Origin of the sequence: Vibrio sp. MM46 (assembly GCF_027587135.1) — a bacterium.
GTDB classification, from domain to species: domain Bacteria; phylum Pseudomonadota; class Gammaproteobacteria; order Enterobacterales; family Vibrionaceae; genus Vibrio; species Vibrio harveyi.
Map to the genome: position 1 here is coordinate 1 of NZ_JAPPTO010000025.1, position 82,176 is coordinate 82,176.

At 46.2% G+C, this 82,176-nt stretch carries 80 protein-coding genes; 45 read left to right on the forward strand and 35 right to left on the reverse strand.

Going from position 1 to position 82,176, the window contains the following annotated elements; translation table 11 throughout:
• Nucleotides 1-171 precede the first annotated feature (171 nt).
• Genes hemG through OH459_RS22290 form a run of 3 tightly spaced genes read right to left on the reverse strand, consistent with a single transcriptional unit; the run spans nt 172 to nt 2,836 of the window.
• Nucleotides 172-699, reverse strand: coding sequence for a menaquinone-dependent protoporphyrinogen IX dehydrogenase (gene hemG / locus OH459_RS22280; protein ID WP_005451088.1), 528 nt, complete (start codon nt 697-699; stop codon nt 172-174).
• Nucleotides 700-708: 9 nt separating this feature from the next.
• Nucleotides 709-2,166, reverse strand: a complete 1,458-nt coding sequence (locus tag OH459_RS22285; protein ID WP_005451087.1) for a TrkH family potassium uptake protein — start codon at nt 2,164-2,166, stop codon at nt 709-711.
• Nucleotides 2,167-2,212: 46 nt separating this feature from the next.
• Entirely contained in the window at nt 2,213-2,836 is a 624-nt protein-coding gene (locus OH459_RS22290) for a YigZ family protein (protein WP_045485546.1), read from the reverse strand.
• A gap of 268 nt (nt 2,837-3,104) precedes the next feature.
• Between OH459_RS22290 and fadB the strand changes: the two genes are divergently transcribed.
• The 3 genes from fadB to acuI all read left to right on the forward strand — a co-directional run bounded on the left by fadB (nt 3,105) and on the right by acuI (nt 7,713).
• The gene (gene fadB / locus OH459_RS22295; protein WP_269988809.1) at nt 3,105-5,276 is read left to right on the forward strand and encodes a fatty acid oxidation complex subunit alpha FadB; all 2,172 of its coding nucleotides are present in this window, start codon (nt 3,105-3,107) and stop codon (nt 5,274-5,276) included.
• 14 nt (nt 5,277-5,290) lie between these two features.
• Entirely contained in the window at nt 5,291-6,466 is a 1,176-nt protein-coding gene (gene fadA / locus OH459_RS22300) for an acetyl-CoA C-acyltransferase FadA (RefSeq protein WP_009699109.1), read from the forward strand.
• 266 nt (nt 6,467-6,732) lie between these two features.
• Nucleotides 6,733-7,713, forward strand: a complete 981-nt coding sequence (acuI, locus tag OH459_RS22305; RefSeq protein ID WP_005451082.1) for an acrylyl-CoA reductase (NADPH) — start codon at nt 6,733-6,735, stop codon at nt 7,711-7,713.
• Nucleotides 7,714-7,786: 73 nt separating this feature from the next.
• On the opposite strand, the gene OH459_RS22310 is transcribed toward acuI, so the two are convergent.
• Together OH459_RS22310 and OH459_RS22315 are read right to left on the reverse strand one after the other, a co-directional pair.
• Nucleotides 7,787-8,728 (reverse strand): LysR family transcriptional regulator, encoded by a 942-nt coding sequence (locus OH459_RS22310; protein WP_009699107.1) that lies wholly within the window; start codon nt 8,726-8,728, stop codon nt 7,787-7,789.
• Between the two features lie 167 nt (nt 8,729-8,895).
• Nucleotides 8,896-9,078, reverse strand: coding sequence for a hypothetical protein (locus OH459_RS22315; RefSeq protein WP_005426049.1), 183 nt, complete (start codon nt 9,076-9,078; stop codon nt 8,896-8,898).
• 132 nt (nt 9,079-9,210) lie between these two features.
• Here OH459_RS22315 and tusA point away from each other — a divergent pair, with 132 nt between their 5' ends.
• The gene (gene tusA, locus OH459_RS22320; protein ID WP_005426051.1) at nt 9,211-9,459 is read left to right on the forward strand and encodes a sulfurtransferase TusA; all 249 of its coding nucleotides are present in this window, start codon (nt 9,211-9,213) and stop codon (nt 9,457-9,459) included.
• Between the two features lie 44 nt (nt 9,460-9,503).
• Here tusA and OH459_RS22325 read toward each other — a convergent pair whose 3' ends face one another.
• Nucleotides 9,504-9,764, reverse strand: a complete 261-nt coding sequence (locus OH459_RS22325) for a hypothetical protein (protein ID WP_005451077.1) — start codon at nt 9,762-9,764, stop codon at nt 9,504-9,506.
• Nucleotides 9,765-9,924: 160 nt separating this feature from the next.
• Nucleotides 9,925-10,479, reverse strand: a complete 555-nt coding sequence (locus tag OH459_RS22330) for a TMEM165/GDT1 family protein (RefSeq protein ID WP_017818157.1) — start codon at nt 10,477-10,479, stop codon at nt 9,925-9,927.
• Nucleotides 10,480-10,962: 483 nt separating this feature from the next.
• Here OH459_RS22330 and glyQ point away from each other — a divergent pair, with 483 nt between their 5' ends.
• The 4 genes from glyQ to OH459_RS22350 all read left to right on the forward strand — a co-directional run bounded on the left by glyQ (nt 10,963) and on the right by OH459_RS22350 (nt 17,744).
• Entirely contained in the window at nt 10,963-11,880 is a 918-nt protein-coding gene (gene glyQ / locus OH459_RS22335; protein WP_005451074.1) for a glycine--tRNA ligase subunit alpha, read from the forward strand.
• A 13-nt stretch (nt 11,881-11,893) separates the two neighbouring features.
• Entirely contained in the window at nt 11,894-13,960 is a 2,067-nt protein-coding gene (glyS, locus tag OH459_RS22340) for a glycine--tRNA ligase subunit beta (RefSeq protein ID WP_005378875.1), read from the forward strand.
• Between the two features lie 216 nt (nt 13,961-14,176).
• Nucleotides 14,177-16,261: an alpha-amylase gene (locus OH459_RS22345; protein ID WP_269988845.1), complete on the forward strand. Its 2,085-nt coding sequence runs from the start codon at nt 14,177-14,179 to the stop codon at nt 16,259-16,261.
• A gap of 229 nt (nt 16,262-16,490) precedes the next feature.
• Nucleotides 16,491-17,744, forward strand: coding sequence for a valine--pyruvate transaminase (locus tag OH459_RS22350; protein WP_110416540.1), 1,254 nt, complete (start codon nt 16,491-16,493; stop codon nt 17,742-17,744).
• A 138-nt stretch (nt 17,745-17,882) separates the two neighbouring features.
• On the opposite strand, the gene OH459_RS22355 is transcribed toward OH459_RS22350, so the two are convergent.
• From OH459_RS22355 to dnaA, 5 genes are all read right to left on the reverse strand, one after another.
• Nucleotides 17,883-18,320, reverse strand: a complete 438-nt coding sequence (locus OH459_RS22355; RefSeq protein ID WP_005440850.1) for an Hsp20 family protein — start codon at nt 18,318-18,320, stop codon at nt 17,883-17,885.
• Nucleotides 18,321-18,978: 658 nt separating this feature from the next.
• Entirely contained in the window at nt 18,979-21,396 is a 2,418-nt protein-coding gene (gene gyrB, locus OH459_RS22360) for a DNA topoisomerase (ATP-hydrolyzing) subunit B (protein WP_009699101.1), read from the reverse strand.
• A gap of 19 nt (nt 21,397-21,415) precedes the next feature.
• The gene (recF, locus tag OH459_RS22365) at nt 21,416-22,489 is read right to left on the reverse strand and encodes a DNA replication/repair protein RecF (RefSeq protein WP_005426070.1); all 1,074 of its coding nucleotides are present in this window, start codon (nt 22,487-22,489) and stop codon (nt 21,416-21,418) included.
• 9 nt (nt 22,490-22,498) lie between these two features.
• Nucleotides 22,499-23,599: a DNA polymerase III subunit beta gene (gene dnaN / locus OH459_RS22370; protein WP_005451063.1), complete on the reverse strand. Its 1,101-nt coding sequence runs from the start codon at nt 23,597-23,599 to the stop codon at nt 22,499-22,501.
• Between the two features lie 63 nt (nt 23,600-23,662).
• The gene (dnaA, locus tag OH459_RS22375) at nt 23,663-25,069 is read right to left on the reverse strand and encodes a chromosomal replication initiator protein DnaA (protein WP_005451061.1); all 1,407 of its coding nucleotides are present in this window, start codon (nt 25,067-25,069) and stop codon (nt 23,663-23,665) included.
• 430 nt (nt 25,070-25,499) lie between these two features.
• Between dnaA and OH459_RS22380 the strand changes: the two genes are divergently transcribed.
• The 23 genes from OH459_RS22380 to glmU all read left to right on the forward strand — a co-directional run bounded on the left by OH459_RS22380 (nt 25,500) and on the right by glmU (nt 45,736).
• Complete coding sequence (locus OH459_RS22380) at nt 25,500-26,246, forward strand: amino acid ABC transporter substrate-binding protein (protein ID WP_269988855.1); 747 nt, start codon at nt 25,500-25,502, stop codon at nt 26,244-26,246.
• Nucleotides 26,247-26,351: 105 nt separating this feature from the next.
• Nucleotides 26,352-27,023, forward strand: coding sequence for an amino acid ABC transporter permease (locus OH459_RS22385; RefSeq protein ID WP_005451049.1), 672 nt, complete (start codon nt 26,352-26,354; stop codon nt 27,021-27,023).
• Entirely contained in the window at nt 27,020-27,757 is a 738-nt protein-coding gene (locus OH459_RS22390) for an amino acid ABC transporter ATP-binding protein (RefSeq protein ID WP_005451048.1), read from the forward strand. The genes OH459_RS22385 and OH459_RS22390 overlap by 4 nt, the downstream gene beginning before the upstream one ends.
• 242 nt (nt 27,758-27,999) lie before the next feature.
• On the forward strand, nt 28,000-28,134 hold the full coding sequence (gene rpmH / locus OH459_RS22395; protein WP_005378825.1) for a 50S ribosomal protein L34: 135 nt from the start codon (nt 28,000-28,002) through the stop codon (nt 28,132-28,134).
• 46 nt (nt 28,135-28,180) lie between these two features.
• Nucleotides 28,181-28,504: a ribonuclease P protein component gene (gene rnpA, locus OH459_RS22400; protein ID WP_009699098.1), complete on the forward strand. Its 324-nt coding sequence runs from the start codon at nt 28,181-28,183 to the stop codon at nt 28,502-28,504.
• Nucleotides 28,471-28,728, forward strand: a complete 258-nt coding sequence (yidD, locus tag OH459_RS22405) for a membrane protein insertion efficiency factor YidD (protein ID WP_005451046.1) — start codon at nt 28,471-28,473, stop codon at nt 28,726-28,728. Before rnpA ends, yidD begins: the two co-directional genes overlap by 34 nt.
• A 2-nt stretch (nt 28,729-28,730) precedes the next feature.
• Nucleotides 28,731-30,353: a membrane protein insertase YidC gene (yidC, locus tag OH459_RS22410; protein ID WP_005451045.1), complete on the forward strand. Its 1,623-nt coding sequence runs from the start codon at nt 28,731-28,733 to the stop codon at nt 30,351-30,353.
• A gap of 135 nt (nt 30,354-30,488) precedes the next feature.
• Nucleotides 30,489-31,850, forward strand: coding sequence for a tRNA uridine-5-carboxymethylaminomethyl(34) synthesis GTPase MnmE (gene mnmE, locus OH459_RS22415; RefSeq protein WP_269988869.1), 1,362 nt, complete (start codon nt 30,489-30,491; stop codon nt 31,848-31,850).
• A gap of 99 nt (nt 31,851-31,949) precedes the next feature.
• Nucleotides 31,950-32,390, forward strand: coding sequence for an FMN-binding protein MioC (mioC, locus tag OH459_RS22420; protein ID WP_005451042.1), 441 nt, complete (start codon nt 31,950-31,952; stop codon nt 32,388-32,390).
• 469 nt (nt 32,391-32,859) lie between these two features.
• Entirely contained in the window at nt 32,860-34,755 is a 1,896-nt protein-coding gene (gene mnmG / locus OH459_RS22425; RefSeq protein ID WP_269988870.1) for a tRNA uridine-5-carboxymethylaminomethyl(34) synthesis enzyme MnmG, read from the forward strand.
• Nucleotides 34,755-35,390, forward strand: coding sequence for a 16S rRNA (guanine(527)-N(7))-methyltransferase RsmG (gene rsmG / locus OH459_RS22430; protein WP_269988871.1), 636 nt, complete (start codon nt 34,755-34,757; stop codon nt 35,388-35,390). The genes mnmG and rsmG overlap by 1 nt, the downstream gene beginning before the upstream one ends.
• Nucleotides 35,391-35,400: 10 nt before the next feature.
• A complete protein-coding gene (locus OH459_RS22435; RefSeq protein WP_005451036.1) occupies nt 35,401-36,174 on the forward strand; it encodes a ParA family protein in 774 nt (257 codons plus the stop codon).
• A 23-nt stretch (nt 36,175-36,197) separates the two neighbouring features.
• A complete protein-coding gene (locus OH459_RS22440; RefSeq protein WP_269988872.1) occupies nt 36,198-37,079 on the forward strand; it encodes a ParB/RepB/Spo0J family partition protein in 882 nt (293 codons plus the stop codon).
• 189 nt (nt 37,080-37,268) lie between these two features.
• The gene (locus OH459_RS22445; protein WP_005440813.1) at nt 37,269-37,658 is read left to right on the forward strand and encodes a F0F1 ATP synthase subunit I; all 390 of its coding nucleotides are present in this window, start codon (nt 37,269-37,271) and stop codon (nt 37,656-37,658) included.
• An 8-nt stretch (nt 37,659-37,666) separates the two neighbouring features.
• Nucleotides 37,667-38,479: a F0F1 ATP synthase subunit A gene (gene atpB / locus OH459_RS22450; protein ID WP_005451034.1), complete on the forward strand. Its 813-nt coding sequence runs from the start codon at nt 37,667-37,669 to the stop codon at nt 38,477-38,479.
• 55 nt (nt 38,480-38,534) lie between these two features.
• Nucleotides 38,535-38,789 (forward strand): F0F1 ATP synthase subunit C, encoded by a 255-nt coding sequence (gene atpE, locus OH459_RS22455; RefSeq protein ID WP_002540812.1) that lies wholly within the window; start codon nt 38,535-38,537, stop codon nt 38,787-38,789.
• Between the two features lie 71 nt (nt 38,790-38,860).
• Entirely contained in the window at nt 38,861-39,331 is a 471-nt protein-coding gene (gene atpF / locus OH459_RS22460; RefSeq protein WP_005451032.1) for a F0F1 ATP synthase subunit B, read from the forward strand.
• A gap of 14 nt (nt 39,332-39,345) precedes the next feature.
• Nucleotides 39,346-39,879 carry a F0F1 ATP synthase subunit delta gene (gene atpH, locus OH459_RS22465; protein WP_017191014.1) on the forward strand — a complete coding sequence of 178 codons (534 nt, stop codon included), beginning with the start codon at nt 39,346-39,348 and terminating at the stop codon, nt 39,877-39,879.
• A 13-nt stretch (nt 39,880-39,892) separates the two neighbouring features.
• A complete protein-coding gene (gene atpA / locus OH459_RS22470) occupies nt 39,893-41,434 on the forward strand; it encodes a F0F1 ATP synthase subunit alpha (protein ID WP_005451027.1) in 1,542 nt (513 codons plus the stop codon).
• 44 nt (nt 41,435-41,478) lie between these two features.
• Entirely contained in the window at nt 41,479-42,345 is an 867-nt protein-coding gene (gene atpG, locus OH459_RS22475; RefSeq protein WP_005440806.1) for a F0F1 ATP synthase subunit gamma, read from the forward strand.
• A gap of 35 nt (nt 42,346-42,380) precedes the next feature.
• Nucleotides 42,381-43,784 carry a F0F1 ATP synthase subunit beta gene (atpD, locus tag OH459_RS22480; RefSeq protein WP_005451025.1) on the forward strand — a complete coding sequence of 468 codons (1,404 nt, stop codon included), beginning with the start codon at nt 42,381-42,383 and terminating at the stop codon, nt 43,782-43,784.
• Between the two features lie 18 nt (nt 43,785-43,802).
• On the forward strand, nt 43,803-44,225 hold the full coding sequence (locus tag OH459_RS22485; protein WP_005429758.1) for a F0F1 ATP synthase subunit epsilon: 423 nt from the start codon (nt 43,803-43,805) through the stop codon (nt 44,223-44,225).
• 149 nt (nt 44,226-44,374) lie between these two features.
• Nucleotides 44,375-45,736: a bifunctional UDP-N-acetylglucosamine diphosphorylase/glucosamine-1-phosphate N-acetyltransferase GlmU gene (gene glmU / locus OH459_RS22490; RefSeq protein WP_017191013.1), complete on the forward strand. Its 1,362-nt coding sequence runs from the start codon at nt 44,375-44,377 to the stop codon at nt 45,734-45,736.
• Nucleotides 45,737-45,821: 85 nt separating this feature from the next.
• Here the strand turns inward: glmU and OH459_RS22495 are convergent, their stop codons facing one another.
• Nucleotides 45,822-46,562: an amino acid ABC transporter permease gene (locus OH459_RS22495; protein ID WP_009699092.1), complete on the reverse strand. Its 741-nt coding sequence runs from the start codon at nt 46,560-46,562 to the stop codon at nt 45,822-45,824.
• Between the two features lie 122 nt (nt 46,563-46,684).
• Between OH459_RS22495 and OH459_RS22500 the strand changes: the two genes are divergently transcribed.
• The gene (locus OH459_RS22500; RefSeq protein WP_269988905.1) at nt 46,685-47,461 is read left to right on the forward strand and encodes a transporter substrate-binding domain-containing protein; all 777 of its coding nucleotides are present in this window, start codon (nt 46,685-46,687) and stop codon (nt 47,459-47,461) included.
• 71 nt (nt 47,462-47,532) lie between these two features.
• Here OH459_RS22500 and punC read toward each other — a convergent pair whose 3' ends face one another.
• A complete protein-coding gene (gene punC / locus OH459_RS22505) occupies nt 47,533-48,738 on the reverse strand; it encodes a purine nucleoside transporter PunC (RefSeq protein WP_005451019.1) in 1,206 nt (401 codons plus the stop codon).
• A 153-nt stretch (nt 48,739-48,891) separates the two neighbouring features.
• Here punC and punR point away from each other — a divergent pair, with 153 nt between their 5' ends.
• The gene (punR, locus tag OH459_RS22510) at nt 48,892-49,794 is read left to right on the forward strand and encodes a DNA-binding transcriptional activator PunR (RefSeq protein WP_005451018.1); all 903 of its coding nucleotides are present in this window, start codon (nt 48,892-48,894) and stop codon (nt 49,792-49,794) included.
• A 37-nt stretch (nt 49,795-49,831) separates the two neighbouring features.
• Here the strand turns inward: punR and ilvA are convergent, their stop codons facing one another.
• The 5 genes from ilvA to ilvG are packed head-to-tail and all read right to left on the reverse strand — an operon-like array spanning nt 49,832 to nt 56,132.
• Nucleotides 49,832-51,379, reverse strand: a complete 1,548-nt coding sequence (gene ilvA / locus OH459_RS22515) for a threonine ammonia-lyase, biosynthetic (protein ID WP_269988907.1) — start codon at nt 51,377-51,379, stop codon at nt 49,832-49,834.
• A 4-nt stretch (nt 51,380-51,383) separates the two neighbouring features.
• A complete protein-coding gene (gene ilvD, locus OH459_RS22520; RefSeq protein WP_005451017.1) occupies nt 51,384-53,225 on the reverse strand; it encodes a dihydroxy-acid dehydratase in 1,842 nt (613 codons plus the stop codon).
• 13 nt (nt 53,226-53,238) lie between these two features.
• A complete protein-coding gene (gene ilvE, locus OH459_RS22525) occupies nt 53,239-54,177 on the reverse strand; it encodes a branched-chain-amino-acid transaminase (RefSeq protein WP_005451015.1) in 939 nt (312 codons plus the stop codon).
• 12 nt (nt 54,178-54,189) lie between these two features.
• The gene (ilvM, locus tag OH459_RS22530; protein ID WP_005440786.1) at nt 54,190-54,474 is read right to left on the reverse strand and encodes an acetolactate synthase 2 small subunit; all 285 of its coding nucleotides are present in this window, start codon (nt 54,472-54,474) and stop codon (nt 54,190-54,192) included.
• Nucleotides 54,475-54,485: 11 nt separating this feature from the next.
• Complete coding sequence (gene ilvG / locus OH459_RS22535) at nt 54,486-56,132, reverse strand: acetolactate synthase 2 catalytic subunit (protein WP_269988908.1); 1,647 nt, start codon at nt 56,130-56,132, stop codon at nt 54,486-54,488.
• Nucleotides 56,133-56,595: 463 nt separating this feature from the next.
• On the opposite strand from ilvG, the gene OH459_RS22540 reads away from it, so the two are divergent.
• Complete coding sequence (locus OH459_RS22540) at nt 56,596-58,119, forward strand: YifB family Mg chelatase-like AAA ATPase (RefSeq protein WP_005451005.1); 1,524 nt, start codon at nt 56,596-56,598, stop codon at nt 58,117-58,119.
• 2 nt (nt 58,120-58,121) lie between these two features.
• Here the strand turns inward: OH459_RS22540 and OH459_RS22545 are convergent, their stop codons facing one another.
• Nucleotides 58,122-58,955: a sensor domain-containing diguanylate cyclase gene (locus tag OH459_RS22545; RefSeq protein ID WP_269988910.1), complete on the reverse strand. Its 834-nt coding sequence runs from the start codon at nt 58,953-58,955 to the stop codon at nt 58,122-58,124.
• A 149-nt stretch (nt 58,956-59,104) separates the two neighbouring features.
• Nucleotides 59,105-60,061, reverse strand: coding sequence for a DUF2860 domain-containing protein (locus tag OH459_RS22550; RefSeq protein WP_050902754.1), 957 nt, complete (start codon nt 60,059-60,061; stop codon nt 59,105-59,107).
• Between the two features lie 164 nt (nt 60,062-60,225).
• On the opposite strand from OH459_RS22550, the gene OH459_RS22555 reads away from it, so the two are divergent.
• Nucleotides 60,226-61,104, forward strand: a complete 879-nt coding sequence (locus OH459_RS22555; RefSeq protein WP_017818137.1) for an acyltransferase — start codon at nt 60,226-60,228, stop codon at nt 61,102-61,104.
• Between the two features lie 40 nt (nt 61,105-61,144).
• Here the strand turns inward: OH459_RS22555 and OH459_RS22560 are convergent, their stop codons facing one another.
• From OH459_RS22560 to OH459_RS22580, 5 genes are all read right to left on the reverse strand, one after another.
• A complete protein-coding gene (locus OH459_RS22560) occupies nt 61,145-61,747 on the reverse strand; it encodes a thiol:disulfide interchange protein DsbA/DsbL (RefSeq protein WP_005451000.1) in 603 nt (200 codons plus the stop codon).
• Nucleotides 61,748-61,781: 34 nt separating this feature from the next.
• Entirely contained in the window at nt 61,782-62,768 is a 987-nt protein-coding gene (locus OH459_RS22565; RefSeq protein ID WP_005450998.1) for a serine/threonine protein kinase, read from the reverse strand.
• A gap of 48 nt (nt 62,769-62,816) precedes the next feature.
• The gene (gene ccoG, locus OH459_RS22570; RefSeq protein WP_005450996.1) at nt 62,817-64,238 is read right to left on the reverse strand and encodes a cytochrome c oxidase accessory protein CcoG; all 1,422 of its coding nucleotides are present in this window, start codon (nt 64,236-64,238) and stop codon (nt 62,817-62,819) included.
• 311 nt (nt 64,239-64,549) lie between these two features.
• On the reverse strand, nt 64,550-64,816 hold the full coding sequence (locus tag OH459_RS22575) for a YihD family protein (RefSeq protein ID WP_005450994.1): 267 nt from the start codon (nt 64,814-64,816) through the stop codon (nt 64,550-64,552).
• Between the two features lie 122 nt (nt 64,817-64,938).
• Nucleotides 64,939-65,106: a hypothetical protein gene (locus tag OH459_RS22580; protein ID WP_005450993.1), complete on the reverse strand. Its 168-nt coding sequence runs from the start codon at nt 65,104-65,106 to the stop codon at nt 64,939-64,941.
• Between the two features lie 296 nt (nt 65,107-65,402).
• Here OH459_RS22580 and OH459_RS22585 point away from each other — a divergent pair, with 296 nt between their 5' ends.
• Complete coding sequence (locus OH459_RS22585) at nt 65,403-66,209, forward strand: sporulation protein (protein ID WP_269988915.1); 807 nt, start codon at nt 65,403-65,405, stop codon at nt 66,207-66,209.
• A gap of 72 nt (nt 66,210-66,281) precedes the next feature.
• A complete protein-coding gene (gene trhA, locus OH459_RS22590) occupies nt 66,282-66,935 on the forward strand; it encodes a PAQR family membrane homeostasis protein TrhA (protein WP_005450987.1) in 654 nt (217 codons plus the stop codon).
• A gap of 38 nt (nt 66,936-66,973) precedes the next feature.
• Here trhA and OH459_RS22595 read toward each other — a convergent pair whose 3' ends face one another.
• The 6 genes from OH459_RS22595 to def all read right to left on the reverse strand — a co-directional run bounded on the left by OH459_RS22595 (nt 66,974) and on the right by def (nt 73,389).
• Complete coding sequence (locus OH459_RS22595) at nt 66,974-67,603, reverse strand: DUF3157 family protein (RefSeq protein WP_005450985.1); 630 nt, start codon at nt 67,601-67,603, stop codon at nt 66,974-66,976.
• A 25-nt stretch (nt 67,604-67,628) separates the two neighbouring features.
• Nucleotides 67,629-69,074 (reverse strand): TrkH family potassium uptake protein, encoded by a 1,446-nt coding sequence (locus tag OH459_RS22600; RefSeq protein WP_005450983.1) that lies wholly within the window; start codon nt 69,072-69,074, stop codon nt 67,629-67,631.
• 9 nt (nt 69,075-69,083) lie between these two features.
• Nucleotides 69,084-70,460, reverse strand: coding sequence for a Trk system potassium transporter TrkA (gene trkA / locus OH459_RS22605; protein WP_005429806.1), 1,377 nt, complete (start codon nt 70,458-70,460; stop codon nt 69,084-69,086).
• A 64-nt stretch (nt 70,461-70,524) separates the two neighbouring features.
• The gene (gene rsmB, locus OH459_RS22610; protein ID WP_269988918.1) at nt 70,525-71,808 is read right to left on the reverse strand and encodes a 16S rRNA (cytosine(967)-C(5))-methyltransferase RsmB; all 1,284 of its coding nucleotides are present in this window, start codon (nt 71,806-71,808) and stop codon (nt 70,525-70,527) included.
• A gap of 81 nt (nt 71,809-71,889) precedes the next feature.
• The gene (gene fmt, locus OH459_RS22615) at nt 71,890-72,837 is read right to left on the reverse strand and encodes a methionyl-tRNA formyltransferase (RefSeq protein ID WP_269988920.1); all 948 of its coding nucleotides are present in this window, start codon (nt 72,835-72,837) and stop codon (nt 71,890-71,892) included.
• A 33-nt stretch (nt 72,838-72,870) separates the two neighbouring features.
• Nucleotides 72,871-73,389, reverse strand: a complete 519-nt coding sequence (def, locus tag OH459_RS22620; RefSeq protein ID WP_005450979.1) for a peptide deformylase — start codon at nt 73,387-73,389, stop codon at nt 72,871-72,873.
• A gap of 138 nt (nt 73,390-73,527) precedes the next feature.
• Between def and OH459_RS22625 the strand changes: the two genes are divergently transcribed.
• The 4 genes from OH459_RS22625 to OH459_RS22640 are packed head-to-tail and all read left to right on the forward strand — an operon-like array spanning nt 73,528 to nt 76,790.
• Complete coding sequence (locus OH459_RS22625; RefSeq protein WP_053052457.1) at nt 73,528-74,622, forward strand: LysM peptidoglycan-binding domain-containing protein; 1,095 nt, start codon at nt 73,528-73,530, stop codon at nt 74,620-74,622.
• Nucleotides 74,606-75,715: a DNA-processing protein DprA gene (dprA, locus tag OH459_RS22630; RefSeq protein ID WP_005450977.1), complete on the forward strand. Its 1,110-nt coding sequence runs from the start codon at nt 74,606-74,608 to the stop codon at nt 75,713-75,715. The genes OH459_RS22625 and dprA overlap by 17 nt, the downstream gene beginning before the upstream one ends.
• A gap of 2 nt (nt 75,716-75,717) precedes the next feature.
• Nucleotides 75,718-76,197 (forward strand): DUF494 family protein, encoded by a 480-nt coding sequence (locus OH459_RS22635; protein WP_005429833.1) that lies wholly within the window; start codon nt 75,718-75,720, stop codon nt 76,195-76,197.
• Between the two features lie 23 nt (nt 76,198-76,220).
• A complete protein-coding gene (locus tag OH459_RS22640) occupies nt 76,221-76,790 on the forward strand; it encodes a DNA topoisomerase family protein (protein ID WP_005450974.1) in 570 nt (189 codons plus the stop codon).
• A gap of 63 nt (nt 76,791-76,853) precedes the next feature.
• Here OH459_RS22640 and OH459_RS22645 read toward each other — a convergent pair whose 3' ends face one another.
• Nucleotides 76,854-77,987, reverse strand: a complete 1,134-nt coding sequence (locus OH459_RS22645; protein WP_005450972.1) for a 5-(carboxyamino)imidazole ribonucleotide synthase — start codon at nt 77,985-77,987, stop codon at nt 76,854-76,856.
• Nucleotides 77,988-77,991: 4 nt separating this feature from the next.
• Complete coding sequence (purE, locus tag OH459_RS22650; protein WP_050935972.1) at nt 77,992-78,477, reverse strand: 5-(carboxyamino)imidazole ribonucleotide mutase; 486 nt, start codon at nt 78,475-78,477, stop codon at nt 77,992-77,994.
• Between the two features lie 199 nt (nt 78,478-78,676).
• Here purE and OH459_RS22655 point away from each other — a divergent pair, with 199 nt between their 5' ends.
• From OH459_RS22655 to OH459_RS22670, 4 genes are all read left to right on the forward strand, one after another.
• The gene (locus OH459_RS22655) at nt 78,677-79,234 is read left to right on the forward strand and encodes an L-threonylcarbamoyladenylate synthase (protein WP_050903741.1); all 558 of its coding nucleotides are present in this window, start codon (nt 78,677-78,679) and stop codon (nt 79,232-79,234) included.
• 34 nt (nt 79,235-79,268) lie between these two features.
• Nucleotides 79,269-80,186, forward strand: a complete 918-nt coding sequence (gene hemF, locus OH459_RS22660) for an oxygen-dependent coproporphyrinogen oxidase (protein ID WP_017817571.1) — start codon at nt 79,269-79,271, stop codon at nt 80,184-80,186.
• 102 nt (nt 80,187-80,288) lie between these two features.
• On the forward strand, nt 80,289-81,122 hold the full coding sequence (aroE, locus tag OH459_RS22665) for a shikimate dehydrogenase (RefSeq protein ID WP_017190966.1): 834 nt from the start codon (nt 80,289-80,291) through the stop codon (nt 81,120-81,122).
• A gap of 3 nt (nt 81,123-81,125) precedes the next feature.
• Nucleotides 81,126-81,389 (forward strand): DUF1488 domain-containing protein, encoded by a 264-nt coding sequence (locus OH459_RS22670; RefSeq protein ID WP_005450963.1) that lies wholly within the window; start codon nt 81,126-81,128, stop codon nt 81,387-81,389.
• A 20-nt stretch (nt 81,390-81,409) separates the two neighbouring features.
• Here OH459_RS22670 and OH459_RS22675 read toward each other — a convergent pair whose 3' ends face one another.
• Nucleotides 81,410-81,964 carry a gamma carbonic anhydrase family protein gene (locus OH459_RS22675; RefSeq protein ID WP_053052455.1) on the reverse strand — a complete coding sequence of 185 codons (555 nt, stop codon included), beginning with the start codon at nt 81,962-81,964 and terminating at the stop codon, nt 81,410-81,412.
• Between the last annotated feature and the right edge of the window lie 212 nt (nt 81,965-82,176).

The window sequence follows — 82,176 nt, forward strand, 5'->3', positions numbered from 1 at the left end:
TGGCTAATTGGCTTGCTAACTTGACTTCATTTCTTTCGAAGCGTTGCCGTTTCAGCGAGGTGGCATTATAGAGATTGCGATCACATTGGCAAGCCCTTTTTCTCGTTTTTTTTGATTTTTTTATCGTTCGGATAAATTTGCATCAAAAGCGTTCAAAAGAGCACGTTATTTCTACAGTTCTTTGAATTTATCTGCGAAAAGAGCCACTTTTTCCCAATTGGTGTATTCCACTTCTTTGGTCGTATCGGTTTCGCCCCCTGTCATCGACATAATGAACTTAATCATAGTTTTGTCGAACCAACCATAACGAGGATAATAAAGAGCACCAGCAAAAACACCAATTAAGATTGGTTTCCAAGGCGACTTGGTCAGGAACTTACGAATGTAAGCGCTACCCTCTGGCGTATCTTTTCCTTGGTCTTCTTTGCGAGCAGTTAGGTTTACGCAGAAAAATGCCACTTTACTTTGTTCAAGTTGATTGAGGTTTCGCTCAATAAACTGGTACAGCTTCTTATTAAGATGACCATAACGAATAGAGGCTCCAATCAATACTCTGTCGTATTGGCTGAAATCAATCGTCTCTACACTATGTAAATCCACCAGCTCGCAATCGAACTCTAATAGCTGCTCATCTATATAGTGGAGAATTTTTTTAGTCTGCCCTTCTCGGGAAGAATATAGAAATAATGCTTTTGCCACAATTTCCCCTTAACTGCGCCAAAACGTCGGCGTAAGTAAAATAAGTAAGGTAAAGATTTCCAAACGACCAAACAGCATAGAAACAATCAATACCCATTTTGCTTTGTCATTAACATCACCAAAGTGAAGTGCTACTTCTCCTAAGCCAGGACCGAGGTTGTTCAGAGTCGCAGCTACCGCCGAGAACGCACTTAGCTCATCCATGCCAGTCGCAATCAACCCCAGCATACAAACCACAAATACGAGCGCGTACGCAGAGAAGAATCCCCAAACCGCATCAACAACACGCTGCGGTAGCGCACTGCCACCCACTTTGATGGTGTACACCGCACGAGGGTGCACCAAACGCTTCAGCTCACGAGCACCTTGTAAGGTCAGTAGCAGAATACGGATTACTTTCATGCCACCACCAGTCGAACCAGCACAACCACCGATGAAAGAAGAGAACAATAACAACACTGGCAAGAACAACGGCCAATCAGCAAAGCCGGTTGTAGTAAAACCTGCAGTAGTAGAGATTGACACTGTTTGGAACAAGGCTTGGTCGAAGGCATCATAAGGAGAGTCATACGAGTGATGATTCAATAATAATAAGAAGCAAACCAAGAACAGAACCACTTGAATAAAGATAAACGCGCGAAACTCTGGGTCTTTCCAATAGTATTTAGGATGCACGCCACCAGACGCAAACGCGGCAAAGTGCAAAGAATAGTTACATGCCGAGATTAACAAGAAGACAACGGTAATCATGTTAATGGCATAGCTATCGAAATAGCCCATGCTAGCATCGTGTGTAGAGAAACCACCGATGGCAATCGTGGAGAAGCTATGACTAATGGCATCAAACGGCGTCATGCCTGCTAACCAAAATGCTACGGCACATGCGATAGTCAAACTCAAGTAGATGTACCACAGAGCTTTTGCTGTCTCAGCAATACGTGGGGTCATCTTAGTATCTTTTACGGGTCCTGGTATTTCAGCTCTATACAACTGCATACCACCGATACCAAGAACAGGAAGAATGGCTACCGCCAATACGATGATACCCATACCGCCAAACCACTGTAGAAGTTGGCGATAAAAGAGAATCGCTTTTGGCAACTCGTCGAGCCCGACGATCACCGTCGCACCTGTTGTCGTTAAAGCAGAGAAGGACTCAAAAAAAGCGTCAGTCACAGATACATTGGGGTTATCTGAGATCAGAAAAGGGATAGAGCCAGCACTGCCAAGTACAGTCCAGAAAAGAACAACAATAAGGAAGCCATCACGCGCTTTAAGCTCGTGTTTGTGCCTGCGGTTTGGGAACCAACAGATCCCACCGCATACAAGAAGTACGAAGAAAGTCGTGACAAAAGGTACACCCGCACCATCTCGATAGATAAGCGCAACTAGCGCAGGCGCGAGCATTGTGACACTAAAAAGTGCGAGCAATAGCCCGACGATTCGAATAATTGAACGAAATTGCATGGATTGATTGACTAGCGAAGCTGTCCCTGTGGCTTCCTATTTTTCATTATTGTCCGTCTAGTGGGGTGACAATTGCCTTTGCACCACTTTTGTTGATGATAGCTTGGGTAAACGCGCTCACTTCACGTAGCTCAATTTCCACCACTAATACCACCTGATCGCTGTATTCAGCATCCACTTCAACCGCACCAAACTGGGGCATAAGCGACTGTGCGATAGGCATAAACCCATAGTCTAACTCTAGTCGGAGTTTTGTGGTTATTTTTTTCTCAATTGTTTGAAGCAGCTTGAGCGCTTGTTGCACGCCGCCACCATAGGCTTTGACCAAACCACCTGTACCAAGCTTAATGCCGCCAGAATATCGAGTCACTACAGCGGTAATCTCTCCAACTCCAGAGCCAGACAGCTGAGCAAGGATTGGTTTACCTGCTGTCCCTGAAGGTTCTCCATCATCACTAAAGCCCCACTTCATCGAATCTTCTGGTCGACCAGCAACAAATCCCCAGCAGTTGTGTCTTGCATCAGCATGCTTGGTTTTGATCTGCTCAACGAATGCTTTCGCCGCTTCCACGCTTGGCGTATGTGCTAAGTAAGTAATAAAGACACTCTTTTTGATCTCTTCTTCAAATTGAGTAGGCTGAGCAGGAATCAGATAAGGCAGGTCATTCATAGGATTAAGTCACTTTTCTCTTTGTCTAAAGTCTATCACGAGAGGTAATTGTGAGTCGCATAAGATCTGCCTTAGCGCACAATGTTAAACACTTGTTTAAAAAATGTATTGAAATTAACCAATCCGAAGTCCAAACTAACTTCACTGGTCTAACCAGAACAATAAATAAAACGACTTTCCTCTATATCTATTTGCTGCCCTACAGGCGCTCAGCCCGCATCAAATTGGTATACAGACAATCCAAGATTGTATGTCATGGAGATAGACAATGATTTACCAAGCCGAAACCCTACAGGTAAAGGAAGTACAAGATGGTATTGCAGAACTAAGCTTCTGCTCTCCAAAATCCGTTAACAAACTCGACCTAGCGACACTAGAGTCACTCGACAAAGCCCTTGATGCACTAAAAGCGCACCAAGGACTGAAGGGCTTGATGCTCACCTCAGATAAAGACGCGTTCATTGTTGGCGCTGATATCACCGAATTCTTAGGTCTTTTCGCTAAGACAGACGCTGAACTCGATCAGTGGCTACAATTTGCTAACAGCATCTTCAATAAGCTGGAAGACTTGCCTGTCCCAACTATCTCGGCACTAAAAGGCCACACGTTAGGCGGCGGCTGTGAGTGTGTGCTTGCAACTGATATGCGAATTGGTGACAAGACCACCAGCATCGGTCTACCAGAAACAAAACTGGGCATCATGCCGGGCTTTGGTGGTTGTGTACGTCTGCCACGTGTTATTGGCGCCGACAGCGCAATGGAAGTGATCACTCAAGGTAAAGCGTGTCGTGCGGATGAAGCGTTAAAGATTGGTCTTCTGGATGCGGTTGTTGATAACGACGCACTTTACGAGTCAGCACTCAAGACACTGACCTCAGCAATCAACGAGAAGTTGGACTGGCAAGCTCGTCGCAAGCAAAAGACATCACCTCTAACGCTAAGTAAGCTTGAATCAATGATGAGCTTTACCATGGCGAAGGGTCTGGTGGCACAAAAAGCGGGTCCTCACTACCCCGCTCCAATGACAGCCGTTATTACTATTGAAGAAGGCGCTCGTTTCGCTCGTAACGAAGCACTCGACATTGAACGTAAGCACTTCGTAAAACTGGCTAAGTCTGAAGAAGCAAAATCACTGGTTGGCTTGTTCCTCAACGACCAATACATCAAAGGGCTTGCTAAAAAATCAGCGAAGTCAGCGAGTAAAGACACGCAACGTGCGGCTGTGCTTGGTGCGGGCATTATGGGCGGCGGCATCGCCTACCAATCTGCATTAAAAGGCGTACCGGTGTTAATGAAAGACATCGCGCAACCTTCACTCGATTTAGGTATGACGGAAGCATCTAAGCTGCTAAATAAACGCTTATCTCGTGGTCGCATTGATGGCTTTAAGATGGCTGGTATTTTAGCGTCTATCACACCAAGCCTACATTACGCAGGCATCGAAGAATCAGACGTGATTGTTGAAGCCGTAGTAGAAAACCCGAAAGTAAAAGCAGCAGTTTTGAGTGAAGTCGAATCGCATGTCGGTGACGATACCGTTATTACCTCAAACACCTCGACAATTCCTATCAACCTGTTGGCAAAATCGCTAAAACGCCCAGAAAACTTCTGTGGCATGCACTTTTTCAACCCAGTGCACCGCATGCCTCTTGTTGAGATCATCCGTGGTGAACATACCTCTGATGAAACCATAAATCGCGTTGTTGCGTACGCAGCGAAAATGGGCAAATCACCAATTGTCGTTAATGACTGCCCTGGGTTCTTTGTAAACCGCGTATTGTTCCCATACTTTGGTGGCTTCAGCATGCTACTTCGCGATGGCGCTGACTTTACGAAAATCGACAAAATCATGGAACGTAAGTTTGGCTGGCCGATGGGACCTGCATACTTGCTCGATGTTGTTGGTATTGATACTGCTCACCACGCACAAGCCGTTATGGCACAAGGATTCCCTGAGCGTATGGGCAAACAAGGTCGTGACGCAATAGATGCGCTGTTCGAAGCAGATAAATACGGCCAGAAGAATGGCAATGGCTTCTACAGCTACACCATTGATAGAAAAGGTAAGCCTAAGAAAACCTTCTCTGAAGAAATCTTGCCGGTACTCGCTGACGTTTGTGCCGATAAACAGGACTTTGACGAACAGACCATCATTCAACGTATGATGATTCCAATGATCAACGAAGTGGTACTGTGTCTACAAGAAGGCATCATTGCCACTCCACAAGAAGCGGATATGGCACTGGTTTACGGTCTTGGCTTCCCTCCATTCCGCGGTGGCGTATTCCGCTACCTAGATAGCGTAGGTATTGCTGAGTTTGTTGCAATGGCAAAACAATACTCAGAGCTCGGTGCAATGTACCAAGTACCACAGATGCTGATTGATATGGCGGCGAAAGGTGAAAGCTTTTACGGTGCACAACAGCAAGGTTCTATCTAAGGAGGGATTCTAAAATGACTAATCAAACAAGAAATGTTGTCGTAGTCGATTGTCTACGTACTCCAATGGGTCGCTCTAAAGGTGGTGCTTTCCGTCATACGCGAGCAGAAGATCTATCTGCGCGCCTAATGAAAGGTATTCTTGCACGTAACCCACAAGTAAACCCAAGCGAGATTGAAGATATCTACTGGGGCTGTGTACAACAAACCCTAGAACAAGGCTTTAACGTGGCACGTAATGCGGCGCTACTTGCTGGTCTACCAATTGAGATTGGCGCCGTGACGGTTAACCGCTTGTGTGGTTCATCAATGCAAGCGCTTCACGATGGTACACGTGCCATCATGACAGGTGACGCTGAAATCTGCCTAATTGGTGGTGTTGAGCACATGGGACACGTACCAATGAACCACGGCGTGGACTTCCACCCAGGTATGTCCAAGACAGTTGCAAAAGCAGCAGGCATGATGGGCTTAACCGCTGAAATGCTTGGTAAGCTGCATGGCATTAGCCGTGAGCAACAAGACGAGTTTGCTGCACGTTCCCATGCTCGTGCACATGCTGCAACCGTAGAGGGTCGTTTTAAAAGCGAAATCCTACCAATTGAAGGTCATGCGGCTGACGGCACGCTGTTCACTCTAGATTACGATGAAGTCATTCGCCCTGAAACATCCGTTGAAGGTCTATCTCAACTTCGTCCTGTTTTCGACCCAGCCAACGGTACAGTAACAGCCGGTACATCATCGGCGCTGTCTGATGGTGCATCAGCGATGTTGATCATGAGTGAAGAGAAAGCTAATGAACTTGGCTTGAAGATTCGAGCACGCATTAAAGGTATGGCCATTGCGGGCTGCGATCCTTCAATCATGGGTTACGGTCCTGTACCTGCGACGCAAAAAGCGCTCAAGCGTGCAGGTCTTTCAATTGAAGATATGGATGTGGTCGAGCTAAACGAAGCATTTGCAGCGCAATCTCTACCATGTGCTAAAGACTTAGGTCTGCTTGATGTTATGGATGAGAAGGTCAACCTTAACGGTGGCGCAATTGCATTGGGTCACCCGCTTGGTTGTTCTGGCTCACGTATCTCAACGACGTTAATCAACCTAATGGAAGCAAAAGATGCGAAATACGGTCTCGCAACCATGTGCATTGGTTTAGGTCAGGGTATTGCGACTGTATTTGAACGACCATAGTCTGTTTAAGAAACGCTAGGTTGTAGTGATCAATTCAACAGTCACGAGCAAATGAACCAATACTGAAATTTTTTAGTATTACACTTAAGGGCGACATCTGATGTCGCCCTTTGTTTTACGCTAAACATTGCTTACATGCACAAAAAGCATACATTAAATGCTCAAGTTTCATTTTATTCATAGACAAAGAAGACATACACTTAGCAGCAGTTGATATCTTGCTGCATGTGACCCAGAGTCACGCTACCGCACAATCGGAGAACCTTATGTTTAATGCTCTAGTTCTAAATCAAGAAGACAAACGTACTATCGCTAGCATCGAGCAAATCGATGAAACACAACTGCCTGAAGGCGACGTTCTGATTGACGTTGATTACTCATCGTTGAACTACAAAGACGGTCTTGCAATTACAGGTAAAGGTAAAATCATCCGTAACTTCCCGATGGTGCCGGGTATTGACCTAGCAGGTACGGTAGTAAGCTCAGAAGACGACCGCTACCAAGCAGGCGACAAAGTTGTTCTTACTGGTTGGGGTGTGGGTGAAAACCATTGGGGCGGTATGTCTCAACGTGCTCGTCTAAAAGCGGATTGGCTAGTACCACTACCAAAAGGTCTGGACAGCAAGAAAGCCATGATGGTTGGTACGGCTGGTTTCACTGGCATGCTGTGTGTTCAAGCACTGCTTGATGCAGGCATCAAACCTGAAAATGGTGAAATCCTAGTAACTGGCGCAAGTGGCGGTGTAGGCTCAGTAGCTGTGACGCTTCTAGCACAGCTTGGCTACAAAGTGGCAGCCGTGACAGGTCGTGTTGAACAAAATGGTCCGCTACTAGAAAAGCTAGGAGCTAGCCGCATCATCGACCGTGTTGAGTTTGAAGAACCAGCACGTCCGCTTGAAAAGCAAGTATGGGCAGGTGCGGTTGATACCGTAGGCAGCAAAGTGCTAGCAAAAGTATTGGCGCAAATGGATTACAACAGTGCAGTCGCAGCTTGTGGTCTTGCAGGTGGCTTCGATCTACCGACGACAGTGATGCCATTCATTCTACGTAACGTTCGTCTACAAGGTGTGGATTCTGTTTCATGCCCATTTGAAAAACGTACTGCAGCATGGGAAAAATTGGTAGAACTACTACCAGACAGCTACTTCGAGCAAGCTTGTACTGAAGTAGAGCTAGCAGAAGCACCAAAATACGCTGAAGACATCACAAACGGTCAAGTAACTGGTCGTGTGGTTATCAAGTTATAAGCGTTAACTCTTCGATAGAATAAACAAAGCCGGGTCATTGCCCGGCTTTTTGCTATTTCGATTTTTGGAAAAATCAGTCCAACCCCATATCTTCAATTCGTTTAGCAATAAGACGACTACATTCTTCACGAACTACTGCACGCAACCATTCTTGAGCGGGAGAGTGTTCGCAACGTGCGTGCCAAATCATCGAATATTCAAACGGCGTGAATTGGAATGGTAATGGCTTCACTACTAAGTCATAGCGATCAGCAACCAAGTACGCTAAATCGGCAGGCACGGTAATAATAATTGGCAGAGTATCAACGATCGCCAGCGCCGCTTCCAAGTGATAAGCGCGTAATACCATCTGACGTTGCGGCTTCTCCACGAGCGCTTGTTCAATCAGCGCTTTAACCCCATCACTAATGGCAATCATGGCATGCGGATGACTGAGATAATCATCCAGACTCATCTCTTTCTCAGCTAGCGGGTGCTGCTTAGATAGCATACACAACACACCAACTCGCCCTAACACTTCACTGCGTAATGGCTCCACTGGACCTGTTGGACGACAAATCGCTAAGTCCGCGCCTTCATATGTTAATTGATCAGATAAGCGGTCGTGTTGCAGCGGCAAGAAGTTAAACGACACATTCGGTGCTTCTTGATAGATACGCGGCAACGCGAAGGGCAGAATGGTTTGCATCGCGTAATCAGTTGTCGCGATATTAAACGTCTGATCGCAACTGCGTGGATCAAACTCACGTGGAGAAAGCAATTGGCGTAGTGACTCCAAAGGCTCACCCAAAGAACGATCAATTTCTAACGCTTTTTGAGTTGGGATCAAGTGCTGACCTTGACGAGTAAACAGTGGGTCACCAAGCAGATCACGTAAACGCCCTAGCACACGACTCATTGCCGATTGGCTTAAATTGAGGCGAGTTGCTGCTTTACTGACACTGCTCTCTTCAATCAGCACACGTAATGCGACCAATAAATTCAGGTCTCGACGATAGATGTCTTCTAATTCCACGATTTGCCACTTAACATGTAGAGGATTTAGGTAAATTGTACTCTTCAGGCAAAAAAAATCCCGCCTTTCAGCGGGGAAGCCCAAGAAAAATGGGGATAGTGTCGGAATGAAGTGTCGTTAAACTTGGTGAGCGGTATATCAATAGGTTCCGATTACAGCAAGAAGCGCTAATTTTCTTGCTCTGATGCACCTGACCATTTGTGCATCTCAATCCAAATCCCAATAATCGTTGCACTCATGCCTACAAGAGGCATCAATGAGGTTTCACCTGGCGTCCTAAGTACCAATGCACAGAACGAGATAAAACATAAAACCGAATAGATGGTTAGTCTGTCTAACGCTGTTAACATCGTCTCCCCTTGCCAGTTGTTACCAAATTGTTAATTTAAGGTAAATCAAAAAATTCGGTTTGCCAAGTGGTTATTGAATATTTTTTCAACGAAAGTAAAATTCAACGCTCAGTTAGTTACGAGAATCACACTATGAGCTTTAATCCTGAACTGGCGACCAAGACATTAGAGGCGGAAGGATTACGCTGCCCAGAGCCAGTGATGATGGTCAGGAAGACAATTCGAAACATGCAAGATGGTGAGGTATTGCTAGTTAAAGCAGACGACCCATCCACAACTCGAGATATCCCGAGTTTCTGTCGATTTATGGATCACCAGCTGATTGCGGCACAAACGGAACAGCTTCCATACCAGTACCTGATCAAGAAAGGTTTGGAATAATCTCAGCAAGATCAAAAACGGCAGCCCAATTGGCTGCCGTTTGTTTATTCATCGTATTCTAGTGTGCGAACTTCAGATTGTAGCTTGTTCAGTTGCTTTCTCATTGCACGCATCTCTTCATGCATCGGAATAATATGCGCGACCCGAATCCAAGCCTCTACTGTTAGACCAGTAAGGATGAAGGTCCCTGCAACAATCGGCAACCACATATCGGTCAACACCATTGCCAATAAGCACAGCGCTAAACCAAAGGTGAATAAATAACTCTGACTCTTTGGGGTCATCCCCATGTAACGTGTAAGCATAACCTTGCCCTCTCGCTATCATTCACACCATTAAAGTACCATGACAAGTATGACACTAATATGTCATCCGTCACGGTCCTGAATGATTTTGAACCAGAGTTTGAACTCATGCATCACTTCACTAGTTATTGATAATTAAAACGATTTATCTTTAAGATGATCAGAAAAATGCTGCACCAATAGCAAGGGCAATAAATAGGAAAGCGGTCACCTTACGAATCAATCCTAAAGGTATCTTGTCCGCCGATAGCTTGCCGATTAAAACCACGGGAACATTGGCAAGCAACATGCCGATCGTGGTACCAAGAATCACCCAACTCAATGCATCTGCGTATTGTGCACCCAAGATAGAAGTTGCAATCTGAGTCTTGTCGCCAATCTCCGCAACGAAGAAAGCAATAAAACTCGCAATGAATGGACCACGGTTGGAGATCTGTTCGTCATCATCCAGTTTATCAGGGATCAGCACCCAAGCCGCCATGGCGACAAAACTAACCACCAGCACCCATTTTAAAACCTCAGGCGAAAGGTAATCTGCCACAACCACACCTAACCATGCAGCCAAAGCGTGGTTGGCAATGGTTGCCAAAAAGATTGCGGCAATAATAGGGATTGGCTTGCGGTAACGACTGGCAAGTAATAGAGATAGCAATTGGGTCTTATCGCCAATTTCTGCTAACGCTACAGTAGTAATTGAAATAGCTAAAACGCTCACGACATGCTCATTGGGGCGGGATAATTATTTTTAACCTAAGACAAATCTCACGCCCCACCCCGGTTCATGATGATTTGTCTAAGGTCTTGCTAAACTCATCGGGTTGATGAGTCTCGAACGCCATGGTGATTTTGCACCAATTATGTTGACGAACGAACCAGATGAAATAGGCATTTCATCGAGTAAGCTACTCCCCAAAGACAGGCGCAATTCTAGCCACCTTTGCTCATCACCTCAAGAGTGAAAGCCAGTGAAAACTCCCTTTTAGGAAAAATTCAGCAGATAAAGCGGTAAAAATCCATTAAAGGAGAAAATTGCCCACGAATTAATCAAGATTAGCTCTACTCCCATGCTCAATATCTGGGTATACTTGATTGTTATTTTATTCAACCGTAATTACTTTGAATCGCTATTGTTGAGGCTATAAAACCCAGCAAAAGAGACGAATTCACAAGTAATAAGAGAATCGCGCGAACCTGACTTATGCAAAAATACGATATCAAAACCTTCCAGGGAATGATCCTCGCGCTGCAGGATTATTGGGCTCAAAATGGTTGTACCATTGTTCAACCGCTAGATATGGAAGTGGGTGCGGGTACCTCTCATCCAATGACATGTCTACGAGCACTTGGCCCAGAGCCAATGTCTACAGCTTACGTACAACCTTCACGTCGTCCTACCGATGGTCGTTACGGTGAAAACCCTAACCGTCTACAGCACTACTACCAATTCCAAGTAGCGCTAAAACCATCACCAGACAATATCCAAGAGTTGTACCTAGGTTCTCTAGAAGTTCTTGGTATTGACCCACTTGTTCACGATATCCGTTTCGTAGAAGACAACTGGGAAAACCCAACACTAGGCGCATGGGGTCTAGGCTGGGAAGTTTGGCTAAACGGCATGGAAGTGACTCAGTTTACTTACTTCCAACAAGTTGGCGGTCTTGAGTGTAAGCCAGTAACTGGTGAGATCACTTACGGTATCGAACGTCTAGCAATGTACATCCAAGAAGTAGACTCTGTTTACGACCTAGTTTGGAACATCGCACCAGACGGCAGCAAAGTGACTTACGGTGACATCTTCCACCAAAACGAAGTAGAGCAATCGACTTACAACTTCGAGCACGCAGACGTTGACTTCCTATTTGGTTTCTTCGAACAGTGTGAGAAAGAGTGTAAAGAACTGCTTGAGCTTGAAAAACCACTGCCACTACCTGCTTACGAGCGCATTCTAAAAGCTGGTCACGCATTCAACCTACTAGACGCACGTAAAGCGATCTCAGTAACTGAACGCCAACGTTACATCCTACGCATCCGCAACCTGACGAAAGCAGTTGCAGAAGCATACTACGCATCGCGTGAAGCTCTTGGCTTCCCAATGTGTAAGAAAGAACAAGCGTAAGGGGTAGAGTAACATGGCAAAAGAATTTCTAATCGAGCTAGGCACAGAAGAGCTACCACCAACGCAACTTCGCACTCTAGCTGAAGCATTCGCAGCAAACTTCGAAGCAGAACTAAAAGGCGCTGAGCTTGCTCATGAAGGCGTTAAATGGTTCGCGGCACCTCGTCGTCTTGCACTTAAAGTAGCAGCACTAGCAGACAGCCAGTCTGACAAAGTTGTTGAAAAGCGTGGTCCTGCGGTTTCTGCAGCGTTTGACGCGGAAGGCAACCCAACAAAAGCGGCTCAAGGCTGGGCACGCGGTTGTGGCATCACGGTTGACCAAGCAGAGCGCATGGTAACAGACAAAGGTGAATGGCTACTGTTCAAACAAGAAGTGAAAGGTCAGCCAACGTCTGAGATCGTAGTTGAACTTGCAGCGAAAGCACTAGCAAACCTACCTATCGCAAAACCAATGCGCTGGGGTAACAAAACGACTCAATTTATCCGTCCAGTTAAGACGCTAACCATGCTAATGGGCAGCGACCTAATCGAAGGCGAGATCCTTGGTGTCGCTTCAGACCGCACTATCCGTGGTCACCGCTTCATGGGTGAGCAAGAGTTCACTATCGATTCTGCTGAACAATACCCTGCGATCTTAGAAGAGCGCGGTAAAGTAATGGCAGATTACGAAGCGCGTAAAGCAATCATCCTAGCTGACGCACAAAAAGCAGCAGCAGCGGTTGGCGGTATCGCTGACCTAGAAGATGACCTAGTAGAAGAAGTAACGTCTCTGGTTGAATGGCCAGTAGTACTAACAGCGAAGTTCGAAGAAGAGTTCCTAAAAGTGCCTTCTGAAGCGTTGGTTTACACCATGAAAGGTGACCAGAAGTACTTCCCTGTTTATGACGAAAACAAGAAGCTACTACCTAACTTCATCTTCGTATCGAACATCGAATCAAAAGAGCCTCGTTACGTAATCGAAGGTAACGAGAAAGTAGTTCGCCCTCGTCTTGCTGACGCAGAGTTCTTCTTCAACACAGACCGTAAGCGTCCGCTTATCGACCGTCTGCCTGAACTAGAGCAAGCGATCTTCCAAAAGCAACTGGGTACGATCAAAGACAAAACAGACCGCATCACTGAACTTGCTGGCTACATTGCTGAGCAAATCGGTGCTGACGTTGAGAAATCAAAGCGTGCTGGTCTACTAGCAAAATGTGACCTAATGACCTCAATGGTATTCGAATTCACGGATACTCAAGGTGTTATGGGTATGCACTATGCTCGTCACGACGGTGAAGCAGAAGAAGTTGCAGTAGCACTGAACGAGCAATACATGCCTCGTTTCGCAGGTGATGAACTGCCATCAAACGGCGTTTCAACTGCAGTTGCAATGGCAGACAAGCTAGACACTATCGTAGGTATCTTCGGTATTGGTCAAGCGCCTAAAGGCAGCGACCCATTCGCACTACGCCGCGCATCTCTAGGTGTACTACGTATCATCGTTGAATACGGCTACAACCTAGATCTTGTTGACCTAGTTGCGAAAGCGAAGTCACTGTTTGGCGACCGCCTAACCAACGACAACGTTGAGCAAGACGTTATCGAGTTCATGCTTGGTCGTTTCCGTGCTTGGTACCAAGACGAAGGCTTCAGCGTAGACATCATTCAAGCGGTTCTAGCTCGTCGTCCGACGAAACCAGCAGACTTCGACCAACGAGTTAAAGCGGTTTCTCACTTCCGTGAACTAGAAGCAGCAGAGTCTCTAGCAGCAGCGAACAAACGTGTAGGTAACATCCTAGCGAAATTCGACGGCGAACTAGCAGCAGACATCGACCTAGCACTTCTACAAGAAGACGCAGAGAAAGCACTAGCAGAAAGCGTTGAAGTAATGACGGAAGCGCTAGAGCCAGCATTTGCTACAGGTAACTACCAAGAAGCCCTAAGCAAGCTAGCTGACCTACGTGAACCAGTTGATGCGTTCTTTGATAACGTAATGGTAATGGCAGACGACGAAGCACTTAAGAAGAACCGTCTGACACTTCTGAACAACCTGCGTAACCTGTTCCTACAGATCGCAGATATTTCTTTGCTTCAAAAGTAATTCATTGCTCTTCGAAGTGATTAAGAAATAAGTAAAAGGGAAGCAGATGCTTCCCTTTTTGTTGCCTTCAAACCGATGAAGGTGATGCTTATTATTCATTTTGTGAACAAGACTAAAATTTGTAGGGTGAGACGCGTTTAACTTGTTGGTGTAGAGCTCGGATTGTAGAGGCACAGTTTTGCTATAACTGGACTGTTTATTCGGGGGAAGGACACAATGAAAAAAACAATTCTCGCACTCTCTATCGGTCTACTGAGCGCCTGCAGCCAGATTCCAGAAAATGCCATCGTATTAAGCGTTGGTGATGACACCGCTGTTTTTGAGGAAAACTCACAGGGCTTACTTGTCGCCGAGCAAAAACTCGAAAAAGGCAGTTATAGCTTTACCATTGCTGACAGCAAGCAAAGCTGTGGCAGTAGCTTTGCCCTAGCAGAAGAAGATCGCATCAAATTCAATCGTCCATTAAAAATGGATAACTGCGCCACTGATGCACAAATGCCGCTGCGCATCTTCAAAGCCAATACCTATCAATTTACGCTCAATCCAACCACCAACGAGCTGACGGTCAAAATCAAACCAAAGCAGAGTCAGGACATCACCTACTCTTGCCCTGTCGCAACTGACGCGCCAAAAACCATCAACGTTGCTCAAACCTTTAATGATGGCACTGTCGTTCGCGATGCCTTAACCGGACAAGAAGCCACTGTCGCCAATGGCAGCGTCACCATGCAGCCGGGTCCTATGAGCCAAGGTCTATTGCTGCTAGAAGAAGTTGAACAGCAAGCCGATAAACCGTTCAGTTGGGATAACGCAACGGTGTACTTCGTCATGACTGACCGCTTCTACAATGGCAACCCAGACAACGACAACAGCTACGGTCGCAGCAAAGACGGAAAATATGAGATTGGTACCTTCCACGGTGGTGACTTGGCGGGTCTGACGAAAAAACTCGATTACATCGAATCACTTGGTGTGAATGCTATCTGGATAACTTCACCACTGGAACAAATCCACGGCTGGGTTGGCGGCGGCGATAAAGGCGACTTTAAGCACTACGGCTACCACGGCTACTACCACCAAGATTGGACCAAGCTTGATGCCAACATGGGTACCGAAGATGAACTCAGAACCTTCGTTGATACCGCCCACAAGAAAGGCATCCGCGTGATTTGGGATGTAGTCATGAACCACACAGGCTACGCAACATTAGCAGACATGCAGGAATTCGGCTTTGGTCAGCTTTACCTAGATGACCAAGAAGCTAAAGAAGTCCTTGGTGAAAAATGGACCGACTGGCAGCCAAAATCAGGACAAAGCTGGCACAGCTTCAACGACTACATCAAATACGGTGATAGCGAAGCGTGGGATAAATGGTGGGGCAAAGATTGGATCCGCACCGATATTGGCGACTACGATGCTCCGGGCTACAACGACATCACCATGTCTTTGAACTACCTACCGGATCTCAAAACCGAATCAACTCAAAAAACCGGACTACCAAACTTCTTCCGCAATAAAGACACCAATGCGCAAGATGAGCTGCAAACCCCGCGTGAGCATCTGATTATGTGGTTATCCGATTGGGTGCGCGACTATGGCATTGATGGCTTCCGTGTCGACACCGCTAAACACGTTGAAATGGAAGCGTGGGCAGAGTTGAAAGCCAGCACCACCCAAGCGCTTGCTCAATGGAAGAAAAACAACCCGGACAAAGCTTTGGATGACTTACCTTTTTGGATGACGGGTGAAGTGTGGGCACACAGCGTGGTGAAGAGCCCGTATTTCGATAACGGCTTCGATTCCATCATCAACTTCGAGTTCCAATCTGACGTAGCGCCAAAAGCGCTGAAGTGTTTCGCTCAACTTGATAATGATTACCGCCGCTATGCAGAGCGCATCAATACCGATCCTGAGTTCAACGTATTGAGCTACCTATCTTCACACGATACACAGCTGTTTTGGTCAGCACGCAGCCGCAGCTTTGATGACCAAGCTCGTGCCGCAAATGCACTGATGCTGGCTCCAGGTGCAGTACAGATCTATTACGGTGATGAGATAGCTCGTGATTTTGGCATTACTGGTTCAGATGCTCACCAAGGCACACGCTCAGATATGCCATGGGACAAGATTCATGGTGAGCGTGAGGATCTACTGCGACATTGGCAAAAGTTGGGTGAATTCCGTAAACGCCACCCAGCGGTTGCTCAAGGTAAGCACATCACTCGTAACCAAGAAGGTTACTACGCGTTCGAACGCCAATACCAAGACGACAAGGTGCTGATTGTTTACACCGGTGAGTAAATCACACTCTCTCCACCAGCAAGGGAAGCATAAGCTTCCCTTTTTTATTGCTCTTTTTGCCTTTTTATCTCGTACCTCTGGTCTGATGACACACTTTTTTCTTTTTCGGCTTAATTCACACTTTGCGTTAATTACGCATTGAGGTAAGGTCAAGGATTACTCGATAAGCCGATAAAACATCGGCACAAACATACACAAAGCAATCACAATGAATTAGGTATAACGACAAATGCAGTTCTCTAAGTTTGGTGAAAAATTTAATCAGTATTCAGGTATCACGCAGTTAATGGACGATTTGAATGATGGTCTGCGCACACCAGGTGCCATCATGCTCGGTGGAGGTAACCCAGCCGCCATTCCTGCCATGCTCGATTACTTTCGCCAAGCCAGTGAGGAAATGCTCGCCAGTGGGGAGCTCGTCGCCGCCCTCGCCAACTACGATGGTCCGCAGGGCAAAGATGCGTTCGTTAAAGCGCTGGCTCAGTTATTCCGTGAAACTTACGGCTGGGATATTTCCGAGAAAAACATCAGCCTGACTAACGGCAGCCAAAGTGGCTTTTTCTACTTGTTCAACTTGTTAGCAGGTAAACAACCAGACGGTTCGCACAAGAAAGTGCTACTGCCTATCGCGCCTGAGTACATCGGTTATGGTGATGCAGGCATTGATGAAGATATCTTTGTCTCTTACCACCCAGAAATCGAGCTGTTGGATAACGGTCTGTTTAAATACCACGTCGATTTTGAGCAGCTCACCGTCGATGACTCTGTTGCGGCAATCTGCGCGTCTCGCCCAACCAATCCAACGGGTAACGTACTGACAGATGAAGAAGTACGTAAGCTGGACAAGCTGGCACGTGAGAACAACATCCCGCTGATCATCGATAACGCCTACGGTCTACCTTTCCCGAACATCATCTTTGAGGATGTCGAGCCGTTCTGGAATGAAAACACCATTCTGTGCATGAGCCTATCTAAACTTGGCTTGCCGGGCGTGCGTTGTGGGATTGTGATTGCGAGTGAAGAAATCACGCAAGCGTTGACCAATATGAACGGCATCATCAGCCTAGCGCCGGGCAGTGTTGGTCCAGCGTTGGCAAACCACATCATTGGTAAAGGCGATCTGCTTAAACTGAGCTCAGACGTAATTAAGCCGTTCTACAAACAGAAATCGCAACGTGCGGTTGAACTGCTCCAAGAAGCGATTACCGATGAGCGATTCCGCATTCACAAACCGGAAGGTGCTATCTTCTTGTGGCTATGGTTTGATGAACTGCCAATTACGACAATGGAACTGTACCAACGCTTGAAAGCACGTGGAGTTTTGATTGTTCCGGGTGAATACTTCTTTATTGGCCAGAAGGACGAGTGGGATCATGCGCACCAATGCTTGCGTATGAACTACGTTCAAGATGATGAGATGATGCAAAAAGGCATTGCGATTATCGCAGAAGAAGTGGAAAAGGCTTACCGCGAAGGTAAATAGACCGATTGAACTCAGCCGTTGTTCTCTTTGAAATTGCGGCTTTGAAAGCCCCAAACTAAAAAGAGCGCCCTTTTCCATAATGGAAGGCGCTCTTTCTCATTCTATAACCGTGTGGTTAACTGCAGTGTCATCAGCTGATTAGCTGTTTTCAATCAGGTTGTTGCCACCGATAGCAATCTTACGCGGTTGCATCGCTTCTGGAATTTCACGAACTAAATCAACATGAAGCAGACCGTTTTCCATTGATGCACCGACAACTTTTACGTAATCCGCAAGTTGGAATTTACGTTCAAAATCGCGTTCTGCAATGCCTTGGTAAACGTAGTTTTTACCTTCTTCTGCTTTACGCTCGCCCTTCACGATCAACATGTTTTCGTTTTGAGTCAAATCGAGCTGATCTTCAGCAAAACCTGCGACTGCCATAGTAATACGGTAGTTGTGCTCGTCTTTTTGTTCGATGTTGTATGGAGGGTAACCGCCAGAAGTGTTTTTCGCAGAGCTTGCTTCCATCAGGTTAAACAGACGGTCGAAGCCAATTGCATTACGGTATAGTGGTGAGAAATCTACATTACGCATAATCTATCCTCTTTTAAGCAATAGTCTTAGCCCAGATGAGGGTCATCCACATGGCGCATTTATGCAAGAAAACGCCGAGCTAAGGGATCCGATGATTCATTCCTCTGACCTACTTTTTAGGTGCGGGGACATGATGTCGAATCTAGGGTCAAGTTGTGTGCTAATACTGAGTATCCTCTCTTGAGCGATCTCGTTTAGCGATTCCAGAGGCGCTGTTCTTCTCTTGTTGAGCAAGTTAGCCATCCCTCTTCATAACTAGATATAAGGTCGAAAAATGGGCTTTCAAGGGCTACGGTGAAAATATTTTTAGCTCCCCGACTCGGTCGTTCCTCCCTCTCGAAGATGACGTCCTAACATACTAATAATGAAAAGCGCCACTTACATCCACTCTTTCCATAAATGTAGAGTTTCAAAGCCAAGCTTCCCCACCTCCATAGAGTGCAGCCAATTCTTGTGTCTCGTTTCTTTTATCTCGTTTATCTCCACTCAATAAAAAAGCACCACCCGAAGGCAGTGCTTTTAAAATTCTATCAAAAGAAATTTAGATTCGTTTTTCCGCAGGGGGATATGCTTAGTTCTAGGAGAAGGCGCGCAGCATACAAGTGTATGTGAGCACCTTCGACAACGAAATCAGCATATCCAGCAAAGGAAAAATAGTCTAAACGTCTAGGTTTGCTACTTTCAGCGCGTTCTCTTCAATGAAGTTACGGCGCGGCTCAACTTGGTCACCCATTAGCGTTGTGAACAATTGGTCTGCGCCTACCGCATCTTCAATGGTTACTTGCATCATGCGACGTGTCTCTGGGTCCATTGTGGTTTCCCAAAGCTGATCTGGGTTCATCTCACCTAGACCTTTGTAGCGCTGTAGGCTTAGACCACGACGCGACTCTTTGATTAGCCACTCAAGTGCCGCTGCAAAGCTTGATACTGGCTGAGTACGCTCACCACGTTTGATGTAAGCGCCTTCTTCTAGCAGACCGTCTAGCGCTTCAGATAGATCCGCTAGTTTGCCGTACTCTTTCGAGTTCAGTAGGTCGATGCTTAGTGCGTAGTCATGAGTCACACCGTGAGTACGTACGATGATCTTAGGTAGGTTTAGACCTAGCTCTTCGTGCTGCTCAACTTCGAAGCTGTATTGGCTTGCGCCCACTTCTTTCGCGTTTAGCTGTTCAACTAGCTGTTTTGTCCATGCTTCTACTGCTGCAGCATCGTGACATTGCTCTGCCGTTAGACGCGGCGTGTAGATTAGCTCATGAACTAGTGCGCTTGGGTAACGGCGGCTCATGCGATCCGCTAGCTTGATACCAGCGTTGTATTGCTGAACTAGCTTCTCTAGTGCTTCGCCTGCCAATGCTGGCGCTTCTGCGTTTACGTGTAGCGATGCGTTATCAAGTGCCAAAGCAACTTGGTATTGGTTCATCGCGTCTTCGTCTTTGATGTACTGCTCTTGTTTGCCTTTCTTCACTTTGTAAAGCGGTGGCTGAGCAATGTACACATAGCCACGCTCGATAAGCTCTGGCATTTGACGGTAGAAGAAGGTCAACAGTAGCGTACGGATGTGCGAACCATCGACGTCAGCATCGGTCATGATGATGATGTTGTGGTAACGCAGTTTGTCCGGGTTGTACTCATCACGACCGATACCACAGCCTAGTGCAGTGATCAGCGTTGCTACTTCTTGAGAAGAAAGCATCTTGTCGAAACGCGCTTTTTCTACGTTAAGAATCTTACCTTTTAGCGGTAGGATTGCTTGGTTCTTACGGTTACGACCTTGTTTTGCGGAGCCGCCTGCCGAATCACCCTCCACTATGTATAGTTCAGAGAGTGCTGGATCTTTTTCCTGACAGTCTGCAAGTTTGCCTGGCAGACCTGCTAGGTCTAGTGCGCCTTTACGACGAGTCATTTCACGAGCTTTACGCGCCGCTTCACGAGCACGAGCTGCATCGATGATTTTCGAACAAACCATCTTCGCTTCTGCCGGGTTCTCAATTAGGAACTCAGACAGTTTCTCACCCATTGCTGATTCAACCGCTGACTTCACTTCAGAAGAAACCAGTTTATCTTTAGTTTGGCTTGAGAACTTAGGATCAGGCACTTTAACCGAAACAACCGCAGTTAGACCTTCACGCGCGTCATCACCAGAAGTTGCTGTTTTCGCTTTCTTAGAGAAGCCTTCTTTGTCCATGAAAGAGTTCAGTGTACGCGTTAGCGCTGCACGGAAACCGGCAAGGTGAGTACCACCGTCGCGTTGTGGGATGTTGTTAGTGAAACAGTAGATGTTCTCTTGGAAACCGTCATTCCACTGCATCGCCACTTCTACCGAGATACCATCTTCGCGCTCAAAGTCGAAGTGGAAGATTTTCTCGATGATTGGTGTTTTGTTGGTGTTTAGGTGCTCAACAAACGCTTGGATACCACCTTCAAACATGAAGTGGTCGCTCTTGTCTGCTTCACGCTCATCAACCAGTTTGATTGAAACACCAGAGTTCAGGAAAGAAAGTTCACGTAGACGCTTCGCTAGGATGTCGTAGTGAAATTCTGTGTTCGAGAATGTTTCTGCACTTGGCCAGAAACGGATTTGTGTACCAGTTTGGTCAGTATCACCAATTACTGCTAGTGGCGCTTGAGGCTCACCATGATGGTAAGTTTGCGTATGGATATGACCGCCGCGGTGGATAGTCAGAACCACTTTCTCAGACAGTGCGTTTACTACTGAAACACCTACGCCGTGTAGACCGCCTGATACTTTGTATGAGTTATCATCGAACTTACCACCAGCGTGAAGTACCGTCATGATAACTTCTGCAGCAGATACTTTTTCTTCTGGGTGCATTTCTGTTGGAATGCCACGACCATCATCCGTAACTGAAACCGAGTTGTCCTCATGAATTGTCACAACGATGTCTTTACAGTGACCTGCCAACGCTTCATCAATTGAGTTATCCACCACCTCGAAGACCATGTGGTGAAGACCAGTGCCGTCGTCCGTGTCGCCGATGTACATACCTGGACGCTTACGTACCGCATCCAGACCCTTCAGTACCTTAATACTCGATGAATCGTAATTTTCAGACATGAGTTTCTCTCTTCTAGTTTTACTCTATCCTGCCATGTTCCACATGAAACAATTTGCCCGTATCGTCCAACATATCGGCGATTTGGCTTTCAGTGATAGAGCTTACAAATACTTGTGCGCCCGTCTCTTTCAAGCAGTCAGCTAGACGCTTGCGACGTTGGCTGTCTAATTCCGACGCAAAGTCGTCAATTAGGTAAATACATTGTTTGCCGGTCATTTCGGTAAGGTGTTGCCCCTGCGCCACACGCAAAGCACACACCATGAGTTTTAATTGACCGCGTGACAAAACATCCTCAACGGGCGTTCCGTTCACTTTAATGCGCAGATCAGCCTTATTCGGACCGCTAAAGGTGTAACCCAATGACTGATCACGCTCGAAATTCTTTTCTAGTATCTCATGATAAGGGGTGTCTTTGTCCCAACCACGATAATACTTTAATTGGATCTCAAATTCTGGCAAAAACGTCTGACAGATAGTTTCCGCTACGGTTTTCATCTGTTCGATGTACAGCGCTCGCCATTGACTGATGTTTTCAGCCAAATGTGCCATTTCTTGATCCCAATAACTGAGTTCACGATAACTTCTGGCCGTTTTAAGCAGAGCATTGCGTTGCTTGTTAAGACGCTTGAAACGCCCCCATGCATCATAAAAAGCAGGCTCGGTGTGAAACACACCCCAGTCGATGAATGCACGACGATGTTTTGGACCATCCGTTAGTAGATCAAATCCTTCTGGATGTATCAACTGTAAAGGCAAAACTTGTGCAAGCTGCGCCAGTTTTTGTCCAGATTGACCGCCTATTTTAACCTCTGTTGAGCCATCACGCTGCTTATTAATGCCGATAGGTAGCTCAAATTGATCCGAGTTCAAAAAACGACCATGAACAAACAGCTCATCGCACTCATTTTGGATAACTCGACCGGTCAACGAACTCTTGAAAGAGCGACCATGTCCGAGCAAGTAAATGGCTTCTAAAACACTGGTTTTACCGCTGCCGTTCGGTCCAATAAGAAAGTTAAAGCCTGCTGATAGGTCAATATCACAGGCTTTAATGTTTCGAAACTGCTGAATGATGAGGCGAGAAAGTGGCATTTAGATGACTTACAGACGAATTGGCATCACCACGTACATTGCACTATCGTCGTCTGCGTTTTCAATCAACGCACTGGCGTTGGCATCCGACATCGACACACGCACATTGTCGCAACGCAGTGTATTAAGTACATCAAGCACGTAGCTTACGTTAAAGCCGATCTCGATAGCGTCACCTTCAAAGGTCACGTCTAGCATTTCTTCTGCTTCTTCTTGCTCTGGGTTGTTAGCAGTAATGCGCATTTCACTGCCCGCAAGATTCACACGAACGCCACGGAATTTTTCGTTAGAAAGAATCGCAGCACGTGAGAAGGCTTGACGTAACTCATCACAACTTGCTTCTAGCGTTTTGTTGGTGCTTTGCGGCAATACGCGGCGATAATCAGGGAAACGACCATCAACCAGCTTAGAAGTGAAGATAAAGTTGTTCACTTCTGCACGTACATTTGAGCTGCCAATTTGTAGTACGACAGGCTGTTCTGGCGCATCCATCAGTTTAACAAGCTCTTGTACCCCCTTGCGAGGCACGATAATTTGCTTTTGCGCAAAATCTGCACCGAGCTGAGTTTGAGATACTGCCATACGGTGACCATCGGTTGCCACGCTGCGTAGCGTCGTACCGTCGATTTCAAACAACATGCCGTTTAGGTAGTAACGAACGTCTTGGTTCGCCATAGAGAATTGTGTTTTTTCAATCAGCGTACGTAGATCAGACTGAGTCAGTGAAACTTCTACTTCACTCTGCCAATCTTCAATGTTTGGGAAATCGTTCGCTGGAAGTGTTGCCAGTGAGAAACGACTGCGACCAGAACGTACCTGTACGCGATCGCCTTCTAATACGAAGGTAATGATGGAGTCATCAGGTAGACCACGACAGATATCAAGAAACTTACGAGAAGGAACGGTAATGCTGCCCGCTTCAAAATCCCCTTCTAGAGTCACTTTGCTCACCAATTCCACTTCCAAATCGGTCGCGGTCATGGATAACACGTTATCTTCTACTTTAAGCAGTAGGTTACCCAGAATTGGTAGGGTTGGTCGACCACCTAATGCGCCCGAAACCTGTTGTAGCGGTTTGATTAAATGACTACGTTCAATAGTAAATTTCATGCTTGGCTCTTTACGCTGTCAGCTCAATTAATGATTTGCTTGGAATACTGTCATTCTAACCGATTAAGAAGACAGGGTGCGAATCAAGTTAGAGTAATCTTCTTTAATATCGTGGCTCTCTTCACGTAGCTGCTCAATCTTGCGACAAGCATGCAGTACAGTGGTGTGGTCACGACCACCAAACGCATCACCAATTTCCGGCAAGCTATGGTTAGTCAGCTCTTTTGCCAGCGCCATCGCCAACTGACGAGGACGAGCAACTGAGCGAGAGCGACGCTTAGACAGCAGATCAGCCACTTTAATCTTGTAGTATTCCGCCACTGTCTTTTGAATATTGTCGATAGTAACGAGCTTCTCTTGCAGAGCAAGTAGGTCGCGCAGCGCTTCACGAACGAAATCAATCGTGATTGGGCGACCAGTGAAGTTCGCGTTAGCAATAACGCGGTTAAGTGCCCCTTCCAACTCACGAACGTTGGAACGCAGACGCTTAGCAATAAAGAATGCCACTTCATCTGCTAGGTGGATTTGGTGGTCTTCCGCTTTCTTCATCAAGATCGCTACACGAGTTTCAAGCTCTGGTGGCTCGATCGCGACGGTTAATCCCCAACCGAAACGTGATTTCAGACGATCTTCTACACCGCTGATCTCTTTTGGGTAGCGATCTGAAGTCAAAATGATCTGTTGGTTACCTTCTAGCAATGCGTTGAAGGTATGGAAGAATTCTTCTTGTGAACGCTCTTTATTGGCAAAGAATTGGATATCATCGATAAGCAACGCATCAACACTTCGGTAGTAGCGTTTGAACTCTTCAATCGCATTGTTTTGCAGTGCTTTCACCATATCTTGCACAAAACGCTCAGAGTGCATGTACACCACTTTCGCATTTGGGTTGTTATCCACAATGGCATTACCCACTGCATGCAACAAGTGCGTTTTACCCAAGCCAGTACCACCGTATAGGAACAGCGGGTTATATGCAGCACCTGGGTTATCCGAAACCTGACGAGCAGCAGCAAGACCCAATTGGTTCGACTTACCTTCAACGAAGTTATTGAACTTATGTTTTGGGTTCACATTAGAGCGGTGGTTGATGTCTGCGATCACTTGCGCGTCATCATCCCACGTTTTATGCACAGGCTTACGGGCTTGCAGCTGAGCGGGCGCTGAAGACTCTGCTGCAACATCCGCCGGCGTTCGTGTCGGTGCGGGTTTTGGTGCTGCAACTCGGCGACTGCCAACTTCAAAGCGCAAACTAGGTACATCATTACCGCAGTATTCTTGCAGTAAGCGATTAATGCTATTCAGGTACTTGTCACGAACCCAATCCAACACAAAGCGGTTAGGTGCGAACAAAGTGAGAGTATTGTCATTGAGCTCCGCTTGTAACGGACGAACCCACATACTGAATTCTGTAGCTGGTAGCTCTTCTTGAAGCTGCTGCAAACATTGCAACCAAAGCGAAGATGACACGGTGCCCCCACTGAGTATTTGAATTATCGGAAAAGACTGGCAATTTTACCTGTTGATAACCAAGATCGCCAGCAATTGATCGATGATCCAGTGAATAAGATCTAAGTTATTCACAATATTTTCGCCCAACTTAGTGAGATCAACACATCTTGCCCCAAATTTGCCCACACATTGATCCACATTTAGGCAAAATCAGTCAGATCGAGTCATTGGTGATAACTCTGTGTATGAATTTTCATTCATCGGCTTATTTCGATCGTCACTCATGCTTCTTTCGATCGTTTTTTCATCATTTATCCCTATATCTTCGCTACTATCTATACCAAATAAGATCTTATTACTCTGAGGTCTAGGTTATTGCACTTGGTTATTTCTTTAATTGAGCTAACTGACAGTAGTATTTCCAACCATAAAATTATGGAGATGTATTATGAAAAACTGGATTAAGGTTGCCGTTGCAGCCATCGCTTTATCTGCCGCCACCGTTCAAGCAGCAACTGAAGTCAGAGTTGGTATGTCTGGTCGCTACTTCCCATTCACTTTCGTGAAGCAAGATAAGCTACAAGGTTTTGAAGTGGATATGTGGGATGAGATCGGTAAGCGTAATGATTACAAGATCGAATACGTAACAGCGAACTTTTCTGGTTTGTTTGGCCTACTCGAAACAGGTCGTATTGATACCATCTCGAACCAAATCACGATGACAGATGCGCGTAAAGCAAAATACCTATTTGCTGACCCATACGTAGTAGACGGTGCGCAAATTACCGTACGTAAAGGCAACGATAGCATCCAAGGTGTCGAAGATCTCGCAGGCAAAACCGTTGCTGTTAACCTAGGCTCTAACTTTGAACAGTTGCTACGTGATTACGACAAAGATGGCAAGATCAACATTAAGACTTACGATACAGGTATTGAACACGATGTGGCACTAGGTCGTGCGGATGCTTTCATCATGGATCGTTTGTCTGCCCTAGAACTGATTAAGAAAACGGGTCTACCGCTTCAACTGGCAGGTGAACCATTTGAAACGATTCAAAACGCTTGGCCATTCGTGGATAACGAAAAGGGTCGTAAGCTACAAGCGGAAGTGAATAAAGCACTTGCAGAAATGCGCGCAGACGGAACAGTAGAGAAGATTTCAGTGAAATGGTTTGGTGCCGACATCACGAAGTAAAACTTCTCTTCTTTTAGGACGCAGGGCTTTATCTCGCGTCCTTTTTTAACTCAATGACAAGGTGGAACTTAGTATTCCACCTTTTCTTTTCTCAAGGTAAGTCGTATGGGATTTGATTTTAATTACATGCTGGAGCTGCTACCGATACTGCTCAAGTATCTTGGCACGACCATGGAAATGGCCACATGGGGATTGGTCTTTTCTTTAATTCTATCCGTCATTTTAGCGAACATTCGCGTATTTAAGCTGCCAGTTCTCGACCAATTGAGCCAACTTTATATCAGCTTCTTCCGTGGTACTCCGCTTTTAGTACAACTGTTTCTGCTCTACTACGGCTTACCGCAAATCTTCCCATTTATGGTGGGAATCGATGCCTTTTCTGCTGCGGTAATTGGTTTAACGCTGCACTTTGCCGCTTATATGGCAGAGAGCATTCGTGCAGCCATCATTGGCATTGATCGCAGCCAAATGGAAGCAAGCTTGTCGGTCGGTATGACAACCACACAAGCGATGCGCCGTGTGATTTTACCGCAGGCAACACGTGTCGCACTGCCTTCATTGATGAACTACTTCATCGATATGATTAAGTCGACATCCCTCGCCTTCACACTTGGTGTTGCAGAAATCATGGCCAAAGCGCAGATGGAAGCTTCGTCTAGCTTCCGTTTCTTTGAAGCGTTCCTTGCTGTCGCTCTGATTTACTGGGGCGTGGTGGTTATCCTGACTCGAGTACAGATTTGGGCAGAAGCGAAATTGAATAAGGCGTACGTACGATGATCAAACTAGAAAACATTCACAAACGTTTTGGCGATACTGAAGTTCTAAAAGGCATTGATCTCGACATCAAACAAGGTGAGATCATCGTTATTATCGGCTCAAGCGGTACTGGCAAGTCGACACTTCTACGTACCGTAAACTTCTTAGAGCAAGCAGACGAAGGCCGCATTACCATCGATGACATTTCGGTCGACACACAAAAACACACCAAAGCAGAAGTGCTTGCTCTACGTCGCCGTACTGGGTTTGTCTTTCAAAACTATGCCCTATTTGCTCATATGAATGCGCGTCAGAACATCGCAGAGGGCTTGATTACTGTTCGAGGATGGAAGAAAGATGACGCGTTAAAACGTGCTCAACAGATTTTGGATGACATTGGTCTTGGGGACAAAGGTGAAAGTTATCCAGCAGCGCTCTCAGGTGGACAACAACAACGTGTGGGTATCGGTAGAGCGATGGCACTGCAACCCGAATTGCTGCTTTTTGATGAGCCAACATCAGCTCTGGATCCTGAGTGGGTCGGAGAAGTTCTCTCATTAATGAAGAAGTTAGCCAATCAACACCAAACCATGCTGGTGGTAACGCACGAGATGCAATTTGCCAAAGAAGTCGCTGACAGAGTGATCTTTATGGCTGAAGGCAACATTGTTGAACAAGGTTCTCCACAAGATATCTTCGATAATCCACAAGATCCTCGTTTGAAAAAATTCCTTAACCAAGTGGGAATAGAGTAAAGATCAAGCATCAAGATCAATCGATCCTTGAGATTTGACTCACACTACGTATAATCGCCCGGTCGGAATTTCGTACTCATGAGTCATTGACACATTATGTGAGTGTGATTACAATTCCGCCTCTTTGTTGAGAGGCGTCGGTTGTTCTTCTTTAATAAAGAGCTTCTTTATATAAAGAAAGCAAAATGCCCACGCCGGGTTTAACAAGAACCTAAAACTACTGATCAGTAAAGGTAATTATCATGAAACGCACTTTTCAACCTACAGTTCTAAAGCGCAAGCGTACTCACGGCTTCCGTGCTCGCATGGCAACTAAGAACGGTCGTAAAGTTATCAACGCACGTCGTGCAAAAGGCCGTGCGCGCCTATCAAAATAATCGCTAGTTTATTTTGAACACGTACGCGTTTAATCGGGAGTTACGCTTGTTAACTCCCGAGCATTATCAAAACGTCTTCCAGCAAGCTCATCGAGCTGGCTCGCCTCATTTCACCATCATTGCTCGCAATAACAAACTTTCTCACCCACGATTAGGTTTAGCTGTTCCGAAAAAGCAAATCAAAACTGCTGTCGGTCGTAACCGTTTTAAACGTTTGGCTCGTGAAAGCTTTCGTAACAATCAACATCAGCTTCCAAATAAAGATTTTGTTGTGATCGCGAAGAAAAGCGCGCAAGATTTAAGCAATGAGGAATTATTTAAGTTGTTTGATAAGCTATGGCATCGCCTGTCTCGCCCTTCACGTGGATAGCCATTGGGCTCGTTAATCTTTATCGCTGGTTTATCAGCCCTCTGATTGGTCCTCGCTGCCGGTTCACACCAACTTGTTCCACTTACGCGCTAGAAGCTTTGAGAGCTCACGGTTTTGTAAAAGGATGTTGGTTATCAGGCAAACGTCTATTAAAATGCCACCCTTTGAATGAAGGGGGGTATGACCCCGTTCCACCAGTCCAAAAACAAGACAGAGATAACTAACGATGGATTCTCAACGTAATATCCTGCTCATTGCTCTGGCACTGGTTTCTTTCTTGCTGTTTCAACAGTGGCAAGTAGCAAAGAACCCAGCACCTCAAGCAGTTGAACAGGCTCAATCAAGCAGTACTCTACCTGCACCATCTTTTGCTGATGAGCTAGACCCAGTTCCAGGTCAACAGCAAGCTTCTGCAAAAACTATCACAGTAACGACTGATGTTTTAACTCTGTCGATCGACACCGTTGGTGGCGATGTGGTACATGCCGACCTTAACAAATACTCTGCTGAACTTGATTCATCAGATCCATTCGTTCTGCTAAAAGACACTAAAGGTCACCAGTTCATCGCGCAAAGCGGTCTAGTGGGTCCTCAAGGTATCGACCTAAGCAGCACTAACCGTCCTCACTACAACGTAAGTGCAGACAGCTTCAAACTGGCTGACGGTCAAGACGAACTACGCGTTCCAATGACGTTCACTGCAAACGGTATCGAATACATTAAAACGTACGTACTGAAACGTGGCAGCTACGCGCTGAACGTGGAATACGATGTAGTGAACAACTCTGGTAACAACGCAACATTTGGTATGTACGCTCACTTGCGTCAAAACCTAATGGACGCTGGTGGTAGCATCACAATGCCAACTTACCGTGGCGGTGCTTACTCAACAGAAGACGTTCGTTACAAAAAATACAGCTTTGAAGACATGCAGGATCGCAACTTGTCTCTCAACCTAGCAGATGGTCAAGGTTGGGCAGCAATGATCCAACACTACTTCGCTGCAGCTTGGATCCCACGTAACGAACCAGGTACTAACCTGTACACTCGCGTGATTGGTAATCTAGGTGATATCGGCGTACGTATGCCAAACAAAACTATCGCGACGGGTGATCAAGCGAAGTTTGAAGCAACGCTTTGGGTTGGTCCTAAACTGCAAAAAGAAATGGCTGCAGTAGCACCAAACCTAGACCTAGTAGTGGACTACGGCTGGCTATGGTTCATCGCTAAACCACTTCACTCACTGCTTGCTTTCATCCAAAGCTTCGTGGGTAACTGGGGTGTAGCAATCATCTGTTTGACCTTCATCGTTCGTGGTGCAATGTACCCACTAACGAAAGCGCAATACACGTCTATGGCGAAAATGCGTATGCTACAGCCTAAGCTGCAAGCTATGCGTGAGCGCATCGGTGATGACCGTCAGCGCATGAGCCAAGAGATGATGGAACTGTATAAGAAAGAGAAAGTGAACCCTCTGGGCGGCTGTCTACCTCTTATCCTACAGATGCCTATCTTCATCGCTCTATACTGGGCACTAATGGAATCTGTTGAGCTACGTCACTCACCATTCTTTGGTTGGATTCACGACCTTTCAGCACAGGACCCTTACTACATCCTGCCGCTACTGATGGGTGCGTCAATGTTCCTAATCCAGAAGATGAGCCCAACAACAGTAACGGATCCAATGCAGCAGAAGATCATGACCTTTATGCCGGTTATGTTTACCTTCTTCTTCTTGTTCTTCCCATCAGGTCTAGTTCTATACTGGTTGGTGTCGAACATCGTTACGCTGATCCAGCAGACTTTGATTTACAAAGCGCTGGAGAAAAAAGGCTTACACACTAAGTAAACCTTTATAGAAAAGCATAAGAAAGGCGGCCAAAAGGTCGCCTTTTTGTTTTTGGCTGATTACAATTCAGCTAACTAATTGGTTCTGGCTCCCTAGGTCTGTAAAACCCTATAGCCCAGCTCAAAAGGCAAGATTATGACTACAGATACGATTGTCGCTCAGGCTACCGCACCCGGTCGTGGTGGTGTCGGCATTATTCGTGTTTCAGGCCCTAAGGCCAATCAAGTGGCACTAGAAGTCACAGGTAAAACGCTAAAGCCTCGCTACGCAGAGTATCTGCCATTCCAAGCGGAAGATGGCACCGTGCTAGACCAAGGCATTGCACTGTACTTCCCTAACCCACATTCGTTCACTGGCGAAGACGTTCTAGAACTTCAAGGTCACGGCGGTCCTGTTGTAATGGACATGCTAATTAAACGTATTCTGGGCATTGATGGCGTTCGTGCAGCCCGTCCTGGCGAATTCTCAGAACGTGCATTCTTGAATGATAAGATGGACTTAACGCAAGCTGAAGCGATCGCAGACTTGATCGATGCAAGCTCAGAAGAAGCGGCAAAATCAGCATTGCAATCGCTGCAGGGTCAGTTCTCACAACGTATTCAAACGCTGGTGGAGTCGTTGATTCACCTACGAATTTACGTTGAAGCAGCGATCGATTTCCCTGAAGAAGAAATAGACTTTCTTGCCGATGGAAAAGTATCAGCCGATCTTCAAGCCATCATCGATAACCTAGATGCTGTGCGTAAAGAAGCAAACCAAGGCGCCATCATGCGTGAAGGTATGAAAGTCGTGATTGCAGGTCGTCCTAATGCAGGTAAATCTAGCCTTCTGAATGCTCTGTCAGGCAAAGAGTCTGCAATTGTGACCGATATTGCCGGTACAACACGTGATGTACTGCGTGAACACATTCACATTGATGGTATGCCTCTACACATTATTGATACTGCCGGTCTGCGTGATGCTTCAGATGAGGTTGAGAAAATCGGTATCGAGCGAGCATGGGACGAAATAGCTCAAGCGGACCGTGTGCTCTTCATGGTAGATGGCACCACGACTGACGCCACGGATCCAAAAGACATATGGCCGGATTTCGTTGATCGCCTACCAAACAATATTGGAATGACGGTGATCCGTAACAAAGCGGATCAAACCGGTGAAGAAATGGGGATCTGCCATGTGAATGATCCAACGTTAATTCGTCTTTCGGCAAAAACAGGCGCAGGTGTGGATGCTTTACGCACCCATTTAAAAGAATGTATGGGCTTCTCAGGCAATACGGAAGGCGGCTTTATGGCTCGTCGTCGCCATCTCGATGCATTAGAACGTGCAGCTCAGCACCTACAAATAGGTCAAGTACAGCTTGAAGGCTTCATGGCTGGCGAGATTTTGGCAGAAGAACTGCGTATCACTCAGCAACACTTGAACGAGATTACCGGAGAGTTCAGTTCCGATGACCTCCTTGGACGAATCTTCTCCTCATTCTGTATCGGTAAATAGTAAAACGCGCGGTGTCAGGCATAAGCTTAACACCGCGTTTCTTTTTGTACTGACGAACAACTGCAACTTGTCGTTGGTATGACTTATAAAGGAAGACACATGATCCACATTATTACAGGCAGTACTCTCGGTGGTGCGGAATACGTTGGTGATCACCTAAGTGATCTACTCAATGAGAACGGATTGGAAACAACGATCCACAATCAACCAGAGTTGTCGTCGATCGAGAATCGAGGCACTTGGTTAGTTATCACTTCAACTCACGGTGCAGGTGAATATCCAGACAATATCCAACCTTTCATCAACGCACTGCAAAATACGCCACCAAAAATGGCGGATGTGAAGTTCGCCGTCATCGCAATCGGTGATTCAAGCTACGATACATTCTGTGCAGCAGGTCAGCATGCATATGACCTACTAGAAGATATTGGTGCAACACCTTTAGCAGATTGCTTGAAAATAGACGTACTTAACCATGATGTACCTGAAGACGCAGCAGAAGCTTGGTTAAACGAGAACCTCGCACGTTTTTCTGCTTAATCCCCCTTTCACAGAGCCGAATTACGGCTCTGTTTTTCCTCTTTGTGAATAACTCCTATCAGCCAACACCGTTCAACCGCTCAAAAAACACCCAAAACATCTGTGGATAAGTAAGGTAAGATCCAGTGACTTTCCTTTAGTTATCCAAATAACAACTTAGATCTTTTTTTAGCCCTGTGTATAACCATCGATTTTGATCTCAGGAAATCCTCGATCAGATCAAATCATGATCACAAGATTTGATCCAAAGAAGATCCATGATCTTGTTGATCATTTTCCAGTTATCCACAGAAACCTGCGATCCTAATAATAGATCCAATAAAAGATCATATATATAGATCTTATATATATAGTCTTAAGGTCTAAAATGTGAAAAGCGAGAAAACGATTCTCTCTCATAGATAAAAAAGGTAAAATACCGCTCTTTTTTATCTGTCCATTAAATCCTTTGAATACCTGAGGTCAGTTCATGCTTTATCACGAAAACTTTGACGTCATTGTTGTTGGTGGCGGACACGCAGGAACGGAAGCCGCGCTCGCATCTGCACGCACAGGACAAAAAACCCTTCTCCTTACCCATAACATCGATACATTAGGCCAGATGTCTTGTAATCCGGCGATTGGTGGTATCGGTAAAGGTCACTTAGTAAAAGAAGTGGATGCTATGGGCGGTCTGATGGCTGAAGCCATTGACCATGCAGGTATTCAATTCCGAACGCTAAATGCTTCCAAAGGTCCAGCGGTTCGAGCTACACGAGCTCAAGCAGACCGTGCTCTATACAAAGCATACGTACGCAACGCATTAGAAAATGCGCCAAATCTAACTCTGTTCCAGCAATCGGTCGACGATCTGATTGTGGAGCAAGATCGTGTGGTTGGCGTTGTGACACAAATGGGGCTGAAATTCCACGCGAAAGCTGTGGTATTAACGGTTGGCACTTTCCTTGGTGGTAAGATCCACATTGGTATGGAAAGTTCATCCGGTGGTCGTGCTGGTGATCCACCATCGATTGCATTGGCGGATCGATTGCGTGAACTACCATTCCGAGTTGATCGATTAAAAACAGGTACGCCACCGCGTATTGATGCACGAAGCGTTGATTTCTCAGTGCTAGAAGCGCAGCATGGTGACAACCCGACACCTGTATTTTCATTTATGGGGAAACGTGAGCACCATCCACGCCAGATCCCATGTTTTATCACTCACACCAATGAGCAAACTCATGAAGTGATCCGTAATAACCTTGATCGTAGCCCAATGTACGCTGGTGTGATCGAAGGTATCGGTCCACGCTACTGTCCGTCTATCGAAGACAAAGTGATGCGCTTTGCGGATAAAAACAGTCACCAAATCTTTATTGAGCCAGAAGGTTTAACGACGCACGAGTTATACCCTAATGGTATTTCCACCAGTTTGCCGTTTGATGTTCAAGTTCAAATCGTTCGCTCAATGAAAGGGTTTGAAAACGCACACATTGTTCGTCCTGGTTATGCGATTGAATACGATTTCTTCGACCCTCGTGATTTGAAGCAAACGTACGAAACCAAATTTATCAATGGTTTGTTCTTCGCGGGGCAAATCAACGGTACAACAGGCTATGAAGAAGCCGCTGCACAAGGTTTAATGGCTGGTCTTAATGCAAGTTTGCACAGTCAAGGCAAAGAAGGCTGGAGCCCTCGTCGTGACCAAGCTTACATGGGTGTTCTAATTGACGATCTGTCGACCATGGGTACCAAAGAACCGTACCGAATGTTCACGTCTCGAGCGGAATACCGTTTGTTGCTACGTGAAGATAACGCCGATTTGCGTTTGACTGAAAAAGCACGTGAACTTGGTTTGATTGATGATGTTCGTTGGGCACGTTTCAACGAAAAAATCGACAACATGGAAACTGAGCGCCAACGCCTAAAGTCGACCTGGATGAATCCAAATTCAATCGGTATCGATGAATTAAACAAGCTGCTGAAAACGCCAATGGCGCGTGAAGCAAGTGGTGAGGATCTTCTTCGTCGCCCAGAGATCTCATACTCACAATTGACCGAGCTCGAAGCTTTTGCTCCGGCATTGGAAGATCAACAAGCTGCTGAGCAAGTTGAAATTCAGGTTAAGTACGATGGTTACATCAAGCGTCAACAAGAAGAGATCGAAAAATCACTGCGCCATGAGCACACTAAGTTGCCAGCTGATTTGGATTACAAAGACGTGAAAGGTCTTTCCAATGAAGTCGTTGCAAAGCTGACAGAAGCGAAACCAGAAAGCATTGGTATTGCATCTCGCATCTCGGGCATTACCCCTGCGGCGATTTCTATTTTGCTTGTTCACCTGAAGAAGCGCGGTTTGCTGAAGAAAGGTGAGGAAGAATAATGAGCGCTTTACGTACCAGATTAGACGAGCTGATCGCACAAACCGATTTAGAAGTGTCTGAAAAGCAACGCGAGCAGTTAGTCGGTTACGTCGAATTGCTCGACAAGTGGAACAAAGCTTACAACTTGACGTCGGTCCGTGATCCGCTTGAGATGTTAGTGAAACATATCCTTGATAGCATCATCGTTAGCACTCACTTACCGGGTGAGCGCTTTATCGATGTTGGCACAGGACCTGGTTTACCTGGCATTCCACTCGCAATCATGAACCCTGAGAAGACGTTCTTCTTGCTCGATAGCCTTGGTAAGCGCATTCGTTTTCTCAAGCAAGTTGTGCACGCACTTGGGTTGAAAAATGTGACACCAATTCAAAGTCGCGTTGAAGAATTCCTGCCAGAAGAAAAATTTGATGGCGTTTTGAGTCGAGCTTTTGCTTCAATGACGGACATGGTGGAATGGTGTCATCATTTGCCTAAACAAGATTCAGGGGTGTTTCTTGCATTGAAAGGACAACACCCTAAAGATGAAATAGATCAGCTTCCTGAATGGTGTAGTGTGACGGAGATCATATCTTTAGCTGTTCCTGAGTTGGAAGGTGATCGTCATCTAGTAATCTTATCGCGCAAGGAAAATTAGCGAGGTAATCGTGGGTAAAATTGTAGCAATCGCCAACCAGAAAGGTGGGGTCGGCAAAACAACAACGTGCATTAACTTAGCAGCTTCGATGGCGGCAACAAAGCGCAAAGTTTTGGTGATCGATCTCGACCCTCAAGGCAATGCTACTATGGCTAGTGGTGTCGACAAGTACATGGTTGACGCGACGGCGTATGATCTTTTGGTTGAAGATACCCCTTTTGATCAAGTGGTTTGCACACAAACCACTGGGAAATACGATCTGATTGCAGCGAACGGTGACGTGACTGCTGCAGAAATCAAATTGATGGAAGTGTTCGCGCGTGAGGTTCGTCTCAAAAACGCCCTTGCGCCAGTTCGCGATAACTATGATTTCATCTTTATTGATTGTCCTCCTTCTCTAAACCTTCTTACAATCAACGCAATGGCCGCAGCCGACTCTGTGCTGGTGCCGATGCAATGTGAATACTTTGCGTTAGAAGGTTTAACTGCTCTTATGGATACAATCAGCAAGTTAGCGGCCGTGGTCAATGAGAACCTCAAAATTGAAGGTTTACTGCGTACCATGTACGACCCACGTAACCGCCTATCTAATGAAGTATCCGATCAACTTAAAAAACACTTTGGTAGTAAAGTTTACCGTACTGTGATCCCACGTAATGTGCGTTTGGCCGAAGCGCCGAGCCACGGTAAACCAGCTATGTACTATGACAAGTACTCAGCTGGCGCCAAAGCGTATCTTGCTTTAGCGGGTGAAATGCTCCGCCGCGAAGAAATCCCAGTTTAACTCTAACCTAAGGAATTCCTCCTATGTCTAAGCGTGGTCTAGGAAAAGGACTGGATGCGTTGTTGTCGACCAGTTCGTTAGCTCGTGAAAAACAGCACATTGCATCGCAAAGCCAAGCGTTGTCGGCTGATGGCGAGTTGACTGATTTGGCTATTGGTCAATTGCAGCCGGGTGTTTACCAACCGCGTAAAGATATGGCTCCAGAAGCGCTAGAAGAACTAGCCGCTTCGATTCAATCGCAAGGCATTATTCAGCCAATCGTGGTTCGCCAAGTGGCAAGCGGTCAGTTTGAAATCATCGCTGGTGAGCGTCGTTGGCGTGCGGCAAAGCAAGCCGGTCTAAAACGTGTACCTTGTTTGGTGAAAAAGGTCGAAGACCGTGCTGCGATAGCGATGGCGTTGATTGAAAACATTCAGCGCGAAGATTTGAACGTGATTGAAGAAGCGCAAGCGCTTGAACGTCTACAAGATGAATTCACGCTGACACATCAGCAAGTGGCCGATGTGATCGGAAAATCAAGAACGACCGTGAGTAACCTATTACGTCTAAATCAGTTGGAAATTGATGTAAAAGGTCTGGTTGCAGATAAAAAATTGGAAATGGGTCATGCTCGAGCTCTGTTAGCGTTAGAAGGCGAACAGCAGGTCGAAGTGGCGCAACAAGTAGCTAAGAAGCAAATGACTGTTCGCCAAACCGAACAGTTAGTAAAAAAGTGCTTAGCCCCACAGAATGAGCAAAAAGCTCAACAAGAAGATATCGAAGCAGAGCAAATGTCGCATAAATTGAGTCAACTGCTTGATGCTAAAGTTTCTTTGGTTCGTTCTGTAAACGGCAAAGCGAAAGTGACGATAAGTCTTGATGAGCCTCACAAATTGGATCAACTGATTGCCAAGCTAGAGGCCTAGATGAGATAATTGATTTAGGTCAATTAATCAAAATAATCGAATTTTGTGTGAAAGTTGTCGGATTGTAAACAAAACTGTAAGTTTTTGATGCAATATAATTGCATTCAATTGTTCTCACCGTATAATTTTCGCCAATTTCCCTGCACAGAGAGTTTAGTGCAAAGTGGATATTACTAGAGGTACGAATACATGGTAGCTGCGTTAGCTAGACCAGGACGAGAGCTCGCAAAGCAATTGTTAATGATCCAGTCTGGCGCGGTTATTTTTGTGGCTGCAGGAATGGCGATAGCCGTGAATCCTGAATGGGGAATTTCAGCGCTGGTTGGTGGGGGCATTTTTGTTGTTGCCAATGCTGTCTTTGCGTTATGTGCTTTTATGTTTAGTGGGGCTCGCGCTGCCAAGCGTATCGCGGCTTCTTTCTATACAGGCGAAGTTCTGAAAATCCTCATCACGGTTGTGTTGTTCTACGTAGCCTACATGTATATGCAGGTGGAACTTGTTCCCCTCAAACTAACCTATTTGCTGGTACTAGGTATTAATATCTGTGCACCAGTGCTATTCATTAACAACAAAAAATAGGATGAGTTATGGCTGCGCCAGGTGAAGCGCTAACATCGTCCGGTTACATTGCCCACCACCTTACTAACCTATCTCTTTACAAGTTAGGTCTAGTAGCGGAGGAGACAAGTTTCTGGAACGTACATATCGATAGCCTGTTTTTTTCTTGGTTTACTGGTTTAATCTTCCTCGGAATTTTTTACAAAGTAGCGAAGAGAACAACAGCGGGTGTACCGGGTAAGCTTCAGTGTGCTGTAGAAATGATCGTTGAATTTGTCGCGGAAAACGTCAAAGACACGTTCCATGGACGCAACCCACTGATCGCGCCTTTAGCACTGACTATCTTTTGTTGGGTATTTTTGATGAACGTGATGGACTTAGTTCCTATCGACTTCTTACCGTACCCAGCAGAGCATTGGCTAGGTATCCCTTATCTTAAGGTTGTACCGTCTGCTGATGTGAATATCACCATGGCTATGGCTCTAGGCGTTTTCGCATTGATGATCTACTACAGCATCAAAGTGAAAGGTCTAGGTGGATTCGCAAAAGAACTTGCACTACATCCATTCAATCACCCACTGATGATTCCGTTTAACCTACTGATTGAAGTGGTATCGCTACTAGCGAAGCCTCTATCACTTGGTATGCGTCTATTCGGTAACATGTTCGCGGGTGAGGTTGTATTCATTCTTTGTGCGGCAATGCTACCATGGTACTTGCAATGGATGGGTTCACTACCGTGGGCAATCTTCCATATCTTGGTTATTACGATTCAAGCCTTCGTATTCATGATGTTGACAATTGTTTACCTGTCAATGGCACACGAAGATTCTGATCATTAATTTTTTAAGCTTTTTATTTGGGCACTAAGCCAACAACTATAAATTGGAGATAGTAATGGAAACTTTACTGAGCTTTTCTGCAATCGCCGTAGGTATTATCGTCGGTCTTGCTTCTCTTGGTACAGCGATTGGTTTCGCACTACTAGGTGGTAAATTCCTAGAAGGTGCAGCACGTCAACCAGAAATGGCTCCTATGCTACAAGTTAAGATGTTCATCATCGCAGGTCTACTTGATGCGGTTCCAATGATCGGTATCGTAATCGCGCTACTATTCACATTCGCAAACCCATTCGTTGGTCAACTAGGTTAATCACCTTTAACTCGGGACGAGCTCAGGCTTGTCACTGATTAACACTAAGTCCAAATAGAGGGGTAGCTGTTGTGAACATAAACGCAACTCTGCTAGGTCAAGCAATCTCGTTCGCACTATTTGTGTGGTTCTGCATGAAGTATGTATGGCCACCATTGATGCAAGCGATCGAAGAGCGTCAGAAGAAAATTGCTGATGGTCTTCAAGCAGCGGAACGTGCTGCAAAAGACTTGGATCTAGCACAAGCCAACGCTTCTGATCAGATGAAAGAAGCGAAGCGCACAGCAACTGAGATCATCGACCAAGCGAACAAGCGTAAGTCTCAAATTATTGATGAAGCTCGCGAGGAAGCTCAGGCAGAACGCCAGAAAATCCTAGCGCAAGCGGAAGCAGAACTTGAAGCTGAACGTAATCGTGCACGCGATGAGCTGCGCAAACAAGTTGCTACTCTGGCTGTAGCTGGTGCTGAGAAAATCCTTGAGCGTACTATCGATAAAGACGCTCAGAAAGATATTCTCGACAACATTACTGCAAAACTTTAAGTCTGGGGGCGCATATGTCTGATTTGACTACAATCGCACGCCCCTATGCTAAAGCAGCCTTCGACTTTGCTGTAGACAAAGATCAGCTAGACCAATGGGGTCAAATGCTATCTTTTGCTGCTGAAGTTGCCAAAAACGAACAAATGAATGAACTTCTAACAGGTTCAGTTTCTGCTGATAAAATGGCAGAGATCTTTGTTGCAGTTTGTGGCGAACAAGTTGATGCGCACGGTCAAAACCTGATTAAGGTAATGGCTGAGAATGGTCGTCTGACGGCCCTTCCTGATGTTTGTGAACAATTCTTCCTATTGAAGAAAGAGCATGAGAAAGAAATCGATGTTGAAGTAATTTCAGCAAGCGAACTTTCTGATGAACAACTTGCAAACATTGGCAGCAAACTTGAAGTGCGTCTTGAACGCAAAGTGAAGCTGAATTGCAGTGTAGATGAGACCCTACTTGGTGGGGTTATTATTCGAGCCGGAGACCTAGTCATCGATGACTCAGCGCGTGGTCGTTTGAACCGCCTGAGCGATGCATTGCAGTCTTAATGGGGATTGGAGCATGCAACTTAATTCCACGGAAATTAGCGATCTGATCAAACAACGTATCGAATCTTTCGAAGTTGTTAGTGAAGCTCGCAACGAGGGTACTATCGTATCGGTAAGCGATGGTATCATCCGCATCCACGGCCTAGCGGACGTGATGCAAGGTGAAATGATTGAATTACCGGGTGGCCGTTATGCACTAGCACTTAACCTTGAGCGTGACTCGGTTGGTGCGGTAGTAATGGGCCCATATGCTGACCTTAAGGAAGGCATGAAAGTTACAGGTACTGGTCGCATTCTTGAAGTGCCAGTTGGCCCAGAACTTCTAGGTCGCGTAGTGAACACACTAGGTGAGCCTATCGATGGTAAAGGTCCAATCGAAGCTAAATTGACTTCGCCTGTAGAAGTAATCGCACCAGGTGTAATCGACCGTAAATCGGTAGACCAACCTGTGCAAACTGGTTACAAATCAGTTGACTCAATGATCCCAATCGGTCGTGGTCAGCGTGAGCTTGTAATCGGTGACCGTCAGACTGGTAAAACAGCAATGGCGATCGACGCGATTATCAACCAGAAAGACTCTGGTATTTTCTCAATCTACGTAGCAATCGGTCAGAAAGCATCGACTATCGCTAACGTAGTTCGCAAACTAGAAGAGCACGGCGCGCTAGCTAACACTATCGTTGTTGTTGCATCTGCTTCTGAATCTGCAGCGCTACAATATCTAGCGCCATACGCAGGTTGTGCGATGGGTGAATACTTCCGCGATCGCGGTGAAGACGCACTGATTGTTTACGATGATCTATCTAAGCAAGCGGTAGCTTACCGTCAGATCTCTCTACTACTAAAACGTCCACCAGGCCGTGAGGCATTCCCAGGTGATGTATTCTACCTACACTCGCGTCTACTAGAGCGTGCAGCTCGTGTAAACGAAGAGTACGTAGAGCGTTTCACTAACGGTGAAGTGAAAGGTAAGACTGGTTCTCTAACTGCTCTTCCTATCATTGAAACTCAAGCAGGTGACGTTTCAGCATTCGTACCGACTAACGTAATCTCGATTACCGATGGTCAGATCTTCCTACAAACTGAGCTATTCAACGCAGGTGTACGTCCAGCGGTTGACCCAGGTATCTCAGTATCTCGTGTAGGTGGTTCAGCTCAGACGAAAATCATCAAGAAGCTATCAGGCGGTATCCGTACTGCACTAGCTCAGTACCGTGAACTAGCGGCATTCGCGCAGTTCTCGTCTGACCTTGATGAAGCGACGAAGAAACAGCTAGACCACGGTCAAAAAGTTACAGAACTAATGAAGCAAAAGCAGTACGCTCCAATGTCTGTATTTGACCAAGCACTAGTAATCTTCGCGGCAGAGCGCGGCTATTTAGCAGATGTTGAACTAAGCAAACTGCTAGATTTCGAAGCGGCTCTACTATCGTACGCTCGCGGTCAATACGCTGAATTCGCAGCTGAGATCGACAAGACGGGTGCATACAACGATGAAGTTGAAGCTCAGTTGAAGAAACTGACTGACGACTTCGTAGCAACCCAAACTTGGTAATTAGGTCGGTGGCAGTTTCTGCCACCAACTAACGGAGAGTAACGATGGCCGGCGCAAAAGAGATACGTAATAAAATCGGTAGTGTTAAAAGCACTCAGAAAATTACGAAAGCGATGGAAATGGTAGCAGCTTCAAAAATGCGTCGTTCTCAAGACGCAATGGAAGCTTCTCGTCCATACGCTGAAACAATGCGTAAAGTGATCGGTCATGTGGCTAACGCAAACCTAGAGTACCGTCATCCGTACCTAGAAGAGCGTGAAGCTAAACGTGTTGGTTACATCATCGTTTCGACAGACCGTGGTCTGTGTGGTGGTTTGAACATTAACGTGTTCAAGAAAGCCGTTACAGACATGCAATCATGGAAAGAGAAAGGTGCTGAAGTTGAACTGGCTGTAATTGGTTCAAAAGCAACAGCTTTCTTTAAACATGGTGGCGCAAAAGTTGCGGCACAGGTTTCTGGTCTGGGTGATAGCCCAAGCCTAGAAGACCTAATCGGTTCTGTTGGCGTAATGCTTAAGAAATATGATGAAGGTGAACTGGATCGTCTATATGTGGTGTTCAACAAGTTTGTGAACACTATGATTCAGCAACCAACGATCGATCAATTGCTACCTTTGCCTAAATCGGACAGCGAAGAGATGCAGCGTGAGCACTCATGGGACTACATCTATGAGCCTGAGCCAAAACCTCTATTAGACACACTTCTAGTGCGTTACGTAGAGTCTCAGGTATACCAAGGTGTGGTTGAGAACCTTGCTTGTGAGCAAGCGGCTCGAATGATTGCGATGAAGGCTGCAACGGATAACGCAACCAACTTGATTGAAGATTTAGAACTTGTGTACAACAAAGCCCGTCAGGCTGCGATCACACAAGAACTATCGGAAATCGTTGGTGGTGCATCTGCGGTTTAAGCTTAGGTAAAACGAAATAGTTTAGAGGATTAACGATGGCTACAGGTAAGATCGTACAGATCATCGGTGCGGTAGTCGACGTAGAGTTCCCACAGAGCGAAGTACCAAGTGTATATGACGCTCTAAACGTTACAGAATCTAAAGAGCGTCTAGTTCTTGAGGTTCAACAACAGCTAGGCGGTGGCGTAGTTCGTTGTATCGTAATGGGTAGCTCTGATGGTTTACGTCGTGGCGTTGAAGTGGTTAACACTGGCGCTCCAATTTCAGTACCAGTAGGTACTAAAACTCTAGGTCGTATCATGAACGTCCTAGGTGACGCGATTGATGAGCGTGGTGAGATCGGTGCAGAAGAGGTTTACTCTATTCACCGTGAAGCACCAAGCTACGAAGAGCAATCAAACGAAACAGCACTTCTAGAAACTGGTGTTAAAGTAATCGACTTGGTTTGTCCATTCGCTAAGGGTGGTAAAATCGGTCTATTCGGTGGTGCAGGTGTAGGTAAGACCGTTAACATGATGGAGCTTATCAACAACATCGCACTTCAACACTCAGGTCTATCAGTATTTGCTGGTGTTGGTGAACGTACTCGTGAAGGTAACGATTTCTACTTCGAGATGCAGGAAGCGGGCGTTGTAAACGTTGAGAATCCTGAAGAATCTAAAGTAGCGATGGTTTACGGTCAGATGAACGAGCCACCAGGCAACCGTCTACGTGTTGCACTGACTGGTCTAACAATGGCAGAACGTTTCCGTGACGAAGGTCGTGACGTACTTCTGTTCGTTGATAACATCTACCGTTACACGCTTGCAGGTACTGAGGTATCAGCACTTCTAGGTCGTATGCCTTCTGCGGTAGGTTACCAGCCAACTCTTGCAGAAGAGATGGGTGTACTACAGGAGCGTATCACGTCAACTAAGCAAGGTTCTATCACGTCTGTACAGGCGGTATACGTACCTGCGGATGACTTGACTGACCCGTCTCCAGCAACAACGTTCGCGCACTTGGATGCAACGGTTGTACTTAACCGTAACATCGCAGCTATGGGTCTATACCCAGCGATCGACCCACTAGATTCGACTTCTCGTCAGCTAGACCCACTAGTAGTTGGTCAAGAGCACTACGACACAGCTCGTGGCGTTCAGCAGACACTTCAGCGCTACAAAGAGCTGAAAGATATCATCGCGATTCTAGGTATGGACGAGCTATCTGAAGAAGATAAGCAAGTTGTATCTCGTGCACGTAAGATTGAGCGTTTCCTAACTCAGCCTTACCACGTAGCGGAAGTATTTACAGGTGACCCAGGCGTTTACGTACCTCTTAAAGAGACACTACGTGGCTTCAAAGGTCTACTAGCTGGTGAATACGATGACATTCCAGAGCAAGCGTTCATGTACTGCGGTACGATTGACGATGCTATCGAGAATGCGAAGAAGCTATAAGGCTAACTAGGAGGCGATATGGCACCAATAACCTTTCACCTAGACGTAGTAAGCGCTGAGAAACGTATTTTCTCTGGTCGTGTAGAAACGTTTCAGGTGACCGGTAGCGAAGGTGAACTGGGTATTTTCCACGGTCACACTCCGCTGCTGTCCGCTATTAAGCCTGGTATGGTGCGTATTGTGAAACAGCACGGCCACGAAGAGTTCATTTATGTCTCTGGTGGTATGGTCGAAGTTCAGCCTGGTACTGCTACAGTACTGGCTGATACTGCGATTCGTGGTGAAGATCTAGACGCAGCGAAGGCAGAAGAAGCCAAGCGCCGCGCTGAGGAGCAAATCCAGAATCAGCATGGTGACATGGACTTCGCACAAGCGGCCAGTGAACTGGCTAAAGCCATTGCTCAGCTACGAGTTATCGAGCTGACCAAAAAGCGTCGCTAAGCTCAATTAGCAACGTTGCATGAAAAAAGGCGGCCAATTGGTCGCCTTTTTGATTAATTTTAGTTGGAAATTTACATCTCACCATTAACTATTCCTTTCAAGCTGTTTAAAATAACGCCCAATTAAAATAGAACGTCAATAGGTTATTAATGAAATTCAGTGCTGTGATCCTTGCTGCGGGTAAAGGTACCCGTATGTATTCAAACATGCCTAAAGTGCTACACACTTTGGCAGGGAAGCCAATGGCAAAACATGTTATCGATACATGTACAGGTCTTGGTGCACAAAACATCCACCTAGTATATGGTCACGGTGGTGATCAAATGCAGCAAACGCTAGCAGAAGAGCCGGTTAATTGGGTACTGCAAGCGGAGCAACTAGGTACAGGTCACGCGGTTGATCAAGCGTCTCCGAAGTTTGAAGACGATGAAAAAGTACTGGTGCTTTACGGTGATGTTCCACTGATTTCAGCTGAAACGATTGAAAACCTATTAGATGCACAACCAACAGGCGGTATTGCACTACTAACAGTGATGCTAGACAACCCAATGGGTTACGGTCGTATCATTCGCAAAAATGGTCCAGTAGTGGCGATCGTCGAGCAAAAAGACGCAACAGAAGAGCAGAAGCTCATCAAAGAATGTAATACCGGTGTGCTGGTGGCGACAGGTGGTGACCTGAAACGCTGGCTTGCTGGTCTAAATAATGAAAACGCACAAGGCGAATACTACTTAACAGACGTTATCGCGGCAGCACACGATGAAGGTCGCGCGGTTGAGGCTGTGCACCCAGTAAACGCGATTGAAGTAGAAGGCGTTAACGACCGTGCTCAACTGGCTCGTCTTGAGCGTGCATTCCAATCAATGCAAGCACAGAAGCTATTAGAGCAAGGCGTAATGCTGCGTGATCCAGCACGTTTCGACCTACGCGGTGAACTGCAATGCGGTATGGATTGTGAAATCGATGCAAACGTGATCATCGAAGGTAAAGTATCACTGGGTGATAACGTCGTAATCGGTGCTGGTTGCGTACTGAAAGACTGTGAAATCGATGATAACACGGTGGTTCGTCCTTACAGTGTGATTGAAGGTGCAACAGTTGGTGAAGAATGTACAGTTGGTCCATTCACGCGCCTACGTCCTGGCGCAGAAATGCGTAACGATTCTCACGTAGGTAACTTCGTAGAAGTGAAAAACGCACGTATCGGTGAAGGATCTAAAGCGAACCATCTGACTTACCTAGGTGATGCAGAAATCGGCCAACGTACTAACATCGGTGCAGGTACCATCACTTGTAACTACGATGGTGCGAACAAGTTTAAGACCATCATTGGTAACGACGTCTTCGTTGGCTCAGATAGCCAGCTTGTTGCGCCAGTGACGATTGCTGATGGTGCAACGATTGGTGCTGGTACGACATTAACCAAAGACGTTGCAGAAGGTGAGCTTGTGATTACTCGCGCGAAAGAGCGCAAAATTACCGGTTGGCAACGCCCGGTAAAACAAAAGTAAGCCTCAGCTGCTTTCTTTAACCGAAATAAACCAAAGCCGCTCAGATGAGCGGCTTTGTTGTATCTAGTGTTGTGAAAGGGAGAGTTTAGTGACTCGGAATCGCTATGCGTTTTTCTAGCCAGCGAACCGCTTGAGAGACCAAAAGAATCAGTACCAAGTACTCTAAGACGAGAAATGTATAGATCTCTAATGGTAAGTACTCATTCACGACCAATTCATTAGCACGCCTTGTTAAGTCGCTTAGACCGATTACGCTGACTAACGAACTCATCTTAAGGATATAAACAAATTGATTCCCCAGCGGCGGTAAGATTTGGCGAAATGCTTGTGGAAGGATCACTAAGCGCATTTTTTGCCAGTAGTTTAACCCTAATGACTCCGCTGCCTCGTGTTGTCCGCGACTGATGGCTTGGATTCCCCCTCTAAATACTTCCGCCATAAAGGCACTTTCTGCGATAGTTAGCGCAATGACACCTGCCCAAAAGTGGTTTAAGGATACATCGAGTAACGTTGGCATTCCGTAATACACCCACAGCAACAATACCAAAACGGGAATAGAGCGGATCACTTCTACATAAACGCGGTTGATCCACTTGAGCACCGGAGAGTCAGAAAGGGCGGGAAGAGCAATAATCAATCCGATGGTCATTGCAAACAGCATGCTGAGTAGTGACACTTGGATCGTGTCATTAAAACCGGCGACCAAAAACTTGATGTTTGTTAGCCCTTGCTCGGTTGATGGGTCAAGCACATACCAGCCCCATTGGTAATCGGAACAACCGGTGAGAAACAGCAGCGAAACTAAGCATAGATGTCGATAGTTCACATTTACTCCCTGAACTGACTAAAAAACTTCCTTTGTTGCTGCTATGTTATCAATGAAGCCGTACTAATGGTTAATAATTAAAGGGAATATCTCCTACCGTCATTCTTTTAAGGGAATAGAAAATGAAAAAAACTTTGCTTGCGCTAGGAATGTGTTTGCTTGCGATAACTCAAGTCGCTCATGCAGAAAGTCGTCTACAAGAGATCTTAGATAAAGGTGTGTTGCGTGTCGGGACGACAGGGGATTGGAATCCGATGACGATGAAAGATCCAGCGACCAATAGCTATCGTGGTTTTGATATCGACGTCACCTCTGAGCTTGCTAAAGATCTTGGTGTTAAGGTGGAATACGTCGCGACCGATTGGAAAACGCTAGTCAATGGCATTACTGCCAACAAATACGATATTACGGGTAGTGCATCATTGAATATGTCACGAGCGAAAGTTGCGGGTTATAGCCAACCGTATTTCTACCTTGCGTTTGTTCCTGTTGTACAAAAGAAAGACTTAGCGAAGTTCTCTGATTGGGCTGACTTTGACAAACCTGATGTAAAAGTGGCGGCTACGCTGGGGACAGTGCAAGAAAAGATGGTCAAAGATTTCTTTCCATCTGCACAACATATTGTGATTGAAGCGCCTGCGCGTGATTTCCAAGAATTATTAGCTCGCCGCGCTGATGTATCGGTAACATCCAATGTAGAAGCGGCAACGTTGGTGACCAAGTTTAAGCAACTGGCGATAGTGCCGGTGAAGGAGCCTCGTAAGCCTACCCCTATTGCGATGCTGCTACCTCAAGATGATCAAGTATGGATTAATTACATCAATCATTGGGTTGAGTTGAAGCAAACCCAAGGCTTCTTTGAGCAAACCGCTGAAAAGTGGGGACTGAAGAGCATGTAATTTCGTTGCTTATTGTTACTATCACAGAATAAAAGAGCCGCTCAGCAGCGGCTCTTTGTTTTAAGATGAATCTAAAGCTCGTCTTCACTCACTACGCGAGCATTGTCTGGAGTTGTGAAGTGTTTAGATAATTCACGGTTAGACAAGATGTAACCCATCCATAGACCACCCATACAGATGATGATTGCAACACCCGTTACCATCTGAGCTTGGCTTGCCATCGCTGCTACTAGTGCGCTTGATAGGCTGCTCACGGTAATTTGCAGGCTGTTTTGCAAACCAGCTGCGGTTGCAGGGCTTTGCTTCGCACTTGCCAATGCACGGTTTACTACGATTGGGTACAGTGCACCATTCGCTACCGCAATCAAACAGAAAGGCGCTAGGATTGGCCAGATGGAGGTCAATTCCCACTGCGAAGCTACAAAGATAAGCAACGCGGCAACACTGAATAAACCGATCAACTGACGCAGAATTTTTTCATCACCAAATTTGCGAACACCAACTTTACCTAGGTAACCACCCACCATGAAAGCAATGGTTTGTGGGATAAAGCTCAAACCGATGTCTTTTGCTTCGTAGCCGAGTTGAGACATGATTTCTGGCATACCTGTTAGGTAAGCGAAGAAAGCTGCAGATGCCGTCGCAAACATAAACACGTTGCCTAGGTAAGTTTTAGATCCTAGAAGTGCTTTGATGTCAGACGACATGCTGGTTTGTTTTGTTTCTGCCTTTTCATTTTTTTGCGCCATTGTCGCAACGACAAGCAGTACGCCCATCAGTGTCAACGCTACAAAAATGCTATGCCAGCCAAAACTATCTGCGAGCAGTACACCTAACTGAGGTGCTAATGCTGGAGACAGAGCCACCAGCGGCATGATGGTCGCAAAAATCTGCTGGCTACTGCTAGAGTGACGTTTGATCACCATCGCTTGCCAAATAACAGCTGGGGCACAGACACCAATTGCTTGAACAAAGCGCAATGCTAATAGTTGCCACACTTGCTCACTGAATGCGAGACCGAAGGACGCAACAGTAAACAGCACTAAACCAGCTGCCAGTGTATTACGGTGTCCAAATTTGTCTGAAGCCAAGCCCCACATCAATTGACCAAAAGCCATACCAACAAGAAATACGGTCAGTGAAAGTGCGATTTGTTCTGGACCTGTTGCAAAGTCGATTTCCATCGCTTTGAACGCAGGTAGGTACATATCGGTCGCAATAAAGCCAAGCATAGACAAGGCTGCAAGGTAAACGAGTTGTAGTTTTGATATTTTCATGATTCAACCAATCAAATTATTTAATCATTTTTTAGTCAATATCAGTTGGCGCCAACCCTGATTTATTTACCTCGCCATTCTATTTTTCGATTTTAAGAAAATAAAACGCTAAAATTATTGGTTATTAATCAAAAATTTTGAAAGGTTGAAATCATGTTCTCCAAGTCTTCACTGGAAATGCTCGATACCGTTGCTCGATTGGGCAGTTTTACTGCGGCTGCTGAAGTGCTGCATAAAGTCCCTTCTGCGATCAGCTACGGTGTTCGTCAAGTAGAGCAAGATCTCGATGTAGTGTTGTTCCGTCGATTACCGAGAAAAGTGGAACTGACACCAGCTGGAGAGCTGTTCATTGAAGAAGCGCGTTTAATGCTACGACAAATGGCTGAAGTGAAAGCGCAAACTCGCCGCGCGGCACATGGTTGGCAGTCAACATTGAAGCTCACACTGGATAACGTGGTTAAGCTCGATAAGCTTAAGCCTTTGGTTGAAGATTTTTATCGTGAGTTTGAATTTGCTGAGCTGCAAATCAACATGGAAGTGTTTAACGGCTCATGGGAAGCGATTGCCCAAGGGCGTGCTGATATTGTCGTCGGTGCAACGTCAGCGATTCCAGTTGGGGGTGATTTTGAAGTAAAAGACATGGGGGTATTGGATTGGGCATTTGTTATGTCACCTGCGCACCCTTGTGTTCGCCAGCAAGTCCTGACAGAAGAGTTTGTGAGTCAATTTCCGGCGATCTGTCTCGATGATACCTCGAACGTGCTGCCAAAACGTCATACTGGTCATTATCCGAAACAGCGTCGTCTGCTGTTACCTAATTGGTATAGCGCGATCGAATGTCTGAAGAATGGAGTAGGAGTCGGTTACATGCCGCGCCATATTGCCATGCCACTGATCCACGATGGTGTGCTGGTGGAAAAAGTCCTGGAGGATGATAAACCGTTGAGCCAATGTTGTTTGGTGTGGCGTAAAGATGACAATCACAAGTTGATTCAATGGATGGTGGATTACTTAGGCACACCAAATAAACTGCATCAGGATTGGCTGCAGTACTAACAAAAAGCCACTTTCAAGGAAAGTGGCTTTGGCGGCTCTAAGACAAGAAAAACTTGTAAGACGGGTTATCTGTTTCGTCTTTGCATTGATAGCCAAGTTCGCGCAAATGCGCAGAAAACTGAGCTAAATCGCTTTCATCTAACTCGAAACCACATAAAACGCGTCCGTAGTCAGCGCCGTGGTTACGGTAGTTGAACAAGCTGATATTCCAATGGGTACCGAGTGTACTCAAGAACTTCAGTAGCGCTCCCGGATATTCTGGAAACTCAAAGCTGTAGAGGCGTTCTTTGAGTGGCTTAGATGGCTTACCACCAATCATGTAGCGTACGTGCAGTTTCGCCATTTCATCATCAGAGAGGTCAACCACAGGGTAACCACCATCACGCAAGTCATGGATGATGTTTTCTAGTTCTTCCTGACCGCCTTGCAAACGCACACCGACAAAGATATTCGCCAGTGCGTCATCGTTGTAACGATAGTTAAACTCCGTTACAGCACGACCGCCAATGAGGTTACAGAACTCAAAGAAGGCACCTTGACGCTCAGGAATGGTGACCGCAAGCAGGCCTTCACGTTTCTCACCAAGCTCGCAGCGTTCAGAAACATAACGCAAACCATGGAAGTTGGTGTTGGCGCCTGACAGTACGGTGCCTAGATTTTTGCCTTCGAGTTTGTTTTGCTCAGCAAACTTCTTTAAGCCCGCTAGAGCTAGTGCGCCGGAAGGTTCTGCGATAGCACGAGTATCTTCAAAGATGTCTTTCACAGCAGCGCAGATTTCATCACTGGAGACTGCGATATGCCCATCAATGTACTTTTGGCACAGACGAAACGTCTCTTCACCAATGCGCTTTACTGCGACGCCATCGGCAAACATGCTGACTTGGTCTAGTACGACTGGCTCACCAGCATCCAAAGCTGCTTTTAAGCATGAAGAGTCTTCTGGCTCGACCGCAATTACTTTGATTTCTGGCATCAACTGCTTCACAAGCACCGCTACGCCTGCGGCTAAACCGCCACCACCAACAGGTACGAAGATGTAATCCAGGTGACCATTTTGCTGCAGCATTTCCATGCCGATAGTACCTTGACCTGCAATCACCAGTGGATGATCGAATGGTGGGACAAAGGTATAACCGTTTAACTCGGATAGGCGCTCAGCTTCCGCTTTTGCTTCATCAAAATTACTGCCATGCAGCACCACGTTGCCACCAAACCCGCGTACCGCATCGACTTTGATATCTGGTGTGGTTTTTGGCATCACGATGGTGGTTTTTATGCTTAGCTTTGTACCCGAAAGCGCCATGCCTTGGGCGTGATTACCTGCGGATGCAGCAATGACACCAGCGGCTTTCTGTGCTTCAGACAGGCTTGCCACCATGTTGTAAGCACCGCGCAGTTTGAACGAGTGCACGGGCTGGCGATCTTCGCGCTTGATTTGCACATTGTTACCAATGCGTGCAGCAAGGCGAGGCATTTCTTGCAATGGGGTGACTGTCGCGACTTCATACACAGGAGCTCGCAAGATCTGGCGCAGATAATCTGCACCAGATTGGTTTTCCTGTTTTAAGGGAAAGGGTTGACTCATAAAGCTAGCCCTCGAGCTTAGATTTGTCTCGTACTGCACCTTTGTCAGCACTGGTCGCCATACTTGCGTAAGCTTTAAGTGCAAATGAAACTTCACGTTGGCGGTCAACAGGTTTCCAGCCTAGTTCGTCTTGTTTTGCACGTCGCTCAGCAAGCTCTTGTTCAGATACTTGGAGTGAAATTGAACGATTTGGAATATCAATTGCGATCATATCGCCTTCTTTTACCAGACCAATCGCACCGCCATTTGCCGCTTCAGGAGAGGCGTGACCAATAGACAGACCTGATGTGCCTCCAGAGAAGCGACCGTCAGTCAGAAGTGCACACTCTTTACCGAGTCCCATCGATTTCAAGTAAGTGGTTGGGTACAGCATTTCTTGCATGCCCGGACCACCTTTAGGACCTTCGTAGCGGATAATAACCACGTCGCCCGCTTTAACTTTTCCGCCTAAGATGCCTTCAACGGCGTCTTCTTGGCTCTCGAAAACCACGGCAGGACCAGTGAACTTAAGAATGCTTTCATCAACGCCAGCGGTCTTAACGATACAGCCATCAAGTGCGATATTGCCAGATAGAACAGCTAGACCACCTTCTTGGCTGAAAGCATTGTCTTTGGCACGAATACAACCTTCAGCGCGGTCATCATCAAGTCGATCCCAGCGACAATCTTGTGAGAATGCTTGTGTAGTGCGAATACCTGCAGGACCTGCGCGGTAGAACTTGAGTACTTCTTCGTCTTCAGTTTGGATGATGTCGTATTTTGCGAGCTGCTCTTTCATGGAAAGACCAAGTACGGTGCGCGCATCATTGTGCAGTAGACCGGCACGGTCAAGCTCACCAAGGATAGCCATTACACCACCAGCGCGGTGCACGTCTTCCATGTGGTATTTCTGAGTGGACGGTGCGACTTTACACAGGTGCGGTACTTGGCGAGACAGGCGATCGATATCTTCCATATCAAAATCGACTTCGCCTTCTTGCGCTGCTGCTAATAAGTGCAAAATCGTATTGGTTGAGCCACCCATAGCGATGTCCAGTGCCATAGCATTTTCAAAGGCATCAAAGGTTGCGATGTTGCGTGGCAATGCGGATTCGTCATCTTGCTCGTAGTAACGACGAGTCAGTTCAACAATGCGTCGACCCGCGTTAAGGAATAGCTGTTCACGGTCTGCGTGAGTCGCCAACATAGAACCGTTGCCCGGCTGAGAAAGACCGAGTGCTTCAGTTAAACAGTTCATCGAGTTTGCGGTAAACATGCCTGAACACGATCCACACGTTGGGCATGCACTGCGCTCGATCTGTTCGCTTTGCTCATCAGAAACTTTTGGATCTGCGCCCTGGATCATTGCATCAACAAGGTCTAGCTTGATGATCTGATCGGAAAGCTTGGTTTTACCCGCTTCCATAGGACCACCAGAAACAAAGATAACAGGAATGTTGAGACGCATTGATGCCATCAACATTCCCGGAGTGATTTTGTCACAGTTAGAGATACATACCATAGCATCGGCACAGTGTGCGTTTACCATGTACTCAACGGAGTCTGCGATCAGTTCGCGTGAAGGCAATGAGTACAGCATGCCACCGTGACCCATTGCGATACCATCATCAACGGCGATGGTGTTGAATTCTTTTGCGATACCGCCAGCTTTTTCGATTTCGCGTGCTACAAGCTGACCCATATCTTTCAGGTGTACGTGACCCGGAACAAACTGAGTAAATGAGTTTACTACTGCGATGATTGGTTTACCGAAGTCTTCTTCTTTGACGCCAGTGGCACGCCACAATGCACGTGCTCCCGCCATGTTACGACCATGTGTGGTGGTTGCTGATCTATATTTTGGCATTTCCTAATCCTTCTTACTTCTGTTCTGGGTACACATAGTCTAACCAGCCCCACTTATCTTCCGTGGTGCCGTTAAATAGGCCGAAATAGGCCGCTTGTAGTTCTTTGGTGATAGGACCGCGCTTACCGCTGCCTACTTCAATTTTGTCGATGGTTGCAACAGGTACGACTTCAGCGGCTGTGCCTGTCATGAAGACTTCGTCAGCAAGGTAAAGGGCTTCACGAGCAATGTTTGCTTCACGAACTTCATAGCCTTTATCACGCGCAATGGTCATGATTGAATCGCGAGTGATGCCTGGCAGAATAGCGCTGGTTGCTGGTGGTGTTGTGATGACGCCATCTTTGATAACAAAGATGTTTTCACCTGCGCCTTCCGATAAGTAACCATCTACGCTGAGAGCGATGCCTTCATCATAACCGTGACGACGAGCTTCACCGCCAACGAGCAGTGAAGATAGGTAGTTACCACCTGCTTTCGCTGCGGTAGGGATAGTATTTGGTGCTGCACGGTTCCAGCTTGAAATCATCGCATCAACACCTTTCTCTAACGCTTCTTCACCTAGGTAAGACCCCCAAGGGAAAGCCGCAATGATCAGATCCATTTCAGTGCCAACAGGCGGGCAAACACCCAAGCCAACATTGCCCACAAAGCCCAATGGACGAATGTAAGCACTGTCGAGTTTGTTCTGGCGAAGGGTTTCACGTGTTGCTTCCATAATTTCTTCCACAGAGTATGGAATTGGGAAGCGGTAAATCTTGGCTGAATCTTTTAGACGTTGCGCATGTTCACGGTGACGGAAGACAATTGGTCCTTTTGGCGTGTTGTAACAGCGTACGCCTTCAAAAACAGAGGTGCCGTAATGCATTGCGTGAGTAAGAACGTGAACGTTCGCTTCAGCCCACGGGAGCATCTCACCATTAAACCAAATGTAATCTGCAGTTTTCGTTGCCATTTATTGCCTTCCTTATGCACTTACGTGTTGTTGTAAGTTGTGATTTGGGAGTTCATCGTTGCGGATCTTAAGTACTTCTACGGTACGAATATCCCACAACTTCTCAATTTGATTGACCAAGAACGAGATAGGTCGATCGCTGTCGACGATGATCTCTACGCTGGCTACTTTGCTTTCATGGTTTTGGGTAGCTGCGACTTGTTTGATCACAAAGCCTCGGTGACGAATCACACGAAGAACGCGCTCTAACAGTACCGGTTTGTCGTCGGCTTTGATGTCGAGTAAATATCTGTCCATGTGATTGCCTCTTAAGTGTTTTCCAACATGTCACTATTTGATGCACCTGGCGGTACAAGTGGCCACACGTTTTCTTCCTCATCGATTAAAACGTGAAGCATGTAAGAAGTCTTACTTTCTAGCATCTCTTTGAGAGCCGGTTCGACTTCTTCTTTCTTGGTGATGGTCTTGCCCGGGATATCGAAGGCTTTTGCAAGCATCACGAAATCTGGGTTGTCATCAAGAATGGTTTCGCTATGACGACCGTCGAAGAATAGCGACTGCCATTGGCGAACCATGCCAAGACGTTGGTTGTTAAGAAGGACTATCTTCACTGGAATCTGACGACGCTTCAGCGTGCCCAACTCCTGCACGTTCATCATAAATGAACCGTCACCTGTAATAAGGATAGACTGATCATCAGGACGTGCGACCGCGGCACCCATTGCGGCTGGCAGACCAAAACCCATGGTGCCAAGACCGGCCGAAGTGATGAAGTTTTGTGGATCGCGTGGTTGGATATGTTGTGCTGCCCACATCTGGTGCTGACCGACGTCGGTCGACACAATTGAGCTATCCGGCATCATGTCAGACAGTTGTTTGAGTAGTAGCGGTGCGTAGATCAACTCGCCTGGGTGGTCGTAACGCCATTTGAATCCTCTACGCAGACTTTCGCTGTGATGCACCCAAGGGGAGATATCTTGAGTCAGTTCTAGTTGAGGAAGAATCTTGCTGATTTCACCGCGAAGTGGTGCATTAGCATGGCGAAGCTTGTGAATTTCGGCTGCATCGATATCGATATGAATCACTTTGGCATGCGGCGCAAAGGTATCGAGTTTGCCCGTCACACGATCATCAAAACGAGCCCCAACCACAATCAAAAGGTCAGATTCTTGAACTACTAGGTTCGCAGCTTTAGTGCCGTGCATACCCAGCATACCTAAATAGTGTGGGTCATGACGTTCAATGGTGCCCAAGCCTTTCAGCGTGCTGACCGCTGGCATTGGGTTTAACCGTAGAAACTCGCGTACTGCATCTGTCGCTTTGGCAATCTGTACACCACCGCCGACGTATAAAACTGGGCGAGTTGAAGCGGCAAGTACTTCTTGTGCGCGCTGGATATCGGCTTCACTTGCTAATGGAGGGGCTGGTGGAACAAAAGGAGGCAGAAGTTCTATGGGTGCTTGGGCAAGCTGAACGTCTTTGGCGATATCGACAATCACTGGACCTGGTCGACCTGTTTTTGCAACTTCGAACGCTTCGGCAAGTGTTGGAGCAAGGTCTTCAATGTCGGTCACTAGGTAGCTGTGTTTGGTACAAGCTAGGGACATACCAATCACATCCATTTCTTGGAATGCATCGGTACCGATATGAGAGCTAGCAACCTGACCTGTGATGGCTACTAGAGGAACGGAATCGAGAAAGGCATCGGCAAGACCAGTAACAAGGTTGGTGGCTCCTGGTCCGGAAGTTGCCATACAAACCGCAACGTCTTGTGTTGCGCGGGCCATCCCTATGGCGGCCATGGCAGCCCCTTGTTCATGACGACATAAGATGTGTTCCACACCTCCGTCATACAAGGCATCGTAGATCGGCATGATGGCTCCACCCGGATACCCAAACACCGTTTCGATGCCTTGTTGCCTTAAAGCGGCTACGACTAGTTCTGCACCGGTCATCGTAAACCTCCTTTGCTACGTTGTGGCTCGTAGCTATCGCCATGTGTTTTGCACTTCATGTGCACTCCCATTCTTCCCGTTAAGCTGTCTGAGGGTTAGACAGATGACAACTTGTAGTTGTAAAAAAACCCCCGGACTTTTCAGTGCGGGGGTTTTTCGTAATTTGTGGTTATCTTTCGCCCACAATACCCCGCGCGGTGCCAATAATGACCACGATAATCAGGGCTAGCAGTGAGTTGTTGTGAGCGAATAAGTTCATCTGTCTGTCGTTCTTTTTTTCGTTAAAAAGTAGTGTGTAATGTTCTACGAAAATGTTTGCGTCATTAGTGGTAACACACAAATCTGCTGCATGACAAGCAAAAAGTCATTCTTTTTTCACATTAAGTACCATTCTGGACAGGCTATATAACATATCCATATAGAAAACATCTGGTTATATAACGAACAAAAATTTGAGGAAATTATGGGGCTGGCAATCATTCATAGTCGAGCAAGTGTGGGTGTGCAAGCGCCGTCGGTAAGCGTGGAAGTCCACATCAGCAATGGGATGCCGGGGTTTACGCTGGTGGGTCTACCGGAAACCACAGTAAAAGAATCGAAAGATCGTGTCCGAAGTGCGATCGTTAATTCCAACTTTCAGTTCCCAGCAAAACGAATTACGGTCAATTTGGCTCCTGCTGACTTGCCCAAAGAAGGTGGGCGCTTTGATCTGCCGATTGCATTAGGGATTTTGGCTGCTTCAGAACAAATCGCGACAGATAAGCTCAAAAACTACGAATTTGTTGGTGAATTAGCCCTTTCTGGAGGGCTGAGACCTGTAAAAGGCGTGCTACCTGCTGCGTTGGCTGCGAACAAAAAACAGCGTCGTTTAGTGGTGCCTCATGCGAATGGTGATCAAGCGGCATTAGTGGGGAAAGAGCAGCATAAATCAGCCCAATCGTTACTGGAAGTGTGTGCTGAGCTTTGTGGTCAGCATCAATTGAATTTATATCAAACCCCGAAGAAAAAAGAGACCAAAACGCACGGTCGTGATTTACAAGACATCATTGGTCAACAACAAGGTAAACGCGCTTTAGAAATTGCTGCGGCTGGCAATCACAACCTACTTTTTCTTGGCCCTCCTGGTACAGGTAAAACCATGTTAGCATCACGGCTATGTGATTTATTGCCAGAGATGAGCGATGAAGAAGCCATGGAAACCGCTTCTGTGGCGTCGCTGACTCAAAGTGAAATCAATGAACACAATTGGAAAACACGACCGTTCCGCGCTCCGCACCATTCCAGCTCAATGGCTGCTTTAGTCGGAGGTGGCTCAGTACCAAGACCGGGCGAGATATCTCTAGCCCATAATGGGTTGTTGTTTTTAGATGAGATGCCGGAGTTTGACCGTAAGGTGCTCGATTCTTTGCGAGAGCCTTTGGAGTCAGGAGAAATTATTATCTCTAGAGCGCAAGGTAAAACGCGCTTTCCTGCTCGATTCCAATTGGTTGGTGCATTAAACCCCAGTCCGACAGGATATTATGAAGGGAATCAAGCACGGACGAATCCACAAGCTATTTTGCGCTACCTTGGACGTTTATCAGGTCCGCTTCTAGATCGTTTTGACATGTCGCTGGAAATTCCTGCTCTGCCGAAAGGCACATTATCTGAAGGGGGCGATCGAGGGGAACCAACAGCGGCGGTCAAGGAACGAGTAAATCAAGCACGCAATGATATGCTCAATCGCAGCGGTAAGGTTAATGCACTGTTGGGCAGTCGAGAGATTGAAGCGTTTTGCCCGCTACAAAAAAGCGATGCCGAGTTTCTAGAGAACGCTTTGCACCGCTTGGGATTGTCGATTCGCGCGTATCACCGCATCATCAAAGTTGCGCGTACTATCGCTGATCTGGAAGGTTCACCACAAATTGAACGAACTCACCTTGCTGAAGCATTGGGGTATCGAGCGATGGATAGATTACTCAAACAGTTGACGGCGCAGGCAGTATAAATTTAAGCCTGCTTTCGGTTGCGTTTATCTTGGTAGAGTGCTTGGTCAGCACGCTCGATACATTGCTCAAGACTCCCTTGGCACTCCACCAAGCCAAAACTGAATGAGATACCATGTAGATGGATATCATTTTCTACAAATTGGCGAATATTCAACAGGATGTCTTGAGCACTGGATAATGGCATGCAATCAAATAGGACGACAAACTCATCACCACCAACCCGGTAGAGCGTGCCATTCTCTCCCAGTTTTTGCATCATTAAGGTGGCAAAGTCGATCAGTACTTTATCTCCAATAGCATGACCATAAGTGTCGTTAACTTGCTTGAATTTATCCAAATCAAGATAAGCCACAACGCAGCAGTCACAGCCCTTTTGTATGGCTGACATCAACGCTTTTTTATTTAATGCACCTGTTAGGTGATCGTAATGCAGGCTTTGTTTTAACTGGTTTTGTTCTTCGATACGCGCTGTTATATCCCATGCCATCAATACGATATGACGCTCACCATTAACTTCGGTAAGGTAGCGCATCGATTCAAAGTGGTGATTTTGAAAGGTTTCAATATCCACTCGCATCGGGGCTTTGCTGTCGATCAAAGCTTGGTCATTGCGTTTGCATTGAAGTAACAGATCTCGTAGGTCTTCGTTATCACAATCTCTGATCATGTTGTCTAAGCTGATGCCGAGAATGTCTTCTTCGAAGAAAGCACGGTAGCGCTGGTTGAGGGCGACATGTTCACCTGTCTCTTTTCGCACAGCGATAAAACCCGGAAAGTTCTTGGAAAGAACGCTCATTAAGTTTTGTTCGGAAGCGTATTGAGGATCGATGTGCATGTATGGCTCTCGCAAATAATAAATAGGGCGCATATTATCCACAAGAGCGTTCGATTGGCTATTGTTTGAGCAATGAATTGTTTTTATTGTGACGATCAGTCCATTTTATACTCGCAGCAAATGGATCCCATTTACTGCGAGAATCGATCTTAGAAGTTGTAGTTCATACCAACTGAAACTAAATATTCTTTCTCATCGTAGAAAGTGATATTCGAATCGGTATTGCTGTAGCCAGCCAGAGAAATGAACGACCAGTTTTGCCAATCGAATACATTTTCGTATTCGTATGCCGCAAACAGACTTAATGTGTCGTCGCTACGTGTTTTACCAAACGTGTTGCTTGCTGATTGGTAGTCTTTCATTGTGTAGCCAGCGGTTAAGGCAAAGCGGTGACGGTTCATAAATTGGAACCAGCTTAAGTCTAAACCATATGAATCAAATGACTCGGCATCACCAACGGCATCTTGATTAATGTAGGTTAAAGCAGGTTGTAGCATTGATGTGCGACTCAACGGGATACGATAATCGCCTTTTACGTAATATACTTTCGCGTCACGGGCTAAAGTGTGGTCAGTGACTTCATCTTTTTCCACATCTTTGTCTGCGTATGCCAAATCAAGGTTAAAGTTGTCATCTAAGAAGCGTTTGATTTGGAAGCGGTACGCGTTGCCACCTTCGTCAGTGGTTTGTCTTGCAGAGCCTGTTTTATATGGGTTGCGCCACGTTTCACCTTTTAAAACGGTAGGAAGGTAAGAGACATCTAATATTGTGCCTGATGGCAATTGGTACTGATATCCTAACTGGAACGCTAAAGTACCCACTGCAATATCGGCACGCGTAGTACCAACGTATATTTGCTGGTTGAGTTTGCTACCAAATGTATAAGCGATGTTGCCTAATGGCGCAGCAATAAAGGAGCTATCACTCTCAGCGCTTTGATCGAGAGAGTTGATGGTGCTGCTATTATCGGTATTGAAATGAGATTCTGATGAAACGAAGCCTGCATTGAGCGAAATTTCACCGCTAAAACCTGCTGTTTCAGCAAGTTGAGCCTGAGCTGTACTGACGATAAGAGCCAAAGGCAGTAAGGTTAGCCTTGGATTCATTCGCTTTCTCCTTGTTTGTCGAATGAAGAATGTTAGTTGAGCGTTGGTCCGGTTTTACAGTGAAACAAATCTGACCATTATTACAAATATTCCAATGTGGCAACGGATTCGTATAATTACACGCTGTTTTATTGTTCACGTACACTAGTTACTGATTGGTTACCATGTTGGCATATTTGTTACTCATTTTTAACGCTTCTTTTGTGATTATAAATTCTGCGATTTGTTCCATCGCTATTTGTATCATTGCCATTTTTAAGCTTTTGCTTCCAACAGCAAAGCTCAAAGCCAAGGGTACCGAAGCTGCAAACAAAATGATGTGGGTTTGGGCTACAGTCAATGCAGGCATCCTTGCTTTGTTTAATCGCGTTGAATGGGATGTTCAAGGCGGAGAAAACTTAAAGAAAGATGGTTGGTACCTACTGATCAGTAATCATCTTAGTTGGACTGATATTGTTGTACTGTGCTGCGTATTTAAAGATCGCATTCCTATGCCTAAATTTTTCCTAAAACAACAGCTACTTTACGTGCCTTTTATTGGTATGGCTTGTTGGGCATTAGATATGCCATTTATGCGTCGCTATTCTCGTGAATATCTGCTTCGTAATCCACATAAACGTGGACAAGATTTGCAAACGACGCGCCGCTCTTGCGCCAAGTTTAAACATACACCAACTACAGTAGTGAATTACGTGGAAGGAACGCGTTTTACACAAGAGAAGCAACGTAAAAGTCGAGCGGGTTATCAATATTTGTTGCAGCCAAAATCAGGTGGTATTGCTTATACGTTAGCGGCAATGGGTGAGCAATTTGAGAACATCATTGATGTGACCTTGGCATATCCAGAGAATACGGAGAAGCCATTTAAAGATATTCTTATGGGGCGTATGACCAAGATTGTCGTGCGTGTGAAAGTGCTTCCTGTCGACGAACGTGTATTGGGCGATTATTTTAATGACAAGCCGTATAAACGCCAATTCCAACAATGGCTTGGTGATGTTTGGCAGGAGAAAGATCAACTGCTGCAAGAAATACACAAATAAAGAAGGGGAGCACATTGCTCCCCTTCTTTATTTGCTCAGATTACTTAAGCGTTAGCAAGTAGTTTACTAGTGCAAAGTACTCGTCCATTGACTTAATGCCTTGCGCTTGAACTAGGTACTTATTGTTAACGATAACTGCAGGAACGCCTGTTAGACCGCTGTTTTCAAATTGCTTGTCCATACGGCGAACCATTGAATCGACTGCGAAACCTTTGAATGCTGCGTCGAATTTTTTCGCGTCCACACCTTCGTCTAGGAAGATTTGACGAATTTCAGCATCGTCACGTGGTGGCTTACGCATGTTGTGGATACGGTTAAACATCACAGGCACCATCTTATCTTCTACTTTTAGAGCAACCATGGTCGCGTATGCTTTGCTCATTGAAGGTCCCATGTTTCCGCCCATGAAGGATACGTGGTTCTTCTGTAGCTTTACGCCTTCAGGTAGCTTTTGTTTCAGCTGCTGAATGATAGGCTCGAATGAATGACAGTGTGGGCAGTAGAAAGAGAAGAACTCAGTCACGACAGGCTTTTTCGATGCCTCTAGATCCAATACTTTGTAATGTTCACCTTCTTTGAATTGCGCTGCATGTGCCGACAGGCTTAGCATCAGCATAGAAAACAGTGCGAACAGCTTTTTCATTTAAATATCTCCATTTTGAATTGTTCGGCCTGACTTACCATTGAGGCATTAAAGACAGTGGTGCTTCTTCTAAGTTGGCAATCTGCTCTTTAAATGCAAGGACCTGACCTTCCCAGTATTTTGGCTCATTGAACCATGGAAAAGCGAGCGGAAATGCCGGGTCATGCCAACGTTTTGCTAGCCATGCCATATAGTGCACCATTCGTAGACCGCGAAGTGGTTCGATTAGTTTCAATTCTGCCGAGTTAAAGTCACAAAACTCCTGATAAGCTTCTAAGACGATATCCAACTGCATTAGTTTATCTTGGCGCTCACCATTGAGTAGCATCCATAAGTCTTGCACTGCTGGACCATTACGTGAGTCATCCAAATCGACAAACATGGGACCATCGCGCCATAAGATGTTGCCCGGATGGCAATCTCCGTGTAGGCGAATGGTATTAAAACCGTCCTGCCAGTGGCTTTCAATCGATTTGATTAACATGTCTAAATCGTTGAAGAAGCTGTTCTCTAAATGCATTGGGATCATGTTAGCGTTTTGCAGAATCTTTCTTGGCTGATAAAGATATTCTTGCAAGCCAATCGTTGGGCGATGCTGGAAGGCTTGGCGGCTGCCTACTTTGTGGATTCGCCCTAAAAAACGACCCACACCTTCGAGCTGATCTAAGTTGTCGACTTCATATTGACGACCTCCCACACTCTCAAATAAAGCAAAGCCGTAGCCTTGGTAATGGTGTAGGGTGTGTCCGTTGATGCGCACGGGTGGAGCAACTGGGATTTCGTTGTCGATCAATTCAAGGGTAAAGTCATGTTCTTCTTGAATTTGTTCATTGCTCCAGCGCTCAGGACGGTAGAACTTCACCACATAGCGCTTGCGTTCTTCATCGGTGAACTGGTAAACACGGTTTTCGTAACTGTTGAGAGCGAGAAATCCAGATTCCGCTCGAATACCGATGCTCTCTAACGCGTACCACATAAAGTCTGGCGTGAGGGCATCAAAGTTGAAGGTGCCTTGGGACATATAAATAAAAAGGCTCATTGCTGAGCCTTTTTCCATTAATCATCGAAGTTATAGCTTCTTGATAAATCGACTTTCCACTTCGATAGTGAATTCGTTGCTCTTATCGGTGAGTATAAACTGAATTGTTGTGATCGCAGAGTTTAGCTTGTCAGGATCTGCGCCAAGGCTCATTGGTAAGTTTAATACTTCTCCTGGTTCAACTTGAATGGTTTGTTTGCCATACCAGCTGACATCACTCAAACCTTCGACGTTCAAGTCGTACTCTTGAACTTGTTGGGTCTTGTTGATCACTTTTAAGGTATAGGTGTTTTCTACTTCGCCAGAGCTGTTAACGCGGAACAATTGGTTACGGTCACGCAGCACGCTCATGCCTGCTGGATCAACCGATGCCACTTGTAAGAAGAATAAGCCAATCATAACCAACAGTACCGCTCCATAACCAAGCAGCTTTGGACGCATGACCTTGGTACTCTTACCTGAGAGTCGATGCTCTGTGGTGTAGTTGATCAGACCTTTCTCGTAACCCATGCGCTCCATGGTGTTGTCACATGCATCAATACACGCGCCACAGTTGATACACTCATACTGCAAGCCATCCCGGATATCGATACCAGTCGGACATACCTGAACACACAGATCACAATCGATACAGTCACCTAAACCAAGTTGCTTTGGATCGGCTTTGCGTGAACGAGGACCACGTTTTTCACCACGTTTGGTGTCGTAACCCACGATGAAGGTGTCTTTATCGAACATAGCCGATTGGAAACGCGCATAAGGGCACATGTGAATACACATAATAGAGCGCATCCAGCCAGCGTTACCGTAAGTACAAATAGCAAAAAACATCACCCAAAATACGGGCCAGAAGTTGGCATTAAAGGTGAAAAAGTCGACGACTAATTGCTTCATGGGTACGAAATAGCCAACAAAGGTAAAGCCTGTCGCAAGAGCTATCGCAAACCACGCAATGTGTTTGAGGGTTTTGCGCATGGCTAAATTTGCAGTCAGCTTATTGGAGTCCTGCTTTCGGCGTTTATTTGCACTGCCTTCGAGTTTCTCTTCAAACCAAATATAGATGAAGGTCCACACGGTTTGCGGGCACAAGTAGCCACACCAAACCCGCCCCAAGAAGGTGGTGATAAAGAACAGCCCAAACGCTGCTATTACAAACAGCAGTGCGAGTAGGGTAAGGTCTTGTGGATACAGCGTTGTGCCGAAAAAGTTGAACTGCTGGTTACCGATGTCCAGCAAAATGGCTTGGCGCTCGCCGTAAGGAATCCATGGTACCAATGCAAACAGCAACAATAAAAACCAACCGCCGTAGCGACGGAGTTTCTGAAAGGTGCCTTTACTTTCTCGAACATAGATTCGATTACTTGGGTTGAAACGATCCCCTTTCCCTTTGTGGGTTTTCGGGTTAAAGGTTTTTGGAGTCACATCTTTGATATCAATCTTATCCTGACTCATGCACACATCCTTCTTTAGGCTTTTTATAATGTACGGCGACATTTCTAGTGATGTCGCTCGATGACATTGCTGCTTCGTCCATGCCATGATTCATGGCTGAACATAATTATTTTAGTAAATACTGATGAACGGCGATTATACAATCAATAACAATTCCGTTTCTTTAACGCAGTCAACGTTTAACAACAAAAGTCAGTACAGTTAACCTGATAAATGACTGAACAGTTATAACCACCTTTTTAAACTGTTTGATTTAGTTATAAAAAAAGCGACTCAAATGAGTCGCTTATCAATACTTGGGTGTGAGCGGTTTACTTGATGATACCGCGTGCGCGTAGGATTGCTGTCTTGAAATCATCTTCTTGGTCTTTCTTAAGACCTGGGATCATTTCATCTTTGCCGCTGTTGCGCATTTTTAGGTGGTAGATCAACACGTCGTCGGTGAGATCTTCCAGTTTGCCTTCATAGCCAGCTTCATTTGCTAGCTTTAGGATGAACTGCAGCAGGTTCATTTCTTGGTCTTTATGCCACTCAGGCTCTAGAAGCTCAAGCAACTCTTCAATACGATGACACTTCATTTCTTTCTCCACAGAATTTATAGGTGTTATTTGCTACTAAAGGTATCAAATTGCTTGGCGAACACCAAATAGGAAAGGTAGGGGAGCAAAGAAAAAAGCGCGGTGATTGCCGCGCTTTTTAATTAAGCTGCTTTGATAACTTTGTTTGGAACACTTGGCATAACCGCTGTCTTCTCAACCAGAGTCATTGCTGGCGCAACTTGTTTTGCCTTTGGCGCAGTAGTGAAACCACTGCGACGGCGCATTGCACTACGATTAGTATGTGCGAACCTGACTGTTGTTGGGCGCATTTAGATACCTAACTGCCAGGCATATCCATTGCCGATGTAATGGCCTGATTCATTATGAGTTGAGCTTCAACTGCTTGAAGGGTGGCTCTTCTGGCTCTCGCCAATCCAAATAATGCATCAGGAATAACGATATGCATGCATATCATGTATAGGTTAGCACTCCTGCTATAATTGGTCGATAGTTGAGCAGTTGAATTGTATGGATTTTATGGTTTTCTGTGCGAAATCGAGACGAAAATTTGTTTTGATCCCATGATCAGCAGTAGTAGTATGAGATCTCTACGAAGGAGGTGCATATGTCATTTTTGAAGAAGACACTTGCGAGTTTTGGGATCGGCAGTGCTAAGGTCGATTCGATCCTAAACCAAGATGTACTGTATCCCGGTCAGAGCGTTGATGTTTCTATCCACGTGTATGGCGGAGCGACTGAACAAGCGATCGACAACATCGATCTGAAGCTTTGTTGCCGTTACATTGCAGAAGCGCCTGATGATCGCGGAGCTCGCGAAGGACACAGCATGCGTCGGGTACCGCAAACGCATGTGCTTGCTAAGTGGAACCTCCCATACGCATTTACTATCCATCCCGGCGAAGACCGTACTTTTGAGGTTAAACTCGATGTGCCTTGGAATACGCCTGTGACCATTGGTGATGCCAAAGTTTGGCTAGAGACCGGCCTAGACGTTGCGATGGCGCTCGACCCTACCGACAAAGACATTCTTACTGTTAGACCTGACCCACTTATGGATGCCATTTTGTCTGCTTTTGAATCGCAAGGTTTGCGTATCCGCCAAGTCGAGTGTGAAGAAGTGAAAGGCTTTGATTTGCCATTCGTGCAAGAGTTTGAAATGGTGCCAACCGATGGACCATATCATGGCGTATGGCGTGAATTAGAGTTTGTTGCTCATCGCGACGAGCGGGCTCTTAAACTTTGGTTTGAAGTTGACCGTACACGAAGTGGGGCGAGTGGCATGTTGGCGAGCCTACTAGGCAGCGGCAAACTTAAACGAGAACTGAGCATTCCAGTTAGCACCCAATTAGAAGATGTAGGTCCGCTGGTACTGAATTACCTTGAGCAAACCACTGCTGCCCACGAATCATAATTTAAGCTTACACGTGTAAGCTTAATGTGCCATACTAGAGTGAATATTCGAAACTCTAGTATAGGCGCGTTCATGTCCTCACCACAGAAAGCACAATACAGTCAGGGCGAAGAGCTAGCCAACTCGATCACTCATGGTATTGGGATGATTTTTGGCATCGTTGGTTTGGTGTTGCTTTTAATCAAGGCGATCGACCACCAAGCGGATACGTTGACCATTACCAGCATGGCAATATACGGCTCTAGTATGATTGTCCTGTTTCTGGCATCCACGCTCTACCACGCCATTCCATATCCCAAAGCTAAACGTTGGCTGAAAACCTTCGATCACTGCGCCATCTATCTTTTGATTGCAGGCAGCTACACGCCGTTTTTATTGGTGAGTCTGCGTACTCCATTAGCGATTGGGCTGATGATTGTGATTTGGACCATTGCGCTGATTGGCATCATCATGAAAGTTGCATTTGTATATCGATTTAAGAAGCTATCTTTGATGACGTATCTGGTGATGGGGTGGTTGTCGCTGATTGTGATTTATCAGTTGGCGATTAATTTAGATATTGGTGGTTTGACACTATTAGCGGCGGGTGGATTGGTGTATTCAATTGGGGTGATTTTCTACGTAGCGAAACGAATCCCATTTAATCACGCAATTTGGCACGGCTTTGTTTTGGCGGGGTGTGTATGCCATTTCTTCGCTATTTACTACTTTGTCGAGCCTATCTAGTTGATAGAAATAGACTCGACTAAGCATATTTTATTGTACTAGCGGGTCTTCACTTCTAATACTTCTGCCGAGAACTGGTATTGCTGCGACTGTGGTACTGCCAGCTTGATTGCTTTACCTTGCTCAGCTTGTTGCGGACGTAGGTAAGTGTCTGCCATACGTTTGATGGATTGCCAAACTGTGACGCTTTCTTTCGCCAACGGTTTACCAGACATATCGAATACCTGTACTTCCACTTCAACCTGAATCACCGATTGTGAGCTTTGATTGGTTACTGAGGTCGGTAGGATCAGTTCACCGTCTTCATAACGCGCTGAACCAATCAACACATCCACACCAGAGTCGGACAGCTGCATTGTCGGCTTCTTCGCATTCACGACTATGGTTGTGCCCACTTTTTTGTTTACGACTGGAATTGTTGCAATCTCAGGTGCTTTAGTGGTTTGCGTGGTGACTGCTTCTACGGCTGTTGTTGATGCAACAACCGCAGCCGCCTCTACCGCCTCAACTTTTTCTAATGTGTTTTCAGACGCTGCTTTCTTCACGACGTACTCCCATGTGAAGTCGTCATTCAATTTTACTTCGCGCCCATCTGCTAGCTTCACGACTTCAGCTGCGTAAACGGATGAAGAGGCGAGTAGGGTCGCCAGAGTGATCCATGTTTTCATTGTTATACCTTTTATTTGAGTCTGTTTAACGGCGCCAAAACGCAGGGAAGAACAGTACAAGAATAGTCAGAATTTCCAAACGCCCCATTAACATACCAAAGCTTAATAACCATTTTGCAGTGTCAGGCAGTGGGGCAAAGTTACCCGTTGGGCCAATGATGTCACCCATCCCTGGTCCCACGTTTGCAACTGCGGTAATCGACCCCGAAATACTGGTGACTGGATCAAGGCCGAGAGCACTTAAACAACCAGCAATGAAGATGATGGTGATGAAAAACATCAAACCAAACGCCACCACAGAGCGAACAATATCGTCGTTTACAGGGCGTTGATTGTAGCGCTGAACAAAAACACCTGAAGGGTGAATAAGCTTCATGATTTGCTTGTTGAGTAGTGTCATCGCGATCTGAAAACGGAAGATTTTAATCCCGCCTGAGGTGGAGCCTGAACATGCGCCTGCCATCATCAAGAAAGCAAACAATGTCGATGGCAATGCGCCCCAAGCTGTGAAATCTTCCAGGCCAAAACCCGTCGTGGTGACCACTGAAACAATATTGAACATTGAAACTCGCAGTGCATCCAAAATAGTGTAGCCATCACGAAGTACCAACCAAGCGGCGACCACTAAGCTTGAGAACAAAAATAGGTAAGCAAAGCCGCGAACTTGGGCGTCTTTCATCAAGACATCGATACTGCGCTTACGTAATGCCGCTACGAACAGTAGGAATGGCAAACCACCGAGGAACATAAAGGTGGTCGCAACCCAATGAGCACCGTTGGAGAAATGGTTCATCGAACCGTCTGATGTCGAGTAACCGCCGGTGGATAGAGTCGTGAATGCGTGGTTGATCGCTTCAAACAGGTTCATGCCAGTTAACAAGTATCCCACGATACATAAGCCTGTCAGCATCAAATACACCAATACGATGTTCTTCGCGACAGTCTTAGCTCTTGGGCTGCTTTTGTCTGACCAATCGGAGGATTCGGTTTGGAATAGCTTCATACCACCAACGTTAAGCATCGGTAGGATAGCTACTGCCATCACGATAAAGCCAATACCACCCAACCATTGCAAGATAGAACGCCACAGTAAGATGCTTGGCGCCATGTTGTCTAAGCCACTAAGTACGGTCGAACCCGTAGTAGTGATACCTGACATGGTTTCGAAGTAGGCGTCGGTAAAGCTGATATGGTTGATAAAGACAAATGGCAGGGCGGCAAACGCACTGGCGATAGTCCATACCAAACTGGTGATGAGAAACATATCACGCACGCTGAGTTTGAATTTGGCGGTTCGACCAATCGTTAAACAGATAAAAGCGGCGAGATGAGTGATCACTACGGCCTGGGCGAAGTCGAGGAACCCGCCCGTACCAGTGAAAAACGCGACCAAAGTCGGCACGTACATAAAAAGGGCTAGTTTGGATAAAACCAGCCCGATAACAAACAGTACGGGACGTAAGTTGACCATAGGAAAATCCTAGAGGAAGAATGGACTCGGCTGGAACAGCGCTTCGACGTCTGGTACGTACTTTTTGTCGACCAGGAACATCACGACGTGGTCATCTTGTTCGATGACGGTACGATCATGTGCGATAAGAACTTCTTCGCCACGAACGATAGCACCAATGGTGGTTCCTGGTGGGAGTTTGATATCGCCAATCGCGCGACCCACCACTTTGGATGTAGTTTCGTCACCGTGCGCAACGGCTTCGATTGCTTCGGCTGCGCCACGACGCAGTGAAGAAACGTTCACGATGTCAGCACGGCGAACGTGCGTTAGTAGAGCAGAAATCGTTGCTTGCTGTGGTGAGATTGCCACATCAATCACGCCGCCTTGTACAAGGTCGACATAAGCGCCGCGTTGGATTAGCACCATCACTTTCTTTGCGCCCATGCGTTTTGCCAACATCGCTGACATGATGTTGGTCTCATCTTCGTTAGTCAGCGCGATGAACACGTCTACTTGGTCAATGTTTTCTTCAGTCAGCAGTTCTTGATCTGCCGCATCACCACAGAAGACGATGGTATTTTCTAGTTGCTCGGACAGCTTTTCTGCACGCTGATAGTTACGTTCGATCAGCTTCACGCTGTAAGTTTGCTCAAGGCGTTTGGCCAAACTCGCACCGATGTTACCACCGCCAACAATCATGATGCGGCGGTAAGGTTTCTCAAGTCGCTGAAGCTCACTCATTACCGAGCGAATGTGGTTACTTGCTGCAACGAAGAACACCTCATCATCAGCTTCAATGATGGTAGTGCCTTGTGGACGAATAGGACGACCCTGACGGAAAATCGCAGCAACACGAGTATCGATGTGTGGCATGTGCTCACGCAGGGCAGACAGAGCGTTGCCCACAAGCGGACCACCGTAATAGGCTTTAACGGCTACTAGGCTGACTTTCTGCTCGGCAAAGCTTACCACTTGCAGTGCGCCTGGGTATTGGATGAGGCGCTCGATGTAGCTCGTTACCAGCTCTTCTGGTGCGATAAGGTGATCGACAGGAATGGCACCAGACTTAAATAGGGCTTCTTTTTCTGCCAGATACTCTGGAGAACGAATACGTGCAACACGGTTTGGGGTATTGAACAGAGTGAACGCAACTTGACAGGCTGCCATGTTGGTCTCATCGGTGTTGGTTACTGCGACAAGCATATCGGCGTCTTGCGCACCGGCTTCGTGCAGAACATCTGGGTGGCTTGCGTGACCGTTGACCACTCGTAGGTCGTATTTGTCTTGTAACTCACGCAGTCGGTCGCCATTTTTGTCGACGATGGTGATGTCGTTGTTCTCACCAACTAGGTTTTCCGCCAGTGTGCCGCCAACCTGACCAGCACCAAGAATAATGATCTTCATACTCTTTACTCGTTATCTGAAAAAGGCGATTGAATTCACTTCAATCGCCCTATTTAGCATGCTGTTACGCGTGTTTTTTTGTTAGCACTGCGTAGTAGAAACCATCCATATCTTCTTCGCCTGGTAGAATCTGACGACCAGGTTGCTTTGGATCGGAGTCCACTAATTGCGCGTCTGCAGTACGTGCTAAGAACGCTTTTACTTGTTCCACGTTTTCTTGTGGTGTGATTGAACAAGTCGCGTAAACCATGGTGCCGCCAGGTTTTAGTTGCGTCCACATTGCATCAAAAATTTCGCTCTGTAGATCCGCAAGTGCGGCAATATCATCAGCACGACGTAGCCATTTGATGTCTGGGTGACGACGAATCACGCCAGTTGCAGAACACGGAGCATCCAGCAAAATGCGATCAAATTGTTCGCCTTGCCACCATTCTTGAGGATTACGCGCATCGCCGCAAACCACTTTTGCTTGAAGGTTGAGGCGCTTCAGGTTTTCGTGCACACGTTTAAGGCGCGTGTCATCGCAATCAATGGCAACCACTTCACTACCAGATGTACGCTCAAGAATGTGCGCTGTCTTACCGCCTGGTGCTGCGCAGCAGTCTAGGATCAGCTCGCCATCTTTTGGCTCAAGATAGTTAATCGACAGCTGCGCTGCCGCATCTTGCACCGATACCCAACCTTTTTCAAAGCCCGGCAGTTTCATCACATCGCATGGCGCCGCCAATTTTAGGGCGTCCATTGCTTGTGTGTGTGGCGTGCTATCAATGTTTTCATTTTTGAGTAGCGCAAAGTATTCATCACGAGTGTGGTGCTGGTGGTTTACACGCAGCCACATTGGCGCTTTCTGGTTGTTGGCTTCAACAATGCTTTCCCATTGTTGTGGGTAAGCTTCTTGCAGCAGTTTAAGTAACCAGCTCGGGTGACCGTATTTGCCCGCATTGTTGCTGACAGCCATTTGATCCAGTTCTTCTTGGTTGCGCTGGTAGTTACGTAATACTGCGTTGATAAGACCGCGCAAGCGGGGGCCTTTCAGCTCTTTAGTACCTTCAACCGTTTCACCCACTGCAGCGTGTGCAGGAATACGCATGAAGCTCAATTGGTAAATGCCAACCAAAATCAGGTGATGGAAAACGCGTTGTTTGCCCTTTAACGGCTTGTCCATCAACTGGTTTGCAATCATTTCTAGGCGAGGGAGGTAACGTAGAGCACCATAGCAAATTTCTTGCAAAAGAGCGTGATCACGTGGTCGTACGTTTTGTTGAGCCGCTGGAAGAGCGCTTGAAAGTGAGTGGCCCTTGTCGACGACAAGATACAAGACGTTGGCAGCCGCAGCGCGAACATTCATGATAAGTACCTTAAAGTAAAGGAGGGCATCTCTGCCCTCTAAAAGTTCGTATTATTGGTCTTTGACACGGTTATCTGGTTTTTAAACCAGTTGAGTGCCAACTTCAAACCAAGATGCACGTGAGTTCAGAATATCTTGAACTGACATGGCTTTTTTGCCCGGAACTTGCAGTTGTTCCAGAACCAATACACCGTTGCCTGTCGCAACATAAATACCGGTTTTGTCCGCTTGCAAAATGGTGCCTGCTGGTTTGTCGCTAGTTTGATCCGCAACACGACTTTCCCATACTTTGATGCTGTTTTCAGCCGCTTCAAAGTGGCTCATTGGCCATGGGTTGAATGCGCGAACACAACGTTCAATGTGCGCAGCATCATCGTTCCAATCAATGCGCGCTTCTTCTTTGCTCAGCTTCTTCGCGTAGTTTGCTAGCTCGTCGTCTTGTTTCACGGGCTCTGCTTTGTCGGCTGCGATGTCTGCTAAACAATCAATCAGCGCATCTGGACCTAAACCTGCGAGTTTTTCGTACATTGATGCACTAGTGTCGCTTGCTTCAATCGGTAACGTTGCGATTTTAAGCATGTCACCCGTATCCAAACCAATGTCCATCTGCATAATGGTAACACCAGTTTCAGCATCACCTGCCCAAATTGAACGTTGGATAGGAGCTGCGCCACGCCAACGAGGAAGAATCGAACCGTGAACATTGATACAGCCTAGTTTAGGCGTGTCTAACACAACTTGCGGAAGTAATAGACCATAAGCGACAACAACCATGATGTCGGCATTCAGATCCGCTAGTTCTTGCTTAGCCTCATCTGACTTGAAGTTTTCTGGTTGATAAACCGGAATATCATGCTCAAGCGCGATGGTTTTTACTGGGCTTGCAGTAAGCTTCTTACCACGGCCTGCTGGGCGATCTGGTTGAGTATAAACCGCAATTACTTCGTGCTCCGAAGACAACAACGCCGCCAAGTGACGGGCGGCGAAATCCGGAGTACCTGCAAAGACAATACGTAAAGACTGACTCAAGGTAGGCTTCCTTCTAATTAAATTGTATCGAGATTAAGCGTTTTGCTGTTTCTCGTTAAAGCGTTTGATTTTTGCTAGCTTGTCCTGAATACGCTTACGCTTCAGTGGCGATAGGTAATCAACGAACAACTTACCCATCAAATGGTCTAGTTCGTGTTGAACACAGATGGCTAGCAGATCGTCGGCTTCAAAAGTGTACTCTTTGCCATCACGATCTAGTGCTTTAACAGTAACTTCAGCAGCACGCGGCACAAGTGCACGAGCACCTGGTACCGATAGACAGCCTTCTTCGATGCCATCTTCGCCACGCTTTTCCAGAATCTCAGGGTTGATAAGCACCATTGGCTCATCACGAGTTTCTGAAATATCAATTACTACGATACGTTTGTGGATATCAACCTGCGTTGCAGCCAGGCCAATACCCTCTTCGTCGTACATGGTTTCAATCATGTCATCGACGATTTTTTGAATCTCAGGTGTCACCTCTTCTACAGGTTTTGCAACGGTACGCAGGCGATCATCTGGGAATGTTAATACTTGTAATACAGACATATTCACTCGAAATATTGAACTGTGCCGTAACAGCACAAACCTTGTTGGCTCAATTCTAGACATTTTATGACCTAAATGACAGCATCCTTATACCAATTTCCATTCTGGTAGTTGCCTAACAGACCAAGGACGAGGGTCATGAATCGAATTTTCCGCAACGTTTCTCGCATTACGTTGCCGTTACTTTTCTCTTTCAATGCCGTAGCAAACACGGACTCCCAACCGCTTACCGTCAAAGATGACGCACCTAAAACTTATGTTGTGGTCAAAGGTGATACGCTTTGGGATATTTCAGCAATGTATCTGGATAGCCCATGGTTGTGGCCTCGTTTGTGGCAGGTCAATCCAGAGATCGATAATCCGCACCTTATTTATCCCGGAGACAAGTTGTCGCTGGTATGGATTAATGGTCAACCAGTATTGAGCTTAAAAGCGGTGAAAAAGCTCAGCCCTAAAGCTCGTATCACGGAAAAGAAAGCGGTGCCAACCGTTGCTGAAGGTTTGGTTATGCCTTACCTCAAGTCGGACCGTTTGGTGGACGATGAAACGCTAGAAAACGCGGCTAAAGTGATGGGTAGTAGCAAAGGCAGTAAATATCTGACTGCTGAGGACACCCTGTATATTAGTGGTGAACAAACGGCGACAGGTTGGGCTATCTATCGTCCAGTCGAAACATTTTCCCGTGAAGACGTATCTAAGCAAATTACCGCTTTACGTTTGATTGCAAAAGGGGAACTTATCGAGGCATCAAGCGAGTACTCAGGACTAAAGATCACCACTCAACTGCAAGAGATTATTCGTAACGATATCGCTTTGCCGGTCCAAACATTAGCAAATGGTGATTTCACGACGACCTTTTACCCACTGCCATCACCAAAAGGCAGTTCTGCAGCATTGCTGGGTAATATTGAGGGCATTCGATTTAGCTCAACCAATCAAGTGGTTGTGATTGATAAAGGAACATCCGATCAACTTCGCCAAGGCAGTGTGTTTGATCTTAAAGAAGATGCGCACCCGGTTTTCAAAGGTGGCGATGGTTTTGTGAAAGACAGTGGCTTACTCGACTCTAAGATCACCTTGCCGCAAAGTAAGGTTGGTGAACTGCTGGTCATTCGTCCTTATGAATATTTCAGTCTTGCACTGATTACCAATAGCACTAAGCCAATCAATAAAGAGGTATCAGTGGTTTCTCCTCTGGCTGAGGAATCGACCACGAATGAAACTACGCAATGATACTGACCTCGCCGCCTGGTTAAAGCTGAGCTGCTTGCCAGGCATTGGCGGGGTGAAGATGAATAAGCTGCTGAGTAAAGATACGCCAAGCAATATTGTCGGATACTCAACTGAGCAGCTTCAGCTTTTGGGTTTTACCACGAAGCAACTGCAAGCATGGTCTGAGGTCGATAAAGAAGTCGACGCTTGTCTTACTTGGGTTAGCGCCTCATCTCATCATCATATTGTTACTTTGGCGGATACTCTGTATCCCCCACTTCTCAAACAAACGGTCGCTCCACCTCCTTTACTATTTATAAAGGGAGAAGCGAGTTGTTTGTCTCAACCTCAAATTGCCATGGTCGGCAGCCGTAATGCTAGTGTTGATGGGCTTCAACACGCACGTCAGTTCGCTGCAGATTTGGTGAAACATGATCTGATTGTTACCAGTGGTTTGGCTTTGGGTATCGATGGACACGCTCATGATGGTGCTTTGCAAGCGGACGGTAAAACCATTGCGGTATTGGGTTCAGGGTTAGAGCAAGTTTATCCAGCCCGTCACCGAGGTTTAGCGCGGCGAGTGATGGAAAACGGTGCGTTAGTCTCTGAGTTTCGCCCAGATGCGAAACCTCGAGCAGAAAACTTCCCACGACGTAATCGAATCATTAGTGGTTTGTCGCTTGGCGTGTTGGTTGTCGAAGCAGCAGAAAAGAGTGGCTCATTAATCACCGCTCGCTACGCTCTTGAGCAAGACCGTGAAGTTTTCGCTATACCAGCTTCGATTAATGCTCCCAATGCCAGTGGTGGTAATCAGTTGATTCGTAATGGGGCTTGTCTCGTACAAAACACTCAAGAGGTGTTGAATGAAATACAGTCTTTGCTCGACTGGTCTATTAATCAGAGCTTGGATTTATTTTCTACGCCAATTGATGAAGAAGAATTGCCATTTCCTCAGCTGTTAGCTAACGTAGGAAATGAGGCTACACCAGTTGATATTCTTGCAAGCAGGACCAATATACCTGTCCAAGAAGTCATGATGCAGCTCTTAGAGCTTGAGCTTTCAGGGCATGTTGTTGCAGTATCCGGTGGCTATATTCGAAAGGGGAGGGGCTAGCTATGATGATGGATATACTTATGTATCTATTCGAAACCTACATCCATAGCGATGCAGAGTTACAGGTCGAACAAGACGAGTTGGAAGATGAATTGCTTCGTGCAGGCTTCCAGCAAAAAGACATCTACAAAGCCCTTGTCTGGTTAGAAGAGCTGGCAGCATTGCAACAAAGTGATGAGCATTCAGCGATTTCAACTTGCATAGCATCGGCATCGACACGTATCTATACGGCATCAGAGATGCAGCGCTTAGATCTTGAATGTCGTGGTTTTCTGCTGTTCTTAGAGCAAATTAATGTTCTAACCACAGAAACACGTGAGATGGTTATCGATCGTGTAATGGGGCTAGAAACCAATGAATTTGAGCTTGAAGACCTTAAGTGGATCATTCTTATGGTTCTGTTTAATGTCCCTGGCAACGAAAATGCCTACACGCTGATGGAAGAGCTGCTGTACACCAAGGAACAGGGTATTCTTCACTAATATCTTCTGCTTTAACGGTGAGTATGAGTAGTAAAATCGATCACAACCTTTTCTCGGCACACGAGCATGCGCTTGAGAGAGAGCCGTGCCCTAAATGTGGTGGGGAAGTCAGGCTGAAACATGGCAAACATGGTCCTTTTCTTGGTTGTAGCCAATACCCAAGCTGCGACTATATCAAGCCGTTGCACAGTAATGATGGCCACATCGTAAAAGAGTTAGGTGTGCCTTGCCCTGACTGTGGCAATGAGTTGGTGCTCCGACAAGGGCGATACGGCATGTTCGTTGGCTGTAGTCATTACCCAACTTGTCATCATATCGAATCAATCAATCAGCCCGAACCCGAGCAAGAATCGAAAGAGCTATACGCTTGCCCTGAGTGTGGTAAAGGGCATTTAGTTGAACGTAAGACCCGATTTGGTAAGACATTCTACGCGTGTGATAACTATCCGAAGTGCAAGTTTGCGGTAAACTTACCACCTGTAAGAGGTCGCTGTGAGGAATGCGGGTTTACCTTGTTGGTAGAAAAGAAACTCGCCAGCGGGGTTAAGTTGCAATGTGCAAGTCGCAAGTGCCAGCATACACAATCACAATAAATCTCAGGCAAAATTAAAAAGGGTCGCATCATGCGACCCTTTGTTGTCTATTTATCAACTTTTCTATGCTTGCCACTGTTTGGCAAATTCATGAACTGCTGGGAAGGTTTCTTCATCAAGCACGTTTGTTAATGCACACAACCTACGATTCAACTCACCAGTGTAATCACCGCATACGTTGATGTGACCCATCTTACGACCTTCTCGTTTCTCTTTGCCATACCAATGAATATGGCAACCATTCATCGCGAGTAGCGCATCTGGCAAGGTATCTTCACCGAGAATATTGATCATCGAGGTCTCGCGAACGAGCTTAGTACTACCTAAAGGCATACCACACACAGCGCGTAGGTGGTTCTCAAACTGACAAGTTTCTGCACCCTGCTGAGTCCAGTGACCTGAGTTGTGTACGCGTGGTGCGATTTCGTTAACCAGCAACTTGCCGTCAACGTCGAAGAACTCCAGGGCTAGCACGCCAACGTAATTCAAACTATTGGCGACGGCCGTGAACATCTCTTTTGCTTGTTCTTGCAACTCTGGAGCATCAATTGCTGTTGAGAGGCTTAATACACCATTTGTGTGGATGTTTTCTGCGAGAGGGTAAACTTCAATACTGCCATCGTTACTGCGAGCACCAATCAGTGAAACTTCACGGTTAAAAGGAACAAACTCCTCAGCAACAATGGCTTGAGTTGGTGTTGAAGCAATGCATTCCACCATTTCTGTCCAAATTATGTCGATCTGAGAAGGTTCTTTTAAACGCCACTGACCTTTTCCATCGTAACCGCCCAATGCACTTTTCAGAACCATTGGCATGCCGACGTGTTCAATTGCGCGGTCAAAATCTTCACGAGTTTTGATCACATAGTATTTCGCATTACGTACGCCAGCATCATCAAGTAATGCCTTTTCAATGCGGCGATCACCGCCTGCTTTGATAGCTTGTGTACTTGGTAAGAACTTACCGCTCGCTTCGCAAATATCAAGCACGTCATGCGGGATATGCTCGAACTCAGCAGTGATTACATCAACTTGTTCGATCGCATTTTCTAAGCCGTTGCCTAGTACATGTTGAGTCAGTGGATGAACGATATTACCGCTGCCCACATCGTAAGCTGAAATTTGAATATTCAGTGGCGCACCAGCCAGAGACATCATACGAGCTAACTGACCCGCACCAAGAACTAGTACATGCATCTGATTAATCCTCAGCAGGGTTTGGGTTCGCCAATACGGTTTCCGTTTGTTCGTTACGGAACGCTTCGACTTTTGCCATGATCGCTTCATCATGTGTACCAAGGATTTGAGCCGCTAGGATACCAGCGTTTGCTGCGCCTGCTTCGCCAATAGCTAATGTACCAACCGCAATACCTTTTGGCATCTGTACGATAGAAAGTAGTGAGTCCATGCCTTTCAGTGCGCGAGACTGAACGGGAACGCCAAGTACAGGTACGCTGGTAAACGCCGCCGCCATGCCTGGTAGGTGGGCAGCACCGCCCGCACCTGCGATGATGACTTTAATGCCACGTTCTTTAGCACTGCTTGCGTAATCAGTCAACAATTGAGGAGTACGGTGAGCTGACACCACCTTTGTTTCGTAAGACACGCCAAATTGATCCAGCATGTCCGCTGCTAGTTTCATGGTTGGCCAATCTGATTTAGAACCCATGATGATACCGACTTTCATCTCAAACTCCTTCAAGCTGCAAAATTAGGTGAGCTGATAAATTTGTGCGCATTATACGGGGATTTTTACCTCAAGCAAACGTTTGCGTGCGTTTGTAAATACGATTGATACATTTTATAAACAAATTGCTTTAGTCTCTGAGAATGAATATTTGTACACTTAGTACAAACACAACAGACAAGATTATCAGGAAGTATCGGTGGAGAACTTTGAACAGGTGCTAGAAGCACTACAAAAAGGCGAAGTGATTGCCTACCCAACAGAGGGGGTGTTTGGTGTTGGCTGTGACCCAGATAACCCAGAAGCGATTCAAAAATTGCTAGAGCTAAAACAACGCCCTGTTGAGAAAGGATTAATCTTAATTGCGGCAAACTATGAACAGCTTTTGCCTTATGTTGATGAATCTCAGTTGACTCAAGAGCAGTTAGATAAAGTACACGCAACGTGGCCAGGTCCATACACTTGGATTATGCCTGTGAGTGACAAAGTTTCTCATTGGGTATCGGGGCAATTTGATTCGATTGCAGTGCGTGTGACGGATCATCCTTTGGTACAAAAGATGTGTAATGCTTTCGGAAAGCCGCTAACCTCTACCAGCGCGAACCTCACTGGTCAGCCTCCTTGTATGACGACTGAAGAAGTAGAGCAACAATTGGGTGACCGACTTGTGGCGATCTTACGTGGTGAAACCAGCGGTCGTGACAAGCCTAGTGAAATTCGTGATGCTAAAACCTCGCAAATATTAAGACAGGGCTAACCCTGCTAGTCAGCAATCAATAGGTACTACACGTATGTCAGCAATCGATAAGCACGCCGTAAAACAGTTCCTGATGTCACTTCAGGATTCCATTTGTCAGCAGTTAGAACAAGAAGATGGAAAGGCCGTCTTTGTTGAAGACGCATGGCAACGTGAAAAAGGGGAGCGCCTTGGTGGTGGTGGTCGTACCCGTGTTTTGCGTGATGGTGACGTTTTTGAGCAAGGGGGAGTGAATTTCTCTCATGTCGAAGGTAATGAGATGCCAGCATCAGCTACGGCGCATCGTCCAGAGTTAGCTGGTCGCCGCTTTGAAGCGATGGGTGTTTCTTTGGTTATCCATCCCCACAACCCATATGTACCGACTTCTCACGCTAACGTACGCTTCTTTATCGCAGAGAAAGAGGGTGAAGAGCCTATTTGGTGGTTTGGTGGTGGTTTTGATCTAACACCTTTCTATCCATTCGAAGAAGATTGCCAATCATGGCATGAAACCGCAAAACAACTTTGTGCACCTTTCGGTGATGATGTCTATGCAGAGCATAAAGCTTGGTGTGATAAGTATTTCTTCCTACCGCATCGAAATGAAACTCGTGGTGTTGGTGGTTTGTTCTTTGATGACCTAAACCAGTGGGAATTCGACAAGTGTTTTGATTACATCAAGGCGGTTGGTGAAGGATACTGCCAAGCTTACCTACCGATTGTGTCTCGTCGTAAAGAAATTGAATTCAGTGAGCGTGAGCGTGAATTCCAACTTTACCGTCGTGGTCGCTACGTTGAATTCAACCTAGTGTATGATCGTGGAACTCTATTTGGTCTGCAAAGTGGCGGTCGTACAGAGTCAATTCTTATGTCGATGCCGCCACTTGCGCGTTGGGAATACAGCTATGAGCCACAACCTGGTTCTCCAGAGGCTGAACTTTACGAGCGATACTTAACGCCACGAGAGTGGTGAGCGTTGAATCTCCTTTTCTATATAGATAGATAGTGATAGGGTCATCTGTAATCAGATGGCCCTGTTTTTTCTCTATAGTAGGTAAGGAATAAAGGTAAGGAAATGACTCAGCAAATTGATCGCTATGCCGTGTTTGGTAATCCTATTGGACACAGCAAGTCGCCATTCATTCACACCTTGTTTGCTCGTCAAACCAATCAATCTTTGGTGTATACCGCAGAAAGTGCTCCTGTAGATGGTTTTATTGACGCAGCGAAGCTGTTCTTTGCTGAAGGAGGCAAGGGGTGCAATATCACCATGCCATTTAAAGAAGATGCTTATCAATTTGCTAGTAGACTGACCGAACGTGCTCAGTTAGCCGGGGCAGTCAATACGCTCAAGAAGTTAGATGATGGTGAGATCATTGGCGATAACACCGATGGAGCAGGTTTGGTTCAAGACCTACTTCAACATCAAGTTGTGTTAGAAGGTGCGCGGATCCTGATCATTGGCGCTGGCGGTGCCGCTCGTGGAGTGATCAAGCCGCTTCTTGATCAAAAGCCTAGTTCTTTAACCATTACTAATCGAACCTTCAGCAAAGCGCAGGAGCTTGCGGAGTTGTTTATTGCACATGGCTCTATCATTGCCAAAGAGATGGATGATATTAGTGATGAGTTCGACGTGATTATTAACTCCACGTCTGCTTCCCTAAGCGGTGAGCTGCCGGCTATCTCCTCTTCTATCTTTGCAGCTAACAGTACGAGCTACGACATGATTTACGGGCAAGGGACGACCAGTTTTAACTTATGGGCAAAAGAAAGTGGTGCCGCTCATGCTTATGATGGTCTTGGAATGTTAGTGGGACAAGCTGCGGAAAGCTTTATGCTGTGGCGTGGTTTACGCCCTGGCGCAAAACAAATCCTTAGAGAATTAAGAAAGAACCTTGAAGGTCAGTAAACGATGAATCAGTCCATCTTATTCCCAGATATGCAATCATGGGATAAAACATTACAAGCGGTAAACTTTACCGCGCAGCAATCAGGAGCTCTGATTGAATGCTATGTAACAAAGCAGAAGCTAGAAAAGCTTAGTGGCTCCTTGGTTGAAACTGAACAAGCGGCAATTAAAGTATTTATTGATTATCGATTCGACCTAGAAGAAATCGCGGAAGAGCTAATTGAAGATGAAGCCTTCAATGAAGAAGGCAATATCATCATCGATTAGCTTATTGCTAACCAACTACATCATTCGTCGTTGACGTCTTCTACTTCGTTTATGTAGTCATTTTTATTCTGTACATAGTTATTGGCAGACTTTTGTAAGAAAGCTCGTTCATTCTCTGATAAGGGGCGAGCTTGTTTTACTGGACTACCAACATATAAATAGCCGCTTTCCAACCTTTTCCCCGGTGGGACTAAACTTCCAGCGCCTATCATTACGTCTGATTCGACAACAACGTTATCTAAAACGATCGCTCCCATACCAACCAATACACGATCGTGGATTTCGCAGCCGTGCAACATGACTTTATGACCAATAGTGACATCATTACCAATGATTAGCGGATAGCCGTTGGGATTCTCAGTATTTTTATGGGTTACATGCAGTACGCTACCATCTTGAATATTGGTTCGAGCACCAATGTGGATATGGTTCACATCACCACGAGCTGTAACTAATGGCCAAACACTCGAGTCGTCACCAATTTGGATATCACCGACAAGAACAGAAGTTGAGTCGACATATACGCGCTTGCCTAGTTGAGGTCGAATACCTTTATAACTTCTAATAGAACCCATCTTTACTCCTTATAAAGCGTTAATAATCGGGATATCTGGAGGGAAGAGTAGCAAAAACTCGCCTTTTAGAATAAAAAACACTCAAACAATAAAAAAATCAAAAAAAACGAGAAAAAGGGCTTGCCAATGTGATCGCAATCTCTATAATGCCACCTCGCTGACACGGCAACGCTTCGAAAGAAACGAGGTCAAGTTAGCAAGCCAATTAGCCG

What these genes read in the sequence shown, in the direction of transcription:
- dnaN (WP_005451063.1), bottom strand. Translation starts at nt 23,599, where the DNA reads ATGAAATTTACTATTGAACGTAGTCATTTAATCAAACCGCTACAACAG.
- fadA (WP_009699109.1), top strand. Translation starts at nt 5,291, where the DNA reads ATGACTAATCAAACAAGAAATGTTGTCGTAGTCGATTGTCTACGTACT.
- OH459_RS22345 (WP_269988845.1), top strand. Translation starts at nt 14,177, where the DNA reads ATGAAAAAAACAATTCTCGCACTCTCTATCGGTCTACTGAGCGCCTGC.
- OH459_RS22545 (WP_269988910.1), bottom strand. Translation starts at nt 58,955, where the DNA reads ATGCACATCGATCCTCAATACGCTTCCGAACAAAACTTAATGAGCGTT.
- OH459_RS22315 (WP_005426049.1), bottom strand. Translation starts at nt 9,078, where the DNA reads ATGTTAACAGCGTTAGACAGACTAACCATCTATTCGGTTTTATGTTTT.
- OH459_RS22640 (WP_005450974.1), top strand. Translation starts at nt 76,221, where the DNA reads ATGAGTAGTAAAATCGATCACAACCTTTTCTCGGCACACGAGCATGCG.
- OH459_RS22355 (WP_005440850.1), bottom strand. Translation starts at nt 18,320, where the DNA reads ATGCGTAATGTAGATTTCTCACCACTATACCGTAATGCAATTGGCTTC.
- rsmB (WP_269988918.1), bottom strand. Translation starts at nt 71,808, where the DNA reads ATGAATGTTCGCGCTGCGGCTGCCAACGTCTTGTATCTTGTCGTCGAC.
- atpE (WP_002540812.1), top strand. Translation starts at nt 38,535, where the DNA reads ATGGAAACTTTACTGAGCTTTTCTGCAATCGCCGTAGGTATTATCGTC.
- OH459_RS22575 (WP_005450994.1), bottom strand. Translation starts at nt 64,816, where the DNA reads ATGAAGTGTCATCGTATTGAAGAGTTGCTTGAGCTTCTAGAGCCTGAG.
- rpmH (WP_005378825.1), top strand. Translation starts at nt 28,000, where the DNA reads ATGAAACGCACTTTTCAACCTACAGTTCTAAAGCGCAAGCGTACTCAC.
- dprA (WP_005450977.1), top strand. Translation starts at nt 74,606, where the DNA reads ATGAAACTACGCAATGATACTGACCTCGCCGCCTGGTTAAAGCTGAGC.
- OH459_RS22565 (WP_005450998.1), bottom strand. Translation starts at nt 62,768, where the DNA reads ATGTCCCAAGGCACCTTCAACTTTGATGCCCTCACGCCAGACTTTATG.
- OH459_RS22380 (WP_269988855.1), top strand. Translation starts at nt 25,500, where the DNA reads ATGAAAAACTGGATTAAGGTTGCCGTTGCAGCCATCGCTTTATCTGCC.
- OH459_RS22595 (WP_005450985.1), bottom strand. Translation starts at nt 67,603, where the DNA reads ATGAAAACATGGATCACTCTGGCGACCCTACTCGCCTCTTCATCCGTT.
- recF (WP_005426070.1), bottom strand. Translation starts at nt 22,489, where the DNA reads ATGCCACTTTCTCGCCTCATCATTCAGCAGTTTCGAAACATTAAAGCC.
- OH459_RS22445 (WP_005440813.1), top strand. Translation starts at nt 37,269, where the DNA reads ATGGTAGCTGCGTTAGCTAGACCAGGACGAGAGCTCGCAAAGCAATTG.
- OH459_RS22385 (WP_005451049.1), top strand. Translation starts at nt 26,352, where the DNA reads ATGGGATTTGATTTTAATTACATGCTGGAGCTGCTACCGATACTGCTC.
- ilvD (WP_005451017.1), bottom strand. Translation starts at nt 53,225, where the DNA reads ATGCCAAAATATAGATCAGCAACCACCACACATGGTCGTAACATGGCG.
- rsmG (WP_269988871.1), top strand. Translation starts at nt 34,755, where the DNA reads ATGAGCGCTTTACGTACCAGATTAGACGAGCTGATCGCACAAACCGAT.
- ccoG (WP_005450996.1), bottom strand. Translation starts at nt 64,238, where the DNA reads ATGAGTCAGGATAAGATTGATATCAAAGATGTGACTCCAAAAACCTTT.
- OH459_RS22675 (WP_053052455.1), bottom strand. Translation starts at nt 81,964, where the DNA reads ATGGGTTCTATTAGAAGTTATAAAGGTATTCGACCTCAACTAGGCAAG.
- OH459_RS22485 (WP_005429758.1), top strand. Translation starts at nt 43,803, where the DNA reads ATGGCACCAATAACCTTTCACCTAGACGTAGTAAGCGCTGAGAAACGT.
- OH459_RS22350 (WP_110416540.1), top strand. Translation starts at nt 16,491, where the DNA reads ATGCAGTTCTCTAAGTTTGGTGAAAAATTTAATCAGTATTCAGGTATC.
- OH459_RS22440 (WP_269988872.1), top strand. Translation starts at nt 36,198, where the DNA reads ATGTCTAAGCGTGGTCTAGGAAAAGGACTGGATGCGTTGTTGTCGACC.
- yidD (WP_005451046.1), top strand. Translation starts at nt 28,471, where the DNA reads ATGGCATCGCCTGTCTCGCCCTTCACGTGGATAGCCATTGGGCTCGTT.
- glmU (WP_017191013.1), top strand. Translation starts at nt 44,375, where the DNA reads ATGAAATTCAGTGCTGTGATCCTTGCTGCGGGTAAAGGTACCCGTATG.
- OH459_RS22290 (WP_045485546.1), bottom strand. Translation starts at nt 2,836, where the DNA reads ATGAATGACCTGCCTTATCTGATTCCTGCTCAGCCTACTCAATTTGAA.
- ilvM (WP_005440786.1), bottom strand. Translation starts at nt 54,474, where the DNA reads ATGGACAGATATTTACTCGACATCAAAGCCGACGACAAACCGGTACTG.
- ilvG (WP_269988908.1), bottom strand. Translation starts at nt 56,132, where the DNA reads ATGACCGGTGCAGAACTAGTCGTAGCCGCTTTAAGGCAACAAGGCATC.
- OH459_RS22500 (WP_269988905.1), top strand. Translation starts at nt 46,685, where the DNA reads ATGAAAAAAACTTTGCTTGCGCTAGGAATGTGTTTGCTTGCGATAACT.
- mnmE (WP_269988869.1), top strand. Translation starts at nt 30,489, where the DNA reads ATGACTACAGATACGATTGTCGCTCAGGCTACCGCACCCGGTCGTGGT.
- ilvA (WP_269988907.1), bottom strand. Translation starts at nt 51,379, where the DNA reads ATGAGTCAACCCTTTCCCTTAAAACAGGAAAACCAATCTGGTGCAGAT.
- glyQ (WP_005451074.1), top strand. Translation starts at nt 10,963, where the DNA reads ATGCAAAAATACGATATCAAAACCTTCCAGGGAATGATCCTCGCGCTG.
- purE (WP_050935972.1), bottom strand. Translation starts at nt 78,477, where the DNA reads ATGAAAGTCGGTATCATCATGGGTTCTAAATCAGATTGGCCAACCATG.
- mioC (WP_005451042.1), top strand. Translation starts at nt 31,950, where the DNA reads ATGATCCACATTATTACAGGCAGTACTCTCGGTGGTGCGGAATACGTT.
- glyS (WP_005378875.1), top strand. Translation starts at nt 11,894, where the DNA reads ATGGCAAAAGAATTTCTAATCGAGCTAGGCACAGAAGAGCTACCACCA.
- yidC (WP_005451045.1), top strand. Translation starts at nt 28,731, where the DNA reads ATGGATTCTCAACGTAATATCCTGCTCATTGCTCTGGCACTGGTTTCT.
- gyrB (WP_009699101.1), bottom strand. Translation starts at nt 21,396, where the DNA reads ATGTCTGAAAATTACGATTCATCGAGTATTAAGGTACTGAAGGGTCTG.
- OH459_RS22585 (WP_269988915.1), top strand. Translation starts at nt 65,403, where the DNA reads ATGTCATTTTTGAAGAAGACACTTGCGAGTTTTGGGATCGGCAGTGCT.
- atpA (WP_005451027.1), top strand. Translation starts at nt 39,893, where the DNA reads ATGCAACTTAATTCCACGGAAATTAGCGATCTGATCAAACAACGTATC.
- OH459_RS22550 (WP_050902754.1), bottom strand. Translation starts at nt 60,061, where the DNA reads ATGAATCCAAGGCTAACCTTACTGCCTTTGGCTCTTATCGTCAGTACA.
- atpB (WP_005451034.1), top strand. Translation starts at nt 37,667, where the DNA reads ATGGCTGCGCCAGGTGAAGCGCTAACATCGTCCGGTTACATTGCCCAC.
- OH459_RS22600 (WP_005450983.1), bottom strand. Translation starts at nt 69,074, where the DNA reads ATGGTCAACTTACGTCCCGTACTGTTTGTTATCGGGCTGGTTTTATCC.
- trkA (WP_005429806.1), bottom strand. Translation starts at nt 70,460, where the DNA reads ATGAAGATCATTATTCTTGGTGCTGGTCAGGTTGGCGGCACACTGGCG.
- atpG (WP_005440806.1), top strand. Translation starts at nt 41,479, where the DNA reads ATGGCCGGCGCAAAAGAGATACGTAATAAAATCGGTAGTGTTAAAAGC.
- mnmG (WP_269988870.1), top strand. Translation starts at nt 32,860, where the DNA reads ATGCTTTATCACGAAAACTTTGACGTCATTGTTGTTGGTGGCGGACAC.
- punC (WP_005451019.1), bottom strand. Translation starts at nt 48,738, where the DNA reads ATGAAAATATCAAAACTACAACTCGTTTACCTTGCAGCCTTGTCTATG.
- aroE (WP_017190966.1), top strand. Translation starts at nt 80,289, where the DNA reads ATGACTCAGCAAATTGATCGCTATGCCGTGTTTGGTAATCCTATTGGA.
- OH459_RS22625 (WP_053052457.1), top strand. Translation starts at nt 73,528, where the DNA reads ATGAATCGAATTTTCCGCAACGTTTCTCGCATTACGTTGCCGTTACTT.
- OH459_RS22325 (WP_005451077.1), bottom strand. Translation starts at nt 9,764, where the DNA reads ATGCTTACACGTTACATGGGGATGACCCCAAAGAGTCAGAGTTATTTA.
- OH459_RS22645 (WP_005450972.1), bottom strand. Translation starts at nt 77,987, where the DNA reads ATGCATGTACTAGTTCTTGGTGCGGGTCAGTTAGCTCGTATGATGTCT.
- acuI (WP_005451082.1), top strand. Translation starts at nt 6,733, where the DNA reads ATGTTTAATGCTCTAGTTCTAAATCAAGAAGACAAACGTACTATCGCT.
- OH459_RS22635 (WP_005429833.1), top strand. Translation starts at nt 75,718, where the DNA reads ATGATGATGGATATACTTATGTATCTATTCGAAACCTACATCCATAGC.
- hemF (WP_017817571.1), top strand. Translation starts at nt 79,269, where the DNA reads ATGTCAGCAATCGATAAGCACGCCGTAAAACAGTTCCTGATGTCACTT.
- atpD (WP_005451025.1), top strand. Translation starts at nt 42,381, where the DNA reads ATGGCTACAGGTAAGATCGTACAGATCATCGGTGCGGTAGTCGACGTA.
- OH459_RS22560 (WP_005451000.1), bottom strand. Translation starts at nt 61,747, where the DNA reads ATGAAAAAGCTGTTCGCACTGTTTTCTATGCTGATGCTAAGCCTGTCG.
- OH459_RS22555 (WP_017818137.1), top strand. Translation starts at nt 60,226, where the DNA reads ATGTTGGCATATTTGTTACTCATTTTTAACGCTTCTTTTGTGATTATA.
- atpH (WP_017191014.1), top strand. Translation starts at nt 39,346, where the DNA reads ATGTCTGATTTGACTACAATCGCACGCCCCTATGCTAAAGCAGCCTTC.
- OH459_RS22670 (WP_005450963.1), top strand. Translation starts at nt 81,126, where the DNA reads ATGAATCAGTCCATCTTATTCCCAGATATGCAATCATGGGATAAAACA.
- OH459_RS22540 (WP_005451005.1), top strand. Translation starts at nt 56,596, where the DNA reads ATGGGGCTGGCAATCATTCATAGTCGAGCAAGTGTGGGTGTGCAAGCG.
- OH459_RS22580 (WP_005450993.1), bottom strand. Translation starts at nt 65,106, where the DNA reads ATGCGCCCAACAACAGTCAGGTTCGCACATACTAATCGTAGTGCAATG.
- def (WP_005450979.1), bottom strand. Translation starts at nt 73,389, where the DNA reads ATGTCTGTATTACAAGTATTAACATTCCCAGATGATCGCCTGCGTACC.
- tusA (WP_005426051.1), top strand. Translation starts at nt 9,211, where the DNA reads ATGAGCTTTAATCCTGAACTGGCGACCAAGACATTAGAGGCGGAAGGA.
- trhA (WP_005450987.1), top strand. Translation starts at nt 66,282, where the DNA reads ATGTCCTCACCACAGAAAGCACAATACAGTCAGGGCGAAGAGCTAGCC.
- punR (WP_005451018.1), top strand. Translation starts at nt 48,892, where the DNA reads ATGTTCTCCAAGTCTTCACTGGAAATGCTCGATACCGTTGCTCGATTG.
- OH459_RS22390 (WP_005451048.1), top strand. Translation starts at nt 27,020, where the DNA reads ATGATCAAACTAGAAAACATTCACAAACGTTTTGGCGATACTGAAGTT.
- ilvE (WP_005451015.1), bottom strand. Translation starts at nt 54,177, where the DNA reads ATGGCAACGAAAACTGCAGATTACATTTGGTTTAATGGTGAGATGCTC.
- fadB (WP_269988809.1), top strand. Translation starts at nt 3,105, where the DNA reads ATGATTTACCAAGCCGAAACCCTACAGGTAAAGGAAGTACAAGATGGT.
- OH459_RS22285 (WP_005451087.1), bottom strand. Translation starts at nt 2,166, where the DNA reads ATGCAATTTCGTTCAATTATTCGAATCGTCGGGCTATTGCTCGCACTT.